Genomic DNA, 115,343 nt, shown 5'->3' with positions numbered 1-115,343 from the left:
CAGATATCGTATTCGCTGGGGAGACCGCTCCCACGGGCGTGACGCCATCGAACCTCCCGGGGGCCTGCGCGGTTGACGATCTGCCCTCCGAAAAGGCGACGATCGATGACGCGAAGAAGATAATCGAGGAGTCGGGCGCGGGCGACACAGCGCTCGACATGGTCGTCTATACCTCGGAACCCGTCATGGGGCAGATCGCCCAGCTCGTACAGCAGCAGCTCGCCGAGATCGGCGTCACGGTGAACATCGAGCAGTTCGACACCGCCACCTACAACGCTCGAGTCTTCACTGCACAGCCCGGCGACTTCGACCTGTCGCTCGGTTGGTTCGCTGGGTACGTCGACCCGTCGATGGTCACGAAGTGGTGGAATCCTGAGCAGGCGGGATTCAACGTCGGCTTCACAGGAGTTCATGAGGATTTGAACACGCTCATCGCTGAGGGGGCGAGCGTCACGGATCCCGATGACCGCGCCGCGGTGCTCACAGACCTCTGCGCCTCCGCCGACAAATACTCGGAGATCGTGCCACTCGTGCACCGTCCGTCGATCATCGGGTATGACTCGGCGGCCGTCAGCCCCACGATCCAGAGCAACGAGGGGTACGGCGACATCCTCCGCAACATCACCGACTACCGCCTGCCCGGCAACGCAAGCAAGTAGCGCGAGAGGCGCGAGGCGAACATGCTGCAGACATTCCGCTGGTCGGCCGGGCGGGTGATGAGTGCGCTCATCACCCTGCTCGGAGTATCGATCCTTATCTTCGCCGCGGTCAGGTTGATGCCGGGCAGCTACGAAGACATTATTCTCGGGCCCCTCGCGTCCCCAGAGGAACGCGCTGCGCTGGCGTCAGCTTACGGCTTGGATCAGCCCATAGTGCTCCAATACTTCGCGTGGATCGGCCAGATCTTCACCGGTGATCTCGGCACATCGTTCGTGACGCAAAGCCCCGTGCTCGATGAACTCGGAAAGCGCATCCCCGTGACCGCGCTGCTTACGGCGATGGCCCTGTGCATTACCGTCGTGATCGGAATTCCGCTCGGTATCTGGACGGGCGTGCGCGCCGGAGCGAAGCAGGGCGGGGCCGTAGGGCGCCTCGTCTCCGGTCTCGGGATCAGTGTGCCGGAGTTCGTGCTCGGCAGCGTGGTCGTCTTCATCTTCTCGCGACTCGCGCTCGGCATCCAGGTCGGTGGCTTCTCGCGCATTGGCACGGGATTCTTCCCAACCTTTCAGGCGCTTATTCTGCCAGCGGTCGTGCTCTCTGTATTCTGCGTCGCGGCATCGGCGCGCACCACCCGCGACGCGGTGATGAACGTGCTCGTCGAGCCGCACATCGCAGCTGCCGTGGCGCGAGGCGAAACGCCCTGGCACATCGTGCGGCACCATGTTGTGCGCAACGCGGGGATTCCCATCCTCACGCTGCTCGCTACGATCACCGCGTACTTGTTGGGCGGCGCGGTGATCGTGGAAACCATCTTCAATATCCCGGGCCTCGGATCCTTCATGGTGACCGGGCTCGACCGCCGCGACTTCGCCGTGGTGCAGGCGTCGGTGCTGTTCGCCGCGACCGTGTTCATCGTCGTAAGCCTCGTGCTCGACCTCATTACGAGCGCGCTCGATCCCCGAGTCGCCGTCACTGGGAAGGCAGGATCATGACGACGTATTCCCTCCCGCTCGTGCGCCGCAAGCGACCGGCCTCCGCGCGCCCCCGCCCCGACGCGCTCTTCATCGCTGCGATCGCCGCACTGGCGGTTATCGTCGGGGTCGCTATTATTGCGGCGATCGTGCCGTTTGCGGGTGAACCGGCGAAGATCGTCGGTCCGAGGCTGAGCCCGCCGTCAGGCGCCTATCTACTCGGCACGGACGCGCTCGGGCGTTCGGTGCTTGCCAGGCTGCTTGAGGGCATCGGCACCACGCTGGTGCTCTCTGCGATCGCCGTTGTGTGCACCGCGGCCATCAGCATCCTGCTCGGAATGATCGCAGGATACGTCGGCGGATGGACTCGCGAGGGCGTGATGCGCTTTGTAGATGTGCTCTACTCGTTCCCCTCGATCGTGCTCGCGATTCTCATCGCCGCCGTCGTCGGGCCGGGCCAGGTTGCCGCCCTCGCGAGCATCGTGCTCGTCACGGTGCCACTCATGACCCGCATGGTGAGCGCGGCGTCGCTCGCGGTCGCAAAGCGTGACTTCGTGACGACCGCGCAGATCAGTGGCGTCTCGGCCCCCGTGATTCTGTTCCGGCACGTGCTTCCGAACATCAGCGGCACGATCGCGGTGCAAGGCACGTACGCACTGTCAGTCGGAATCCTGGTCGAGGGTGGCCTGAGCTTCCTTGGCTACGGGGTGCAGCTGCCACAGTCATCGCTCGGGCTACTCATCCAGGAGGGCGCGAGTTACATGGTTCAGGCACCCTGGCTTCTCTTCGCGCCGGCTGTCGTGCTCGTGCTCGCAATCCTGGCCATCAATCTCATCGGAGACACACTGCGGGACCGACTCGATCCCCGCGAAACGAGGAGCCTCGTATGAATGCGGTTACCACGTCACCGGTCGTCGCGATCTCGGGATTCAGTGCCGAGTACCGCACGCGGCTCGGTGTCACGCGAGCACTGTTCGATATCGATCTCGAGATCGGTGAGGGAGAACTGGTAGCGATTGTCGGCGAATCTGGATCGGGGAAGTCGACGATATCGCAGGCCATCGGGCGAATGCTGCCGCGCGCGTGCCACATCACCTCAGGTGCGCTGCACGTGCTCGGCCAAGACCTTGCCGTGCTCTCACCCGATGAGATCCGTCGGGTGCGGCGCGAATCGCTCGGATTCATCCCGCAGGACCCAATCGCTTCGCTGAACCCAACCATGCGCATTGGGCGGCAGCTGGAGCTCGCCGTGCAGCCACTCGGCCGGCCGACCTCGCAGGCCGCGCTGGTTGCCCTTCTGGAGAGCGTCAAGATCCTTGAGCCAGAACGGGTCTTGCGGCTCTTCCCGCACGAGGTCTCCGGAGGAATGGCGCAGCGGATTGCAATCGCGCTGACCATGGCGCGCGAACCGCGGATCCTGATTGCCGATGAGCCCACCGCATCGCTCGACGCGCAGGTGCGCGACGAGATCCTTGAACTGATCGTCGGATTCGTGCGGCGCAGCGGTGCAAGCCTCATTTGGATTAGCCATGATCTGGGCGCGGTGCGTCGGTGGTGCGATCGCGTCGTTGTCATGCACCGCGGTGAGATCGTCGAAGCCGGGCCGACGGTCCAGGTACTCGACGCGCCGCGCGCCGACTACACAAAGGCGCTCGTGGCGGCGATCCCAGGCCGAACGCCGTCGGAAATACCGGGCGAGCAACGCACTATCTCGCGCGGATCGGAGGACGCACGATGACGACCACTCAATTCACACAGGAAGCCGCCGCTTCTGTGCCCGAGTCTGTGCTTGAGATGCGCGAGGTAAGCGTCGCATTTACGAGCGGAGCGGGTGCAAAACGCCGCACCGTCCAGGCGATGAACGGTGTGAGTCTCACTGTCGCACCCGGCGAAACCCTCGGACTTGTCGGCGAATCGGGATCGGGAAAGACCACGACTGCTGCGGTAGCGCTCGGTTTACGGGCGCCAGACAGCGGCGAAGTGCGGCTGCTCGGCCAGCCTCTCGCGCGCTCCCGGAAGGCGACGGCTGGCAAGATCCAGGCGGTATTGCAACACCCTCACTGGTCGCTGAACCCGCGGCGTCGAGTGGGGGAGTCGGTGCGAGAACCGCTCACAGTAGCGCGTCGTGACCTGAGCCGCGACCGTCAGCGCGCTCGCGTGGCCGAGATGCTCGAGCAGGTGGGACTCAACCCCGACTTTGCCGAACGCTACCCTCACGAGCTTTCAGGAGGGCAGCGTCAGCGCGTCTCGGTCGCGCGAGCGCTTGTCACCGACCCGCGCTTCATCGTGTTCGATGAAGCGGTCAGCGCGCTCGACGTTGCGGTGCAGGTGCAGATTCTTTCTCTGATTCGAAAGTTGCAACACGAGCACCGATTCGGCGCGCTCTTCATTTCGCACGACCTCGGGGCTGTGCAACGCGTCGCTGACCGCGTCGCCGTGCTCTTCCGAGGCGATCTCGTGGAAACGGCCCCGACGGGGCGGTTCTTCGCGACCCCCGCACACCCTTACTCGCAACAACTCCTGGAGTCCCTGTGAACACCACCCCGAACGACGTGTACGCCCTCGCAGATGTTGATCCCGGCATCGCTATTGACCCGACACCGCGGCTCGCGGGCGCGCCCGTATTCGGCGGCCCCGGCAACGCCGATTTTGATCTGAATCCCGTGCGAAGCGATGGCCGCGAGCGCCTGCGCTTTGACTTCCCGGGTGTGCGTGTCGGCTCCGCTCACTACGCGGAGGGGCCGACCGGTGCGACCGTGATCCACCTGCCGGCGGGAGCGCGAACCGCGGTTGACGCCCGCGGCGGCGCGGTGGGTCTCGCTGGCGGATACGACTTCAACCACGCGATCTGCCTCGCGGGCGGGTCGGTCTACGGACTCGAAGCCGGGGCGGGCGTCAGCGATGCGCTGCTCGAACGAGTCAAGAATCGCACCGGTTTCGCAGAGCTCCAGCTCGTCTCGTCGGCGATCATTTATGACTTCTCGGCGCGCGAGACCGCCGTCTACCCAGACCGAGAACTCGGTCGCGCTGCACTCGACTTCGCGGTCGAGGGGGAGTTCGCGCAGGGTCGCGCCGGAGCGGGCATCAGTGCCTCGTCAGGAAAGGTCGACTGGGATCGCACCGAGATCACCGGCCAGGGCGCCGCATTCCGTCAAATCGGCGATGTGCGCATCCTCGCGATCGTCGTGCCGAACCCGGTCGGAGTGATCCTCGATCGTGCGGGTCGCGTGGTTCGAGGCAACTACGACGCCGAGACCGGAACCCGTCGGCACCCTGTCTACGACTACGCCGAGGCGTTCGCGGAGCAGCGTGGGGCCGAGACCCAGTCGGGCAACACCACAATCAGCGCGCTGATTACCAATGTGAAGATGAACACTGTCGAATTGAACCAGTTTGCGAAGCAGGTGCACAGTTCGATGCACCGTGGCATCCAGCCCTTCCACACCGACATGGACGGCGACACTCTCTTTGCGGTGACTACCGACGAGGTCGATCTGCCCGCAAGCCCGGCCTCCTCTCGAGGACGGCTCTCGGTGACCGCGACAGCGCTCGGGGCCATCGCCTCGGAAGTCATGTGGGACGCGCTACTCGAAGCGGCGAAGTAAGGAAGTCGATTGGATATCATCACAGCCACCCTGAGCGGCACTGGGCCCAGCGAGCGCGGCGCCGAGATCGGCTCGCGCTTTGGACCCGAAATACGAGAGGCCGTTTCGGGCTACCTCGATTTCTTCGGGATTCGTGGGCTCGACAATGATCGTGTGCGAGAGATCGCAGAGAGCACGTTCGCGGCGCTTCAGAGCTGGGCACCTCACCTCGCCGCAGAGATGGAGGCGGTCGCCCTCGCAGCAGGCTTGCCGCTCTGGCAGCTCGCCGCGCTGAACGCACGCACCGAGGTGCTCGCGGTCGTCGCGCCAGACACGGAGGGCGAGTGTTCCACGGCCGTCTACGCGCCTCACGGTGCAGTTCTGCCCGAGACCATTCAGACCTGGGACTGGCATGCCCACCTCTGCCGGGTCGGACTCGTGCTGTCGTACACTCCGGACACAACCCCACGAGCGGACCCCGATGCGTCCCGGGTGACGCGCGTCACAATGTTCACTGAACTCGGCGTGCTCGGCAAGATCGGCGTGAACGACGCAGGCATCGGTGTCCATTTCAACATCCTGCACCACGCGAGTGATCGCGGCGTCGGCGGTGTGCCCGTGCACGCCATTGCGCGACGCGTGCTCGACGAGGCGACGACTGTTGACGAGGCGGAAGTGATCATCGCGTCGGCACCCGCGAGCGCGTCGACCGTGCTGACGGTGGTGGCGCGTGATGACGCTGAGCACCGCGCCGCCTGCTTTGAAATCTCGTCAGAGCGCGTCGCCGCCGTGCGGCCCGACGACGAGGGATGGCTCGTGCACACGAACCATTTTCTGGCGCCATCGCAGCTGCCAGGAGAGGCGACACGCGACACTTCCACGACGTACACCCGCTTTGACCACGTCGCCGGCCAACGTTCACGGCTCGCGGAATTGCCGGTCGAACAGCGCGCCGCGGCGATGGCGGGGGAGGCGGGCGCTTACGCGCCAATCTGTTTCCGCCCGGATCCAGCCGAGCCGCTCCACGAGCAATGGTCAACATTGCTGACGGTCGGCCTTGACCTTGCGGCGGGGGCGCTCGAGTACTACCCCGGCTCACCGGTCGCGCTCGCTGAGCACGGAGCCATCCGCTTCGGTGAGAGATTCGGCCTGCGTGAGGCTGAGCCTGCCTCACAGTTCTCACCGAAGCCGAATCTCTGACGGAAGCGGCGCGCGACCCTGGCACAGCGTACCGATTCGCCTCCGCCCACTAACTCGACGAGTCTGCGAGCAGTTGACGCACCCGCGGAATCACCTCGGTCGCGTAGAGCTCGATGCTGCGCATGAGCAGCTCGTGCGGCATTGTGCCGTTTGCGTACTTCAGGTCGAAGCGGTCGGCGGCGAGCGTACGCACGGTCGCGGCAATGCGTTGTGCGACCGTCTCGGGTGATCCCACGTACAGCGAACCGCTGTCGGCCTCGCGTTCGAACTCGGAGCGAGTGGTGCGCGGCCAGCCACGCTCGGCGCCAATGCGGTTGCGATTCGTTTCAAAGTGGGGCCAGAGTTGATCCCGAGCCTCCGCGTCGGTCGCGGCGACGTGGCCAGGCGAGTGCACGCCGAGGGGCATGGCCTCGCGACCGAGCTCACGCTGAGTGTCGCGGTACAGCCTCGCGAACGGTGCGAAGCGCGCGGGGTCGCCCCCGATGATCGCGAGCATCATGGGGATGCCCATGCGCACCGATCGCGTCACCGACCCGGGGCTGCCACCCACGCCAATCCACGCGCGGACCCCCTCGGGCTGCTCTGTCTTCGGAAAAACTTCCTGATCAGCGAGGGATGCGCGATGCTTCCCCGACCACGTAATCGGGCCCTCCGTGCGCAGCCGCGCGAACAGGTCGAGCTTTTCGGAGAAGAGCGTGTCGTAGTCGCCGAGGTCGTAGCCGAAGAGCGAGAACGACTCGATGAACGATCCGCGCCCCAGAATCACTTCGGCCCGACCCGAGCTCACAGCGTCGAGCGTGGCAAAGCGTTCGTATACGCGCACGGGGTCGTCACTCGAGAGCACGGTGACGCCGGTGCCGAGCAGGATTCGCTCCGTGCGGCCCGCGATTGCCGCGAGTGCGATTTCGGGGGAGGAGAGTGCGAAATCGTCCCGGTGGTGCTCGCCGAGCGTGATGGCGTCGACGCCGAGTCGATCCGCGAGCTCGGCCTGGGCGACCACGTCGCGCAGCACCTGTGCGTGGGAGATTCTGTCGCCCGCCGCGTTGATCGTGACGTCGCCAAACGTGTCGAGACCAAGGATGAGTTGTTCAGGTGTAGCGCCGGCAACGGCGCGAAGTGGCTCCATACTCGCAACAACACCGCCCCCACCCCTCATATTCCAAGACCCCGAGTACCCCCGTTCTGTCGTCGCAAATGATCCGATCAGCCACGTGAAGGGATCATTTGCGACGACAGAAAGGGATGACCGGGGGGGGGCGTGGGTAGGGGCTAGGATCTTGCGGAGGTGAGCTCTCCGAGGAGGGGGGCGTAGAGGGGGTGCCCCGGCTCGATCCCGGTGAGCTCCTGCACCAGGTCGGCGTCACTCGCCGCACTCGCCAGCAGCTCGCCCAGCTTCATGGCCTCAGCGTCGTCGGGCTCGACAAAGCGGAGCGCTGCGCCGATCGCCGTCAGAATCGCCGCCGACGACATACCGCGCTCAGCCAACTCGGCTGCGGGGCCGACGAACCGCTCGTGGCGGCTCAGCTTGCGCAGCGGGGCGCGGCCCACGCGGCCAGCGGTGTCGGGCAGCTCCTCGTTCGCGAAGCGGCGCAGGATCTTCTGCACGTATGCCTCCTGCTGCTCGGGCGCAAACCCGTACTTGGCAACGAGTAGCGACTTCGTCTCGGCGAGCACGGCCTCGACCTTGGAGCGCACTGCCGCGTCGGCGAGCACGTCCGAGATCTTTTCGATGCCTGCCAGTCGGCCGAAGTACGCGGCCGCCGCGTGACCGGTGTTCACCGTGAACAGCTTCCGCTCGATGTACGGCGCGAGCGAATCGACCCAGGTCGCCCCGGGAATCTGGGGGGCCGCGTCGCCGAATGCGCCGCTCTCGATGGCCCACTCGTAGTAGGGCTCGACGCGCACGTCGAGCCCCGCACCGGCCTCCTGGTTCGGCACGATGCGGTCGACGGCGGTGTTTGCGAAGATCGCGCGGGCGTCGACGTCAGCGTCGTCGAGGCCTGATTTTGCGGCGGCAGCGCGCACCTCCTGCTCAAGGATATCCGTCGCGTTGATCGCGTTCTCGCAGGCCATCACGGCGATGCGCGGTGCGCCCGCGGGTCGCGCAGCAAGCCCCAGGGCAATCGCCGGAGCGACGAACTTCAGGATGTTCGGCCCGACAGCGGTCGTCACGATCTCGGCGGCGGCGAGATGCGCGATCAGCTCCGACTCCTGAGTCGCGGAGTTCACCGCCGCGAAGCCGCTCACGACGTGGTCTTGCCCGCCGTCACCGACCTCGTGCACCACGTACGACTCGGCGCCCTGGAGCGCCTCGATCAGCGGTGCAGCGACGTCGGCGAACACGAGCCGGTAGCCGGCCTCGTGGAGGAGGAGCCCCACGAAGCCGCGGCCGATGTTGCCTGCACCGAAGTGCACGGCGGTCGGCGCTGCCTGATCGATTGCCGCCCAGCCTTCGCTCGGCTGCCCGTCTGTCATTATCCGTTCACCTTTCCGAAGACGTCGAGAATCTCCTCGACACTCGTCGCAGCCTCAAGCCGGGCCACCTGATCCTTGTCGCCGAAGACCTTTGCGATCTTCGCGAGGATGCTCAAGTGCTGCTTGTCCTTGCCAGCGATGCCCACGACGAAGCGCACCTCCTTGCCGTTCCAGTCGATCGGCTTGGCATAACGGACGAACGTCAGCCCGGACTCCTTGATGTGATCCTTCGCGTCGTTGGTGCCGTGGGGAATGGCGAGGAAATTGCCCATGTACGTCGTGACAGATTCCTCGCGCTCATGCATCGCGGCGACGTAGTCGTCGTCGACGGCGCCCGCGGTGACGAGCAGGCGGCCCGCTTCTTCGATGGCACCGGCGCGGCTGTCGGCTTCGCCCTGCAGCACGATCGACTCGCGACGAAGCACCTGGGGAGCGGTGGCGGCATCAGCGGCGACGGGCACGGGGACTTCGGCTGACGCGGCAGTGCCAGGAGCACCCGCAGCCGCATCAGCAGCACCGGCACCCGCATCAACAGCACCGTCAGCACCGTCGGCACCTAGCGCGGCGACGATCTCGTCGTAGCGAGGGCTCGCCATGAAGTTGTCGACGGTTACGAGCTGGGCGCTCGGGGTCTTTTCGCGGGCCCGCAGCGCGAGGTCCTGGTGCACCACGACGATGTCGTAGGTGTCGGTCAGATTCGCGATCGCCGAGTTCGTCACCTTGACATCGGTGTGACCGGCGGCGCGCACCTTGTTACGCAGTACGGACGCGCCCATAGCGCTGGATCCCATGCCAGCGTCGCAAGCGAAGACGATATTTTGCACGCCCACCCCAGTGAGGGTTGCGGTGCCACCGCCGCCGAGAATCGAGGAGGCGACGGACTTCTTGCCCTTCATGCTCTCCATCTGTTCGGTTGCGGCCGCGAGGCCGTCTTCGTCGACGTTCTTTGAGGTGCGCAAGATCAGCGCGGCCACCAGGAACGACACCGCGGTCGCGAGCACGACCGAGAGAATCACGCCGAAGTAGCTGTCGCGCGAGGTCTGGACGAGCACGGCGAAAATCGATCCGGGAGCCGCCGGAGCGACGAGTCCCGCGCCGGTGACGGCAAGCGTTGCGACGCCGGTCATGCCGCCAGCGATCGCCGCGATGATCAGTGTCGGCTTCATCAGCACGTACGGGAAGTAGATTTCGTGGATGCCGCCGAAAAAGTGGATGACGGCTGCGCCGGGAGCTGATGCCTTCGCTGCGCCGCGGCCGAAGATGCAGAACGCGAGCAGGATCCCGAGCCCCGGGCCGGGGTTCGCCTCGAGCAGGAAGAGGATCGACTTACCCTGCTCAAGCGACTGCTCGGTGCCGAGCGGCGTAAGCACTCCGTGGTTGATGGCGTTGTTCAGGAACAGCACCTTGGCCGGCTCGATCAGGATCGAGGTGAGCGGCAGCAGGCCGTGGTCGACGAGGAACTGGACGACGTTGCCCGCCCCCGTGCTGAACGCCTGCACCAGCGGGCCAATGCCGTAGAAACCGAGCATCGCGAGCAGTGCGCCCCAGATACCGGCCGAGAAGTTATTGACGAGCATTTCGAAACCGGGGCGAATCTTGCCGTCCCACAGCAGGTCGAGCTTCTTCATGGTCCAGCCGCCGAGCGGACCCATAATCATCGCGCCGATGAACATCGGGATACCTGCGCCGACGATGACACCCATCGTCGCGATCGAGCCGACGACTCCGCCGCGCACGCCGTGCACCATCTTGCCGCCGGTGTACCCGATCAGCAGGGGGAGGAGGTAGGTGATCATCGGGCCGACGATGCCGATGTTGGCCACGCCATCGGCGTCTTTGCCGAAGCCGCCAAGCTCGGGTACCGGCCACCACCCCTTCTCAATGAAGAGCGCGGTGATGAGACCCCAGGCGATGAAGGCCCCGATATTCGGCATGATCATGCCGGAGAGGAACGTGCCAAACTTCTGCACTCCGGCACGAACGGATTGGAGCCGAGACGGCGCCTGATCCTGCGGAGGTGCTTCACTTGCAGACATTGCTACTGCTTTCCGTTGGGCGACAGCTCACGGCTGCCGGGACGAGTTCTCGGGAGTGCTGGTGGTGCAGGGTGTGTCAAGGGTGTCGTGGTGCGGTTGCGGACTTCACCGCTCGTCCGGCGGCGATGCCGAAGACAAGCGGTGGAGCCATTCGAGGAAGAGTTTCATTTCGGTGCCCGAGAGCTGATCCGGGTGCGAAGACTGAAGCGTGGCGTTGAGCGCGATGGCCGCGGCCACGTACGAGGGCGGGCCGCTGGCGCTCGCCGAGGCTCCGTCATCATCGGGGTCATCAGCGCTGTCGCCGTCAAGCACGCTCGGTTCCGTGACGACCGAGCGGAGCACGGCGTCGCGCGTTTGGTGGGAGAGGATCCGGCTCTGCGATGTGCCGGAATCTGCGCTGTGAGACTCGGCGGAGTCTGCGATGAGCATCAGCGTGACGCCGATGTTCGCAGCAAGGATGGCGCGTGCCGCCTGCAGCGGCGGCACGGCGAGCTGTCGATCGAGCGCGATGCGTTCGAGTTCGCGCTCGAGTAACCGCTCAGCCTCGGACACGATCATCGGCCGCTTCTTCGGGCTGCTGTTGCCAAACATGAGCGAGTAGAGCTGGGTGTGCGACAGGCCGAACTGCACGTGCACATCCCAGAGTCGCTTCACGTCGGTGATCGCTCGAGGTGACCGTTCGAGGCTCGCCTCGCGGCGCACGAAATCCTCGAAACCCCGCGCGACGACGGCATCCATGAGCCCGTCTTTGTCCTTGAAGTGGTGGTAGAGCGTGGGGGCCGTGACTCCGGCAACATCGGTGATCTGGCGGGTTGACACCGGTTTGCCGTCTGAGGCGGCGAGCAGCTCAGTGGCGGCGAGGATCAGTCGCTCCCGTGCGGGGACGGCTGCTGGCCGCGTCGCAGGGCGCGCTGCAGTGGCGCGCTCTACCTCCGCGGTATCGACGCCGATATCCGTCTGTCTTTCGGGCATGAGCGTTAGCGTACTGTCTATAGCCGTGCTATACAAGAAGATAATTGTGTGCTGGGCCATAGCGGCCCCGGCCCGCGCATTGGGCAACGGGAAAGGATTCGACGAGGAATGACGCAGCAGCAATTCTCCGGCGTAGGCGTAACTCCCGGGCGGGTGCTCGGCCCCGTACGACAGATGCCCCGGCCCCTGAAGGAACCTTCCCGTACCTCCCCGTCACCGGCGGGTGCCACCCCTGAAACGGAGGCGGCACGCATCAAGGCGGCGTCGGTGACCGTGCAGGCCGAACTTCGCGAGCGAGCAGCGCGAGCCACGGGCCAGGGCCGCGACGTGCTCGAGGCGACGGCGCTGATGGCGGGTGACTCGATGCTGCTCAAGGGTGCCGCAAAACTTCTCTCCCCAGACACCCCGGGTGGGGCTCGCAGCGCCGAGCGCGCTGTCTGGGAGGCCGCCGCTGGCGTCTCCGAGAAGCTCACGGCACTGGGCGGTTACATGGCCGAGCGCGCCACCGACGTGCTCGATGTGAGGGCGCGCATCATCGCAGAGCTGCGCGGGCTACCCGCGCCCGGCATTCCAGAGGCCGCCGAGCCGTTTGTGTTGATTGCCGAGGATCTCGCTCCCGCTGACACGGCGACGCTCAGCCCACGTCGTGTGCTCGCGCTCGTCACCTCAGGCGGCGGACCGCAGAGCCACACTGCGATTCTCGCCCGCGCACTCGGGCTGCCCGCAATTGTCGCGGCGCAGGGAGTCGATGATATTGCCGACGGCACGAGCGTCTACGTCGATGGCGCGGCAGGCACCCTGCACACGGAACCCACAGCCGAAGACGCTGCCGCCGCCGAGGCGTGGATCGCCCAGAGCTCTGCGCTGTCGGTGTTTGACGGCGAGGGTCGCCTCGCTGATGGTCACGCCGTGCCACTGCTCGCGAATGTCGGCACGGGTAAGGATGCGCGCGCCGCCGCCGAGGCTGGCGCCGAGGGCGTAGGCCTGCTCCGCACGGAATTCTGCTTTCTCGATCGTGACGAAGAACCGAGCGTCGATGAGCAGGTCGAGGCGTACGGCGCTGTCTTCGCGGCGTTCCCGGGTAAGAAGGTTGTCATTCGCACCCTCGACGCCGGTGCCGACAAGCCGCTTCCGTTCATCACGAACGCTGACGAGCCGAACCCCGCGCTCGGGGTGCGTGGCTATCGTACCGACCTGACATCGCCAGGGGTGCTCTCGCGGCAGCTTGACGCGATTGCGCGCGCCGAGGCTGCGAATCAGGCGGAGGTGTGGGTCATGGCCCCGATGATCTCCACGGCTGAAGAGGCCGCAGACTTCACGGCCCTCGCCCGCTCGGCCGGTCTCACCACGGCGGGGATCATGGTGGAGGTGCCGTCTGCGGCGTTGACCGCCGATTCGGTGCTGCGTAACGCAGACTTCGCGTCACTCGGAACGAACGATCTCACGCAGTACGCGATGGCGGCCGATCGGTTGCTCGGGCCGCTCGCAGCGCTGAACGACCCGTGGCAACCGGCCGTGCTGCGTCTCGTGCGCGAGACCACTGAGGGTGCTCGCGCGGCTTCGGCTGCTGACGGTGCCGGGCGGATCAAGCCCGTCGGCGTCTGCGGCGAAGCAGCGGCCGACCCGGCACTCGCCGTCGTGCTCGTAGGGCTGGGCATCGGCACGCTGTCGATGAGCCCGCGGGCGCTCGCCGGGGTCGCAGCGGTGCTGCGCACGGTGACGCTCGAACAGGCTCGCGCCATTGCGGATGCGGCGCTGAGCGCACCGTCGGCGAAAGCTGCCCGCACGGCGGCGCGTGCGTTGATTCCGGCTCTTGACGGCCTCGGCCTGTAGCCCCCAAACTGTCCAAGCAATAGCGGCTCATCCGCCGAATGATCAGGAAGAAGAAGAACATGGCAGAACGCACAGCAACCGTCGCCAGCCGCGAAGGCTTGCACGCCCGCCCCGCGGCGATCTTCGCGGAAGCGGCCGGAGAGGCCGACGTCGACGTGACGATTGCGCGCCCGGGTGAGCCCGCGGACGAAGCAATGGACGCCGCGAGCATTCTGTCACTCATGAGCCTGGGGGCCGGGCACGGCGATCAGGTCGTGCTGCGCGCCGAGGGCGAGGGGGCCGATGACGCGCTGGATCGTTTGGTGAAGGTTCTGGAAACGGACCTCGACGCCGAGTAAGCGCGAACAACACAGTTCGGCCCCGTGAGACCTGGTTTCACGGGGCCGAACTGTGTTGACGGCGCGTGGTACGCGCCGGTGCCGCACGAGTGTTACGCGCTGCGGCTCGAAGCGATAAAGCCGACCGCAGCGGCAGCGACGCCGAGCAGAGCGGGCCACACCCAGAACACGCCGAGCGCGAGTAGTGCCGCAACAGCCGCAGCGATGAGACAGAGCTCGAACAGCGCTTGCGCGAAGCGGTCGACTCGTAACACGGGCCGAGGGGACAGGAAAAGCGCCCAGAGCAGTACGGACAGGGCGAACAGCCCGATGCCGGTGAAGACGCCGGGGAAAGGCAGCGGCCACGCCAAGAAGCCCCAGATCGTCACAGTCACGATTGCCGCGAGGTGGAAGATTCCACGAGCGAGCAGCAAGGCTGGGTGAGGGGCATGCGAGGCGGTTTCAGGAGAACTACTGGTCACCGAGCCAGTCTACCCGCCGAAAATGGCTCGTTTGATCGCTGCATGGTTCACTCGGTACGCGCGAAACTGGTTCATTCGTCAGTTGCTGATTATCGTGATGAGGTAGACCAAACCACCCGCGCGACCCGCGCGAATTTGAGCTCGTAGAAAGCAGGCCACCCCGTGAGTGCAGTGCTGCGCGTCATGGCCGCCAACGGCTCCTTCTCAGAGCCGACTCGCGTGTCGTGGGCGAGCGGTCGCTTTGCGTTCGAAGAGGCGGCTGGCGCCGAGGCTAGCGCCGAGGCTGGCGCCGAGATTGGCGCCGAGGCTGGCGCCGCCGCGCCGCACGCCGACGCAGGCTGGATCATTCCCGGTCTCGTTGACGCCCACGTGCACGCAGCCTGGCACGCGTTCGACGCGGCGGATCGCGAGATCCTTGACGCGGATCCCGAGGTCAAGCATGAACGAACCGCGACTGCGCTTGCCAACACCCTCCGGGCTGGTTTCACGAGCGTGCGCGATGCCGGCGGCCTGACCCTCGCTGGATGCGACAGAATATCCGCGGAAAACCGGCCCAGAGTCGGACTTTCTGTCGCCCTCATTGGGCGGGCGGAGGCCGACGCCGCTGGCGGGCTCGACCGTGCGGTCGACGCCGTACTCGAGGCGGGCGCCACCTGGGTCAAGCTCGTTGCCACGGCCGGGGTCGCCGCGCCACCGAGGACGACGCTTGAGTCGCACTTTTCAGCCGCCGAGTTTGCCAGCGCTGTCGCTCGCGCAGACGCGGTCGGCGCCGGTGTCATGGTGCACGCCTGGGGCGGTGCCGCCATCGACCACGCGATTGCCGCGGGTGCCGCCAGTATCGAGCACGGCATCTACCTGACGCCCGCGCAGGCCCGCCGCGCGGCCGACGCCGGCACCACGTTCGTGCCGACGCTGCGCATCTATCGGCTTGTGCAGCAGATGATCAGCGCGGGCCACCTGCCCGCAGCGTTCGCCGACCGCGTCGACGACGCTGTCGCGCACCACCCTGGCGCGGTGCGCATCGCCCGAGACCACGGCGTCGCCATCGCGCTCGGCACGGACTACGGCACCTCCGCGCAGCACGGCACGAACCGGCTCGAATTCGACGCGCTCGTCGATGCGGGCCTGACCCCGCGCGAGGCGCTGGTCGCCGCGACGACGGCGGGCGCCGACCTGCTCGCGAGAGCGCAGCAGCAAGGGGCACCCCGCGAAGCTGTGCCGACGGGCGGGATTACCGCTGGAGCGGTCGCCGACGCGGTGCTGCTGCGCAGGGATCCTCGCGAGCGCGGCGCGCTCTCCGACCCGGAATCAATCGTCGGAGTGCTGCTCGGAGGACGCTGGATTGATCCGGCACCGCCGTCAGCCGCCCCGCCCGCTCCCCGCACTCCCCGTACTCCAAGTCAGACATCACAGCTGACCCCGTCCCCGACCCCACAGCAGACTTCGCCAGTTCAGGCACCCGCCCCACGAGAGGACCACCCGTGACCCCCACCCCGAACCCACGCCGCCGACTCGGGCTCGCGGCCGCAGCGCTCGCCGCGGCGCTGCTGCTGAGCGCGTGCGCGGGCGGCTCCGGCGCGACCGACCCTGACGCCTCCGGCGACCCGGTGAGCGGCGGCACACTCGAGTTCGGCCGCGTCGCGGCGGTCACCGACTTCGATCTCAATCAACAGATCACCGCGAACAACGCCTTCGCCATTGACAAGGTGTTCGAACCCCTCGTCAGCTTCGACAAGGACGGCAAGATCGTGCCTTGGCTTGCCGAGTACACCGAATCAGACGATGGGCTGAGCTACACGTTCACGCTGCGCGAGGGTGTGAAGTTCTCCGACGGCAATGATGTCACGCCCGATGACGTGATCTTCTCGCTGCAGCGACACCTCGATGTCGGCGGGCCGTTGCCGCTCGACGCGCCGATCGATGCGGTGAGCAAGACCGGCGACCGCGAGGTCACTATTACGCTGACCGCTCCCTACACGCCGTTCCTCTCGGAGCTCGCGAGCTTCTCGAACGGCATTTTCCCGAAGGATTTCGGGGGTGTGAGTGAGAAGGAGTTCTTTCAGAACCCGATCGGAACCGGCCCGTTCGTGGTCGACAAGTGGGATCCGAACGGTGACCTGAGTTTCGTGAAGAATGCGCACTACTGGCAGCAGGGCAAGCCCTACCTCGACTCGCTCGTCTACAAGCTGGTTACAGATGACACGCAGCTGCAGCAGCAACTGGCCGGGGGGCAGCTCGACGCAATCGACGATGTGCCGGCCGCGAACGCCGCGCAGCTCGATTCGGGTTCGGGCACCGTGCTGTCGCAGACGACCGGGTGGTCGACGGAGCAGGTGTTCTTCAACACCGAGCGCGAGCAGTTCGCCGACGAGCACGTGCGGCGGGCGGTCGCCCTCGCCCTCGACCGCGACGGCATCACGAAGGCAACCACGTTCGGCACCGCGGAGGTCGCGAACGCGCTGCTGCCACCGACGATCACCGACTCGGCAAACGACACGGTGAAGTCGCTCGACTTCGACGTCTCCGCGGCGAAAGCAGAACTCGCGAAGTCGGCGTATCCCGACGGGTTCTCCATCACGCTCACGCTCGCGAGCGGCGATTCCCAGCGTGCGCAGATCGCGCAGATCGTGCAGGAGTCGCTCGCGAAGATCGGCATCACGGTCAAGATCGAACAGCTCGACATCGCGGTGTTCCGTGAGCGATTCTTCGCCTACGACTTCGATTTCATGCTCAATAGCGGGCAGTCGGATGCGCCCGACCCCAATGGGTTCATCACCTTCCAGGCCGACCCTGAGGGATTCAGCAAGTCGTACTGGACGCACTACTCGAATGACCGCGTGACCGAACTTATGAAGCAGGGGCGCACCACGCCCGAGGGTAAGGAGCGCAAGCAGATCTATCTGGAGATCCAGCAGACGCTCGCCGACGAGGTGCCCTACATTCCGCTCTTCTTCCCCGCGAATCTGAAGGCGACACGCGACAATGTGCACGGCTTCACCGTGCTGCCCAACGGAAGCGTACGCTTCGAGGACACGTGGGTGGAAGCGCCTGCCAATTGATGACGAGTACCGGTCGAGGAGAGTGAGCACGTGCTGAGACGGGCACTCCGCGCGATAGCGAGGTTGCTCGCGCGCGTGGTGCCCGTCATGGTGGGCGTGGTGGTTGCAGTGTTTTTCCTGCTGAGGCTCGTGCCCGGCGACCCCGCCAGCATGATTCTTGGCGAGCGCGCGACCCCAGAGGCTGTCGCCGCTCTCCGCGCCCAGCTCGGCCTCGACCAGCCGCTCTGGCGCCAGTTCACGGACTTCGCTGGCCAGGTGCTCTTCCACTTCGATACGGGCAACTCGCTCGTCACGGGCACGTCGACCCGCGCGCTGATCCTGGAAAAAGCGCCCGTCAGCCTCGGCATCGTGCTGCTCGCGGTGCTGCTGGCCGTGCTGATAGCGGTGCCGCTCGCGCTCGCCGCCGCGCTGCGAAAAGACAGCTGGATCGATCACGCGGTGCGCATCGTGCCCGCCGTGGGAATGGGCATGCCGCTGTTCTGGATCGGGCTCCTACTGATCATCGTGTTCGCGGTGCAACTCGGGTGGTCTCCAGTGGGCGGAGTGGGAACGGGCCCGGGCGAACCGCTCCGCAGCCTGTTTTTGCCAGCGGTCGCGGTCGCGCTCGGCATGGCGCCGCCGCTGATCCGCTCTCTCCGGGCGCAGCTCATCGAGGCGCTTGAGGCCGACTTCGTGACGACGCTGCGGGCGGCGTGCGTCCCTGAACGGCGCATTCTGTGGCGGCACGTGATGCGCAGCGCCTCGCTACCGACCCTGACGCTGCTGAGCGTGAACACCGCGTATCTCATCGGCGGCACGCTCGTTGTTGAGCGGGTGTTCGGCATTAATGGTTTGGGTTCGCTGCTCTTCCAATCGATCGGCAATCGCGACTTTCCGGTCGTGCAGGGCGTCGCGCTGTACTGCGCGGTAGCCGTCGTCGTGGTGACCACGCTCACGGCCGTGCTGACGAGCGCGCTCGACCCGCGGCTGCGCGTCGCTGACGCTGATACTCTCGGCGTCGCTCGCGACACCGCTGGTGCCGGCGCAGAACACCTGGCCGTGTCGGGGGCGGCGCGATGAGGGGAATCTGGCGGCGAGCGTGGAACTCGCCGGCGTTCATCGCCGGCGTGATCCTGACCGCGCTCATCGTCGCCGTCGCCGTCGCCGCCCCCCTGCTGGCACCGCACTCGCCCACCGAACAGCAGCTCACCGGCGGGTTGTTGCCGCCGTCGGCGGAGCACTGGTTCGGCACCGATCAGCTGGGCCGCGACGTACTCTCGCGCGTGCTGTACGCGGCGCGCGTAGATCTCGGTATTGCGGCCCTCGCCGCGCTCGCCCCGTTCGTCATCGGGGTGACTGTCGGGCTCCTGTCCGGATACTTCGGCGGCGCGGTCGACTGGGTCGCTTCGCGCGTGACCGACACGGTAATCGCATTCCCCTTCTACGTCATCGTGATTGCACTCGTGTTCGCGCTCGGCGCGGGTGCCGGCGGCATCGTGGTGGCCTTCGCGCTCGTCGGTTGGGTCGGCTACGCGCGCGTGCTGCGAGCGATGACCTCGGCGCTTCGCGACTCGGGCTGGGTGCGCAGCGCGCGCGGCGGGGGGCTCTCTCACGCGCGCGTGCTGCTGCGACACGTGTTGCCGAACGTACTGCCGCAGGCGATCGTGCTGCTCGCGACAGAGATCGTGCTGATCATGGTCGCCATCGTGACGCTCGGGTATCTCGGCCTCGGTATCCGCCCGCCGACGCCCGACTGGGGCACCATGATCGCGGACGCCCAGCAGTTCATCACGACGCAGTGGTGGCTCGCGGCGATTCCCGGCTTCGCCGTGGTGCTCACCGGGGTCGCACTCTCGCTGCTCGGCGACGGCATCGGCGACGTGCTGCGGGTCGGAGGCGGTTCGGGCGGCGCGGCGCGAGGCGGCGGTCTTGGGCGCCGGATCGCGGCTGCCGCCGACCGGGGCGCAACGCTCGTGCCCGGAGCGATTCGCGTGCGTGGACTGCGCATCGAGACCGCTCAGGGCGGTGTTGTTGTCGGCGGTGAGACCGGCATCGACTTCGATGTCGCGCGCGGTGAAGCACTCGGCATCGTGGGGGAGTCGGGTTCGGGCAAGAGTCTGACGCTGCGCGCCCTGCTGGGCCTGCTGCCGAGCGGCGTGCGTGTGAGCTCGGGAAGTGTGGTCGTCGGCGGGCCCATCGGCATGGTGTTCCAAGATCCGCTCACCGCTCTCGACCCGCTCACTCGAATCGGCGGCCAACTGCGCGCCGCCGTCGAGGCTGCCGAGCCGGGTGCCGCGCACGGTGCGGTGCGCGAGCGCGTCGAGGCGCTGCTCGCGCAGGTGCGGCTGCCCGATCCGCGCCGTATGGCGCGCGCGTACCCCCACCAGCTTTCGGGTGGGCAGCGCCAGCGGGTCGTGATCGCGCTCGCGCTCGCCGGTAACCCGGCGGTGCTGCTCTGTGACGAACCGACGACCGCGCTCGACGTCACAGTGCAGCAGGAGGTGCTCGAACTGCTGCGCGAACTGCGTGCGAGCCGCGGGCTGACGCTCGTGTTCGTGTCGCACGATCTCGCCGTGGTGGCGGGCATGTGTGATCGAGTCGTCGTCATGGACACGGGGGTGGTGGTCGAATCGGGCACTGTCGATAAGGTCATCCGCAACCCGCGGGCAGCGGAGACACGGGAGCTGCTCGCGGCGGTGCCGCCACTGCCCGAGCTCGGCGCACACAAGCCGCACCCGCCTGCAACTTCGGCGCGGGCTGCGGTGGGCGATCCGGCACCCGCCCTGCTTGAGGTGCGTGACGCACATGTGAGCTACGGCGACTTCCGGGCCGTGGCGGGTGTGTCGTTCGCGCTTGTGCCCGGCGAGGCGCTCGGCATCGTGGGGGAGTCCGGATCGGGCAAGACCTCGCTCGCCCGCGCCATAGTCGGCCAGTTGCCGCTCGCCGCGGGCGACGTGCGCTGGGACGGTACTCCGTTCGGCGCGCGCCGCGACCGCGCGGAGCTGCGCCGCATCCAACTCGTTCCGCAAGATCCGTACGCGTCGCTCACCCCTCGTCGCACGGTGGGCAGCGTGCTCGACGAGGTGCTGCGGGCCGGGGGCGGGCGTCGGGTGGGTGCTTGGCGCGCTGGGCGTGATGCGCGTGTTGGGTGTGTTGGGCGTGATGCGCGTGCAGCGCGAGTGCGGGAGCTGCTCGAACTGGTGCGGCTCGACCCCGAACTCGCGGGCGCGACGCCCGACCGGCTCTCGGGCGGGCAGCGTCAGCGCGTGGCGATCGCGCGGGCGCTCGCTGCCGATCCGCGGGTGCTCGTCGCAGACGAACCAACTTCGGCGCTCGACGTGTCGGTGCAGGCCAGCGTGATCGAGCTGCTGCAGCGGCTGCGCCGGGAGCTCGGCCTCGCGCTGGTGTTTGTGTCGCACGATCTTGCCGTGGTGCATGCGCTCTGCGACCGGGTGCTGGTGATGCGCAACGGCGAGGTCGTCGAGACCGCGGGCCCCGAGTTCTTCACGGCCCCGCGCACGGACTACGCCCACCGGCTCCTGTCCGCGGTCCCGAGGCTCTAACTCTGGTCCTGCTTCTGGTTTGAGCAAGGGCTCGACCTGGACCTCGACCTCGACCTCGACCTCGACCTCGACCTACCGTCAACCCTTCCCGTACCTACCCTGAACCCTTCGCGGGTGAGCGATTTTTGCCACTTTCAGTCCAGAAAGTGACAAGAATTGCTCACCCGCGGGGCAGTCGTGGCCGGCCGCAGGTCGCCCGCGTGCGTGACTGCAGCTTGCTCGCGTTGCGCGTGCCCTGCGCTGCCTTGGTACTCTGCCAGTGACAGCATTGGAAGGGTGAGGCCATGGACGGCATCATGAACTGGTTCGAGCGCGTGCTCGACGGCTCGCTGTTCGATGGCGGAATCTTCCTGATCATCGGCATCGCTGGCGGCGTTCTTCTCCTCATTTCCCTGCTGCTCGACGGAATTTTCGACGCGTTCGACTTCGGCGACGGGCCGCTCAGCCTCACGACGATCGCTGCGTTCATGGCCATCTTCGGGTTTGCCTCGTTCGCGAGCGTCGGCGCCGGCATGTCGACGCCGGTCGCCACAGTCGTTGGAGCTCTGTCCGGGCTACTCGGCGCCGCCGCGGCCTGGTGGCTCTCGCGCGCGATTCGGGGCGCCGAATCAAACACGGCGGTGAGCGGCACTGACCTATTCGGCCTCACAGGCTCCGTCGTGCTCGCGGTCCCCGCGAACGGACTCGGCGAGGTCGCCGTGATTCGACACGGCGAACGCATCTCGCTCTCCGCGTCGGCCGAAGCCCCGATTCCCCGAGGCACGCAGGTGCGCATCGTGCAGATCGTTACGTCGACCTCGGTGCGCGTCGAACCCGTACTTCCTGAAGACCACGCCCAACCGTTAGACCGAACGGAGACGTAATGTTCCTCGCAAGCCCGGCGATCGTCGGCATATTCGGCGCGGTGATCGCACTCGTGCTGATTGCCCTCGTCATTATCAAGCGATACCGCATCGCCAAGCCAGATGAGGCAATCATCGTGACCGGCGGTAAAGGCAAGGAGATTGTCGACGCCGCCGGCAACAAGGGCCGCGACCTATCGGGGCAGAAGGTCGTCACCGGCGGTGGCGTGTTCGTAGTGCCGTTCGTGCAGAAGTCCTTCACCATCTCGCTGCGATCGCGCCGCCTTTCGATCACGACGGAAGCTCAGACGACCGACGGCATCACGATGCAGGCGCAGGCCGTTGCCGTCGTGAAGGTCGGGGGTACGCAAGAGATGATTCGGGCGGCCGCCCAGCGCTTCCTCTCGAACTCCGACGAGATCGATGAGTCAACCCAGGAGGTGCTGTCGGGTTCGCTGCGTTCCATCATCGGCGGTCTCACGGTGCTGCAGATCATTCGGGATCGCGCTGTTGTCGCTCAGAGCGTGCTTGAGGCCGCAGAAGAGGCGCTCACGAAGCAGGGCCTCGTCGTCGATACGCTGCAGATCCAGGAAATTCGAGATGGCGCTGACTACATCTCGAACATCGGTCGCCCCGAGGCAGCCAAGGTGCGCCAGGCGGCAGACATCGCCGAGACCATCGCGTACCAGGCGTCGCAGGAAGCAAAGATCGGCGCCGAGCGCGTGCTGCTCGATCGCAACCGAGAGCTCAAGCTGCGTCAGGCAGAGATCCAGGTCGAGACCGACAAGGCCAAGGCGCAGGCGTCGGCGGCTGAGCCGCTCGAGCAGGCGATCCAGCAGCAGGGCATCGTTGAGCAGCAGCAGATCACCGCCCAGAAAGAGGTTGCGCTGAAGACCCAGCAGCTGAACGCAAACGTGCGTGCGGTCGCTGAGGCCGAGGCATACCGCGTCGAGGCGCTTGCTAAGGCTGAGGCCGCTGCGTCAGTGTCGGCCGCAGAGGGTCGCGCAAAGGCGGTCGAACGTGAGGGTGTCGCGAGTCGCGTCGCCCGTATCGCCGCTGCCGAGGCCGTTGAGGCCGAGGGTCGGGCAGAAGCCGCGGCGCTTGAGGCAAAGGGTACCGCTGAGGCAACGGCTATCGATGCGCGTGCGCGTGCACTCGAGACTCAGTCGCAGGCGGTGCTCGCGCAGGAGCTCATCCACCTGCTCCCCGAGATTGCTGCGGAGTACTCGCGCGCGATCGGTGCGATCGACCACATGACCGTGGTGTCTGCGGACGGCACGTCGAAGGTCGCTGGCGAAGCCATGGGCAACATCAAGGGCCTGCTCGAGATGGCAAAGGACACCGTGGGCATCGACCTCGCGGGCATGCTCAACGGAGCCGTTTCGGGCGGAGCGGCCGGTGCCGCTGCGGGCCGCGCCTCGCGCGAAGAGAGCGGACGACGCGGATCGATCCGCGCCGAGTCGTTCGCGGGCGACCGTGACGCTGACCGCCAAACCGACCGCCACACCGACCGCTATGCCAGCGCCGATCACGGCGACCACGGTTCGGGGGCATGGTCGACTGCTGCGAACTCCGGCCTGCAAACCGCCGAGAGCCTCGCACAGAGCTCGCGCAGCCTGGCCGGGAGTGCGACCGACGCTGCCGCAGTGGCTGCGGACGCTGCGGGTGATGCGGCAACCGCCGCAAACGACGCCGCACGTGCCGCCGCAGCTGCTGCCCAGCGCGCGGGCACCGCAATCAGCGATCAGGCCAACGGTCTGGGAGCGGGCTCGCAGTAGCGAGCTCTCAGCTGAGTACGGCGGGTTGAACGAGTCGGACGGTGCAGAATAGGGGCATGCCCTCACGCCGCCCGCAGTCGCTGACGTCGGAGGTCGAGTCTGTGCTCGGCCCCGCGCCCACTGACTACGCGCAACCCGAGGTTGTCGTGCTCCGCCTCCGGCGGCACGGGCGCAGGCTCGTGCTGCCGGTGCTCGTTCTCGTTGTTGTTGCCGCGGCGAGCGGGTACTGGATCGGTACGCTGCCCGCGGCGTGGATGAACCTCGTCGCGGGCGGTGGCGCGATTGCGATCGCGCTGCTGCTCGGCGTCTTTCCGGTGCTTGGCTGGTTGACGCGGCGCACAACGGTGACGACGCGGCGCGTGATCCAGCGTCGCGGCGTGTTTTCGCGGCACCGGAGCGAGGTTGCGTTTGTGCGCGTGCGCGAGGTGCGCACCCGACGAACACTCGGGCAGCGGATGTGCGGTGCGGGTGACATTGATCTGTTTGTCGGTGCCGAGCAGGCCACGATCGTGGAGGTGCCGGGCGTCGCGACCGTGGCTGACGCGCTGCAGGAGCTCGTCGAACGAAACTACGCCCACGCCTCGCGCGTGGAACGGCGACTCGGTACGCCACAGACGTCGAATGTGACCTTCACGCCCGTGCCAGAAGCGCCACGGGACAGCTTCTTCTAGAGCCCGACGCCGACCGCTCAGGTCGTGCGTGCAATGAGCACGTCGATGAGTTCACTCGCGAGCTTCACGAGCCGTTCGATCTCATTCTCGTCGCGGTCGATCCAGCGGCATTCCGGGTCACCGACCGGCACGAAGTTCTCGTGCCGTTCCCACACCATGAGCGTGCGTTCGGCGCCCAGCACATACTGCTGCCACCACACCTGACGCAGGTAGTTGCGCGGGATCGAACGCCACTCCTTGTTCGTCGTCTTGATCTCGGCGAGCTCGACGGCACCGGTGCTGCGGAAGGCGAGCCCATCAGGGGTGGCGAGATGACGCAGATCGAGCTCCGCGTGAAAGAGCGCCTGGCTCGGCTCGATCTCGTACTCGCGAAGCACCCACGACGCAATCTCAGGTTCGCGCAGTTTGCCGTGCTCCGTGTACACGTTTCCGGTGAATCGGCTGCCGTGCAGCTTCTCGTGCGCCGCAGCTGCGATCGAGCGAGACGTCGAGAGCTTGGCGACGTCCGTCGCAGTAATGCCGCGGGCGCGTGCCCGCATCCACGCCATGCGATCGGTGCCGTCTGTCACGATGCGCTGCAGGTGCAGAGGGGCGGGGGCGAACACCCCCTTAGTTTCTCACGGCTCGCCTCGACGGGCTCACAGCGCGCCGATTCAGTCTTGATACTGATCAGTCACATCTATTAGGCTGGCAGAGTCCTACGTGTTTATTGAGTTCGACCCCTGTGCCGCCTCGCGAAAAGCACTGTTCGTATAGGTATGTGAGCGGGGGAACCACAGGTAAACGCGCTACCCTCATACGAGGGATATTCTGCCGCAGCACCCGGACAATTTGCGGCAGATATTGGGGAAACTAAGCCGAGCACATTGTGACGCACGTCCGTTTCGGGGGCGCGCGATGAGTTCAGCCGAGAGGAGCATTCCGTAGGAATGGAATCACAACAATTGCAGAGAACTGACGGTGGCAAGATTCGCGCATTGGTAGTCGATGACGAAGAATCGATTACGCAGCTCGTTGCTATGGCACTGCGATACGAGGGCTGGGAAGTTGACACTGCCGCCTCGGGTAAAGAAGCGCTTGACAAGATCAAGTCGTTCAACCCCGACGTCGCCGTATTTGACATCATGCTGCCCGACCTTGACGGTATGCAGCTGCTCGCGCGCCTGCGTTCGTCGGGCGAAATGTTCCCGGTGTTGTTCCTGACCGCACTCGACTCGGTTGAAGATCGCGTGAACGGCCTGACCGCTGGCGGCGATGACTACGTCGTGAAGCCGTTCAGTCTGGAAGAACTCATTGCCCGCATGCGTGGGCTTGTGCGTCGTTCGCAGCTCACGAGTGCGCAACACCCGGATCCAGTGCTTCGCGTCGGCGATCTCACCCTCAACGAAGACAGCTACGAGGTCGAGCGCGGCGGTGAGCCGATCACGGTCACCAACACCGAGTTCGAGCTGCTGCGCTACCTGATGCGCAACCCGAACCGCGTGCTTTCGAAGGCGCAGATTCTGGATCGCGTGTGGGCGTACGACTTCACCGGCAAGTCGACCGTCGTCGAGCTGTACATCTCGTATCTCCGCAAGAAGATCGATTCGGGTCGCGTGCCCATGCTCCACACCGTTCGCGGCGCGGGGTACATGCTCAAGCCCCAGGCCTAAAGGCCAGTAACTCGGGGAGCGGGCGAGCCTGGCTGAACGCAGCCGGTTCGTCCGCTCCATCCAAGATGTGATACGCTATTCCGTGGCCCAAGACCGCCGGTTGAATTCGCAAGAAATCCTAACGTCCGCGAAAGCGGAGACCTGCGCAGGTGCAGAACTCCTTGAGTACGGGATCCCGATCCCGATCTTCTGAAGCTCCGTGCATGCGCGCCGGAGCTTCTTTGCGTTTCAGGGGAAACCCGAGCGCATGACTGCTCTGAGCGGCGCGGCCCCCGAGCGGCATCCGCCGCGCGGGTACGACAAGCTAGGGAGCGCCATGGCTACGAAGGACGCTACGGTTGCCGATCTTCAGCAGAAGTTTGAAGAGTCGAGTGCCGTTCTGCTGACTGAGTACCGCGGACTTTCGGTTGCTGAACTGCGGGAACTCCGCAACAGCATCCGTGAGCACGCGACGTACGCTGTGGCGAAGAACACGCTGACTAAGATTGCGGCCAACAACGCCGGAATCACCGCATTCGATGACGAGCTCGCCGGTCCTTCGGCTCTCGCCTTCGTGCACGGTGACACCGTCGCGGTCGCTAAGTCGCTGCGTGACTTCGCCAAGGCACACCCTCTTTTGGTGGTGAAGGCGGGCTACTTCGATGGCAACGCCATGACCGCCGCTGAGGTAGGCAAGCTTGCCGATCTCGAGAGCCGCGAGGTGCTGTTGGCTAAGGCCGCCGGCGCTATGCAGGCTGCTCTGGTCGGTGCTGCACAGCTGTTCGCCGCCCTGCCCGCTAAGGCCGCTCGCGGCTTCGGCGCGCTGCAGGAGAAGCAGGACGCTTAAGACTCGGCTCACGCCGGATCGGTTATACACACCCGCTCGCATGCACTGCGTGAGAGCACACATCAAGGAGAAACATTATGGCTAAGCTTTCGACTGAAGAGCTGCTCGAGCAGTTCAAGGGCCTCACCCTCATCGAGCTCTCCGAGTTCGTCAAGGCATTCGAGGAGACCTTCGACGTCTCCGCTGCAGCTCCGGTTGCAGTTGCCGCAGCTCCCGCTGCCGCTGCTGAGGCCGTCGAGGAGAAGGACGAGTTCGACGTCGTCCTCGAGTCGGCTGGCGACAAGAAGATCCAGGTCATCAAGGTCGTGCGCGAGCTGACCGGCCTGGGCCTTGGCGAGGCAAAGTCCCTCGTTGAAGAGGCACCCAAGAACGTGCTCGAGGGCGCGAAGAAGGATGCCGCTGAAGAAGCGAAGGCTAAGCTCGAAGAGGCTGGCGCGGGCGTCAAGCTCGTCTAAGTAGTTCTGATGAGACTCAGTTACTGAGTCTTGTTTCCTGTGGGGGCAGGTTCGCTGAAAAGCGAACCTGCCCCCACTTGTTTGTGTTCCACACTTGAAACATGCCCCTGCCGGGCGCAAAAGCTGGTGCTTTCGGTGCTGAGCTGTTACGGTGTTCCGGCTGCGCAGGATCCAATGCACGCTCCGCGTGCTCGAACACTCCAGCGCACACCTTAGAAAGGATCCTCGTGGCCCTCATCTCACTGACACTTCGCCACGCGAAGCAGTACTGGCCCTACCTGGTTGCCGTGCTCGTACTGCAGCTACTGTCGACGATCGCGGCGCTCACGCTTCCCAGCCTGAACGCGCAGATCATCGATAAGGGCATCGCGCAGGGAGACACCGATTTCATCTGGCGCACCGGCGGCACGATGCTCATCGTGTCACTCGGTCAGGTACTCACCGCCGTTGCCGCCGTGTATTTCGGCGCTCGCACCTCGATGGGTATGGGTCGCGACCTGCGCCGCGAGGTCTACCGCAAGGTTGACTCTCTGAGCACGCTCGAGGCCACGAAGTTCGGCGCAGCGACTCTGATTACGCGCGGCACGAACGACGTGCAGCAGATCCAGATGCTCGTACTTATGACCCTGAACTTCATGGTCACCGCGCCGATCATGGCGATTGGCGGCGTCATCATGGCGCTCCGCGAAGACGCCGGCATGGCCTGGCTCGTCTGGGCATCCGTCGCGATCCTCGCCGTGATCGTCAGCTTCCTCGTCTGGATTCTGCTGCCGCTCTTCCGCACCATGCAGACCCGCGTCGACGCAATCAATGGCGTGCTGCGCGAGCAGATCATGGGCATTCGCGTCGTGCGCGCGTTCGTGCGCGAAAACTTCGAGGCAGATCGATACTCCGAGGCAAACCGCAATATCACCGAGGTGTCGGTGAAGGTGGGCAACGTCTTCGTGCTCATGTTCCCCGTCATTATGATGGTGCTCCACTTCGCCACGGCTGCCGTACTGTGGTTCGGCGGTCACCGCGTCGAAGACGGGCTTGTCGAGGTCGGCTCGCTGACCGCGTTCCTCCAGTACCTGCTGCAGATCTTGATGGCCGTCATGATGGGCGTTTTCATGACCATGATGATTCCGCGAGCGGTGGTCTGCGCCGAGCGTATTCGAGAGCTGCTCGACACGCGCTCGTCGCTGACGTTCCCCACGACGGCAACGGTGGCGACGCCGCCAGCGGGTCGCGTGGAGTTCAACGATGTCACCTTCGGGTTCCCGGGCGCCGAGAAGCCCGTGATTTCGAACGCGAGCTTCGTCGCCGAGGTCGGGAAGACCACGGCGATCATCGGCTCAACCGGCGCGGGCAAGACCGTGCTGCTCAACCTGATGCTGCGGTTGTACGATCCGCAGTCGGGGTCGGTCACGATCGACGGTGTGCCGGTCCAGTCGCTCACGCGCGGTCAGCTGGCCGAGACGATCAGCCTGGTGCCGCAGCGTCCGTACCTGTTCTCGGGAACCATTGCGTCTAACCTGCGCTTCGGCCGCGAGGATGCAAGCGAAGAGGAGCTGTGGGAGGCGCTGCGCGTCGCCCAGGGCGAAGACTTCGTGCGCGAGAAGGAACTCGGGCTCGATGAGCCGGTCGCGCAGGGTGGCACGAGCGTGTCGGGTGGCCAGCGTCAGCGGCTGTCGATTGCTCGGGCGCTCGTCGCGAAGCCGCTCGTGTATCTCTTCGACGACTCGTTTTCAGCGCTCGATGTGGCGACCGATGCGAAGTTGCGGGCTGCCCTGCCGAACGCAACGGCGGGCGCGACCACCATTATTGTCGCGCAGCGCGTATCCACCATTACCGAGGCAGACCAGATCCTCGTCGTCGAGGCTGGAGAGATCGTCGGCCGCGGCACCCACGAGCAGTTGCTCGAATCCAGCGATGTGTATCGCGAGATCGTACGCTCGCAACTTGAAGAGGCGGAGGCGGCGTAATGGCACGCAAGAAGAACGCAGCTGAGGCTCCGAAGACGGACGAGTTCGAGCTGCCCGACGATTACCAGCCCGACAACGACGACTGGACCGGTGGCCAGCCGACGAAGAAGGCAAAGCACTTCTGGCCGTCTGCGAAGCGACTCGTCGGTCTGCTCGCCCCGCACAAGTGGCTGTTCTCGCTCGTCGTGGTGCTCGTCATCGGCTCCGTCGTGCTCACGGTCATCGCACCGAAGATTCTCGGCCAGGCGATGGACGTCATTTTCAACGGTGTGCTCGGCAAGCAATTGCCGGGCAACATCACCCTCGACCAGGCCGTCGACTACGCCCGCTCCACCGGTAATGATCAGCTCGCTGACGTGCTCGCCGGCACACAGATCGTGCCCGGCCAGGGCATCGACTTCCCGCTGCTCGCGAAGCTCATCATCACCGTGCTCGCGCTATACCTCGTGGCTTCGGTGCTGATGTGGCTGCAGGGCTTCATCTTGAACCGACTCGTCATGAACGTCGTGTTCGAGCTGCGCCGCGAGATCGAAGAAAAGATCAACCGGCTGCCGCTGAGCTACTTCGACGGCCGCCAGCGCGGCGACGTGCTGTCGCGCGTCACGAACGACGTCGACAACATTCAGCAGGCGCTGCAGCAGGCGCTTTCGCAGTTGGTGCAGTCGCTGCTCACGGTGATCGGTATTGCCGCGATGATGTTCATCGTGTCGTGGCAGTTGGCGCTGATCGCACTGATCGCGCTGCCGCTCTCGGGCATTATCGCTGGCGTCGTTGGCGCGCGGGCGCAGAAGCTGTTCGTTGCGCAGTGGAAGCACACCGGCGAGCTGAACGGGCAGATCGAAGAATCGTTCACCGGCCACGAGCTGGTGCGCATCTTCAACCGTGACACCGAGATGCTCGAAGAGTTCGATCGTCGCAACGAGGGGCTGTTCGCCTCCTCGTACCGCGCGCAGGCGCTGTCGGGCACGATCATGCCCGCGATGCAGTTCGTGCAGTACCTGAGCTACGTGCTCATCGCCGTGGCGGGCGCGCTGCGCGTGACCGGGGGCCAGATGACGCTCGGCGATGTGACGGCCTTCATTCAGTACTCGCGTGAGTTCTCGCAGCCGATTGGCCAGATGGCCGGCATGGCGAACATGCTGCAGTCGGGTGTCGCCTCGGCCGAGCGCACGTTCGACCTGCTCGACGCAGACGAGCAGAAGCCCGACACCGCCTCGGAGCGACTGCCCGCGCGTACGAGCGGGCACGTCGAGTTCGACCGCGTGTCGTTCAGCTATGACCCGGCGCAGCCGCTCATCCAGAACCTGTCTCTTGAAGCTCGCCCGGGCCACACCGTGGCGATCGTGGGACCGACCGGCGCGGGTAAGACCACGCTGGTGAACCTCGTGATGCGCTTCTACGAGATCGACGGCGGCCGCATTCTGCTCGACGGTGTCGACATCACTCATCTGTCGCGAGCCGAGCTGCGCGGTCAGGTCGGCATGGTGCTCCAAGACGCCTGGCTGTTCGAGGGCACGATTCGCGAGAACATTCGCTACGGTCGTCTCGACGCCACCGACGAGGAGGTCGTCGCAGCCGCGGAGGCGACGATGGTAGATCGCTTCGTGCGACAGCTGCCCGAGGGCTACGACACGGTCATCTCTGAAAACGCGTCGTCGCTTTCGGCTGGCGAGCGTCAGCTGCTCACGATCTCGCGTGCCTTTATCGCGAATCCGTCGCTGCTGATTCTTGATGAGGCTACGTCGTCGGTCGATACGCGCACTGAGGTGCTGGTGCAGCAGGCCATGAGCGCGCTGCGGGCTGACCGCACGTCGTTTGTGATCGCGCACCGTCTCTCGACGATTCGCGACGCTGACACCATTCTCATGATGGAGAACGGCAGCATTGTCGAGCAGGGCTCGCACGAGGAACTGCTCGCCAAGCGGGGCGCGTACTTCGCGCTGTACCAGGCGCAGTTCGCCGGGGAAGACGCCGAGGCTCAGGCCGAGGAGATCTTCTCGGGCGGAGCCTCGACCGAGACCGGCACCGTGACACTGCCGGGCGCAGGCGTAGGCGCGGGCTCGGGTGCGGATGCGGGTGCGGGAGGTACTGCAACGCCGACCGCCGATCCAGCCCCCGGTGCCACCGCCAGCCCAGGCGCCCACGCCGCCCCGAGCGAACCTCCGCAGGAGCCGCGGGCGTAAATGGCGAGCGACGGATTCGAGCGGTTTCCGTTCCCACGAGGGCGCCGGGGTGGCATGAGCCGCCTCGGCGCCCTCGCCAGTGGGGGCATCATCGCCTGTGCGACGGCCTACATCGGTATCACCCATATCGCCGACCGTGACGTGACCGGTGCCTTGATGGTGCTCGCCTTCGGAGGTCTGCTGGCGCTTGCCTGCTTCGGCCTGATGCCGCAACCCCGCCCGCGTAAATCGTTCAGATACTTGAATCATCTGGTCATGACACGCGCGGAGCGGCCCCCGATTGATTCGTGGGTGCACGTCGCGCCGACGCACGCCCTGCGCCCGGCGCTGGTGCTCGCGTTCTCGTGGGCGGCGCTCGGATTTCTGGCTCTCGCCGTGTACAGCTGCCTGATGGCTTTCGGAGCGATTCCGCCCGCGAGTACGGGCGTCAGCCGAAGTGGATTGATTGTGGGCACGTGCGTCTTTGCAGTGCTGGGAATCGCGACCGGATGGATCGCCGGACTTGCGATTGGACGCAGCCTGCGCAACGGCAGCGTCGGCACCCGCCCGAGCGGCGTAACGCTGGGGGCTGCCACCGTCAGTGTGCGAGTGCCCGGACGCGACGTTGAGATTCCCTGGGCAAGCATTTCGAGTGTGCGGGCTGAGGTGACTCCGCTGGGTCGGCGCGAGCACGTCGCAGTGATCCGGCTCGATCTCGCGGGTGATATGGCAGAACGCGTGCAGCTGCTGCCAGCTGAGGGCTACGCCGTGCCGAGCGACGCTCTGTATACGGCCCTGCGCTGGTATCACGCTCGCCCAGAGACGCGATGGGAACTCGGCCGCGTTGAAGGTCAGCGGCGTCTCGACGCGTGGTGCGCTGACGCCGTGGCCGCGTACGGCGAGGCTCCGAACGTCAGCTAGACTGGTCAGGCTCCCCACGTGGCGCTATCTCAGGGAACTCCCCCAGGTCGGAAACGAAGCAAGGGTACCTGGGCTCTAGCGGGTGCGTGGGGAGTACTTTCGTTTCTGCGGCGGTACGACGCGAAGAGTACGATCGAGCCATGCAGTCTTCTGGGGGAGCGGCCGTTGTCGGCGCGGGGCCGAACGGGCTCGCGGCCGCAGTCACACTGGCCCGCGCGGGCGTTCCTGTCACGGTCTTTGAGGCCGCTGAGACCATCGGCGGTGGCACTCGTACGACCGAGCTCGTCGAACCCGGCGTGCTGCACGACGTGTGCTCAGCGATCCATCCGATGGCGCTCGCAACGGGGTTCTTTCGTGAGTTCGAGATCGAGCGTCGCATGGGGTTTGTCGTCCCCGACGCGTCGTTCGCCAACCCGCTCGACGGGCGGGCTGCGATTGCCTATCGTGATCTGAACCGCACGATCGCCGAACTCGGTCGGGACGGCGCTGCGTACGGTCGCTTTTATCGCCCGCTGCTGCGGCAGCTCGAGGGCGTGCTTGATTTCTCGCTCGGCGGTGGCATGCTGCGCTGGCCCGGGGACCCGTTCGCGGCGCTCGCAACCGGTCTCCGCGCCCTCGAGCAGGGCACGCCGCTCTGGAACCTCCGATTCCGAGAGCAGGCCGCACCCGCGCTGCTCTCTGGCGTTGCCGCGCACAGCATCGGAGCGCTGCCGAATCTCGCGACAGCGGGTGTGGGTATGGTGCTCGGCGCGCTCGGCCACGCGGCGGGGTGGCCGGTTCCGGTCGGGGGATCCCGCGCCATCACCGATGCGCTCGCAGCCGATCTGCTCGCGCACGGTGGGCGTATTGAAACCGGTCACCCGATCAATAACATCCGCGAGCTCTCTGACTACCGGGTGCGCCTCTTCGACACCTCGGCGCGCGGCCTCGACAGTATCGCCGGCTCGCAGTTGCCAACCCGGTACCGGCGCGCGCTGCGCCGGTTCGCCTACGGAGACGCCGCAACGAAGGTCGATTTCGTGCTCGACGGGCCGATCCCGTGGCGCGATTCGCGGGTCGCTCAGGCCCCTACCGTGCACGTCGGCGGGAGCCGGCCCGAGATCGCAGCGGCCGAGCGCGCGGTGGCACGGGGCGGGCACCCGGCCCACCCCTACGTGCTGCTGGCACAGACCGCAGAGTTCGACCCGGCGCGTAACGCCCCGGGAGTGAATGCGGTGTGGAGCTACACCCACGTTCCGAGCGGATCGACCGTCGACGTGGGGGAGCCCGTGATCCGGCAGATCGAGCGATTCGCGCCCGGCTTCCGCGACCGCATCCGCGCCGTGCGGGTGACCACGGCAGACGAGATGTCGCGATACAACCGCAATTACCACGGCGGAGATTTCAGTGCCGGCGCGATCACGATGCGCCAGCTCGTCGCGCGTCCGACGCTGTCGCGGGAGCCGTGGCGCACGCCGACTGCAGGCATCTATCTTGCGTCGTCGTCGACGCCTCCGGGGCCGGGCGTGCACGGTCTCTGCGGCTGGTATGCGGCGCGATCGGCGCTACGGCACGAATACGGGCTCGCCGCGCCGGATCTCGGGCTCGGCTAGCGCCGAACCCGAAGCACAATGTCGGGGGCCGCCGGTAGCATGGACCCCGTGGTTGCCGCACTCTATCGCCGTTATCGGCCAGAAGCTTTTTCCGAGATGATCGGGCAGTCGCAGGTGACCGAACCGTTGATGACGGCACTGCGCACTGGCCGTATCGGGCACGCCTATTTGTTCAGCGGCCCGCGCGGCTGCGGCAAGACGACCTCCGCCCGCATTCTCGCGCGCTGTCTGAACTGCGCTGAGGGCCCAACCGACACCCCCTGTGGCGTCTGCCCGAGCTGTGTCGAACTCAGCCGCGACGGCGGCGGGTCGCTTGACGTGGTCGAGATCGATGCGGCGAGCCACGGTGGCGTCGACGATGCGCGCGATCTGCGCGAGCGAGCGGTCTTCGCTCCGGCGCGCGACCGGTTCAAGATCTTCATCATTGATGAGGCGCACATGGTGACGCCCGGCGGCTTCAACGCTCTCCTGAAGATCGTCGAAGAGCCGCCGCCCCACGTGAAGTTCGTATTCGCGACGACCGAGCCCGAGAAAGTCATCGGCACCATTCGCTCGCGCACGCACCACTACCCGTTCCGATTGATCGCACCCGGAACGCTCATCGACTACGTCCAGTCGCTCTGCGACAGCGAGGGCGTGCAGGTTGAACCCGGCGTGCTGCCGCTCGTCGTTCGGGCCGGTGGTGGCTCGGTGCGTGACACCCTTTCGATCCTCGATCAGCTCATCGCGGGCTCTGAGACACCGCTCGTCACCGCTGAGCGCGCCGCTGGGCTGCTGGGCTTCACGCACGCCGAGTTGCTTGACGATGCCGTGGCCGCGTTCGGTGCCCATGACGCTGCGGCAGCGTTCGGTGCGACCGATCGCGTGGTGCAAACGGGGCAGGATCCGCGCCGCTTCGTCGAAGACCTGCTCGAGCGCCTGCGCGATCTCATCGTGGTCAACGCCACGACGGTCGACGGCGCCGCTGCGGTGTTCCGCGGCGTGCCGCAAGACCAGCTCACGCGGATGTTCGAGCAAGCGCGCGCGTTCGCGCCGGGCGAGCTCTCGCGCCTCGCGGACGTGGTCAGCGGCGCACTCGACAAGATGGCTGGAGCGACGGCGCCGCGCCTGCAGCTCGAACTCATGATCGCGCGCGCGCTCGTGAATACGTCACAGGCGAGTGTCGCTCCGATCGTCCATGCTCAGGCCCCGCAGGCTCAGGCCGCGCAGGCTCAGGCCGCGCAGGCTCCGGCCGCGTCAGCCCGGGTTGCTCCGGCAACTCCGGTTCAGCCGAAGCAGGATCCCATGGCCGCGCTCGCGGCGGCTCGCAGCGCGGCTGCGTCCGACTCGCCGCAGCAGTCGGCTCCGCAACAGCCGGCTCCGCAACAGCCGGCGCCGAATGCGGCCCAAACAGCGGCGTCGATTCGCGAGTTCCTCACGAGCGACGGCACGGCTGAACCCGCGAACGCTGCCGGACCTTCGAGCACAGCTGATACCCCTCCCGCGGCCGACACCGAGAGTGCCGCAGCTCCTCACCCCAATGAGGGTGCGGCCGGCTTCGGGCGCCCGATCTCGGCAATTCTCAGCCCGGCGCAGATCGAGAGCATTGGCGTAGACGCTCCCGCACCGCGCACCCCGCAGATTCCGACCCCGGCCGTCGAAGCCGCAATGCCCGCTGAGCCCGCTGCAGCCGCTGAGCCCGCTGAGCCCGCTGCGCCAGAGGCGAAGGACTCGGCCGAAACGCCTGCGCCGACAGAGCCTGAGGGTGACGCCGAAGCGGAGTCGGGCGGGTACGACGACCTGCTCGAACTGTGGCCTGACCTCCTCGAAGAGATTCTTGAGCTTGATCGCGATGCCTGGAACGCGGTGCGCGTCATTGCGCCGTTGGCCCTTGAGGGTGATGTGTTGACCGTGGGGCTGGCCTCTGAGTCTGACCTCTCCGCGTTCAAAACGACGGGAGCGGGCCCGCTGCGCGAGGCGATCCTCTCGGCAGTCGGCATCAATGTGAAATACAAGCCAAAGCGCATGTCGGCGGGCGAAGCCGCCGGCGGGCCCGCTGCGGCGCGCGAGTCGGGCACTGCTGCCGACGCAGAGGAGCCTCATCCAGCGGGGCCATCCGACGCACCAGCAGCAGCCCCGACTACCGCAGTAGCGCAATCGACGAGCGCGGCGAACGTTCAATCTGCCGAGCCCGAACTCGACCCGAACGACCCGATGGCTCGGGCCGCCGCCCGGCTGAGCGGGCTTGGCCCGGCGCTCGCAGCGCCCGCGTGGGCTGACCCGATTCCGGGCACGGCTTCGCAGGCGGCTGCGCTCTCGAGCGGAGCTGGTTCGCCGACGGTGACGCCCGCAACTCTGCCCTCAGGTGTACCCGCGGCAGCGCCGACTGACGCGCCCCCCTCAGCCGAGATCGCTTCACCGGCGCCCGATGCTGAGCCGAGCGAAAGTGGGCCATCGGAGTCCGCTCGCTTCCCTGATCCAGCGGCGTTTGGTGACCCGTACGCGGATGATCCGGGCGATCTGCCTGACGATGCGGGCGACGGCGATCCGTACGCCGCGTCAGCGGCCGCGATCCCGGTACCGGAGGCGCAAATTCGCGAGGCTCCGGTTCGCGAGGCCCAGGTTCGTGAGCCCCAGGTCCGTGAGCCGCAGGCCACGGCGCCCCAGGGTGCTGCCTCTCCCGCCACCAGCCCAGCCGCTGTCCCGGCCTCCGAATCGCCCGCATCGGCCGAGGGCGAGGCCAAGCCGGCGCGCCCCGCGTTCACTCGCTACGGTGAGTCGGTTGTGCGCGAGGTACTGGGGGCCCGCTTTGTCGAAGAACGGCCGCTCCCGCCGCGCTAAGCGGCCTGACACACCGTCACGACTAGGGTGTGTGCTGAGCGGCGCACGTCACTTTGTTACTCCGAGGAGGCTCCACCGTGTACGACGGCATTGTCCAAGACCTGATCGACGAGTTCGGTCGACTGCCGGGCATCGGTCCGAAATCGGCGCAGCGCATCGCATTTCACATTTTGCAGACCCAGAACTTCGACGTCTCGAAGCTGGCAGAGCTGCTGACAGACGTGCGTCAGCGCGTGCGTTTCTGCGACATGTGCGGCAACATCACCGAGGACGAGCGCTGCTCCATCTGCCGCGACCCGCGCCGCGATCACAGCCTCATCTGCGTCGTCGAAGAGCCCAAAGACGTGGTGGCGATCGAGCGGACGCGGCAGTTCCGTGGCCTGTACCACGTGCTCGGCGGGGCAATCAGCCCGATCGACGGCATCGGTCCCGACGACCTCAGCATTCCGGCACTGATGCGCAGGCTGGGGGAGAGCACCGTGCAAGAGGTGATCATCGCCACCGACCCGAATCTCGAGGGCGAAGCCACCGCCGCCTATCTCTCGCGACTACTGACGGCGATCGAGGTACCGGTTTCGCGGTTGGCTTCTGGGCTACCCGTCGGTGGCGACCTCGAATTCGCCGATGAGGTGACGCTCGGCCGCGCGTTCGAGGGACGCCGCAGAGTCGAGTAGGCGTATACGTCGCGCGAAGATCCGTTCCGATAGACTGACCTTTCGGCTCGGACACTCAGGAGGAACCCGCGTGGCATTAATTGTGCAGAAATTCGGGGGCTCGTCCGTAGCAGATGCCGAGAGCATTAAGCGGGTCGCGAAGCGGATCGTCGAAGCGCGCCGGGCCGGCAACGAAATCGTCGTGGCCGTCAGCGCCATGGGCGACACCACCGACGAACTGCTCGATCTCGCAGCCGAGTGCACGCCAATCCCGGCGCCGCGCGAGCTCGACATGCTGCTCACCGCGGGCGAGCGCATCTCGATGGCGCTGCTCGCAATGACCATCAAGGGGATGGGTATCGAGGCGCTCTCGTTCACTGGCAGCCAGGCCGGCATGATCACGACCGCCGAGCACGGCTCCGCAAAGATCGTCGACGTCACGCCGGGCCGCGTGCGCGAGGCGCTCGATCAGGGCGCTGTCGCTATCGTCGCTGGCTTCCAGGGCTTCAGTCGCGACTCGCGCGACATCACGACCCTCGGTCGCGGTGGATCAGACACGACCGCCGTGGCGCTCGCTGCCGCCCTCGGCGCCGACGTCTGCGAGATCTACACCGACGTTGACGGCATCTTCACCACTGACCCCCGCGTTGTGCCGCTCGCGCGCAAAATCGATGCGATCACGGCCGAAGAAATGCTCGAGCTCGCGGCCTCCGGCGCGAAGGTGCTGCACCTGCGCGCCGTCGAGTACGCGCGCCGCCACGGCGTCGTGCTGCACGTCCGCTCCTCGTTCTCAGACGAGCAGGGCACCATTGTCTACGACCCCGAAAAGGGGCATCCGAAGGGAGATCAGGTGGAAGAGCCGATCATCACTGGAATCGCTGCTGAAAAGGATGAGGCAAAGGTCACCGTCGGTGGCGTGCCAGACATTCCGGGCAAGGCAGCCCAGATCTTCGAGATCGTCGCGAAGACGCACGCCAACATCGACATGATCGTGCAGAACGTGTCGGCCGCACAGACGAACCGCACCGACATCTCCTTTACCGTGCCGCTCGGTGACGGTCGCCGGGTAATCGAAGCGCTCGAGGCTGAGCGCGAGGCGCTCGGGTTCGAGAGCCTGCAGTACGACGATCAGATCGCGAAGCTCGCGGTCGTCGGCGCTGGTATGCGCACGAGCACTGGCGTCTCGGCGCAGTTGTTCCGCGCGCTGTACGAGGCCGACATCAACATTGAGATGATCTCGACCTCAGAGATTCGGATCTCAGTCGTCACCCGCGCCGACCTGCTCGACAAGGCCGTGCGCGTGCTGCACACCGCATTCGGCCTCGACGCCGAGACCGAAGCAACGGTCTACGCCGGCACCGGCCGGTAACTCACTCGACGCAACGTCTTTACGCGTCATTGCGACACCGCGACACTGCGACACACAGAATAGGATCTCGAACCACATGGCTGCACAGCAGGGACTCTCCGTTGCCGTCGTCGGCGCCACCGGCCAGGTCGGCGCCGTAATGCGTCGTCTGCTCGTCGAGCGCGACTTTCCGATCGCCAGCATTCGCTTCTTTTCGAGCGCGCGCTCGGCGGGATCGACGCTCGAGTTCCGCGGTGAAGACATCACGGTCGAAGACGTTGCCACCGCAGACAAGAGCGGAATCGACATCGCACTCTTCTCTGCCGGCGGAACCGCCTCGAAGCAGTACTCGCCTGAGTTTGCTGCGGCTGGCGCGATCGTGATCGACAATTCAAGCGCGTGGCGTCTCGACCCCGACGTGCCGCTCGTCGTCAGCGAGGTCAACCCGCACGCCATCGATGAAGCGCGCAAGGGCATCATCGCGAACCCGAACTGCACCACGATGGCCGCGATGCCCGTCATGAAGGCGCTGCACGCCGAGGCCGGTCTTGAGCGGCTCATCGTGACAACGTTCCAGGCAGTTTCAGGATCGGGTCTCGTGGGCGCGCGCGAACTCGCCGGTCAGGCCATTGCCGCCGTCGACTCGGGTGACCTGGAACGGCTCGTGCACGATGGGTCAGCCGTCGAGTTCCCGGCCCCCGAGGTCTACACCAAGACCATCGCGTTCGACGTGCTCCCGCTCGCGGGGTCGATCGTCGAGGACGGCGCCGGTGAGACCGACGAAGAGAAGAAGTTGCGCAACGAGAGCCGCAAGATCCTCGAGCTCCCCGAGTTGCGCGTCGCGGGCACCTGCGTGCGCGTTCCGGTGTTCACGGGACACTCGCTCTCGATCAACGCCGAGTTCTCGCGGGAGATCACCGCGGATCGCGCGCGCGAAGTGCTCGCTGCGGCGCCGGGCGTCGAGCTGAGCGATGTGCCCACGCCGCTCGAGGCTGCGGGTAAGGATCCGTCATTCGTTGGCCGCATCCGTGAGGATCAGTCGGCACCCGCCGGTCGCGGGCTCTCGCTGTTCATCTCGAACGACAATCTCCGCAAGGGTGCCGCGCTGAACGCCGTGCAGATCGCGGAACTCGTCGCGCAGAAGCTCGCGGCCGCTGCTGCGCCTGCTGCCGCCCGCTGAGCGCGAGGGGTTTCACTGAGCGCGAGGGGTTTTCCAGCTGTTTACCCCTCGCGCTCAGCGAAAACGCTCGTGTTCGGCAGCTGTTAGCGCGGGGATTCGAGCGTGATGAGCGACGCCTCGGGGCGGCACGCGAAGCGCACGGGCGCGTAGATCGAGTTGCCGAGACCGGCGCTAACGTTCAAGAACGCGGCGCGGTGCGCATCGAACCAGACGCTCAACCCGCGCGCCTGCGCGGTGGGGAGATCACAGTTCGAGGTCAGCGCGCCGACGCCTGGCACACGCACCTGGCCGCCGTGAGTGTGCCCCGCGAAAATCATCTCTGCGCCAGCGCTTAGCAGGGTGCCCAGCGCCTCCTGGTATGGCGCGTGTACGACGCCGAGGCGAACCGGAGTCTCGCCGTCGCCGTCGCGGGTTTCGCCCGCCACAGCGTCGTCTAGGGCCGCTGCAGCGTCGTGCATCTTGTCGGCGTCGTCGTAGTGAATGTGCGGATCGTTCAACCCGAGTAGTTCGAGGGTGGTCCCGCGCACCTCGATGCGAGCGGCGCTGTTGTTGAGATTGGTCGCTCCCAGCTCGACGAGGCCGCGCGTAATGGCGACGTTGTCGAGGTCAGGGGTGCGCGTACTGCGCCGCGTCGGTTCAAGTAGATACTTAACCGGATTTTTGAAACGCGGGCCGTAGTAGTCGTTCGAACCGTGCACGAACACGGTGGGGGCCTGCTCGATGAGTGGGCGCAGCGCATGCAATAGAGCTGGGCGCGCTTCAAGGTGACCCATCATGTCACCGGTGAGCACCACGAGGTCGGGGCGCAGCTCGGTGAGCGAGCGCACCCAGTCGATCTTGTTCGCCTGCCACGGGGCCAGGTGCAGATCCGAAAGGTGAAGTGCCCGAATCGGCGCGCGGCCCTCGGGGAGCACGGGCAGCGTGTGCCGGCGCACCGTGAAGAGCCTCCGCTCAATCAGCGTGGACCAGGTCAGGACGCCGACGGCGGCCGCTCCCAGAGCGACCGCCGTCGAGCGTGCGGGATGTGACGCCAAGGTCAACCCTTCTTGCTACACGCGAGCGTCAGCGTGATCGTGCCACTCGTATTGGCCTCGCTACCACTGTCGGGGCTGACCGAGGTCACCTTGTTGGACTTCGGGTTCGCCTTGCTGCCCGTTCCACAGCTGAACTCGACATCTCCGAACCCGGCATCGTTCAGCGCCGCCTTCGCAGCGTTGCCCGACTGGCCGACCAGTCCGTCGGGCACCTTCGATGCCCGGCCGTTGCTGCTGTACAGCGTCACGGCTGATCCGAGACCGAGTGACGAGCCCGCGTCCGGGTCAGTCCGGGCCGACAGGCCCTCGGCGACCGAGGAGTCCACTTCACCGCCGGGGTTCACGGTGAACCCGAGCTGAGTCAGCATGCCCGTCGCTTCGTCAATCGACTTGCCCTTCACGTCGGGCACGGTGACCATCGTCTGACGGACGGAATCTGCCGACGGCTGGGGGAATGCGTCGCCACCGTACTTCGCGTCAGCCGTGTTCATGATTGCTGGCCAGATCGTTTGGTCTGCTGTCATGAGTCCGCCGAAGCCCATTGTCGACACGCGAGCGCATGTGGCGGGATTCGCGGGGTCCGCGCAGAACGGGTCAGAGTTGCCGACCCAGGTCGCGGTTGCGACCTTTGTGCTGGCGCCGACGGTCCAGTTATCGATCACGTCGTCGGTCGTGCCGGTTTTCGCGAGGTGCGGGATACCCGTTGATGACCTCGCGTGCCCCGCGAGACCGTTCTCTACCGCGTTCTGCAGTGCGAAAGCGACGCCAGAGGCCACCTCGGGTGCGATCGCCTGCGAGCATTCGCTCTTGGTGAACGGCACCTCTTTGTCATCGTCGTCATAAATCGCTTGGATCGGTACCGGTGTGCACACGGTTCCGTCACCTGCGAACGCACCGTACGCCGCCGCCATGGTGATCGGCGCGATCTCGTCGACGCCACCGTAGGTGTTCGAAGGCACCATGGAAAGGTCGCGCGGGTCGTTGTTGAGTGTCGGAACTCTGGTCTTACCCAACTGATCTTGCGTGGTGGCCCCTTGATCGACGTCCTCCTGCGTCCAGACCGGCAGGTCAGAGGCACGATGGATGCCGAGAGCCTTGGCCGTCTCGAACGTGCCGCAGAGGTCCATCTTCTGCTGCATCGAAACGATGCCACCGTTAATCGACCTCGCGATGACGGTCAGTACTGACTGATTCCCCTTGGTGCCTTCGTTATCGTTCGAGAAGTCGAAGGTTCCGTAGCTGTATACGCCGTCGGGCATGCATGACGCCGCGAACGACTGCAGCGGCACACCACTGCGGCTGTTCACATTTACGCTGTCGCGCACCGAGTGGCCGGTGCGAATCCACTCAGCAAGGGTAATTGGCTTGAAGGTCGAACCGACCTGGAATCCGCTCGACCCGCCAAGCTCCTCGTCAGTGTTGTAGTTCACCGTGGTGTATTCGGGGTGCTCTTTCAAGAAGTCTTCGGCGTTATTGAACGGCCGATTCTGCACCATCGCGCGCACCTTGCCCGTGCCGACCTCAACGCTGCTTGATGCAGATCCCGCCATGATGCCGGGAATAATGGGCTGTACGGTAGCGCGGGTCGCTTCGTTGCCGGCGGCCTGCATATCGAGATCGAGCGTCGTGAAGATCTTGTACCCGCCGCGACTGAAGTTGAACTCGCGCTCGGTCGGGGTGTCCCCGAAGTTGGGATCCGCCTTGATGTACCGCTGCACGTAGTCGCAGAACGCGCCCGCGCCATAGTTCTGCTCGGCGACGTTGCAGCCCTGCACACGCGGGGTGATGACCGGAGTGACCGGCGTGCCGACGGCCTCGTCGTACTGTGCCTGCGTGATCTTGCCGCGGGTGAGCATGCTGTTCAAGATCTTGTCGCGGCGCTCGGTGTTCGCCGGGATGTTCTCTTCGACGTCGATCTGCAGCTTCGACGGGTTGTTCACGATCGCGACGAGGCTCGCAGACTCCGCGAGCGACAGATCCTTCGCGTCCTTGTTGTAGTAGTACTTCGCCGCCGACTGAATGCCGTAGATCTGGCGTCCGTAGAGCGCGATGTTCAGGTACCCAAGCAGAATGTCGTCTTTGGGATACTTCTTCTCGATGGAGATCGCGTACTTCATCTCCTTGAGCTTGCGGTCAACGTCTTGGCGCATCGCGTCCTGGTACGCCTTCTTCTGCTCATCCTTGTCGGGGATCGCGATGGCGTCTTGAATGAGCACGTTGCGCACGTACTGCATCGTGATGGTCGATGCGCCCGAGAGGTTCTGCCCCGCGGCGTTCTGCAACACGGCGCGAGCCGTCGCGATGACGTCGACGCCACCGTGGGTGTAGAAGCGAGGATCCTCCTCGGCGACAGCCGCGTCTTTCACGAACTGGGAGATCTCATCCCACTTCACCGTCTCGCGGTCCTGATCGTAGAACGTCGCCATTTCGACGTTCGTACCATCGGCCGTCGTAGCGTAAATCGACGAGGGCTCAGCGAGCTTGCCCGGGTCGAGGTGATCGGGAAGGCTCTCGAAGATGCCAACCGCCGATTTCGTGGCGGTGCCGCTCAGCGCGACGACCGGGGTCACTGCTGCGGTGACGAGAACGCCGGCGATAACGCTCATGGCGAGCGCGCCGAGGAGCCCCGCGAGGGCCCCTCCTGCGGTGCGTGGCTTCTGCGAACGCACGCGCGAAGACTGAGATGTCTGACGGGTCATACAATCAAGGGTAAGCGACGTTGCTGACAAAACGGCAACGCGCCCGTCTGCGGGGCGATGACCGAGGTCATTCGTACACGCCGAATACCAACTACCGAGGGAGTTCCGCACGTGAGTGAATCCACCGAAGACGCTTCAACCTGGGAGTACTTCGTGACGCCGCTGCTGTTGCACAACGAGGCGCAAATCCTCAATAACTGGGGTGCACAGGGTTGGGAACTCGTGCAGATCATCGCCGGCCCGGCCGGCGGCAACGTTGCCTACATGAAGAGGAAGGCCTGACTTGTCTGTCATTGAAAATCGTCTGCGCGAACTGGGACACGAGATTCCGGACGTTGCGGCCGCTATTGCTGCGTACGTGCCCGCGCTCCGCGACGGAAACTACGTGTATACCGCCGGTCAGCTCCCGTTCGTGAATGGCGCGCTACCCGAGACCGGCAAGGTTGGCAACGGCGACGGGCTCGTCACGCCCGAGCGCGCTGAAGAGCTCGCTCAGCTCTGCGCACTGAACGCGCTCGCCGCTGCACGCGGCGTGATCGGCAACCTCGACAAGATCACACAGGTCGTCAAGGTCACGGCGTTCATCGCGTCTGATCCGTCATTCACGGGACAGCCCGCGGTAGCCAACGGCGCCTCGATGTTCTTGGGACGAGTCTTCGGTGACCTCGGCATCCACGTTCGTTCGGCCGTCGGCGTCTCGGTGCTGCCGCTCGACGCGCCCGTCGAGATCGAGTTCGTCTTCAAGATCGAGGACTAGCCGACGCGCGCTGCGCGACATAAATACCGGCGCCATAAACGAGAGGCCGGGATCCTGCGCGGATCCCGGCCTCTCGTGCGTGTCAGCGCCGTTACGCGCCCCGCTCGCTACGCACGCGGTCTGAAATCGTCTGCATCACCGAGGTATCGGCGAGCGTGGTGGTGTCACCGATTTCGCGCCCTTCGGCGGCGTCTTTCAACAGCCGGCGCATGATCTTGCCGGATCGCGTCTTCGGCAGCTCAGAGACGATGAAGATCTGCCGCGGTCGTGCGATTGCCCCGATCTGCGCGGCAACGTGCTTCTTGAGCTCTGGCTCGGCATCGTCGAGCGTCAGCAGGGTCTGTTGCGATTTCAGGATCACGAAGGCGACAACCGCCTGGCCGGTGGTCTCGTCGTCGGCGCCGACCACCGCAGACTCAGCGACGGCGTGGTGCTCGACGAGTGCCGACTCGATTTCGGCGGTCGACAGGCGGTGACCGGAGACATTCATGACGTCGTCGACGCGGCCGAGCAGCCACACATCGCCGTCGTCGTCGAGACGCGCGCCATCGCCCGCGAAGTAGCGGTCGCCGAATTTCGACCAGTACGTGTCGACGAAGCGATCGTCGTCGCCCCAGATCGTGCGCACCATTGACGGCCACGGGCGCTCGACGACGAGCAGCCCGCCCTGACCGTGCTCGACGGGCTCGCCGTTCTCGCCGACGACGGCGACCGAGATACCGGGTTGCGGCACCTGGGCACTGCCCGGCTTGAGCGGTGTGAGGCCGGGCAGCGGCGAAATCATGATGGCGCCGGTCTCGGTCTGCCACCAGGTGTCAACGATGGGCGCTGTTCCCGCGCCAATGACCTCGCGGTACCAGCGCCACGCCTCGGGATTGATGGGTTCGCCCACTGAGCCGAGCACGCGGATCGACGACAGGTCGTACTGCTCCGGGATCTGCCGTCCAATTTTCATGCACGCGCGAATCGCGGTCGGCGCGGTGTAGAAGATCGAGACGCCGTACTTCTGAATGATCGACCACCAGCGGCCCCAGTCGGGAGTCTCAGGGGTGCCCTCGTAAATGACCTGGGTGGCGCCGTTTGCGAGCGGGCCGTAGACGACGTAGCTGTGACCGGTGATCCAGCCGATGTCAGCGGTGCACCAGTAGACATCGGTCTCGGGCTTGAGATCAAACACGTTGCGGTGCGTGGTGGAGACCTGCGTGAGGTAGCCACCGGAAGTGTGCAGGATGCCCTTCGGCTTGCCGGTAGTGCCCGAGGTGTAGAGGATGAACAGCGGGTTCTCCGCGGGGAAGCCCTGCGGTTCGTGCTCACCGTCAAATGCGGTGATCTCTTCGTGCCACCACACGTCGCGATCCTCATCGAAAGCGACCTCGTTGCCCGCGCGCTTCACGACCAGCACCCGCGAGACCGTGCTGCCGCCCCCGTGCAGCGCAAGGGCGTCATCGACCGTGGGCTTCAGCGCCGAAGCGCGGCCCTTGCGGTAGCCGCCGTCGGCGGTGATCACGACGCGCGCCTCCGCGTCGTCGATGCGGGCGCGCAGGCTCTCCGCGCTGAAACCGCCGAAGACGACGGAGTGTGCCGCGCCGAGGCGCACCACCGCGAGCATCGCAATCACGGTCTCGGGAATCATCGGCATGTAGATGGCGACGCGGTCGCCCGCTTCGACGCCGAAGCTCGTGAGCATGTTCGCAGCGCGCTTTACCTCGTGCGTGAGTTCTGCGTAGGTCAGAGTGCGGGTATCGCCCGGCTCGCCCTCGAAGTGAATGGCGACTCGATCGCCGTTGCCCGCAGCGATGTGCCGGTCGAGGCAGTTCGCTGCAACGTTGATTTCGCCGTCTTGAAACCACTTCGCGAACGGCGGATTCGTCCAGTCGAGCACCTCGCCGAACGGCTTCGTCCACTCGAGCGTCTGCGCCTGCTCGGCCCAGTACCCCTCTGGATCTTGCGCGGCCTTCCAGTAGACAGACGAATCGTTGACATTCGCCTGCGCCTGGAACTCGGGGGCCGGCGGATATGTCTCCGCTGCGTCACCCCCGGTCAGGTGGTGACTTTCGATGCTGCCGGTCTGATCGCTCATTGACACCCTTATCTTCGATCGATTGCTGGGCCGGTTCCTCGGCTCCAGTGCCTCAGCGCGAGCCGGCCGTCGTAACAGGCCGGAAACGCAGCACCAGGCTATACCTTGCGATGAATTCCGCTCACAAAAATGCGGAAGGTGACGACCGGGGTGTTTGTCCACAGATCGTCGACTGGGGGCGCTTCGAGCTCCGCACGCTGCTGGGATGGCTGCATGCCATCACCCGAGATTCCGGATCACCCGCCGCAGGGCACCGCTGCGCTCAACGTGCGGGGGCGCACTGCGGCGTTGAGTCGGGCTGCACGGCGAGCCTTTGGTGGGCTGCTTCCGCTACTCGACGATCCAGAGCTGCGTGACCTCGTGGTGCACGTGCGAGACGGCGTCGCTCGGCTCTGGTTGGATCGCTCTGGGTCGCTGGTTGAGGTCGACCAGTGGCGGGCGGAGCCGCAGGCGGTTCACACCCTTGCGACGCAGTTGATCGCGGCTGGCGGCAGGCACCTCGATGAAATGAACCCGTGCGCCGATGCGCGGCTCGGGGACGGAATCCGCGTGCACGCCATCCTTCCTCCGATCGCGGTCGCAGGAGCGGCGGTTTCCATTCGTTTGCCGCGACTGTCGCCGCCGAGTTTTGGGGAGCTCGTAGGTGATGGTCTGTGCGCGTCCGCAGATGCGATGCTGCTGCGCCGCTTGGTTGCCGCCCGAAAGAACATATTGATCACGGGCGGCACCGGTAGTGGCAAGACGACTCTGCTGGCCGCGCTGCTTGACCTGTCACCGCCCCACGAACGCATCGTGACCATTGAAGACGTCGCCGAGTTGCGGCTGCGTCATGTACACACAGTGTCCCTCGAAACTCGCCAGGCGAGCGCCGAGGGAGTGGGGGAGATGACGCTCGATCGGCTGCTGCGGGAGGCGCTGCGCATGCGGCCCGACCGCGTCGTCATAGGAGAGTGTCGCGGCTCTGAAATTACGACGTTGCTCGCAGCGCTCAACACCGGTCACGACGGCGGCGCCGGTACGCTGCACGCGAACCGGCTGGAGGAAGTGCCCGCCCGACTCGAAGCACTCGGGGCGCTCGCCGGGTGGGGGCCGCAGGCGATCGCGCGGCAGGCGGTTACCGCGATCCACGCGGTCGTGCATGTCGAGCGCGGCGAGACAGGGCCGCGCGTGCGCGCAATTGGCGTCCCCGAACTCACGAGCGACAAGCTGCTCGGGGTACGCCCGAGGCGCCAGTGACACCGCTTTCCGGGGCGACACTGGTGGCCGAGCGGGTCGCCGCACTGCTGCGTGGGGGCGTGCCACCGCCGCGCGCATTCGCGGTGCTTGCTGCGGACATCGGCAGCGCCGAGCAAACGTCCGCGATCGCTGCGCGCATCGCCGCGGGCTCACCCGTAGCGCTTGCGCTCGCCGCGGCCGACGCTCCCGAGTGGCGCGTTCTCGCCGTCACCTGGCAGCTCGCTGAAGTGAGTGGGGCGCCGCTCGCGCCCGCGCTGCAGCGCATCGCGCACGCACTGCGTGAACTGGGCCAGCTGCGGGAGCGGCGATCGGTGCTGCTCGCTGGGCCGCGAGCGACGGTGCGCATGGTGGGGGCATTGCCGGTCCTCGCACTGTTGCTCGGAGTGCTTCTCGGCTTCGACCCGATCCCCGTGCTGATGAGCGGCACGGGCGCACTGCTTGTCGCCGTCGGGGTCGGGCTGCTGGGCGTCGGCGTGAAGTGGTCGACGGCCCTGCAGCATCAAGCGGAGAGCGCGGACAACATCGCCGGGTTGCATTTCGAGCTGCTCTGGGTAGCGCTCGGCGGGGGAGCGGCGCCGACCGTTGCGTGTCGCCGCGTCGTTGATCAAGTAGATGCGTTCGGGGCAGAGTGGGTCGACTTTGACGGTTTTCGTCAGGGGCGGCCATTGTTTGCAACGATTGCGGCCGCTGGGTCGGCCGGTGTGCCCATTCGACCGTTACTACTCGACCAGGCCGCCGCGGAGCGAGTGGCTTCGGCCGCCAAGCTCGAACGAGAGGCTGAGCGACTCGGTGTTCGAGTGCTCCTGCCGCTCGGCGTCTGCGTGCTGCCGTCGTTTCTGGTGCTCGGAGTGCTGCCGGTGCTGCTGTCGATGTTCAGCGCGGTGTGATGCCGGCTGTAATGCCCGTGGTGTGAAGACTGCCCTTCGGTGACCGTGGTGTGTTACTCGCTCACAGCTTGTTCGTGGCCGCGCAATCCGCGGCTTGTCCACAGATCGGGAAACCCTCGGAAGGTCACCAACGGCGTCAGCGGAGGATGGAGATACCGGTAGCCGCCGGGGCCGTGCGAAGCCAAGGAGGTATGTCATGCAGCCCACACTCCATCTCGTCGCTGATCGCGGCACGCTGCTGAATCGCCGTTCACGATCACAGCACATGCGGGCTCACCCCAGCGCCTACCGGCCGCCCGCGCGTCGGAGGCGCGCGCCGCGCCTCACTCGAAGCTTGCGCGAACTCGCGAGCGATGAGCGTGGCGCGGTCACAGCGGAGTACGCGATTGTCATCATGGCGGCGGTTGCGTTCGCGGGACTCCTGGTTGCGATCATGCGATCGAGTGAGATCCGAGCTCTGCTCGTGCAGCTCGTTGAAAACGCGCTCGGCGCGGCGAACTAATGTTCGCGGCATTGCGTGTCGACGAACGCGGCACGGTAACCGCCGAATTTGCAATCGTCGTGCCTGCGGTGCTTGCTGTACTCGCACTCGTCGTGGCCGGGATCTACCTGGCCGCGCACCGCATCACGCTGGTATCAGTGGCCGGGGAGATCGCGCGTCACGAAGCGCGCGGCGACGTCGATATCGCGCAGCAGAGCGTGGCAGCACTGGGCGGTCGCGTCGAGGTTGCTCGCGCGGACGAGGGCGCTCTGCACTGCGTTACCCTGCGGTCGCGCCCAGCGAGGGGTCCGCTGGCCCATGTCACGGTGGAGTCCCGGGCGTGCGCGGCGCGCACGGGTGAGGGAGATCTCCAGTGAGCGCTCCGGCAACCCTCGCTTGTGCCGCCGCCGCGGTGTGTCTGGGCGTCCCCATCATCGCCGCGTCAGCCCAACTGGAGGCGGCGCACCGGGCGTCAGTAACCGCGGACGCGGCGGCGCTCGCCGCAGCGGACGCGGTCGCCGGCGTGATCGCAAGATCGCCCTGCGAACTGGCACGCGTTGTCGCTGATTCTGCGAACGCCGAGATCGTCTCTTGCACACTTGACGACTCGTCGGCGGACGCCCGGGTGGTCGTTGCGGTGGGCGGCGCAATCGGCTCGGTGACCGCGTCGGCGCGCGCCGGGCCGCCCCCGTTCGCCTCAGTGCCTGGTGCGTCCGTCCTGTCCAACGGGTGGGCGTGGCCGAGCGCCGAACCAGGCATCACGCAGGGATTTCACGACGGGTACTCAATTGATCTGCGCGCTGCCGAGGGATCGCCGCTGTTCGCGCCGTTTGACGGGGTGGTGATCGTTGCGGGCGCGGATGGTGGCGGGATGCCCGCTCAGTGCGTCTCGGAGCCCGGCTGGTGGCGAGGCCCGAACCATACGGTGCTCATCCGCCATGAGTATCGAGGGCGGGTGCTGTATAGCTCGCACAATCACGTGGCGCCCGGGTCCCCGAACGCGCTCGGACTCGTCGCCGGTACACAAGTGCGGGCAGGGCAGGCGGTTGCGCTCGCGGGCATGAGCGGATGCACGGAGGGACCGCACTCGCACTTCACACTGTCGACGAAACGCTCGAACGCGTTCCCAGATGTGGACCCCTACCTCTATATTGGCGACCCGGCTTCGACACCCGGCTAAAACGATCGCCCGCACCGCCGTACCCCGCTGCCCCGCCCCACTACCTCCACTCACCAACCCCAGTTTTCTCCGGTCTCACTTGCCCGATGCGCGTACTCAGGGTCACGACGGACATAATGAGTGGAGGACATGTGCGGGATTCCGGAGGTGGATTCTGACGCGAAGATGTGTATCGTGTCGGAGCAGAGCCCTCAGCCGGTCCCGGTCGAGCGGCCCCCGCACTGCGTAACGCAACGAAGGAGACCCGTGAAGGGTACGAAGAAACTTGTCATCGTCGAGTCACCGACCAAGGCAAAGACCATCGGTGGCTACCTCGGCGACGACTACGAGGTCATCGCGTCGGTCGGCCACGTCCGCGACCTGGCAGAGCCGTCCGCCCTGCCCGCTGACCTGAAGAAGGGCGCGTTCGGAAAGTTCGCCGTCGATGTCGACAACGACTTCGCGCCCTACTACGTGGTCAACGACAACAAGCGGAAGACCGTCTCCGAGCTCAAGCGCGCGCTGAAGGGAGCCGACGAGCTGTGGCTCGCAACTGATGAGGACCGCGAGGGCGAGGCCATCGCGTGGCACCTCCTCGAGGTGCTCCAGCCCAAGGTTCCCGTGCACCGCATGGTCTTCCATGAGATCACGCAGGAGGCGATCGAGCAGGCGAAGAGCAACACCCGCGACCTCGACACTGCACTCGTCGATGCTCAAGAGACGCGCCGCATTCTCGATCGTCTCTACGGCTATGACATTTCGCCCGTGCTCTGGCGCAAGGTCGCTCCGAAGCTCTCGGCCGGCCGCGTGCAGTCGGCGGCGACCCGCCTCGTGGTTGACCGCGAGCGCGAGCGCCAGGCGTTCCGCGCCGCAGAGTACTGGGACCTCACGGCGACCTTCCGCCCCGAGGCTGACGCCCCCGATGTGACCGCGTTCGAGGCTCGTCTCGTGCGCCTCGACTCTCAGCGCATCGCAACCGGTGGCGACTTCGGCGATGATGGCGCGCTGACGTCGCGCGCCTCGAAGGCCGGCGTGATCCCGCTCGCTCAGGATCGTGCGGAGCGCATTGCCGCCCTGCTCGCGGCCGACGCCCGCGCCGAGGTCGTCTCGGTTGAGACCAAGCCGCACACGCGCCGCCCGGCCGCGCCGTTCACCACCTCGACTCTCCAGCAGGAGGCGTCGCGAAAGCTGCGTTACAGCTCGCGACAGACGATGTCGTTCGCGCAGTCGCTGTACGAGAACGGCTACATCACCTATATGCGTACCGACTCGCCGACGCTCTCGAAGCAGGCGATTCAGGCCGCGCGTTCGCAGGCCGCCGAGCTGTACGGTTCCCAGACGCTGCCCGAAAAGCCGCGCGTGTACACGGGCAAGTCGAAGGGCGCACAAGAGGCTCACGAGGCGATCCGCCCCGCGGGTGACACGTTCCAGCGGCCAAGCTCTCTCAAGGGCAAGCTCACGCAGGGCGAGTTCGCGCTCTACGAGCTGATCTGGAAGCGTACCGTCGCGAGCCAGATGGCCGACGCGAAGGGCTCCACCGACACGGTTACGCTCTCCGCCACGGTGACCGAAAACAATGCGGCAGCGCCGACAGCCGCCGAGTTCACCACGAGTGGCACGGTCATCACGTTCCCCGGCTTCCTCCTCGCCTACGAAGAGGGGCGCGACGAAAAGCGCGGCGAGAAGAGCGGCGACCAGAACGTCGCGCTCCCGCAGCTCTCATCGGGCCAGCCGCTCGGCGTCGAAGAGCCGACGGCGAAGGGGCACGAGACGAGCCCGCCGCCGCGCTACACCGAGGCCAGCCTGACAAAGCGACTCGAAGAGCTCGGCATCGGCCGTCCGTCGACCTACGCGGCGATCATCAGCACGATCATGGATCGCGGCTACGTCACCAAGAAGGGTCAGGCCCTCGTGCCGAGCTGGATTGCCTTCTCAGTGGTGCGTCTGCTCGAAGAGCACTTCAGCGCGCTCGTCGATTATGACTTCACGGCTGAGATGGAAAACGATCTCGACCGCATCGCTTCCGGCGAGGCGGATCGCAGCAAGTGGCTGGGCGAATTCTATTTCGGCACTGACGCGCACCCGGGGCTCCGCGGTGTCGTCGACAACCTGGGTGAGATCGACGCCCGCGCGATCAACACGATCAAGATCGACGACGAAATTTCGCTGCGCAACGGCAAGTACGGCCCCTATCTCGAGGTCTTCGACGACAAGTGCGAGGTCGGCGAAGACGGTGTCGTGAAGCCGCGCAGCGTCAACATTCCCGATGGCCTCGCACCCGATGAACTCACGCCCGCGAAAGCGCACGAGCTCGCCGACGCAGAACCTGCTGAGGATCGCGTCGTCGGTCTGCATCCCGAGACTTCGAAGCGCATCGTCGCGAAAAACGGCCGCTTCGGTCCATACGTGACCGAGCTGCCAGACGAGGGCGAAGAACTCCCGAAGGGCCAGAAACCCCGCACAGCGTCGCTCTTTAAGAGCATGGATCCGGCAACGATCGAGCTCGACACCGCCGTGGCACTGCTCGATCTCCCTCGCACCGTTGGTGTCGAAGACGAGGTCGAGATCACCGCGCAGAACGGCCGCTACGGTCCGTACCTCAAAAAGGGCACGGACACGCGATCGCTGCCCAGTGAGGACGCGATCTTCTCAATCGATCTCGCGGGCGCCCAGGAGCTGTTCGCGCAGCCGAAGTACGGTGCCAAGCGTGCTTCGAGTGCCCTCAAGGAGTTTGAAGCCGACCCCGTGAGCGGCAAGCCGATCAAGGTGAAAGACGGCCGCTTCGGCCCGTACGTCACCGACGGCGAAACGAACGCGACGATTCCGCGCGGCGACAGCGTCGAAGACATCAACTTCGAGCGTGCAGTTGAACTGCTGGCGATCAAGCGGGCCAAGGGGCCGGCGAAGAAGAAGGCACCCGCCCGAAAGGCCGCGGCCAAAAAGCCGGCAGCGAAGAAAACAGCAGCCAAAAAGCCAGCAGCCAAGAAGCCGGCCGCCGCGAAGAAGACCGCAGCGAAGGCTGCGGTTGATCCGGCGCGCTCAGCCGCGGCGAAGAAGGCCGCTGCGACCCGAGCTGCCAACCGCGCTGCTGCCGAGGCGCAGGCGTAACGACGATCGCGGTCCGACGCGGCCGCTGAGGAGCACATGAGCGGAATCTTCATCACCCTCGAGGGCGGCGACGGCGCGGGTAAGAGCACGCAGGCCGAGCTGCTCGGGCAGTGGCTCGAGCAGCGGGGCCTTGAGGTCGTGCGCACCCGCGAACCGGGCGGCACCCTGCTCGGGGCCGAGCTTCGGCGCGTGCTGCTGCACGGCGGCGACGAGATCGGCGATGTCGACCCTCGCGCCGAGGCGCTGCTCTACGCAGCCGATCGGGCGCAGCACGTCGCGAAGATCGTGCGCCCGGCGCTCGAACGCGACGCCGTGGTGGTGCAGGATCGCTACATCGACTCCTCCCTTGCCTATCAGGGCGCGGGGCGCGTGCTCGACGTCGACGAGGTGCGCCGCATCAGCGAATGGGCGGCCGACGGTCTGTGGCCGCATCTCACGATCCTGCTCGACCTCGACCCGGCAGCGAGTGCCGAACGCCGACGCGCGCGCGGCGGCACCGCCGACCGGCTCGAGTCAGAAGCCGTCGAGTTTCACACGGCCGTGCGAGATGGCTTTCGGGCGCTCGCGAAGCTCGACTCAGAGCGCTATCTCATCGTCGACGCATCGCTGCCGATCGACGAGATTCAGACCCGCATTATCGCGCGCGTGTCTGGCCTGCTGACGCGCTGAGCGCGCTCGCAGGCCGTGCCCGCACGGTAATCCAGCTATGAATTGAGCAGGTGCGGCGACACCAGTTCACTGAATTGAGCGATGTCTGACGCGCCCCGCCAGTTCGCGGCAAGGGCCCGGGCCGATGCGAGCGTCGCGCGAGCGGCGGGAGCGCGTAGCCCAGGCTCGAGGGTCTCGATGTCGCGCACCTTCGCGGCCCCGACGATGCGACGCGCCATCTTTGCCGAGGCGAAGAGGAACGACTCCTCGCGGATGCGATCGAGACGAGCACGTGCGAAGTCGCCGTTGAAGAGATTGGTCTCGTGCCAGTTCTCGGAAAGCCGCAGGAACTCCTGTTCGAAGGCCTGCCACGTCTCGCTCACGAGTGAGAGCGCCCAGGAGGCGCGCTCGGTCTCGCCGAGCGCGGTTGCTCGCGCCGCGGCAAACGAGTAGTTCGCAAAGAGCGCGCCGAGGTCGAAGGCGACCGGCCCGTAGAACGCGAATTCCGAGTCGAACACCTTGACGGACTCAGCTGAGGCGCCGCTCGCTCCGCGCACCATCACGGATCCGGTGTGCAGATCGCCGTGAATCAACGCCTCGGCCTGGGTCATAAAGCGCCATTTCGCTTCGGCCATCGCTGCTGCGAACACGCGATCGGCGGTGAGCGCCGCCGCGTCGGCGGCATTCTCGGGCAGCACACTATTGCGGCCGATGTCGAACACGGGTTCGGTGAACACAAGGTCTTCCGTAATCGTGCAGAGTTCGGGGTTCTGCGTTTCGGCGATGCGCTCTGCGACCTCGCCGCGGTCTCGACCGAGGATCGATGTGCCAACGGCGACAGCCGCGACGTAGCTACCGAGTCGACGGGCGACGTCGAAGTGCTGCTCCGAACGATTCAGCGCGTCGCGCCACACGGAGTGATCCGAGAGGTCCTCGAGCACCAGAATGTACCGCTCCGGGTCGTACACCACGACCTCGACGACCAATTCCGGAGTGAGCGCGAAGTGCTCCTGCAGCGAATTGGCCTCACGAGCAGCCCGCTCGGGCGTCATTGGCCAGCCGTCACCGGTCATTCGCACGTAGGGGAGCGACTGCTTGAGGATGATGCCACGTTGATCAGCGTCGAGCACGTGGAACACCAGGTTGAGGTTGCCATCACCGATTTCGCGGATCGAGGCAATGCGATCCGGATCGATGCGTCCCTGCACTTCGGGCCGAGAGCGGAGATACTCGGCGATATTGTCGGCGTCGAGGAATGTGTAGTCGTGGGTCATGCTGTGCACCTTTCGGAACTCGAGAGCGCCTGAATCGGGGGAGGGGCCCGCGTGGTCACGGGCCCCGATGCTATGTCGCCGGGGTGTATCTGACTTTTTTCCGGGAGAGCGTGAAGGAGAAGAGCAGCGCGACAATCACGACGATGCCCTTCGCGGTGTCCTGGTAGAAGTACTCGAAGCCCATCATGGTCATGCCCGTGAGTACGATCACCACGAGGACCGCGCCGAGCAGTGTTCCCCAGGCGTTCGGCTTGTTCAAGCCGAGCACTGATGTGCCGACGAGTGCGACGGCGACCGCCTCGAGCAGGCTGGACGCGCCAGCATTGACGTCGCCCTGTCCGATGCGGGCAACCAGGATGATGCCGGCAATAGATGCGAACAGCGACGACACCACGTACGCTGCGCCCCGGTGGAACCCAACGCGGATGCCAGAGAGGCGCGCGGCCTCCGGGTTCGCGCCGATCGCGTAGAGAATGCGTCCCCACGAGGTCTTCGTGAGAATGAACCAGCACGCCGTTACAAGGACGAGCATGACGATCACGGGAATGGGAACGGGACCAACCGTGCCGCGATCGATCAGCAGGAACGCCGGATCGAACTTCCCGGGGGCTGATGCGCCGTCGGGCATCGTCATCCCAGACGAGACGGACTGACCCGCGACCGGGATCATCTTCGCGCCCTGAATCACGAACATCATGCCGAGTGTGGCGAGCAGATCCGGGATCTTACAGACCACGATGAGGAATGCGTTCAGGAGCCCGACTGCGAGGCCAGCGATGATCACAAACGTGATCGCCATGCCTGCGGTCAGGTTGTAGAACACCATCGTCATTGCCGCGAGCTGCACGCTGAGTCCGGCGACGGAACCGATCGAGAGATCAAGTCCGCCAACGATCATGCTGAACATGACGCCGAGGCCAAGAATGGCGGTGACCGAGGCGAACTTCAGCATCGAGAACATGGCGTTCGGCGTCGCGAATGCGGGCTCGGTGAATGCAAAGAACGCGAATGCGATCACGGTGACGGCGAGGAAGCCGTACTTGACGACGATGTCACGGATGCGGTCGCCCGTCGACAGGCGCACCTGCGCGGGAATTGCGGTTGTATCGGCCATCTCAGGCCACCTCCGTCATGCTGTGGATGATCTGTTCGTTGCTGATGCTGCGTGCCCGAGCGTCGAGCGTGATGCGCCCTTCGACGAGCACAATGATGCGGTCGGCGATCTCGCGAACCTCGTCGACGTCACTGCAGATCATGACGACCGCCGATCCGTCCGCTGCTTGTTCACGAGCGCGCTGGGCGATGACGCGTCGCGCACCGATGTCGACCCCGCGAAACGGTTCGTCCAGCAGCAGTACGCGTGGTGCGCGCTGCATCCAGCGGGCCACCATGACCTTCTGTTGGTTTCCACCCGAGAGTGAATCCACTGACTGCTCCGGCCCGGTCGCGACGACGGCAAAACGATCGATTGCCGCGACCCCCGTTGCACGCTCGCGACGGGGTGCGAGCACACCATTGCGCACGAAATCGGTGAGAAACGGGAGCGAGAGCGTGCGCATGAGCGACCACCCGGGCAGCATGCCCTGCGCGGCCCGATCCTCTGGGACCAGATAGACACCGCGTGCGATGGCCTGCTTGGGGTCGCGCGGGGCGTATGGCTGCGCGTCAAGCTCCATCGCGCCGGTTGTGAGCTTGCGCGCACCGAACACTGCCTCGGCGAGTTCGGTCTTGCCCGCGCCGATGAGGCCGATAATGCCGGTCACCTCGCCCGCTCGAACGTCGAGTGAGAGTGCCGGGCCCTCGGCAAAGATGCGGTGGTCGCGGATACTCAGCGCGATATCGTCACCGTACAGTTCGTCGAGTTCCGCAGCGTCCGCGAGCACGCCCTCGCCTAGCATGGCAGTGACCGCTTGCTGTAGGTCGAACGGGAGCTCCTGGGCGTTCACGATGCGACCGTCACGGAGCACCGCGAGTCGGTCGGCGAGCGCGTTGATCTCGCTGAGACGATGAGAGACGTACAGAATCGCGACACCGCGCTCTCGCAGTTTCTTGACCACCGCGAAGAGCCGCTCGGCCTCGTTCTGTGACAGCGTTGATGTTGGCTCGTCGAGGATCAGTACCTGCGGCGTCGTCGCGAGCGCACGCGCGAGCAGCAACATCTGGCAGTCGGCGATGCCGAGCTCGTGCACATCCTGTCTGAGAAACGCGTCGTCCCAGTCAAGGTCGAGCGTCGCGGCGATGGACCTGGCTCTCGGCAGTAGCGAACGCAGCGACGCGATCGGGCTGACATCTTTCAGCGCGATCGCCTCGAACAAGAGATTCTCCGCGACACTGAGGCCGGGCACGATCGCATCATCGATGCGCTGATGCACCGTGCGCACGCCGGCCCGCGCCGCGGCCATTGGTGAATCGAAGCGGACCGCCTCGCTCCCGAGCTGCACCTCGCCCGCGGTCTGCGGGTGCACCCCCGCGAGCACTTTGATCAGCGTCGACTTACCCGCGCCGTTGGCGCCGAGGAGTGCGGTGATCGTGCCAGGGATGAGTTCGAGATCGACACCCTTGAGTACGCGGTTGACGCCAAAGTTCTTCGTAAGCCCGACGAGGCGCAGCGCTGGCGCCTGGGGAGAATCCGTCGAATGCATGCCTGCACGCTCCTGGTGTGGGGTGGGCGCCGAGAGCATCTCGGCGCCCACCGGAGAGGGTTAGAAGGAGACGACCGGAATCCAGTCGGCGCCCGAGACGTCCGAGATGTTCAGCTCGGGCTCGGCGGCGCGCAGATCGTCCATGTTCTTGATGTCGTTCTCACGAAGCCAGTCTTGGGTGACGAGGATCGGCGGGAAGTCGACGGTGGATTCGCTTAGTTCGCCCGCCATATGCAGTGCGAGAGTGCGCATCACGGCGGCACCGATCGCGTTCGGGTCAGTTGCCCCGGTGGCCACCCAGCGGCTGTCCTTCGCCGTCATCAACTCGATGTCGGCCGTCGAGATGTCTGCGCCGTACACAAGCACATCCTCTGTGCCGGTCACCTGATCCAGGCCGGTCAGTGTGCCCTTCGTGAATTCATCGTAGGGGGCGTAGATCGCCTTGACGCCGGAATTTGCCTGGACGGCGGCGGTGACCATCGGCGCCGTGTCGGTCGCCGACGAGTTTGTGAAGTTACCGGTCTTGAACTTCTGCTCCCAGCCCTTGTCGGTGACGTACTTCTGCCACACTGCGTCGCGGCGGTCGAGCGGCGCGATACCGTCGTAATTGACGTAGCCAACCTCGTCGCCCTCGGCGACGTCTTCGGCCATCTTGTCGAGCACGAGCGAGGCCATCATCGCGTCGGACTGCTGCGTCTGCACGGCTTCGGGAGCGCACTCCTGAATCTCGACATCGTAGATCGCGACGGTGATGCCGGCGTCGAGGGCTTTGTTCACGCCCTCGCAGAGGGTATCGGGGAGACCGTGACGTACGATGATGCCGTCGACGCCGGAGGAGATCGCCTGCTCGAGCTGTGACGCCTGCTTCGCGTTGTCTCCCTGCGCGTCGAACACCGAGAGATCTACCCCGAGTGCCTCGGCCTGCTGGCGCGTGCCGTTGAGATACTGCTGGAAGTAGTCGCCCTGGCCCGACTGCTGCACGATGGCGATCTTGACGCCCTCCTTGTCAAAGGGAGCCGGGGCGTCGGCTGTGGCTTCGGCGACGGAGCCCGATCCGCTTGAGTCGTCCGAGGTGGCGGGGGCGCCCTGGCTGCAACCGGCGAGCGCGAGCGCGCAGAGTGCGGCGGCGCCGAGCACCGCGGTAGTGGTGGATGTACGCATCGTTGCGTTCCTTTCGGAGGGGTGATTTGTGTGAGGTGGAGGTGTGGCTAGTGGTCGGCGACGGCTACGTCGGGAGCAAAGAGCGGTTGTTCGGTGGCGGCGGGCTCGACGACCCCGCGCTCCGTGACAATCGCCGAGATGAGATCGTGCGGGGTGACGTCGAATGCCGGGTTGAAGGCGCGCACGCCGGGCGTCGCGACAGGCAATCCGCCGAAATTCAGCACCTCGTGGTCGCCGCGCTCCTCGATCTCGATGAGGTCGCCAGTCGCCGTAGCAACATCAATGGTGGAGTACGGGGCCGCCACGACGAACGGGATGCCTCGGCGAGCGCAGGCGAGCGCGAGTGCGACGGAGCCGACCTTGTTCGCGGTATCGCCGTCCGCCGTGATGCGGTCGGCGCCGATCACGGCGAAGTCCACGAGACCACGCAGAATAGTGCTGGCGGCCGCCCCATCGACCTCGACCAGGTGCGGGATGCCGTCGTGGTGCAGCTCCCAGCTGGTGAGGCGCGTGCCCTGCAGGAGTGGACGCGTCTCGTCGACGTACACCAGCTCGAGCATGCCGCGGTCGTGCAGCTCGTGCAGTATGCCGTAGGCCGTACCCCAGGCGGTCGTCGCGAGCGCGCCGGTGTTGCAGTGAGTGACCGCGCGCAGTGGCCGATGGCCCACTCGCTCGAGCAACCAGTCGGCGCCCAGACGCGAGAGCTCACGGTTCGCCCGCTCGTCTTCGGTGGCGATCGCGTGTGCTTCGGCCAGCACCCGGTCGAATCCCTCTGCGCGCACCGCGGCGACGCGGCGGGCACCCCAAGCAAGGTTGACGGCGGTCGGCCGGGCGAGTGCGACGGCATCGATTGCGGTGTCGAGCTCGGTCTCGGTCCACTCGTGTCGTGCCCCCTCAAGCAGCGCGAGGGCGACGCCGTAGCCGCCCGCAGCTCCGAGCGCTGGCGCGCCGCGCACGGCAAGGCTTTGGATCGCTTCGATGAGCTGCTCGACCGAACTGATCTCCAGAAACGTCTCTGATGCGGGAAGCAGTGTCTGGTCGATAAGCCGGATGTGGGAGTCAGCGCCTGCGTCCACCCATTCGATTGCGCGAACCATAGTTGTCTGGATCCTTCCGACGGCGATGTCTGCGATCGCAGGAGGCGACCTGTGGAGAAACGTAATCGGTTGACTGACAACTTGTCAAATGTGATGAAGCAAATGTTTCTGGGCCCAGGTCATAGACTGGGGCGAAGGCGGGCCGATGAGTCCGCGGTATGACAACTCACTTGGCGAACGAAAGGAGCGAGCGATGGCAAAGCCCGGTTCACGCGTGGCGCTGGTGGCAGACGGCCTGCGATCTGCGATCCGCTCCGGCGAGTTCGCAGAGGGTGTGCGCTTGCCCACTGAGGCGCAGTTGTCGGGTCGATTCGGGGTGTCGCGCCCGACCGTGCGCGCCGCACTGCGCGAACTCGAGACAGTGTCGCTCGTGCACACGCAGCACGGTGTGGGCACTTTCGTGGCCGAGCGGCCGACGGTGACGGCCGGGCTCGAGCGGCTCGATTCCATCACCGAATCGATCCGCAGCATGGGGCGCGAGCCCGGTATGACGTATAAGGCCAGTGTATTGCGCCCGCTGCTTCCCGACGAAGCCGAGAAACTCGGCCTCTCGGGCGACGCGCAGGCGCTCGAGCTGCGCCGCACAATTTTGGCCGACGGCGAGATCGTGGCGTACTCGTACGACCTGATGCCCGTCGGTGTGTTCCCGGAAGGAGAGGATCCTGCAGCGGTGCAGGGGTCGTTATTCGCCTACCTGCGTGAGCGGCGTGACCTCCACCCGCACCACGCGGTTGCCGAAGTGCACGCTGTGCAGTCTGACCGCATTGGCTGGGATGCTCCCGCGGGTCGGTCGAAGCTTTATGTGTTGCTCGATCAAGTGCATTTTGACCGGGCGGATCGGGCCCTGCTGTACTCGCGGACGTACTTCTTGGAGGGCCGCTACGCGTTTACCATCCGTCGGTCAAGCTAATCTCACCTCGTCGGTTGTTTGACAACTAGCGACCTGATCGGCGATAGTGGGGCGAGTTCGTGACGCGAGGTTCGAGCCGGTGCGGCGAGGGTACGCTGCGATGTAAGAAGAAGGAGCACGATGTCTGACGCATCTCGCATAGCAGCGCTGACGGCCGAACTGTCTGAGGTCGGCGCCGATGCTGTTCGTCGCGGTCTCGTGCTCGCGAGCGCGGGCAATCTCTCCGCACGCATTGATGACGAGCGGTTCGTGGTCACCGCGGCCGGAACCTGGCTCGACCGCCTGACCGCCGATGACTACTCCGTCGTTCACGTCGACGGCACCGTACTCTCGGGCAATCCGACGCCGTCGAGCGAGTGGAAGCTGCACCAGCGCGCGTACACGGCCAGGCCCGACGCCGCGGTCACGCTGCATCTGCACCCGCAGCACGCCGTCGTTTTGGCCTCGCTCGGCATCGAGATCAGACTCATGACGCTCGACCACGCGTTCTACGTCGGGTCGATCGGTATCGCCCCCTTCTACCCGAACGGCTCTGACGAGCTTGCCGACACCGCGGCCGAGCAGCTGCGCGCGCACAACTGCGTCATCATGCAGCACCACGGTTGCACCGTGGTCGGCGACAGTGTCGAAATGACGTTCCGCCGCGCCCTCAACCTCGAGGACGCGGCGAAGGTCACCGCGCTCGCGCTGCAGCTCGGCGATACAGACACGCGATTCCCCGACGAACATCTACCCGGGCTGTCGCACGCCTGACACATACACCTGGACTCGCCGGCACCTGGCTTGGCCGGCACCAAGCTTCGGTGAGTGATTCGGCTTCGGTGAGACTGTTTGCGTCTGTGTGACCTCACCGAGGCCGAATCGCTGACCGAAGCCAGGTCTGATCTAGCAGCGGGTCAGCCGATCACCGCGCCGAAGCGCTCGGGCAGTGTCGCACGGGCGGCGGCGCCCAGCTCTGCGAGGGGCAGTGTGAAACGATCCTGCACCTCGATTGTGGCGTCAGCGCCCGCGCCGTCGGTCACCCCGATGCGCAGCACCGGGAAGTTGCGACCCGAGCAGAGCCCGCGGAACTTAACCTCTTCCTCGTGCGGCACGGCAACGAGTACGCGCGCCTGCGACTCCGAGAAGAGCGCGGCGGTCGCGTCGACGCCGTCGCGCGAGATGATCTCTTCGATCCACACGCGTGCACCCACCCCAAAGCGCAGTGCGCCGTCGGTGAGCGCCTGAGCGAGGCCGCCCTCGGAGAGGTCGACCGCACCCGAGATGAGGCCGCCCTGCGTGCCAGCGTGCAGCAACTCAGCGAGCGCACGCTCGTCATCGAGCACGGCGACCGGCGGGCGACCCCCGAGGTGATCGTGCACGGTCTCAGCCCAGGCCGAGCCGTCGAGCTCGTCGCGGGTGGTGCCGAGCAGGTAGAGGTGCTCACCCTGATCTTGCCAACCGCTCGGCACGCGCCGCGCGACGTCGTCGATGATGCCGAGCACGCCGACGACGGGGGTCGGGTGGATCGGGGTGTCGCCGGTCTGGTTGTAGAGCGACACGTTGCCGCCGGTGACGGGAACTTCGAGTGCGAGGCAGGCATCAGAGAGCCCCTCGACGGCACGCGAGAACTGCCACATCACCTCGGGGTTCTCTGGGCTGCCGAAGTTCAGGCAGTCGGTCACGGCCGTGGGAACGGCACCCGAGGTGGCGACGTTGCGGTACGCCTCGGCGAGCGCGAGCTGCGACCCCACGTACGGGTCGAGCTGGCAGTAGCGGCCGTTTGCGTCGGTCGCGATCGCGACGCCGAGTCCGCTCTGTTCGTCGACGCGAATCATGCCGGCACCGTCCGGGAACGAGAGCGCCGTGTTGCCGAGCACGTACTTGTCGTACTGGTTCGTCACCCACGACACATCCGCTTGGTTGGGGGAGGCGGCGACCGCGATCATCTGCGCGCGCAGTTCGTCACCGTCGGCCGAACGGGCGAGGCCCGACGCGTTCACGCCGGCGGCCTGCAGCGCGTCGATCCAGGTCGGGTAGGCGACCGGGCGCTCGTAGACCGGGCCATCGACGGCGACGGTTGACGGATCGACGTTCACGATCTCCTCGCCGCGCCAGTTGATGACGAGTCGGCCCGAATCGGTGACCTCGCCGAGCACGCTGGTCTCGACATCCCACTTCGCGGTCATCGCGAGGAAGGCGTCGAGCTTCTCGGGGCGCACGACGGCCATCATGCGCTCCTGGCTCTCCGACATCAGAATTTCTTCCGCCGTCAGCGACGGATCGCGCAGCAGCACGCTGTCGAGCTCAATGAACATGCCGCCGTCGCCGTTTGCCGCGAGTTCAGATGTTGCGCACGAGATGCCCGCCGCTCCGAGGTCTTGGATGCCCTCGACGAGGTCGTCGCGGAACAGCTCGAGGCAGCACTCGATGAGCACCTTCTCGGCGAAGGGATCGCCGACCTGCACCGCGGGGCGCTTGGTCGGGCCGCCCTCGCTGAAGCTGTCTGAGGCGAGGATCGAGGCTCCGCCGATGCCGTCGCCACCGGTGCGTGCCCCGAAGAGCACAACCTTGTTGCCCGCGCCCGACGCGTTCGCCAGGTGCAGGTCTTCGTGGCGCAGCACGCCGACGCCGAGTGCGTTCACGAGCGGGTTCGCCTGATAGACGCCGTCGAACACGGTCTCGCCGCCCAGGTTTGGCAGGCCGAGGCAGTTCGCGTATGAGGAGATACCCGAGACAACGCCGTGCACCACGCGGGCGGTGTCGGGGTGATCGATGGCGCCGAAGCGCAGTTGGTCCATGACCGCGACGGGGCGAGCGCCCATCGAGATGATGTCGCGGATGATGCCGCCAACGCCGGTCGCGGCGCCCTGGAACGGCTCGATGTAGGAGGGATGGTTGTGGCTTTCGACCTTGAAGGTCACCGCCCAGCCCTCGCCAATGTCAATGACGCCCGCGTTCTCGCCCATGCCGACGAGCAGACGCTCCTTCATCTTATCGTTGACCTTCTGGCCGAACTGGCGCAGGTAGATCTTCGACGACTTGTACGAGCAATGCTCGGACCACATGACCGAGTACATGGCGAGCTCACCCGACGTGGGGCGGCGACTCAGAATTTCACGGATCTGGTCGTACTCGTCCGGTTTCAGGCCGAGAGCGCCATACGGCTGTTCCTTCTCGGGCGTCGCGATCGCATCGGCGACCGTGTCGGGGCGGGGGCCGCTCTGGGGGGCGTCGATGTCAGTCACGCTCGATGTGCTCCGTGGATTCGGGATCGGAATCGGCGCACGTGAGCGCCGAACGTACGGGCTTCAGTCTACGCGGTCGAGCGGCGCCCTCCGTTCGGTGCCCTGATTGACCCCGGCAGGGACTTTTAGAGCGCGCGTGAGGCATTCCTGAGCGTTCTCAGCTGACGGTCTAGTCTGGAGATTGTCAGCAGATCAGGGGAGACTGAACGCTATGAGTGAACCGAACACGCACGCGCCGGGCCAGACGCCCGTGCCGCCATTCACCGGTCAGGCCGAGCCGGTCGCGCCGCAGGCCACGCACCCGGCTCCACACGCCACGCACCCGGCACCACACGCTCCGGGTGAGCCGCGCAAGCTGTCGACCTTCTTGAAGGTCAGCATCATTCTGCTCGCCGGTCTCACGATCGCGTCGATCTCGTTGCTGTTTATCGGCGACTTCGAGGGCAAGTTCGAGCGCGTCTTCTCGACGTTCGCTCTCTTCGCGGTGTTCGTGCTTTTCACGGCGCTCGACACCCGTCGCGAGCAGAAGTCTGAGTGGTACGCGCCGGTCGCACTGATCGCTAACGCCTACATCCTCGGGCTGCTGCTGATCGTCATCTGGATGACGCCGTACAGCACCTTCACGCTGCTCTGGGATATCTTCTGGAAGTCGCTCTTCGTCATCCTCGTCACCCGACTCGTCATCCTGTGCGCACAGCTGCTGCTGAAGTCGGGTGGCAAGCGTTCGGAAACGATCACCCGCTTCGCGTTCGTCACGAGCGTGCTCGCGGTACTCGCCGGCATCCTCTTCACAGCGCCCGTCGGCATCGACGCGTTCGACCTGCACATTCCCGACATGTACTGGAAGATCGCCACCGCGATCTTGATCTTGACGGCACTCGCGCTCTCGATCACGCTGCTGCTCCGCTGGTTTTACGGAGCGGACGAGCGCGACTCCGCACGCGCAGCCCGCGCTGCCGGCCAGCGCGCTGCGCTCGCCGGGTACCAGGCTCAGTCGAACCAGCACCGCGCACAGCAGCCTTCAGCCCAGCAGGCCGCGCCGCAGGCGCTGCAGGCGCCGCAGCAACTCGCTGAGCCAGTTCAGCAGCAGCCCGTTCAGCAGCAGCCGGCCCAGGGCACGCAGCCCGCACCGCTGCTGCCGTGGCCGACGTTCGCCGATGGCCGTCCGATTCCGGCGGGTCCCGACGGCCAGCCTGATTTCAGCGTTCCCGGTGCACCGCTGCCGCCCCAGGCCCGCTCGTAGCAACAACAGCAGTGACTCAGTCCCGCCAGTGATGGCGTCTCCCGCTGAGTAACCAGGACCCCCGCCCCACCGATCGGTGACGGCGGGGGTTCTGTATTAGTGCCTGTTCAATGTGTTCAAATGAGTCAATGATCAGGGAAAACAAACTGAATCCTCGCGCGTGTCTCGCCCCTCGCGCTTGAACATCAGATGAAAGTCTGGTTAGGCTTACTCTGGCCCCGGTTGACCTCCGGAGCCGCTGCGCAGGCCACGGGCCGAGTGCGCAGTTCGTGACCCGAGACGAAAAGAGTAGCCATCGTGTCAAGCTTCATTCGGCGTGCCCTGACGTGCACCGCCCTCGCCGCGACCGCGGCGCTGACCCTGTCGGCGTGCGCCCCGTCGGCCGAGGCTGAATCTTCGAATTCAGCCGCGTCCTCGCAGACGGTGACCATCACCGACAATCACGGCGAGGTCGAGGTGCCGGTGAACCCGAAGCGGGTTGTCGCGCTCGACAACCACGTCTTCGAGACACTCGACGAGTGGGATGTGCCCCTCGTTGCGGCCCCCAAGGGCATCATGGGCACCGCGTGGCCCGACTACACCGACGACGCCGAGATCGCCGATGTAGGGACGCACCGCGAGCCCAACCTGGAAGCAATCATCGCCGCGCAGCCCGACCTCATCATCGGTGGCTACCGCTTTGGAGAGTCGTACGACACGATCGTGAAGCAGAACCCAGACGCTGCCGTGATCGAGATCAATCCGCGCGACGGCGAAGACCCGATGTCTGAGCTCACCCGTGAAACCGAGATTCTCGGTCAGATCTTCGATCGCGAAGACGAAGCGGCGAAGCTCACCGCCGAGTTCGAAGGCGCCATCGCCGATGCGAAGCAGGCCTACAACGGCACCGATACGGTGCTCGGCCTGATTACCTCGGGCGGCAAGATCGAGTTCGCGGCACCGGTCACCGGTCGCAGCGTCGGCCCGATCTTCTCGGCGCTCGACTTGAAGCCCGCGATCGAGCAGCAGGCTGAAGATGAGTCGCACGGCGACGACATCAGCGTCGAAGCCATCGCGGCAGCCAACCCCGACTGGATCGTCGTGCTCGACCGCGACGCGTCGTTTGCCGAACCTGAGCCTGGCTCCGTGCCGGCTGACGAGCTCATCGCTGGCTCCGAGGCGCTCAAGGGTGTCACCGCCGTTGCTGAGGGCCAGATCGTCTACCTCGATTCCGACTTCTACCTGACCGAAGACCTGCAGGCGTACACCGAGCTGTTTGAACAGCTGCAGGAGGCGTTCGCCGGCGCATGAGCGTAAAGCAGGGATCCGCGCTTCTCGTCGCCGCGATCATCGTTGCGGCACTGCTCGCGGTATCGCTGCTCGTCGGTGTCTACGACATCGCGAACAGCGAGGACGGCGGCGAGATGTTCTGGATCACGCGGGTGCCGCGCACCCTCGCGCTCGTGCTCGCCGGGGCCGCTATGGCGACGAGCGGTCTCGTGATGCAGATGCTCACGCAGAACCGGTTTGTCGACGCGACGACGGCGGGCACGACCGAGTGGGCGGCCCTCGGGCTGCTGCTCACGGTACTGATCGCACCGCAGGTCGGGCTGGTGGGGCGCATGATCGTTGCGAGCCTGTCAGCGTTCATTGGCACGGTCGTGTTCATGGCGATCCTGCGCCGCATCGTGATTCGCACGACGTTGGTCGTGCCGCTCATCGGCATCATGCTCGGGGCCGTGGTGAGCGCCCTGACCACGTTTCTCGCAGCGCAATTCAATCTGCTGCAAATGATGGGAACGTGGTTCATGGGGAGTTTTACCGCGGTCGTGCGTGGCCGCTACGAGGTGCTGTGGATCGTTGGCATCGTGACCCTGCTCGTGTTTCTGATCGCTGACCGCATCACGGTCGCCGGCCTTGGCCGGGATGTCGCGACGAGCGTCGGCGTGCGGTACGAGGTGATACTGATCGCGGGCACCGCGCTCGTCGCCGTCGCGGCCGGTGTGACGACCGTGGTGGTCGGATTCCTGCCGTTTCTCGGGCTCGTGGTGCCCAACGTGGTCGCCATGATCCGAGGGGATGACGTGCGCAGTAATCTGCCGTGGGTGTGCCTCGGGGGAGTCGCGCTCGTCACCGTTTGTGACCTGATCGGCCGCACCGTTCGCATGCCGTTTGAGGTGCCGGTGTCCATGGTGCTGGGCATCGTGGGGGCGGCGGCATTCATCACGATCCTGCTGAGGCAGCGCAGTGCTGCGTAGTCGGGTTCGCGAGCGTCGTGCGCTCCGCGTGAGCGACGCCGCGCCGTCGTGGCTTGGCCGGCACCGCGCGCTGCTGGTCGTCGGCTGTGTCGCCGCGGCGCTCGCCGTCGCGATTCTGGTCTACGGGAATCCGGCCCCCGTCGATTCGAGCGCGTTCTGGATCATCGTGCGCTCCCGGCTGGTCTCGCTCGGCACAATCGTGCTTGTTTCCATTTGCCAGGCGCTCGCGACGGTGCTGTTTCACACAGCGACGGCCAACCGCATTCTCACCCCGTCAATTCTGGGATTCGACGCGCTGTACGTGCTTTCCCAGACCGCCCTGATGTTTGTCTTCGGTATGGCCGCGGTCGGTATGGAGGGCATCCCGAAGATCATTGCGCAGAGCCTGCTCATGATCGCCTTCGCGACGGTGCTCTACGGCTGGCTATTTTCGGGCAAGCGCGCGAATCTGCATCTGCTGCTGCTCATCGGGGTGGTACTCGGCATCGGTTTCGGATCGCTGTCGACGTTCATGCAGCGCCTGCTCACGCCGAGCGAGTTCGACGTGCTGAGCGCCCGGTTGTTCGGCAGCATCGGGAAGGGCAATCCCGACTACCTGCCCATCGCGGGTGTGATCGTGGCGATCGTGCTCGTGATTGTGTGGCGCAGGCGACACGTGTTCGATGTTGTGGCGCTCGGACGCGACGTCGCCACCGGGCTCGGAGTCTCCTACCGCCGCGAGGTCGTGCTGATCCTCGTGACGGTGGCGGTGCTTATCTCGATGTCGGTGACGATGGTCGGTCCCATGACCTTCTTCGGCTTCTTGGTCGCCACGATCGCTTATCAGTTCACGCGTGAGGATCGCCACACCGAGACCATTCCCCTCGCCATAGGCGTGGCGCTCGTCACGCTGCTCGGCGCGACATTCATCTTGAAACACGTATTCGCCGCCGCCGGCCTCGTCACCGTCATCATCGAGTTCGCGGGCGGGCTCGTGTTTCTCGTCATTCTGCTGCGAAAGGGTCTCAGATGATCGCGCTCACCGGAGTTGCGAAGCACTACGCAGGAAAGCGGGTACTCGGCCCGATCGACCTGACCATTGAGAGCGGCGGCGTGACCGCGCTGATCGGGCCGAACGGCGCGGGCAAATCGACAATGCTGACCATCATTGGTCGGCTGCTCGACGCCGATTCGGGTCGCGTCACTGTCGGGGACCTCGACGTGCGGGCGGCGAAGCCGCGAGAGCTCGCTCGGGTCGTCTCGATACTGCGGCAGGAGAACCACTTCATGTCGCGTCTCACCGTGCGGCAGCTCGTGACGTTCGGACGTTTTCCGCACTCCGCTGGGCGCCTCACCGAGGCCGACACCGCCGCGATCTCGGCTGCGATCGAGTTTCTCGATCTTGGCGGCATGGAACATCGCTTCATCGACGAGCTCTCGGGCGGGCAGCGCCAGCGCGCATTCGTGGCCATGGTGCTCGCGCAAGACACCGACTACGTGTTGCTCGACGAGCCACTCACCGGACTCGATATGCGCCACGCTGTCGCGATGATGGGCCAGGTGCGTGCTGCGGCCGACGCGCTCGGTAAGACCGTCGTGCTCGTGATTCACGATGTGAACTTCGCGGCCGCCTACGCGGATCGCATCGTCGCCCTCGCCGACGGCCGTGTGGTTGCGTCGGGAACCCCGGCCGAGATCATTACGCCCGACGTGTTGCAGCGCGTCTTCGACACCCCGGTTGAGGTGCTGCAGCACGGCGGCGCGCCGCTCGCGGTGTACTACCGCCCGTAGGCCGCCCGCGGGTCGGCGGCGGACCGCCAGCAGGCCGCCCGCCGGGCGGCGAGGCTCCCTCAGGCGCGGTCGGCGGATTCCAGGCCGAACAGTGCCGAAAGCGCGTCCGAAGCCTCGGAGGCGCGGCCCTCGCGCCCGAGCGAGCGAATGCGCGTGGTCGGCGCGTGCAGCAGTCGGCCGGTGAGGCGGCGCAGCGCGGCCTCGACGTCGGCGGCGCTGGCCTCGGCGTCTTCTTCGCCCGTGCGCCGGGCGCGGCAAAGCTCCTCTTCGAGGATCGCGTTGACGTGACCGCGCAGCGCGAGCAGCACGGGAAGCGTGTCGCGCTCCGCCTGCGAGGCGCCGAATTCAATGGCAGCGTCGTGCACGATCTCGAGCGCCTCGTGCTCTGCGCTGAGCTCCGTGACCGGTGCGTGGCGGGCCACGGTCTCGAGATCGAGCAACTCGACGCCGTCAATGCGCGCGACCGCTGGGTCGATATTGCGGGGCATGCCCAGATCAATGAGCAGGCGGGGGTGACGCGATCCGGGATCGAAGTCGGGCGCGCCTGCCGCGCCGTCGGTCTCGAAATCGGCCTCGGTCAGCAGCGGCTGATCAGTGCGGCTGCAGGTGATGATCACGTCGGCTGCGTCGAGCGCGGCGCGCAGCTCGCGCGGATCGACGGCGGTGAGTGCGTGGCTCTCTGCGTAGGCGGCGGCGCGGCCTGACGGGGAGTGAACGCTGATACGTTCGGCTCCCCGGGAACGCAGCGCAGCGACAGTGGCGCCCGCGTAGGCGCCGGTGCCGATGAGCAGCACGTTCGCGTCTTCCCAGGTCGACACGCGACTCTCGGCGAGTCGCAGTGCCAGCCGCACGAGCGAGCGCCCCTGGGAGCGAATCTCGGTGCGGTGCTTGACCGTGCGCGAGGTGCGGGTGGCCGTCTGGAAGAGGCGTTCGAGGTGGTTCGTGAGGCTGCCGCGGTCGCGCGCCTCGATGTGCGCGCGGCGCACCTGGCCCGCAATTTCTTCTTCGCCGACGACGGCCGACTTCAGCCCCGACGCGACCGCGAAGAGGTGCTCGGCGGCACGATGCTCGGTTTCGACGTCGGCGGCGGTTGACAGCGACGAGACCGGCACGCCGGCGACCGTCGAGATGCGCTCGATGATTTCGTCGCTGATGTCGTGCGGAGCCTGCACGTAGGCCTCAAACCGGTTGCACGTCGACAGCACGACGGCGCCCTCGGCGGACTCAATCGCGGTCAACGCCTCGGTGATCTCCGGGGTGCGCGCGGTGAGGCGCTCCAAAAGTGGGAAGGAGCACCCTCGGTGGTCGAAGGAGAGGCACAGCAGCATAGATTCTCGATACGTTTTCTGATCGGGGATTCGTGGATGTTTCGCGCGGCATTTCGCTCGAATCTGAACACATCAGATGTGACACATCAGATCTATAAGCTAGCATCTCGACCGATGAACATCCTCCCAGCTTCGCACCCGCTCGTTGACGGCCGAACGGGCGACGCGCCCATGATTCGGGCTCTGCGAGGCGACCGCCCCCAGTCTACGCCCGTGTGGTTTATGCGCCAGGCGGGCCGTTCGCTGCCCGAATACCGCGCAATCCGCGCCGATCACCGCATGCTCGACGCGTGCCTGACCCCCGAGCTCGCGAGTGAGATCACGCTGCAGCCCGTGCGCCGTCACGGTGTCGACGCCGCCGTGTTCTTCAGCGACATCGTGGTGCCTATGAAACTGGTCGGCGTCGACGTCGACCTGGTCGCGGGCCGCGGGCCGGTCTTCGCGAACCCGGTGCGCACCGCGGACGACGTGGCGCGCGTGCGCGACGAGTTCACAGTCGACCGGCTGCGCGCTGCGCTCGATCCCGTGCGCGACGCGGTGCGGCTCACCACCGAAGCACTCGGCGGCACCCCGCTCATCGGTTTCACCGGTGCTCCGTTTACGCTCGCGGCCTACCTCGTCGAGGGTGGACCGTCGCGCGACCACCTGCGGGCCCGCACGCTCATGCACGCAGACCCCGAGACCTGGGCGTCGCTGCTCGAGTGGGTCGCCGACCTCTGCGGCGTGTTCTTGGAGGCGCAGGTCGAGGCCGGCGCGAGCGCCGTGCAGCTCTTCGATTCGTGGGCCGGTTCGCTGTCGCCCGAGGACTATCGCACCCGCGTCGCCCCGGCGTCACGACGCACGCTCGAACCGGTGCGCGAGCTGGCGTACCTGGCTGGCGATGGCTACGCGGCGCAGGCGCGGCCCGTGCCCGTTATCCACTTCGCAGTCGGATCGGGTCACCTGCTCGAAGAACTCGCCGACGTCGGCGTCGACGCACTCGGCGTCGACTGGCGCACGCCGCTCGACGAGGCCAGCCGCCGCCTGGGCCACGCTATGCCCCTGCAGGGCAACATCGATCCGGCGTTCCTGGGAGCAGCCCCCGAGGTGCTTGAGGCCCACGTCGCTGACGTGCTGCGCCGCGGCCAGAGTGCTCCCGCCCACGTGCTGAATCTCGGCCACGGTGTGCCGCCCGAGACCGACCCCGACGTGCTCACCCGCATCGTTTCCCTCGCACATGGCCACTGACCGCCAGCGACCGCGCATCGCGGTCGTCGGCGGTGGGGTGTCGGGGCTGACGGCGGCGCGGGATCTCGCCCTCGCGGGCGCGTCTGTCGAACTCATCGAGAGCGGTGATCGTCTCGGTGGCCGCATTCGGGGAGCCGAGATCGCGGGGACGACCATCGACATTGGCGCAGAGTCTTTCGCGACGTGCGGCGGCACAGTCGCGGCGCTGATCGAGGAGATCGGGCTCGGCGACGAGATCGTGCGGCCGAACGCGCTCGGCTCGTGGGTCATCGTCAGCGACCGCGCGTTGCCGCTGCCCGCGGCGGGCACGCTCGGCATTCCCGCCACCCCGCTCTCCCGTGCAACCGTGCGCGCCCTCGGTCTCGGCGGTGCGCTGCGCGCCGCCATTGAGCCGCTGCTGCCGCGCCGCATCGGACGTAATTCGGACTCGCTCGCGGACCTCGTGCGCGCTCGGCTCGGCAGCCGCGCGCTCGACCGGCTGGTGCGCCCCGTCGCGCTCGGCGTGCACTCCGCCGATCCGTCGCGGCTCGGCGTCAGTTCGATCCCCGGCCTCGACGCGACCTACGCAAAGCGCGGCTCGCTCATCGCCGCCGCGCGCGATCTGCGCGACAGCCAGGCGGCGGCGGGTGGCGCTGTCGCTGGCCTGCGCGGCGGCATGACGCAGCTCGTTGCGGGCCTCGAGACCGAGCTCGCGCGACTGGACGTGCCGGTGCGCTGTGGCGTGCCGGTGTCGTCGCTTGCGGCTGGAGTTGTGAGCACCGCCGGATCCGCCGAACCGTTGCCGTGGCAGCTCCTCGGCGCGGACGGGGAGTTGCTCGGCGAGGCCGATGCCGTGGTGCTCGCGGTTCCCGAGGGCGTCGCGCGCGGCCTCGTTGAAGGTTCGCCGGCTGCCGACGCCGTTGGAGCATCGGATGCTGATCGCGTCGAGGTCGTCGCGCTCGCTGTCGACGACGCGCGACTCGATCGTGCGCCGCGCGGCACCGGCGTGCTCGTCGCCCGCGGCGCGGTCGGTCCGGGCGCTGGTGCGGCGGCTGCGGCTGGTGGTGCGGCTGCGGCGGCTGCTGCGGCCGTGGCGCCGATCGTCGCAAAGGCGCTCACTCATATCTCCGCGAAGTGGCCCGAGCGCGCCCGTGAAGTTGCCCCCGGCCGCCACCTGCTCCGCCTGTCTTACGGTCGCGCGGGTTCCGCGCCCGAAATTGACGGGCTCGACGACGCCGAGGTGCGACGCATCGCTCGCGCCGATGCGTCGCGCATTCTCGGCGTGGAAATTGCCGCGGACGCCATCGTTGACCTTGTTCGTTGCCCCTGGAGCATGGGCCGGCCGCCTGGGTCGCGCGATGCACGCCCGCTCGCGGCACCGCCCGGCATCATTCTGGCCGGCGACTGGGTGAGCGGCACCGGTCTCGCGGCGATCGTGCGGGGCGCCCGCACCGCGGCCGCCGCAGCGCTCGAAGCCTGCAAAGCGCGCGCCGGCGGCTGACGCCGCCCGGATGCGGGCACCCGGCACCCACCGATTCCCGCTTACGTTCCCACCCACACGCACTCCATCGAAAGTTCCCGTGAGATGAACCAGTCACTTCCCACCACGTCCGGCCGAGTCTTCCGCTCCGATGCGCCCCTTGCCGCGGCGCCGGGGCTGCTGCGGGTCGGCACGCGGGGGAGTGCGCTCGCCGTCTCGCAGACCACGACTGTCGCTGAGCAGATTGCGGCAGCTACCGGCCTCGACGTCGCCCTCGTTATCGTCACCACCCACGGTGACGTCACCCGCGCCCCGCTGTCGCAGCTCGGCGGCACTGGCGTGTTTGTCAGCGCCCTGCGCGACGCACTGCTGGCGGGCGAGTGCGATCTCGCCGTGCACTCGCTCAAAGACCTGCCGACGGGCGCGTGCCCCGGCATTGCGCTCGGCGCGGTGCCGGTGCGCGCGGACGCCCGCGACGCCTTCTGCGCGCGCGATGGCCTGACGCTCGCGAGCCTCCCGGCTGGAGCGCGCATCGGCACCGGATCGCCGCGCCGGGTCGCCCAGATTCGCTCCCGCCGCCCAGATGTCGAGGTGCACGACCTGCGCGGCAACGTCGACACGCGGCTCGGCCGCGTCGGCGTCGATCTCGACGCCGTGGTGCTGGCGGCTGCCGGGCTCGATCGCATCGGCCGCGCCGAAGCGATCACTGAGCGATTCCCGCTGACCGACGCCCCCGCGGCGCCGGGCCAGGGCGCGCTCGCCATCGAGGTGCGCGAGGCAGACGCCGCGCAGCAGCCCTACGCGGCCGCGCTCGCGGCACTCGATCACAGCGAATCGCGGGCGACCGCGCTGGCCGAGCGCGCACTGCTCGCAACGCTCGAGGCCGGCTGCGCAGCGCCGATCGGGGCCTGCGCCGAGGTGTCGGGTGAGACGCTGCGCCTGCGCGCCGTGGTGTATCGCGTCGACGGCACGGCCCAGCTCGCCGCCGAGGCCGAGCTCCCGTGGAGCGTCGCCGACATCGAGGATCGGGCCGCCGACGTCGAGAATCGGGCCGCCGGCGCGGCCTCGCCGAGCACAGCGGTGCCTACTGCTGACGTGCCGAGCGCTGAAGTGCCGGCCGAGCTGGGTCGCCGCGTCGCCGCCGAGCTGCTCGCGGCCGGGGCGGCCGAACTCGCGCCGCTCGGGAGCGGCGCATGACCGACTCGCTCGCCGGAGTGCGTGTGCTGGTGACCCGCGGCGGCGCTGCGGGCGACCGCGACGCTGACGATGTGCGTAGTCGTGGTGGCCTGCCGATTGTCGCTCCGCTCACGCTGATCGCGCCGCCCGAAGACGCGGCGCCGCTGGCCGAGGCCGCCGCCGCGTGGAACCGAGGCGAGTTCGACGGCGTGCTCATCACGAGCGCGAACGCCGCCGAAGCGTTTGCTGACGCTGGCGCACGTCCTGATTCACACACCGACACTCAGCGCGCGCCATTGATTGCCGCGGTCGGCCCGGCCACCGCTGACGCGCTGCGCGCCCGCGGCTTCGGCCCCGACCTCGTGCCCGACACCGACTTCTCCGCGGTCGGGCTCTCGGCCGCGGCGATCGACCACCTCGGGGCCGCGCCACTGCGACTGCTGCTACCCGTCTCGAGCCTCGCCGACGACACACTCGAAACCGCGCTCACCCGCGCGGGCCACCGTGTCGAGCGCGTCACCGCCTACCGCACGATTGCCGCTCCGCGCGACGCCGCGCTCGAAACGCGTGTGGCCGCGGGCGACGTCGACGTGATCCTGGTGCTCAGCGGATCCGGGGCCCGCGAGGTCGCCCGCCGATTCGCGCCGCTCCCCGCGACGATCCGGCTCGCCGCGATCGGGCGCCCCTCGGCCCGCGCCCTCGCCGAGCAAGGCCTGGCGGCCGACGTGATCGCCGACCCGCACACCGTTGCGAACCTGCTCGACCGGGTGGGCGACGCTCGCGCCTCGGCGGCACCCGCTCACCCGCACACCGAACCCGTCCCGCCCGCTCACGGAGGTAGCCCAGCATGATCCCCACAGTTCGCCCGCGTCGTCTCCGTACTTCCCAGGCAATGCGCCGGCTCACTGCCGAAACCCGCATCAATCCGGCGGAGCTCGTGCTTCCGCTGTTCGTGCGCGAGGGGCTCACCGAGCCGCAGGCGATCTCATCGATGCCCGGAGTCTTCCAGCACACGATCGATTCGCTGCGGAGCGCCGCAACCGAGGCAGCAGAGCTGGGGCTCGGCGGCGTCATGCTGTTCGGTGTGCCCGAGGTCCGAGACGCCGTGGGCAGCGCGGCCGACGACCCCGAGGGCATCTTGAACGTCGCCACGCGCGCGCTCGCCGCCGAGGTGGGCGACGCACTCGTCGTGCAGACCGACCTCTGCCTCGACGAATTCACCGACCACGGGCACTGCGGCGTGCTGCGACCCGCGGCGGCCGGCAGCGACGAGGTCATCGTCGACAACGACGCCACCCTCGAGCGCTACCGCGAAATGGCGCTCGCGCAGGCTTCGGCGGGGTCAGCGCTGCTCGGACTCTCGGGCATGATGGACGGCCAGGTCGCCTCCGTTCGAGAGGCGCTCGACGCTGAGGGGTTCGCCGACACGGCGATCCTCGCCTACTCCGCGAAATACGCCTCGGCGTTCTACGGGCCGTTTCGTGAGGCGGTCGACTCGCAGCTCGTGGGCGACCGGCGCACATACCAGCAGGATCCCGCCAACCGCCGTGAAGGTCTGCGTGAGGCCGAACTCGACATTGCCGAGGGCGCCGACATCGTGATGGTGAAGCCCGCGATGAGCTACCTCGACGTGCTCGCAGACGTCGCGGCCGTGAGCCCGGTGCCCGTGTGGGCGTACCAGGTGTCGGGGGAGGCTGCGATGATCGAAGCGGCCGCCGCCAATGGCTGGATCGACCGCGAGCGCGCGATCGCAGAATCGGTCGTGAGCATTCGCCGCGCAGGCGCCGATGTCGTTCTCACCTACTTTGCCGCGGAGCTTGCTCGCGGCGCCCAGCACGAAGGAGCCACCCGATGACTGCACAGCTGATCCCGCACCCCGACGTCGCCGGCAGCGCCGCTCTCTCCGAGCGGGCCGCCCGCGTTATTCCCGGCGGCGTGAACTCGCCCGTGCGCGCCTACGGGTCGGTCGGTGGCACCCCCCGCTTCCTCGTTTCGGGGCGCGGCGCCTACGTTACCGACGTCGACGGCAACGAGTACGTCGACCTCGTCGCCTCGTGGGGCCCGGCCCTGCTCGGCCACGCGCACCCAGCCGTCGTCGACGCAGTACAGCAGGCGGCCGCGCGCGGACTCGGATTCGGGGCTTCGGTGCCACAGGAGGCCGAGCTCGCCGAAGAAATCATCTCGCGCGTGCCGCTGATCGAGCGCGTGCGCCTCGTTTCTACGGGCACCGAGGCGACGATGACGGCGATTCGCATCGCCCGCGGTGCCACGCAGCGTCCGCTGATCATTAAGTTCGCCGGGCACTACCACGGCCACTCAGACGGTCTGCTGGCCGAGGCCGGGTCGGGGCTGGCGACACTCGCAATGCCCGGATCAGCCGGCGTCACCGCCGAAACCGCCGGTCAGACCCTGGTGCTGCCCTACAACGATCTCGCCTCGCTTGAGGCTGCGTTTGCCGAGCACGGCGACCGCATCGCCGCGATCATCGCGGAGTCGGCTGCCGCCAATATGGGCGTGCTGCCGCCCCAGCCGGGCTTCACCGAGGCGATGATCGAGCTCGCGCACCGACACGGCGCGCTCGTCATTCTCGACGAGGTGCTGACCGGTTTCCGGGCGGGCCCCTCTGGGTACTGGGGCATCGAGCAGGATCGGGTTTCAGCGGGCGTCGCCCCCGATCTGCTGACGTTCGGCAAGGTCGTCGGCGGCGGCCTGCCGCTTGCGGCGCTCGGGGGTCGCGCCGAGCTGATGGAGCTGCTCGCGCCGCTCGGGCCCGTTTACCAGGCCGGCACGCTCTCGGGGAACCCGCTCGCTGTCGCGGCTGGTCTCACGACGCTGCAGCACGCGGACGCCGCGGCTTACGAGCGGCTCACGAACGCGGCCGACGTGCTGACCGATGCGGTGTCGGTTGCGCTCCGTGAAGCCGACGTGCCGCACCGCGTGCAGCGCGCCGGAACGCTGTTCAGCGTGCTGTTCGGTGACTTCCCGGACGCACCCCGCGGGTACGCCGAGGTGCAGGGGCAGAACGTGGCGGCCCACCGGGCGTTCTTCCACGCGATGCTCGAACGGGGCGTGAACCTGCCGCCGAGCGCGTTCGAAGCGTGGTTCGTGACCGCCGCGCACGATGATGCCGCGCTCGCGCACATCGTCGAGGCGTTCCCGGCTGCTGCCGCAGCTGCGGCTGCTGTCGCCAAGTAGCCGCGCCTGCCAGCCTGAGTGCCCAAGGCGGATGTACCGCCCGCACCGGAGTAAGCTTTCGGGGTGCATGAAACGATCGAAATCCGGCGGGTTCTCCCCGCGGAGTATCCGTCGGTTGGCGCTCTGGTGCGTGCCGCGTACGAGGGGGATTACCCGCTCGAAGACGACTACCTCGCAGAAATTGAGGATGTCGCCGGTCGCGACACCGTGTCAGAGGTGCTCGTCGCGGTCGACCGAGAGAGCGGCGAACTGCTCGGCACGATTACCGTGCCGCATCCCGGTACGCGCCTGATCGACGACACCGCCGACGACGAATTCGATGTGCGCTTGCTCGGCGTCTCGCGCGCAGCTCGTGGTCGCGGAGTGGGAGCTGCGATCATGCAGCACTCGGCTGACATCGCGCGCTCGCGCGGGCTCGGCCGCGTCGTGCTGCACACCGGCGAGCAAATGGTCGCCGCGCACCGGCTGTACGAACGATTGGGCTTCGAGCGGATTCCGGAGCGCGAGTTCACCATCGAGCGCACCATCGGCCCGCTCCGCATCCGCTCCTACGGCCTGCGCCTGCCGCGCTAGCGCGCGGCCCGCGCCGCCCGGCTCGCGCCGCCCGGCTCGCGCCGCCCGGCTCGCGCCGCCCGGCTCGCGCCGCGCGCCCATCCCCGCTGAGCACGAGGGTTACCCCCGAGCACGAGGGAAAAACGCCGTCAGGTTCCCTCGCGCTCGGCGGTTGCCCTCGTGCTCAGCGGAAGTCGAGAGCGCGGCGGGAGCGCGCGGCGCTAGCGCGCTAGGCCGCCGCGCGGGCGACGAGCGCTTCGACGGCGCTCTCGAAGAAGCGCAGGCCGTCGATGCCCGAGCGCATTGCGTCGGGCGTATCCGGGCCAAAGCCCGCCTCGACCGCGTGCTCGGGGTGCGGCATCAGGCCGACCACGTTGCCGCGCTCGTTGGTGAGCCCGGCGATGTCGTTGAGTGAACCGTTGGGGTTCACGCCCGCGTAGCGGAACGCGACGAGCCCCTCACCCTCGAGGTACTTCAACGTTTCGTCGTTGGCGATGTAGCCGCCGTCGCCGTTCTTCAGTGGGATCACGATCTCTTCGCCGGGGGTGAAGCGGTGCGTCCAGGCGGTGTCGGCGTTCTCGACGATCAGCTTCTGATCGCGGCGAATGAACTGCTGGTGCGCGTTGCGAATCAGGCCGCCCGGCAGCAAATGCGACTCGACGAGCACCTGAAAGCCGTTGCAGATGCCCAGCACAGGCATGCCCTGGTTCGCAGCGGCCACGACCTCGGTCATGATGGGCGACACCGCAGCAATTGCGCCGGGGCGCAGGTAGTCGCCGTAGCTGAAGCCGCCGGGCAGCACGATGGCCTCGACACCCTGCAGATCGTGATCAGCGTGCCACAGTGCGACGGGATCGCCGCCGGCAATGCGGATTGCGCGCTGCGCGTCGCGGTCGTCGAGGGAACCGGGGAAGGTGACGACCCCGATCCGCGGCATCAGCGAGCCTCGCCGGCGGAAGCGCCAGCGGCCGAACCGGCAGCGTCACCGGTTGGCACCGCGACCCCGTCGACGCTGATCGCGACGACGTCTTCGATGACCCCGTTTGACAGGATGTCGTCAGCGAGCTGGCGCACCTCGGTGAGCACCGCATCGGTCACCTCGCCAGCGACCTGAAACTCAAAGCGCTTTCCGATGCGCACGTTCTCAAACTTCTCGTGGCCGAGACGAGCGAGCGCCCCCGTGGTGGCCTTACCCTGTGGGTCGAGCAGCTCGGCCTTGGGCATGACATCAACGACAATCGTGGGCACCCGGGGTCTCCGTTTCTCGTGGTGAAGAACACACTTATTCTCGCATGGATCGCGCGAGCCGCAGACGATCCCGGATCGCGCACCGCAGCGCGCTTCGCAGCGCTCAGCTGGCGGGCGCGGGGAACGGCGGCTGGGCGCCGGTCAACCGCACGTACAGCTCGCGATATCGGTCGTACGTCTGCGCGACGATCTCATCGGGAAGTACGGGCGGTTCTCCCGTCTTGTCCCAGTGGGACGCCAGCCAATTGCGCACGATCTGCTTGTCGAACGAGGCGAGGCGATCCTGACGTGAGAGCGAGTCGTCGCCGTAGACTGCGGCGTCCCAGTACCGCGAGGAATCGCTCGTGAGCACCTCGTCGGCGAGCACCAGTTCGCCGGTGCGCGGATCACGACCGAATTCGAACTTGGTGTCGGCGAGCACGACGCCGCGGTCGGCCGCAAGCTCGCGCGCGGCGGTGAAGATCTTCAGCGAGGCGTCACGCAGGGCAGCCGCGACCTCTTCGCCGACCAATTCGACGCTGCGCTCGAACGTAATGTTCTCATCGTGTTCGCCGAGCGGCGCCTTGTACGCGGGAGTGTAGATGGGGGTGTCGAGCAGATCGCCGTCTGCGATACCGGAAGGCAGCTCGATGCCGCAGACGGCCCCGGTGCGCTCATATTCGGCGAAGCCGGATCCGGTCAGCGCCCCCCGCACTACACACTCGATCGGATACATGTCGAGCCTGCGCGTCAGCATCGCGCGGTCGGCCACCTCGGCAGGGACAGCCGGAGGGGAATCCGCGCCACCCGCACCGGCGGGCACCAGGTGGTTGGGAAGCTCAATACGGTCGAACCACCAGTTCGACAGCGCTGTCAGCAGTGCCCCCTTGCCGGCAATCGGCGGCTCGAGCACGTGGTCGAACGCGCTCACGCGATTGCTCGCGACGACCAAGAGATACGCGGCCGAGCCGTTAGCCGGCGTGTACAGGTCACGAACCTTGCCGGAGTACGTGTGGGTCCAACCGGCGAGCTGCGTGGGAGCGGGGAGATGAGTCACCCGAACATTCTCGCACTGCGCGAGCCCCGCTCGTCGGCGCACCCGGTGGTGGATCGCCGCGCGAGTCTCCTACATCTCGATTTGGGCAGTATTCGCCTGTAAATCACCCGGTTTGGAACAAAGATGTCAGCGGGTGCAGTTACGCTCTGTGTTAAGCCCGAATTTCACGCGTGCGCGAAGTATTCGGGCAACCGATCGGAGGGGTCGGTGCGAGCGATATGAGGAGAACTATGATCCCGCTGGGGCCTGTGGTGGCGCGGAGTCGAGTGGGCGTCGAGCGCGCAGCAGCCTGGACCTACCTCGTGGAGCAAGATCGCCGCGCGGAGTGGTGGCCAGAGCTTCAGCTCGACGCTCGCGTCGGCGGCACCGTCGCCGAGCGCTGGTCCGAGGGAGAGGGCGACGACGCGGTGAGCCGCGATGCCGCCGGAGTCGTCGACGTCTGGGTCGAGGGCCACGCGATCGGGTTCACCTGGCGCGAAGCGGGTGACGATCGCGACACTGCGGTGCTCGTCACGCTGCGCACCCAGGGCCTTGATACCGGAATCACGGTTACCGAAACGGGATTCGACGCGCTCCCCGCCGCTGCTGAACGCGCCGCCGCATCGCAAGAGGGATGGCAGGTGCTGCTGCGCGACCTGGTGACCGCGCTTGAGGCGGCACAGTCCGCGGGTGCTTTCGGTGAGCGAGACGCCGCGCCGGTGGCCGCAGCCGCAGTCGGCGCGCTTGAGGTCGTGGCGCCGGAGGTCGACGGTGAGCTTGAAGACGATGAGCTTTCAGACACCGACGCTCGCGCAGAGTCGAGCGATGAAGAGCTTGAACTTGAGGCCGAGCCGGCCGTCGGCGACCACCCGGAGCTTGAAACCGGTCCGGTCGCTGTCGTCACTGACGAGCCGGCAGACCTCGATGAGACTGTTCAAATCGACCGCGACGAGCTCGACCGGGGGCGGGGAGCCGAGGCTGAGGTCGAGCCCGAGCCCGAGCCCGAAGTTGCGCCCGAGCTCGAGCCCGAAGTTGAGCCCGAGCTCGAGCCCGAAGTTGAGCCCGAGCCCGAGGTCGCCTCGGAGCTGAAAGAAGAGCGCGAAGACCCCGAAGAGCCTGACTTCGACACACTCATCCGCGGCAACTAACCGGCCATTGCCGGGGAACTAGCCGAGCGCTACGCCACGCGGGCGGCGATGTCTGTGCGGGACTGGCTGCCCTCGAGCGAGATGCGCGAGACACCCTCGTAAGCGCGAGCGCGGGCCTCGGCAAAGTCGGCGCCGCGCGCCACGACGCCGAGCACGCGCCCGCCGGTCGCGATCCAGCCGCCGTCTTCGGTGCGCGCAGTCGCCGCGTGCACCACGTGCACGCCCGCGATTTGCTCAGCTTCGTTGATGCCGGTGATCGGGCGCCCGGTGACCACGTCGCCGGGGTACCCCTCGCTTGCGACCACCACGATTACGGCGGGATCTGGCGAGAATACGGGCTCGGGCTGGGCGGCAAGATCGCCGTTCGCCGACGCGAGTAGGTACTGGCTCAGCGGGGATTCGAGCCGCGCGAGCACCACCTGCGTCTCAGGGTCGCCAAAGCGTGCGTTGAATTCGATGACGCGCACACCCTTCGAGGTGACGATCAGGCCGCAGTAGAGCAGCCCGATAAACGGTGTGCCCTCCGATTCGAGCTGGCGCACGGTCGGCAGCGCGACCGTGCGGGTGATCTCAGCCACGAAGTCGTCTGCCACCCACGGCAGCGGCGAGTAGGCGCCCATGCCGCCCGTGTTGGGGCCCTCGTCGCCGTCGAAGATGCGCTTGTAATCCTGAGCGGGGCTGAGCGGCAGCACGTCGTGACCGTCTGCGAAGAAGAACAGCGAGACTTCCTGACCGTCGAGAAATTCCTCGACGAGCACCTCGCCGTGCGGCGCCCACGTGGCCACGTGAGCGATTGCGTCGTCGCGGTTCCCGGTGACGAGCACGCCCTTGCCAGCGGCCAGCCCGTCGGCCTTCACTACGTACGGTGCACCGAATTCGTCGAGCACCGCGCCGGCCTCCTCCACCGAGGTGACGCGCGCTGCGCGGCCGGTCGGCACTCCGGCCTCGTCCATGACGCGCTTCGCGAAGGCTTTCGAGCCCTCCAACTGGGCTGCGGCTTCGTCTGGCCCGAATACGGGGATGCCGGCTGCTCGAAGCGGGTCTGCGACACCGGCGACGAGGGGCGCCTCGGGGCCGATGATCACGAGATCGAACGCGCGATCCTGCACGAATGCGGCGACCGCTGCCGGATCGGTGTAGGCGAGCTCGGGTGTCTCCACCCCACTCGCCGCGATGCCGGCATTGCCGGGAGCGCAGACGATGTCGTGATCGGCATCTTCAGCGAGCAGAGCGAGGACGATGGCGTGTTCGCGGGCGCCGGGGCCCAAGACGAGAATCTTCACGCGCTCCAGAATACCGGGGCGTGGATAGGCTGAGCACGTGGCCAAACGGAAGATCTCCATCGATGACGGTCGGGCGGCGCTCGCGGCGGCCCGCGCCGGTAGCACCGCACGCGCAGACGTGGCAACCGCGGTGCGGTACCTGCTCGAGGAGCTGGCGGAGCGCGCGCCGGGCAACACCGTGGAGGTGCGCGTGCCGCCGTACGGCGCGACGCAGTGCGTGAGCGGCCCGCGGCACACGCGTGGTACACCCCCGAACGTCATTGAAACCGATGCGAAGACGTGGATCGCGATGGCGTGTGGAGAACTCGACTGGGACACCGCCGTCAGCGACGCAAGGGTCATCGCTTCGGGATCCCGCGCCGTACTGGGAAACCTCCTGCCGCTGGTGCGATAGCGCCCGGGGGAGGCGCTCTCAGGGTGGTGCGCGAGCACCCAGCGGAGGCTGAGACAATAGAGGCATGAGTCAACCCGATCCCGAAGCAGTCGTCCCGACAGAGCACGAGCCTGTCGTCGAAGTGACGGAGCGCGAGGTCACCCTGCAGCGCTCCGTGCGAGTCGTGCGGCTGCTGATCGCGGGCATCGTCGTTGGCGCAGTTGTCGCCATGCTTGCGTGCCTGTTCTTCCCGGTTGCGGAGGGAGCGGAGTACACGCTCGGTCAGGTCGTCGGATTCATGGCACTGATCGGCGCGGCGATCGGTGCGGGCGTCGGCGGACTCGTCGCGCTGCTGCTCGGACTGGCCGTGCGCCGCCAGCGCGGCACCGGTGTCGCCATTCAGTCCGACGTGCGATAATCCACACAACTACGATTCGGAGAATCTCGAATGCTCGGAAACCTCTCGGGGTGGCACCTCATCGCCGTTCTGTTCATCATCCTGCTCATGTTCGGTGCGCCGAAGCTGCCCGCGCTCGCAAAGAGCCTCGGCCAGTCGATGAAGATCCTCCGCAAGGAGGTCAGCAGTGACGCCGACACCACGGTAGAGGCGAAGACCGCTGAGCCCAAGACCGACGCTTCCTAAGCTGTATATCGCGACGATCGGAGCCGTTTCTCATGCTCGGTAATCTCACGGGATGGCACCTCGTTGCCATTCTCTTCATCATCCTGCTGTTGTTTGGTGCACCGAAACTGCCTGCGCTCGCGAAGAGCCTGGGCCAGTCGATGAAGATCCTCCGCAAGGAAGTCAGTTCGGATCGCGTCGAGCCGACCGGCAGCGCCGACTCCGCCGACCCGACACCGGCATCCCCGGCCGTGCCGAAGAGCCCGGTCGAGCCAGAGCGCCCCGCTGATCCGCCGCCGTCGCCCGCTGTGCCGCAGAGCCCCGCTGATCCGGCCCGCACTGCGGAGCCCCCGGCATCACCCGCCGTACCGCAAAGTCCCGCCGATCCGGGCCGCACGGCAGAGCCCCCTGCGTCACCCGCCGTGCCCCAGAGCCCGGTCGACCCGGAGACATCGGCGCGCTAACCGAGTGTCCCCGGTCGCGGTGCGTACGTGCGGCGCCGGTTACGCCGCAGCGAACTCGGTGAACGCCGAAGCCTGCGCGGCCTGGCTCGCCGTCGCGCGATCGTTCAGACCGCTGCACCAGGCGGGGTAGACGCGGAAGCCGCGTTTGCCCGGTCGGCGCTCGGTTTCGGTGACACCGAGTCCCCGTAAATGTTCTGCCGTGAACCGGAACACCCCGCGCCGTGTTCCGTCAGACACGAAGACGAGGAGTCCGTTCGACTCGTCGTCGCCCGGAAGTGGCACCGTGTTCCCGTCGGCATCCCGGCGCCACACCGCAACGAACGCGCCCGGCTTGGTCGGGGTGTTACGAGCGGTGCGAATGTGCCAGCGCTCACCCTCGATCACCGCTAGCCCGGCCTCGTAGTCGCTGTTCTGCTCCTCGGGTACCACTGAGCGCACGCAGTCGGCCGAACCGAATGCGTGCGCAACGTAGAGGTCGAATGCCGTGAACGCCATGATGCGTGAGTGGGCGGAGGCTGAGAAGGCCTCAGCTTTCCTGCGTCGCCTCGACCCAGGAAAGGTATTCCTCGTCGATGTTGCCGGTGATGTACTCGCCGGTGAAGCAGCTCTGCTCAAGCTCGGTGACGCGATCTTGACCGGCGAGAATCGCGCGATTCATGCCCTCGACGCTCATGTATACGAGGTGGTCAGCGTTGAGGTCGGTGGCGATCTCGGCGGCGGTGCGGCCGTGAGCGATAAGTTCTTTGCGGGACGGCATGTTGATGCCGTACACGTGCGGGAAGATGACCGGGGGAGCTGCCGAGGCGAAGATCACGGATTTCGCACCCGCAGCGCGGGCCATCTCGACGATCTCGCGCGAGGTGGTGCCGCGCACGATCGAGTCGTCGACGAGCAATACGTTCTTGCCTGCAAACTCTGAGCTCATTGCGTTCAGCTTCTGGCGCACGCTGCGCTTGCGCACCGCCTGCCCAGGCATGATGAACGTGCGGCCGACGTAGTGATTCTTGAAGAAGCCCTCGCGGTACGGCACGCCCAGGCGCTGAGCGAGCTGCATGGCGCTCGGTCGTCCCGAATCGGGAATCGGCATGACGACGTCGATCTCGACGTCGGGGAGTTCGGCGCTGACCTGCTCGGCGAGTACGTCGCCGAGGCGGAGTCGAGCCTCATACACCGATATGCCGCTGAGCACCGAGTCGGGGCGAGCGAGATAGATGTACTCGAAGGCGCAGGGCACGAGCTTCGTCGCCTTGGCGCACTGCTGCGACGACATCTTGCCATCGGGGGAGATGAGGATCGCTTCGCCCGGCTCGACGTCGCGCACCCGCTCGTAGCCGCCGGATTCAAGCACGAGCGATTCTGAAGCGACGACCCACTCATCGGCGCGGCTCGCGCTCGTGCGGCGGCCGAGAACGAGCGGGCGGATCCCGAACGGGTCTCGGAATGCCAGCAACCCGTAACCGGCGATCAGGGCGATCGCGGCGTATGAGCCCTCGACACGCTCATGCACGCGTGAGACGGCGCTGAAGACCTGCTCGGCGTCGAGTGACAGGCCGCTGATGGTCGACTGGAGTTCGTTTGCGAGGACGTTGAGCAGTAGCTCGGTGTCGGAGTGCGTATTGAGGTGGCGACGGTCGACGTTGTACAGGTCGGCTGTCAACTCGCGGGTGTTCGTGAGGTTGCCGTTGTGCACGAGGATGATGCCGTACGGGGCGCCCACGTAGAACGGCTGAGCCTCGTCTTCTGCGGCCGCGGACCCGCGGGTGGCGTAGCGCACGTGGCCGAGGCCGACGTTGCCGGTGAGGCTGCGCATGTCGCGGGTGCGGTACGCCTCGCGCACTTGACCCTTCGCCTTCACCATGTGGAAGACGTCACCGTCGAGCGTGGCGATACCCGTAGAGTCTTGGCCGCGGTGCTGCAGCAGCAGCAAGCTGTCATATACCTGCTGGTTTACGGGTTCGGGCGAGACGATTCCGACAATGCCGCACATGCTGTATTGAATGCTCCCTGCGAGGTGGGTGGCGCGTCGAGTCGAGTTGACGCACTCACTAGTGTCCCACACCCTGCCGGGTGAGCGATCCTTGCCGGTCGCGGCGCAAGGTACTCTGGATGCGTGAGCGAAAACGCGTCGATCTATGCCCAGTCCGGAGTCGACACCGCAGCCGGTGATCTGGCCGTCGAGCTGATGAAGTCCGCCGTCTCGCGGACTCACGGCCCAGAAGTGATCGGCGGCGTCGGCGGATTCGCAGGGCTGTTCGACGTGTCAGCACTGAAGGATTACCGCCGGCCGCTCCTCGCGAGTGCCACAGACGGAGTCGGCACGAAGGTCGCGATCGCGCAGGCGATGGATATTCACCACACCATCGGGCAAGACCTCGTGGCGATGATCGTTGACGACATCGTCGTCGTCGGCGCGAAACCGCTCGCGATGACCGACTACATCGCCTGCGGCAAGGTGGTGCCCCAGCGCATCGCCGACATCGTGCGCGGCATCGCGGAGGCGTGCGAAGCCACGGGCACCGCGCTTGTGGGCGGCGAGACCGCTGAACACCCCGGCCTGCTCGGTGTCGATGACTACGACGTGGCCGGTGCGGCCGTCGGCGTGGTCGAGGCCGACCGCGTACTTGGCCCGGAGCGCGTCGTCGACGGCGACGTGATTCTCGCTCTCGGCGCCTCAGGGCTGCACTCGAACGGCTTCTCGCTCGTGCGCCACATTCTGGCCGAGCAGGGCGTCACGTACACCGATCACAGCGCGGAGCTTGGCGCGAGCTACGGCGAGGCGCTGCTCGTGCCGACCGCGCTTTACACGTCGCCGCTACTGCGGGTGCTCGATGACCCCGCGCTCGACGGCGCGATCCACGCGCTCTCGCACGTTACGGGTGGCGGCATCGCGGCAAACCTGGCGCGCGTGCTGCCGGTCGGCACCTGGACAGAGCTGGATCGCGGAGTCTGGTCTCCACTGCCGGTCTTCCGGCACCTCGCCGATCTTGGCGGGCACACCCTGGAATCTGTCGAGGGGGCGTGGAACCTCGGCATCGGCATGTTCGCGATTGTTGACGCCGCCTCGGCGCAGCACGTCGCCGCCGCGCTGACCGCTGAGGGCCTCGATGCCTGGGTAGCGGGCACAGTCTCGGCGACCGAGCGCGACTTCAATGGCTTCGAGCAGGGCGCAAAGGGCGTGCAGGGCGGCGCGGTGCGCCTGGTGGGCTCCTACAAGAACTAGCGAGCCCAAGCTCCCTGGCCCCTCTGCCTTTCGGCCCCCTCGCGGGTGAGCAATTTTTGTCACTCAGCGCCCGGAAAGTGTCGAGAATTGCTCACCCGCGTGGGGGTAAAGAGGGGGAGAAAGGGAGGGGTAGAGGGGGAGAGCAGGAGGGGGTAGAGGGTTAGGGGGCCAGGGTTCGCTCAATCAGGGCAGTGGCTATGACCGCCAGGCCCTCGCCGCGGCCCGTGAAGCCGAGGTGGTCGGTCGTCGTGGCGGCGAGCGAGACGGGGGCACCGACGAGCGCCGACATCACCTCCTGCGCCTCCGCCCTGCGCGCCGCGAACCGGGGACGATTGCCGACAATCTGCACGGACACGTTGATCGTCGTCCACCCCTCCTCCGCGAGTCGAGCCACCGCGTCGCGCACAAAACCAGTGCTCGCCGCGCCTGCCGCGCCCGGTTCATCAACGCCGACGAGCTCGCCGATGTCGCCCAGGCCCGCGGCCGAGAGGAGGGCGTCGACCACCGCGTGACATACCGCGTCGCCATCGCTGTGACCTACCAGCGCGGGTTCGCCTGGCCAATCGAGCCCGGCAAGCCGCAGCGGCGATGCGACCCCACCGGTCGCGCCGGCAACTGCAGACCCCACTGACCCCGCGCGCTCATACGCATGCACGTCAAACCCCGTGCCAATGCGAATCACTGCTCGGACTCCAGACCGGCGACGTTCGCGGCCAAGAAGTGTTCGAGGATCGCGATGTCGTCGGGCGTCGTCAGCTTGTGCGCCCGCAGCTCGCCCGGCACGGTGCGTACGCGCCCGCCGCCCCGCTGCACAACCTCGGCGTCATCGGTTGGCGTGTCCAGCTGCAACTCGGCATCGGCGTAGGCAGCCGCGAGCACCTCGCGCGCGAATCCCTGCGGAGTCTGGACGCCGACGAGCGCCTCGCGAGCCACCGTTTCGTGGATGAGACCGTCCGCGTCGACGCGTTTGAGCGTGTCGACCACCCGAAGTGCGGGCACTGCGCCATCGCCGGTGCGTCGTACTTCTGCGATCACCCGCTCGAACTGCGCAGCGGTCGTAAAAGGGCGCGCGGCATCGTGCACGAGTACGGTGTCGATCGAGTCGGGCAGCGCGTCGAGGCCGAAGCGCACTGATTCGTGCCGTTCACGCCCCCCGGGCACGACGGAAACCTCCCACCGCGAGCGATCCGGAAGTACCTGCTCAACCAGCTCCAGCGTTTGCGCCGCCCGCGACTCGGGAACCACGACGACCAGGTGACCCGCGTGGGGGAGCGAGGTGACGACCCCAATGCCGAACTCGATGAGTGGCCGCCCGTGGAGTTCGAAGAACGCTTTCGGCATGGCCGCGCCGAGGCGCTCCCCGCGGCCGGCGCCGACGAGTATCACCCCGAGCGTTGCGAGCGGGTGGGGGGCTGCGCCGTCTGACTCGGTGACGAAGGCTGAGTTGCTCATGCGCCGATGCTACCCGGCGGCGTCGCGGGCAGCATCGGTCAGGATCGGCGATGCTGGATCCGGCGCAGCGTACGACGCGAGCGCCTCCTCGACCAGGGAATCGGCGGCCGCCTCGTCCGTGCGTTGCGCGAGCGCGACCTCCGACACGAGGATCTGGCGCGCTTTTGTCAGGATGCGCTTCTCGCCGTTCGAAAGTGTGCGAATGTGGCGATCGCGTCGCCACAGGTCTCGCACAACCTCCGCGACCTTGATGACGTCGCCCGTGGCAAGTTTTTCGATGTTCGCCTTGTATCGGCGTGACCACAGCGAGTGCTCGTCTTCGCCGGGCGAGCGCAATACCATGAGCACCTCGGCAAGTCCTGCGCTATCGATAACATCGCGCACGCCGACCAGCTCGCAGTTTTCAGCGGGCACTTCGATCGTGAGATCGTCTTCGTCGACCTGCAGCGTGAGGAACGTCTGCTCGCGTCCGCCGAGCGTACGCTGCTTCACCGCGATGATTTTCGCCGCACCGTGGTGTGGATAGACGACGGTCTCACCGACCTCAAATTGCATCGCGTTGCTCCTTCACAATTCTGACCCCAGAATATCACAGCGAAACCCGCCAAGTTAGGCGACCCTAAGCTGCAGCTCGCCGGTGCCGCCGATAAGATAATCCCAACTGTGCGTTCGCGTTTTTGGCGGCGCGCACTTCGCGGATCGACCCACGGCTCGGAGGACCACCTTGAAGATTCGGATCGCCTCGACCGTCGCAGTTGCGGCGGCCATCGCGCTCGGCGCGACCGGCTGCAGCCTCATCGCTCCCCAGGCCACACTGATTCCATACGCACCGAGCGATGGCGTCAACGTCAACGTCGGCGATATTGACGTGCGCAACATCATGCTCGTCGCTGATGAGTCGGGTGAGAACTTCAACGTCGTCTTCGGCGCCGCGAACCGCTCGGGTGGTCCGCAGGATCTGACGATCACCTTCACCGGCACTGAGAGCCAGGAGGCCAGCGCCGATTTCACGCTGCCCACCGGCAACACGCTCTTCGGCTACCCGGAGGGTGACGAGAAGCCGGTGCTCGTCTCGCTCGACGGTCTCGCGGTCGGCTCGACGATCGAGGCCTACTTCCAGCTTCCCGGGGCCTCTGAAGTGTCGTACAAGGTGCCCGTTCTCGATGGCACGCTCAAGGAATACGAGCGTTATGTGCTTCCCGCAAACTTCAGCTCGAGCTCGAGCAAGGGCGACAGCACGCTGGGCGACAAGATCACAGAGGCTGACGAAACCGCTGATCAGTCGAAGATCGGTGATGACGTCACGAAGGCTGAAGAAGAGGCCGCAGCCGAGTAGGTTCCGGCCGCTCGCGACTCACTCGCACGAAACCCCCGCATCCCTGAGGATCGCGGGGGTTTCGTTGTTTCAAGCGGGGTGCCGCCGGTGCCGCCGGTGCCGCTGGTGCCGCTGCCGCCACCGGCGCCGCTACCCGAAACGGTAGCCGACCCCGCGCACGGTCGAGATGAGCTTCGGCTTCGACGGCTGCTCTTCGATGCGCGCACGGATGCGCTTGATGTGCACGTCGAGAGTTTTTGTGTCGCCGTAGTAATTGCTGCCCCAGACGCGGTCGATCAGCTGCCCGCGGGTGAGCACCCGCCCGGCGTGCCGCATCAGCATCTCGAGCAGCTCGAACTCGCGCAGCGGCATCGCGATCTCTTCGCCGCGCACGGAGACCGAGTGGCGCTCGGAGTCGAGGCGGATCCCGGACTCATCAAGTACGAGTGCGTCGAAGTCGTCGACGCGTTCCTCTTCGGTTGCGCCCGAGCGGCGCAGCGCCGCGCGCACGCGCGCGAGCAGTTCGCGCGTCGAGTACGGCTTCGTGATGTAGTCGTCGGCGCCCAGCTCGAGCCCAACGACGATGTCGATTTCGCTGTCTTTCGCGGTGAGCATGATCACCGGCACCTGCGAGGTTTGCCGGATCGCGCGGCACACCTCCGTGCCAGGGAGGCTCGGCAGCATGAGGTCGAGCAGCACCAGATCGGGCTGTGCGGCGGCGAACGTGGTCACTGCCTCTGCTCCGTCGTCGGACACGGTCACGCGGTATCCCTCGCGCTCGAGCAGGAACGACAGCGGCCGGGATATTGATTCCTCGTCTTCGACGAGCAGAATGTGCTGAGCCACTACTGGGGTCCCTTCTGATGGTCTGACTCCGTCGGCGCCGGAGCGAGCGAGCGAGCGGTCTGATTTGCGCGCACCGCGGTTTTCACAGCGCGCTTCGCCTTCTTCACGCGCTTTGCACTCTTCGATTGATCATTGGTGAGATGCAGCGGGAACGTGAGTGTGAAGCTCGAGCCCACACCGGGCTGTGACCACACGTCAACGTCGCCGCCGTGGGCGCGCATGGTGTGCCTGGCGATACTGAGCCCGAGCCCGGTGCCGCCGTCGACGCGTGTGCGAGCGCCGTCGACGCGATAGAACCGCTCGAAGATGCGGGGGAGGTGCTCGGGCTGAATACCCTCGCCCTGATCTGTCACGGTCACGACAAACCGGTTCTTCTCGCGCTCCATGCCGACGCCCACGCGCCCGCCGTCTGGCGAGTGCCGAATCGCATTGCTGAGAAGGTTCGCGACCGCAGAACTGAGCGACGCGGGGCGGCCGAGGATCACCGCATCGCGGTCCTTAGCGTCGTCCGCGGTGACGACGAGTTCGACGCGGTGCTGCTCTGCGAAGGCTCGGTGATTCTCGACCTCGGCGCGCACAAGGTCGCGGAGGGATACGGATTCGCGATCCTCCGGCCGTAGGGTCGACTGCGCCTCGGAGAGCTGAATGATGTCGCGGGAGAGTTCGCCGAGGCGCCGCGATTCTTTTACGAGGCTTTTGGCAAAATCGCGCACGAGTGCGGGCTCGTCTGCGGCCTCTTGTACGGCCTCGGAGAGCAGGCCGATCGCCGCGATCGGTGTCTTCAGCTCGTGGCTCACGTTCGCGATGAAGTCGCGGCGCATCGCGTTGACCCGCTGCTCCTCGCCCAGGTCTTCCGCGAGGATCACGACGAAGCGCTGCTGCAGACGCATGATGTGGATGCGGACGGTGTCGGCCGGATCGGCGGGATCAGGGTCGTGAGTGTCAGGGATGCCCGACGACATCACTCGGCGCACGCGCGCGAGAAAATCGCGGTCTTGCAGCTCGTCGTCGCTCAGGTGGCGTTCTTGCCTCGCAACTGGATTCACGTAGACCGGGGCGAGCGATGAGTCGAGCACGACCGCGAACGTGTCGACCTCGTCAAGAATCGCCGTCGCGACTTCGGGCAGCTCCGGTCGCATCTCTTTCGAGCGACGCACGCCCGCTGCTCGGGCGCCCGCGATTGCTAGGGTGGTGCCCACGCCGATGAGTACGCCGAGTGCTGTCGCCGCGAGTACGAGCAGGGTCGGGTCCATGTCTCTCATCGTAGGGGCGGGCCATCACTCGGGACCCCAGAGTTCAGCTGTTGTTTACCTGCTGGTGCGCCGTGGTTCACTGGTTCAGCTCAAACTGGTTGAGGTTGCGCGTCTGCGCATACAGAGAGGAAACCCCATGCGTGAGGTCTTTCAGCAGTCGCTACGCGATGTGCAGGATCGCCTGGTTAAGATCGCCGAGTTGGTCGAGCTGGCCATTACCGAGGCGACGACGGCTTTCGGCAGCTCCGACGTATCGATTGCCGAGAAGGTCATCGACCGGGTCGAAGAGATCGAGATTCAGGCCGCTGAGCTGGATCAGCTGACGATCGACATCTTGGCCAGGCAGCAGCCGGTCGCCTCTGACCTGCGTCTCATGGTCGGATCGCTGCGCATGAGCGCGTCGCTTGAGCGCATGGCTGACCTGGCGCAGCACATCGCCCAGCTCGCCCGCTACCGCTACCCCGAGAGCGCGATTCCGGCTGGTCTCACCCAGACGTTTGCCCGGATGGGCGCGCTCGATGTGCAGATGGCGAAGAAGATCGTTGAACTGTTGCGCACGCAGGAGCCCCGCATCATCGGCGAGGTGCGTGACCTCGACGAGGACCTCGACGAGTTGCACGCCAAGGTCTTCGAGAAGGTGCTCAGCGACAATCTCGCCGAGACACCGGCGAATGTCGTCGATTCGACGCTTGCGAGCCGCTACCACGAGCGCTTTGGCGACCACGCGGTGAGCATCGCCCGCCAGATCCAGTACTTCATCAGTGGCTCGCTCGACTGAACTGCTGCAGACACTGATTGAGCACACTGTGTGACCGAGCCGCTCGCTCGTTTACTCCTGCGCGCCCCGTCCGGCTTCAGGCCTGACGGGGCGCGTTCGTGTGTCTCGACGGTAGGCTGATACCCGTGAATCAACGCATCTACGACACGCGCGCGCAAGCGGTCGTCGACTTTCAGCCACTGCGACCCGGCAAGGTTGGGCTCTACATTTGCGGCCCCACCGTGCAGTCGGCACCCCATATTGGTCACCTGCGGAGCGCGCTTGTGTACGACCAGATGCGCAGCTGGTTCGAGGCGACGGGGCACAGCGTGACCCTGATTCGCAACGTGACCGACATCGACGACAAGATTCTCGACAACGCGCGCATCGCCCAGGGCAACGGATCCGACGAGGAGTGGTGGGCGCTCGCGTACCGAGTCGAGCGCGTCTTCTCGGCCACGTACGACGCGATCGGGGTGCTGGCACCGAGCTATGAGCCGCGTGCCACCGCCAACATCCGCGAGATGGTTGAGCTCATCGAACTGCTGATCCAGCGCGGTCACGCCTACGTCGCGGCCGACGGCTCGGCGAGCGTCTACTTCGACACGGGCAGCTGGCCGGAATACGGCGCCCTGACCCGGCAGCAGCGCGACCAGATGGAAGACGCTGCCGACTCAGAGCCTGTCGGCAAACGTGATCCCCGCGACTTCGCGCTCTGGAAGGCGCATCGCGAGGGCGAGCCGATCACCGCCGCGTGGCCCTCGCCGTGGGGTCTCGGTCGCCCCGGCTGGCACATCGAGTGCTCCGCGATGGCTACCAGGTACCTCGGCGAAGAATTCGACATTCACGGCGGCGGGCTCGACCTGCGCTTTCCGCATCACGAGAACGAGCTCGCCCAGTCGCAGGCGGCCGGTCACCCTTTCGCCCGGCACTGGATTCACAATGGGCTCGTGAACACCGGCGGGCAGAAGATGTCGAAGTCGCTCGGCAATTCGCTCTACGCCCAAGATCTGCTCGCGCAGGCGCGGCCCATCGTGCTGCGCTACTTCTTGGGGTCGGCCCACTACCGCTCGGTGCTTGAGTTCTCGGAGACCTCGCTTGCCGAGGCTGAGGCCGCATTTTCCCGAATCGAGGGATTCCTCGATCGGGCACACGAGCGCGCCATCCCGGCGATGATCTCGTACGACATCGCTGAACGCCTGCAGCAAATGCCGGCCGCCTTCGTCGCCGCGATGTACGACGACTTCGCGATCCCGCAGGCGCTCGCCGTGTTGCACGGTGCCGTTCGCGAGGGCAATACGCTGCTCGATACGGGCGCGGACGAGTTCGAGACGGCTCGCGTCTACGCTGAGGTATCCTTGATGCTTGACGTGCTCGGCCTGAACCCGGGTGCCCCGCAGTGGGCCGCCACTGGCAGAGACACGGGAGCCGCCGAGACCGCACTCGGCACCCTGGTCGACGACCTTCTCACGCAGCGCACCCAAGCGCGTGCTGACAAAGACTTCGCTACGAGCGACGCGATCCGCGACCGGCTGCTGACAGCCGGCATCGCGCTCGAAGACACCCCGAACGGACCCCGCTGGAGCCTGACATGACGAATAAGAAGAGCCGCACTGGCGCCGTACGCAAGAAGGGTCGGGGCAAGGCCGTCGGATCCGGTGGTCAGGGGCGCCAGGCGCTCGAGGGCCGTGGCCCGACGCCGCGCGCCGAAGATCGCGAATACCACGCCAAGTACAAAGAAAAGAAGTCGCGCGAGCGCTACGACGCCGCGAAGGCTCGCTACACCGAGCGCACCGGCAAGCCGGCAGAGCGCGGTGGACGCAACAAAAAGGACGAGAGCGAGCTGGTCACCGGCCGCAACTCCGTGCTTGAGGCGCTCCGCGCCAAGATTCCCGCGACCACGCTGTACATCGCAGCGCGCGTTGAGATGGACGACCGGATGCGTGAGATTCTGCGCAACGCGACGAACCGCGGCCTCGCTGTGCTTGAGATCATGCGCCCAGAGATGGATCGCATGGTCGAGCGCGACACCGTGCACCAGGGCGTTGTGCTCAAGGTGCCACCGCTCGAGCACGCGAACCCGATGGAGGTGCTCGACGAGGTCATCGACCGCGGCGAGACGCCGCTGTTTGTTGCGCTCGACGGTGTGACCGACCCGCGCAACCTGGGCGCGATCATTCGCTCGGTCGCAGCGTTCGGCGGCCACGCTGTGATCGTGCCGCAGCGCCGATCGGTGAGCCTCAACTCGGCGGCGTGGAAGACTTCGGCCGGTGCCGCGGCGCGCATCCCAGTCGCGATGGCATCGAACCTGACGCAGACGCTCAAGGAGTTCAAGCGCCAGGGCGTTTTCGTCGTGGGTCTCGATGGTGACGGCGACGTCTCGCTCCCCGGTCTCGAGCTCGCGGATCGCCCGCTCGTCGTCGTCGTCGGCAGCGAAGGCAAGGGCCTGTCACGTCTCGTCACCGAAACGTGCGACGCGGTCGTCTCGATCCCGATCTCGTCTGCGACCGAATCGCTGAACGCGGGGATCGCGGCGAGTGTTTCGCTCTTCGAGATCTCGCGCCTCCGCGCGGAGCGCTCGGCGAACTAACACCTCCGCCCGCGCGGGTGGCCTCAACTCATGGGGACCACCCCCGTTGGCGAAGCGCCGAGAGGATGCGGGCCCGTAGCTCGTGCGGGTGCGTGTATTGCAGCGTCGCCGCGATGCGGATAACGCGCCAGCCCGCTTCCTCGTATGCGTGGTGCCGGTCTTCGTCGCGGCTCCAGTGGCGCGCCAGTGAGCGATGAAGCGGGCCCTCGTATTCAATCGCCACGCGGTACCGCGGGTAGGCAAACTCGCTCGCGCCGAGGAGGGCACCGGTGAAGCGGGAAGCGCCGCCCGTGCGGCGCACATCGTAATCGAGCGAGGGCCGCGGCAGTCCCCATGTAGCGAGCAGTAGCCGCAGGTGGCTCGCCGGTGCCGAGGCACTCGCGGTGACGAGCAGATCAACCGCATTGTGCAGCGCTGACGTGCCCGCGCGCGGTGCGTTCGCGATCGTCGCCCTGAGTTCGTCGGCGGTGGCGAAGGGCGCTCGTTCGAGCCGCTGGGTGCCCGGAATCCGAGGCCGATGAATCACCGCGTCGCCGAGTGCCACGAGGTCGGGGTGCGCCAGTTCGTCTCCGAGCATCGCCCAGAGATCTGGTGCTGAGGGCACCGGGAGACCGCGCACGATTCCGTAGCGGACGTTGGTGCCCGCCAACTGCCGTGCGCGAACCCCTCGCGTGCGAGGAGCGCTGGCCGCGGAGGTACAGGCGATGTCGAGATCGTCGTCGCGGCGATGGGGCACAGGCAGCCCGAGAATCACGGCTGCGGTGGTGTGGCTGAAACAGCAGTTGGTGTCGAGCGACGGAGCGGCTGCGTGCGCCTTCTTGAGCTGTCGCTCGCGCCACGCAACCGAAGGGTGCGGCGGTTCATCTTCGGCCTCGGGCAGTGCTGATCGTCGACGATAGACGCCGAGCAGCACGAGGTCGACATCGGGGGCCTGCAATCGCCGCGACGGCACGCCGGCGGCCCGAGCCTCGGCCGAGGTAAACACGGTGCCGAGGCTATCGGGGAGCGGACTGAACGGGCGCGGCATGAACTCAGGCTCGCAGCGGACGCAGTCCCAGTGCGCGGAACCGGGCGATCGGTGGATAAGTTCCCTTGCCAGCCCCAGAACAACCCCTGTGAGCGGATTACCGACCAGAGGTAGGGTGGTCCGGTGCCCACCGCCAAATTCTCCCTGCTGCTGCCGGTCTACGCCGGCGACAACGCCGCCTTCGTTCGCGCTGCCTTCGAGAGCTCGGTGGACCAACAGTTGCTCAGCCCCGCGGAGGCGGTCATCGTGCAAGACGGCCCCGTGCCCGACGCGCTCGCCGCCGAACTCGAACGCATCGCGGCGCACAGTCCTATCCCGGTGCAGCTCGTGCGATTGCCCGAGAACCGCGGCCTCGCTGAGGCCCTCAACCGCGGGCTCGACGCCGTCAGTTACCCCGTTGTCGCGCGTATGGACGCCGACGACGTATCGGTGCCTGAGCGCTTCCAGCGGCAGTGGGAATTGCTGGAGGCGGGGTTCGACCTCGTCGGTACGGGAATGGCGGAGTTTGAAACCGATCCTGACCTTCCGATTTCCGTGCGTACCCCACCCGTGGGCGCCACCCGCATCCGCGAGCACGCCCGCACCCACAACCCGTTCAACCACCCCACGATGATGTACCGGGTCGCCGCTCTCGACCGCGTCGGAAGGTACCAGCCGTTCGGAAAAATGGAAGATTACTGGCTCGGAGTGCGCGTCATTAACTCCGGCGCCAAGGTCGAGAACATCGCCGAACCGCTGCTGCGCTACCGAGTCGGTTCCGGATCGTTCGCCAGGCGTGGCGGGTGGGCTGAGGCGCGCACCGAGTGGCGTTTGCAGAGGGAACTGCTGCGCATGAGATTCGTTACCGTGCCGCAATACGCGCGCAACGTCGTAATGAAGGGCGTCTATCGGCTGCTGCCCGCGAGCGCGAAACGAGTGCTCTTCCGAGGACTCATCAGCCGCGGGCTGCCGGGTGATCGGGCATAGGGTGTCTCGGGGGGAGAGCACGACGAGACGCGCACCACATTCGGCGGTGAGCGCGGTGAGCGCGGTGACGATTATGCGCACGCGGCGACCGCTGGTGCTCGCGCTTGCTGCTGCGCTACTGCTGTCGCTCCCGGCGCTCACGCCCGCAAGCCCCGCCGAGGCGGTGATGACGGCGCCGGTTCGTGCCGAGGGCGACGCCTCTGCGAGCGCCGACGCCGCGGGAAACGCCCCCGCGGCTGATGCAGCTGGCAGTGTGGATGCCGGCGCAGCGGGGAACGCAGATGGCGCTTCCGGATCAGCCGACACGGGTGCATCCGCAACCGCTGAGGCTGATGCAACGGGGGCTGGCGCAACGAGCGCGACGACAGCCGCAGCGGACGGTTCGGCCCAGGGTGCCGGCGCCGATGCCACGGCGGACGCTGGAGCAGCTGGTGCCGCCGCCGGGGCGGATGCATCCGGAGGCACGGATGCCGCGGGTACCGCAGATGGCACAACCGAGGCGGACGGTACTGCCGGTGCAGAAGGTGCTGCCACCGGAGACGGCCCCCGCGGCCCGAATGGCGGCCTCGCCTCGGATTCGCCCGGCCCCGACAACCAGAAGCCCGCGACCACTGCCGAGCAGCGCAGCATGCGCGGGTACGCGTCGGCGCTGGCGCTCCGCGGCGACGATTACCCCGCTCGCTATCGCAATCTGCCGTGGCCTTACCAGAGCGACAACATCTGGGACGAGTGGAACTTCGCGTATCGCCAGTGCACCTCCTTCGTGGCGTGGCGTCTGAATTCGGCGAATGGCGTTCCCTTCTCAAACCAGTACATGGGTCTCTATCGGTGGGGTGACGCCGGCCAGTGGGCCGACTCGGCACGCAGCGTCGGCATTCGAGTCGACACGACGCCCGAGGTCGGCGCCGTCGCATGGAGCGGCCCAAACTACGGCGACGCTTCGGCATACGGACACGTCGCCTGGGTCGCCGACGTGCTGAGCGACGGCCGCGTCGTGATCGAGGAATATAACGCCGGCTGGGCGGGGTCGTACAGCACCCGCACGGTGGCCCCGAGCCAGTTCCAGGGGTACATCCACATCAAAGACCTGTACTCGCCGTTCGTGAAGACCGGCAAGGCCACCATCAGTGGTGCCCCGATGGTAAACGGGACGTTGACGGCGTCAGCGTCGGGATGGTCGCCGGAAGCAACGAGTTATACGTACCGCTGGATGCGCAACGGCGCGACGATCGCGGGCGCGACCGGCAGCACGTATCAGCCAAAGCTCGTCGACCACGGCACGAAGATCTCGGTTGAAGTGAGCGGAAGCCGCGCCCACTATCGGGCGTCGACAACGAAATCAGGCGCGACCGCGGCCGTGATGATGGCCGACCTCAATGGGGACGGCATCGATGACACGCAGCAGATGCTGCCGTGGAACTCCGACGTCAACGGTGACGGGTTGCCCGATGCGGTGGGCTTCGGCGGCAAGGGAGTCTACGTCTCACTGCGCACGGCGAATGGGTATGCGCCCGGAAAAACTTGGGTGACCGGCTTTGGTACGGCCGCCGGGTGGAGTACCGCCGGGCACCCACGCACGCTTGTAGACGTGAACGCGGACGGTATGGCGGACGTTGTGGGTTTTTCGAGGGCTGGAGTTACGGTGTCGACGAGTAACGGGTCTGGTTTTGCCAGCCCGAAGGTCTGGCTCGCTGATTTCGGAACGTCAGCCGGTTGGTCGGTGACGTCGCACCCCCGTACGCTCGCCGATGTGACGGGAGACGGGATACCGGACGTTATTGGGTTCAAATCAGACGGCGTATACGTAGCGATCGGTACCGGTATCGGGTTCAAAGCTGCGACCCGTTGGTACTCCGGGTTCGGTACTGACAAAGGTTGGACCGTCGACAATGACCCGCGCTGGCTCGAAGACATGAATGGTGACGGTCGAGCTGACATTGTCGGAATTAACGATGGTGGAGTGTTTGTGGCGCTGAGCGGAGGCGCCTCGTTCTCGAAAGCGCAGCGGCAGAGCTTGGACTTTGGCTCGTACACAGGCTGGATCCCGAGCCAGCATCCTCGAGCGCTGTCCGACGTCAACGGCGATGGCCGCGCTGATGTCGTCGGCTTCGCGGCCGACGGCGTTTACGTCGCACTCAATACCGGCTCCGGTCTCGGAACGGCGAAGCGCTGGCGGTCAGGCTTCGGCACTGATACATCGTGGAAGTCGGGAAGAAACCCGCGTGTGCTCGCCGACGTGAATGGCGACGGGAAAGCGGACATCGTCGGCTTCGCCCAGGCAGGGGTCGTCGTGTCTCTCAGCACTGGCACAGGATTCTCCGGAGGCACGCAGTGGTCGGGGGAGTTCGCCTCCTCGGCATGGAGTGCCGACAAGCAGCCGCGACTCGTCACGGACGTGAACGGTGACGGACGAGCAGATATTGCTGCGTTCGACGCGAGCGGCGTGCGCGTCGCACTGAGTAGCGGTTCGGGCTTCAGCGGGTCACAACTGCAGCTTCCCAGCATGGGATCGGCGGCAGGCGGTTGGGCGGTCGCCTCGCATCCGCGAGCGATCAGCGTGCAGCGACTGCGGAATAATGCGACGCCGAAAGTAACTGGCACGGCCAGAGTCGGAGAGAAACTCACGGCGCAGTCATCGAGCATGCTGCCCAAACCGGTGCAGCAGTCGAACCAGTGGTTGCGCAACGGCAGTGCGATCCCGAAGGCCAATGCGCTCACTTACACTCTGACGCCCGAGGACGAAGGAGCGAAGATCACGTTCCGCGTCACCGGCAGCAAGTTCGGCTACGCACGGTCAGTGCTTACTTCAGCCTCGTTGAGTGTCTCCCCGGGGCTGCTGACGGCGCCTACGCCGACCATTTCAGGCACTCCGAAATCAGGCGCTACCTTGCGCGCAGTAACCGGGGCGTGGGCGCCCGCCGGTGTGCAACTCACCTACCAGTGGAACTGGAATGGAACGCCGATCGCGGGGGCGACGAAGTCGGCGTACGCGTTGAAAAACAGCGACATCGGCAGGCGGATCTCCGTCACGGTGACCGGCACTAAGGCCAGGTACACCACGGTGACGCGTGACTCGCAGATGATTCAGGTGCCGGGAACGCCGCCACTACCGAAGACCTCGCCGTTCGCCGACGTCAAGACCTCGGACACCTTTTACCGTGAAATCGCGTGGATGTACACGTCGGGTATGTCGACTGGTGCACGACAGACCACCGGCAAGCCCCTCTACCAGCCCCGTGCAGACGTGTCCCGGGAGGCGATGGCCGCGTTCTTGTTCAGGCTCAGTGCGCCGAAGTCGTACCGCGCCCCCGCGGTGTCCCCGTTCATCGACGTGCCGACGAATCACAAGTTCTATCGTGAGATTGCCTGGATGTACGAGTCGGGTCTCTCGACGGGCATCAGGTCAGATGCCGGGCGCAAGTACGACCCGAAAGCCGTGGTTTCGAGGGAAGCAATGGCGGCCTTCCTGTACCGGCTTGAGGCGCCCGCGGGATACCGCGCGCCCGCGGTGTCACCGTTCGCGGATGTCGCACCGACCCATAAGTTCTACCGCGAGATCTCGTGGATGTCGGCTTCGGGACTGTCGACGGGTACCCGCCAGCCCAGCGGAAAACCTCTGTATAAGTCAGCATCGAGTGTTTCTCGAGAGGCTATGGCGGCGTTCCTATATCGCTTGGAGACGCGCCCGTAGAGTGAATACCGTCGGTGCAACACACGCTGGCACGAGTCGCGATGCCGTACGAAGTAGACTGCGTGTATGCGGGTATTGCTTACGGGAGGCGCGGGATACATCGGGTCTCACACGGCACTTGCCCTTCTCGAGCGCGGTCACGAAGTCATTGTTCTTGACGATTTCTCGAACAGCCACATAGAGGCGGTGCGTCGCATTGAGCTCGTCGCTGGCACAGATATTCCGGTCATTACCGTTGATCTTTCAGATCGGGAGGCGACCCTCCGCAAGGTTGACTGTGATTTCGATGCTGCGGTGCATCTCGCGGGGCTGAAATCGGTGGTCGAATCGGTAGCGCAGCCGAATCGCTACTATCGAGTGAATCTCAACGCCACACTCGTGCTCCTGGAACTTTTGCGCGAGCGCAGCGTTTCGAATCTCGTGTTTAGTTCGTCGGCAACGGTGTACGGGCCGCCGGTGAATTCCCCGATCAGCGAAGACCACCCCGTGGGTGCCGGGCTCACGAACCCGTATGGTTGGTCGAAATTCATGAGTGAACAGATTATCCGCGATACGCAACGAATCCGACCGGACCTCGCGGCAACATTGCTGAGGTATTTCAACCCCATCGGTGCGCACACGTCGGGGAACATCGGCGAAGACCCCACAGGAGTACCGACGAATCTGATGCCGGTTATCGCCCAGGTCGCCTCCGGCAGACGTGAAAAGCTCAGTGTGTTTGGCGGGACATACCCGACACCAGATGGCACCGGTGTTCGTGATTACATCGACGTGATGGACCTTGCTGAAGGCCACGTTGCGGCACTGGAACGGAACACGGCGGGAGTGCGTAGCTACAATCTTGGCTCCGGCGTAGGGGTGAGTGTACTGGAGCTGGTCCGCACCTTCGAAGAACAGTCGGAGCGGCGCATCGCGTACGCGATCGAAGGTCCGCGACTAGGCGATCTTGCAGAGGTTGTCGCTGACCCGTCGCGTGCTGCCGACGAGCTTGGATGGCGGGCGAAACGAACTCTTGGGGCGTCCTGCAGGGACTATTGGAACTGGCAGGTACGAAATCCGTACGGCTATGTCAGTGAGCACGTATCTCGTTGAGAGCTGCGCTGAGCTTGCTATCGATTACGGGCTGGAGGGTCTTGAGGTACAACGTGCTGACATGGTTTTCATCGATGTAGACGCCCACATTGCCGATGACCGCTGGGCAGCGTGCGTCGGGGCAGTAGTACTTGCTGACATCGATGATCGCGGTGCTCGAGGATTCGAGTTCACGGAGTGGGTTATCTCGCGCGAGAGCTTGGCTCTTCGCGATACTGCACTCAGCCTCAACGTCTGAAGACTGTTCAATGCACTGATACGCGTTGTAGGTGAATCTGGGGTTGTCGCGTATGAGGATCGTCGGAATATCCATGGCTTCGAGACGCGCGACCGAAGTCTCAATCCCTTCAGGCACTGCTTCCCGCTGCCCGGCGGTGCGGTCGCTCGCAGCGTTGGCTGCGCGCGTGCGCGTGCCGATTGTGACGACGGCATCGGGCTCGATCTCCTGAATGACATCGAGCACGTCTTCGTTCCAGTCTCGGCACTCCTGGCTGTAGTAACCTCCGAAGCTCGGCGCGACCTTGCGCAGACCGAAGGCGCAAGCGCCGCGCAGGAACGAGATGACCCGCCAATTCTTTTGCTCAGCGATCGCACCGATCGGGGCCAGCATCTGCTGCGCGTGTGAGTCTCCGACGACCACGATCGTGCGGGTTGCTTCGTCGACGTCCACGTCGTTTACGAAGCAGATCTCGACACTCCGAGGCAACTTCATGAGGCTCCCATCGCCACAGTCGTGCTCAAGGGTGCCCCATTGATCTGGCACCTCCGACGGGAGGGGACGTACTGGAGCGTCCGTAGCGATGTGATCGTTCCAGCCGTCGAAGAGCACCGCAGCGCCAGGATTTCTGTAGGTGAGCTGTCGCGCTTCCGCCTCAGCTATGGCCTTCAGCTCCGCCGCCGCCCGACGCTCGGACTCCGCCTGTATCGGAACCACGACACCCGCAACGAGCGCGAAAGACAGCAGAATCACCCCGAACCCCCGCCAGGTGGATCGATCGATCCACGCGCTGCGGCGCAGGGGCGCGTCGACGATCGCGGTGAGTAGCCGCGCGACGCCAATAGACGCAAGAATCAGGATCAGGCCCTCGACAAGATTCAGTGGTTCCCCGCGACGTGCGACGAGAATGAACACGAGAGCGGGCCAATGCACCAGGTACAGCGCATAGGAGCTCTTCCCGATGGCGAGAACAGGGCTCGATTCGAGCAACATGGCCGGGCCGTATCGGCGGTCTTCGGCGTTCCCGGAGATGATCACGGCAGCGACGCTCAGTACCGGCCAGAGGGCGAGATAACCGGGGAAGCCGCCCTCGACATCGAGGACGAGACCACACGCCACTAGGGCTGCGATACCCAGCCACCCGAGTACAGCCCGCTGCACAACCGGAAGTGTCAGGCGGTCGATCAGGAGTGCGAGAATCGATCCGGCCGCGAACTCCCAGAGTCGCGCGCCGGTGTTGAAATACGCGAACGACTGATCGGTCGCGGTGGCGACGATCGAATAGCTCAGCGACGCGACGAATACCGCGCCGAAAATGCCAAGCGCGACGCTGCGCGGGCGGATCCTGCCGCGCAGCGCGCGCGAAAGGAATACGATCAGCACAAAAAGTACCGGCCAGAGCAAGAAGACCTGGCCCTGGACGGAGAGCGACCAGAAGTGCTGGAGCGGGCTGGCCAAGGACCGATCGGCGTAGTAGTCAGCGGCCTCAGTTGCGAGCAGCCAGTTCTCGAAATACAGGGCAGATCCGTAGGCGTGACGCCAGAGGCTCTCGTGCGTCGAAGCGGGGAGCACTGCCATACCGATCGCAACGGTTGCCACAATTACAATCGAGGCCGCGGGGAGCATCCGCTTGAAGTTTCGTACCCACTGGGTGGCGACGCCCACTCGGCCGGTCGTCTCAATGCGCCGCATGAGTGACCCCGTGAGCAAGAACGCGGAAATCATCAGGAAAGCGTCGACGCCGCCCGAAACGCGACCAAGCCACACGTGGTATACGACAACGAGCAGCACAGCGACGGCGCGAAGCCCGTCGATGTCGTCGCGATATCGGGGTGCAATGGGCCCTCGCATCGTCGGTTCGGAAGCAATTTTCGAGGTCATATTGGGGCACCGTCAATCGCTCTGCCTGCGTCGCTTCCGAACCGTAACCCTACCGGAGGATGAGCGCTCCATTGCGTGATTCGACGTTCGGGCGACAGCGATCGCTTTTCGAGTGAACCGGCGCACATTAAGGTAGTGATATGACGGCGCGCAGACAACGGTTCATGAAGTGTGCGCTGGTGCTGGGTCTCAGCCTGGGACTCCTCGGACAGGGAAGCATCGCGTACGCGACACCTGGTCCCACGACCCCGCCGGTCACGACGGCGGATGCGGCAGCTGATAGCAATGGTTCGGCGGACGCTGGTGGTAGCGCTGGCGCTGACGCGGCGAATGCTACGGCCGATGCTACCGCGGGAGCGAACGGCGTCGATGGTGGAACCTCTTCCGCTGCTTCGGCCGACGCGAGCGCCAACGCGTCGGCCGATGCGTCCGCAGGCACGTCCGTTGATGCCACCGCCGACGCTTCGGGGACCGTCGCCGCCGACGGTGGCGAGGCATCCACCGGAGTTCAAGGCGCCTCCGCTGATGCGAGTGTGGAGGGTGCGGCAAGCGCCGACGGTGTCGACGCGGAGGCGACGAGCGATGCCAGCGGACCGGGTACCGACGCCGACGCCTCCGCCGATCCGGTTGACGAGACGCCAGCTACGGAAGAGCCCGGCAAGCTCACCCCAACCAAGCTTCCTGATTCAGCTATTGATGAGAGTCTCGGCCGGGAACGTGCGCTACGTGCACCCGCCGCTTCGACGTCGCTTTCGAGCGGATTCAACGCTGGGTACATCATCTCGGATGAGAACTTCTACAACGGCAGCGCGATGAGCGCGTCACAGGTGCAGAGCTTTCTGAATCAGAAGATTGGCCGCTGCACCATCGGCGACCCGGGTCGGGAGCCGGGCAAGCCGATCTTCGGAAGTGTCGTCGCGCAAAAGTGCTTGTCGAATTCAACGCACGATTCCATATCGCGCGGAGCCAACGCGTATTGCAAAGCGTTCGCCGGCAAGCAGAGCGAATCCGCTGCTTCGATTATTACTCGCGTCGCCAAGGCGTGTAACGTCAGCCCCCGCGTGCTCCTGATTATGCTCGAGAAGGAGCAGAGCCTCGTCAGCGACACCTGGCCAACTGCACGTCAATTCAGCGTCGCCATGGGCTATGCCTGCCCTGACTCCGGGCCCGGCAATTCCGCAAACTGCAACAGTAAGTACTTCGGGTTCGCTAACCAGGTCTATTACGGGGCCTGGCAGCTGCAGGTCTACAAAGCACACCCGAACGACTACAACTACAAACCGTTCCGCACCAACACGATTCAGTGGCACCCGAACGCGGGTTGCGGCACTTCACAGGTGTACATCGAAAACTGGGCGACGGCCGCCCTGTACATCTACACACCTTACCGCCCGAACGCCGCTGCGCTGAACGCCGGGTGGGGCGAGGGAGATGGATGCTCGAGCTACGGAAACCGAAACTTCTATCAGTTCTATAAGTCGTGGTTCGGATCACCGAATACTCGTTTCCCTGACGTGCCAGCGAGCCACCAGTTCTACAAGGAGATCGAGTGGATGGGCGCCACAGGCCTGACCACGGGTACGAAGACAGCAGATGGACGCGTGGTCTTCCAGCCGAAGAGCGCAGTAACGCGCGAAGCGATGGCGGCCTTCCTCTACCGGCTTGAAGGGGCAACTTATAAGGGGCCGAAGACTTCCCCGTTCGCTGACCTCAAGCCGGGTGACAAATTCTACAAAGAGATCACCTGGATGTACGCCAAGGGATACAGCACTGGCTTCAAGCAGTCCGCGGGCAAACCGAAGTACCTACCCAAATCTGTCGTCTCACGTGAAGCTACCGCTGCCTTCATTTACAGGATCAAGGGTGGAAAATACGTTGGTCCAGCAGCGTCTCCGTTCGCGGACATGCGACGGGGTGACAAGTTCTACAACGAAGTCACCTGGATGTACGCGCGAGGGTATACGACGGGCATCAAACAGGGCTCCACGAAAATTTATGCACCAAAGAGTTCGATGACGCGTGAGGCGATGGCCGCTTTCATTTATCGAGTCGCTCATTAGCTTTCTGTGAGCCGGTAGGCGTGCGGGCATTGCGTCCGCTGTCCGGGTGAGCTCGTGCGCGCGCCATAAAATTAAGTGAATTGTATGAGCGGCACCAGGTGTTGAGCGCCCGGCGCTGCCGTTTGAGGAGTAAAAGGTGAGCGCGCTCGGCGTACAGGACACGAAAGCACTCCCGAAACGCACACGTGGATTCCGGGCGGAAGTCGAAGGATTGCGAGCTCTCGCGATCGGGCTCGTGTTGGTGTATCACGCTGGCGTGCCGTTCGCGGACGGTGGCTACGTCGGCGTGGACATCTTCTTCGTCATTAGTGGATATCTCATCACTAGTCACATCTTGCGAGAGATCGATACGACGGGGAAGCTCTCGCTAGCTGCATTTTGGGCGCGGCGGATGAAGCGATTGCTTCCTGCCGCAGTAACAGTGCTTACTGTGACAACTATCGCCGCGTGGATACTCCTGCCGAGCACCAGCTGGAGAAGCATCGGCTCGGACATCAGCGCAGCTGCTCTCTATGTCGTGAACTGGAGATTCGCCGCGGAGGCTGTTGACTACGGAGCGGAGGGTTCAAGTGTTTCGCCGGTGCTGCACTTCTGGTCCCTCGCTGTTGAAGAGCAGTTTTATGTCGTTTGGCCGCTGGCAATAGCGCTTACGATTGCCGTCGCCGTACGTTTTTTGCCGCGCGTGAGCAAACGTACCGCCTTGCTGGTGGTCATCGTTGTGATCTGTGTAGTGAGTTTCGTATGGTCCATGCGTGAGACGTCGCAGAGTCCCGATACCGCTTTTTTTGCTACAACGACTCGCATCTGGGAGCTCGGTATCGGTGCGTTGGTCGCCATGGGGGCAATCCAATGGCCGCGGATCTCGACGCAGGTTGCTCGGTGTATTGGATGGGCAGGGTTGCTCGCAGTACTCGCTGCTGCTGCCCTGTTTTCAAGAGAAATCCCGTGGCCGGGGAGTGCCGCGCTGCTTCCAGTGCTCGGAACAGCCGCGCTGATTCTCGCAACAACTGGCCGAGATATCTCGCGAGGGACGCCTGCACAGTTTCTCGCATGGCGGCCGATCGTGTGGGTGGGTGGCCTCTCGTACTCGTGGTATCTCTGGCACTGGCCCGTCCTGACAATTGCAGAGGCACACTTCGGTGAATTGCGATTGCGCTATAAACTCGTACTCGTGCTGGCCAGCGGTGTGCTGGCCTGGCTCAGCCTGAAGTTCATCGAGAATCCGGTTCGCCGGTCGTCTCGATTGCGTGACACGACGCCACTGACCCTCTCGTTCGGCCTGAACTTGACCCTCGTTGGCGTACTTGCCGGGGCATTACTGCTCTCGCTGATCCCGCAGCAGTCTGCGGCCGTCTCAGAGGATGACCTCGCGCAGCTCGGAGCTGCTCAGCTTCAGCTCGACGATTCGGGACTCGTGGCCTCGTATGACGCACCGACAAAGGTGTCCGCGACGATCCCTGCCCCCGCCGCGGCTACCGAAGATCTTCCGCAAGCGGAGCGCGACGGGTGCGTAGCCGGAATGAGGTCGGCGGAGCTGACCGTGTGCGACTACGGCGACCCCGAAGGTGAATTAGAGGTCGCACTCGTCGGGGATTCCAAGATGCTTCAGTGGCAACCCGCAATCGCGACGATCGCTGAGCACCGTGGGTGGCGAGTCACAACATACTTGAAATCGGCGTGCGCCTTCGCTGACCCGTCCTATTCAACGGATAACGAGCAACGAGAGAGCTGTGCGCAATGGAACCACGCCGCCCTCGCGGCGTTGCAGAGGGCCAAACCCGACATCGTACTGACCTCAGGTCGTCAAGTCTTTGAAGGAACGACCTCGGACGGGGACGTAACACCCGGCGTCGAGCGCGTTGCGACGAGTTGGGTAGCACTGCAAGATGCGGGGATCACTGTTGTGCCCCTGCTCGACAATCCTGCGCCTGAAATCGAAGTTTACGAGTGCGTTGCCCAGCACATGAGCGACATTTCCCAGTGCGGGTTCGATCGCGACGAGGGAGTTGCGCGCTCTGGAGCCCGCTACCAAGTGCCCGCAGCGAAGCTTGCCGGTATCGACCGACTAATCGATGTGAGTGACATCGCGTGTGCAGGATCAGAACGATGCCCGAGTGTGATTGGAGACGTGCTCGTCTACCGTCAAGGTTCGCACCTCACCAATACGTTCGTCGCATCGGCAGTGCGCGTACTGGAGCCTCGGCTCGTCCGGGCGGTGGAAGGAGGCTGAGGAGCTGCAGCGCGTGGAATCACCTAGTGTGGCGAAACTTCAGTCGAAGCTAGCCACGAACGTGAAATTGCGGCACCCCCTGCGCTCCATCCATCGTGGAGGTACGGGAGCTGACCGGCGTCGGAAGTCAATGCAACCTCGTCAAGGAGATCGAACAGCCGATACATCGCCTCGGGCCCGTCGACAGCGCACCACTGAATCGCGTGCTTGCGCAATGCGGCCCGGTCGATATTCTCCGAGCGCGCGGCGCTCACGAATCGCCTCGTGTCCTCAGGCGCAAACAGGGAGGGATATACCTGCTCGTCCGCCAAAAAAGGATAATTCACCGGGGATCGATCGAGCCTGATCGTCGCTGTCGGAATACCAAGCGCGGCACTCTCCCAGGCCACCCCGCTGGAGAACTGAAGCACAAATGCCGGCCCCTCCAATAATAAATCCAGGGTGCGAGCTCCGGTGAACAAGGACCAGTCCGTGGGCATGAAATCTCGAATCTGGCGAATATCCGATCTCGGATGGGGAGCTATCGTCATCGGACCGAGTCCGGATGCTCCAACGGCGTCAAAAATGCGACGCATGATTTTGTCGGAGTGAGGTGAAAGTGCGAGCACGCCGGGGCCTGTGGGCTCGATCGCAGGCGACGGCGCGTCGAGGATATCGCTGGAGAGGTTTCCCACGACGCGCAGGTCTGAGGGCGCTACGCCGAGTTCCGTCTCGTAGTACGCACGTTCGCCTGCACCGCGAAGTCCTACGTAGTGCACGGGCAGATCCAAGTACGCATTGTTGATTGCTGCGGGCGCGTGCGGCACGTAGACCACCGCGACGGACTGCTCTCGCGCCGCGACACACAGGGCCCTGATGATCGGGGAGTGCTGAGTGGACACCAGTATTCCGGCGAAGCCGCTGAGGTCCATTAGGCGATAGCGATGCAACGCCACAGCCACTTTGTACACCTGGTTTTCGAATGACTTGACGACCGCTTCGCTGACACGTCCATGCAATGCGCTCGTGAAACGAGAAATTGCTTCGTCAATGGCGGGGTCCTGCAGTAACGCTTCGCGGTGCTGCTCGTCGGGAGTTTCCACATGAATCGGTTGCTCGACACCGGCTAGCAGCCGCGTGAGAGCACGCTCTTGATTAACCGTCTCGGTGACAGCGAGAAAACGACCGAACCGAACGTGATTCGCGGAGGGATATTTACGCGCAGCGGGCGCTGTGTCAATCACCGACTGAGGGAGTTCGCCTCGAAGATGGCACAAATCGAGCGCCGGACGCATGCACCAGAGCAGGGTCTCGGCAGTGGTTCCATGGACCTGCAATACCGTTCCCTTCCTAGGCCACTCATCTTACCGATGAGGCGAACAGTTAGGCTGGACAGTAACGAATAGACGATCGGTGAGCCCCGTTGCTGTCCGGACGAGCGACGATCGTGCATCATCAGAAGAGGCGGAAATGACGCTCAACCGGAATGCCTGGATACTCATCCCCGCACGTGGGGGGTCCGTAGGGGTGCCGCGAAAGAACTTACGCCTCCTCGCGGGCAAACCGATGATTGCCTACGCGATTGACGCTGCGCTCAGCGTAGTCACGAGCGGCCGGGTGATCGTGATCACCGATGACGCGGAGGTGAGCTCAGTCGCCGAGCACTACGGTGCCGAGGTGATTCTTGAAACTCAGACCACCCCTTCTGACGAGACACTGGATACGAAGATCTTACGAAATCTTCCTGCGCTTCGCGCGCGTGGGGCGCGAGATTCCGATCCGGTACTCACCGTGCAACCGACGTCTCCGCTCATCACGCCCGCGACGATTCGCAGGGGCATAGAGGCTTTTGCGAATGCAGAAATCCGGTCTGTGCTCACGGTCGCGCTCGATCAGCATCTTCGTTGGAAGCAAGATGCTTCTGGTGTAATCGTTCCGAATTTCACTGCACGAGTCAATCGTCAGCAACTTCCTCTGGAATACCGCGAGACCGGTGGAATCATCGCTGCACGGCTCGGAGACATCGCTGCTGAGGGCACGCGCGTGATTGAGCCAGTTGCAGTGCTGCGACTGAGCGGCGAGGAATCGGTTGATATCGACACGTACGCTGATTTGCTCGCAGCTGCGCATTTGCTCACCCGTCGTCGCATTGCGATACGTGTAGATGCATCTCGATCGCTCGGCATGGGGCATGTGTATCGCATGCTCGCATTCGCCGCTGAGGTAGCTCGCCATGATCTCACCATTTATCTCGATGAGAACGAGCCGCTGGGGCAAACATTCTTTGCTGCGACACCCTATGACACGGCAGAAGTGAGCGGTGACGAAGATTTCTTGCACCGCCTGTCGCACGCCCAGCCTGATCTGATTGTGCTTGACGTGCTCGACACAACCGCGGACTGGATAAGCTCGCTTCGCGAGGCAGCACCCAAAGCGCAAATCGTCTCGTTTGAGGACAGGGGAAGCGGTGCCGGTGAAGTCGATCTTCTCGTGGCAGAGTTCATAGACACGCCTGATGTTCCGGAGCGCCGGAAGATCACGGGTATCGAGTTTGCCTTGCTCGCTCCAGCGTTCGAGCTGCCCCGTGACTTCCAGCCGCACGCTGCGCATCACGCCACGGGTGTATCGGAGGTGCTCGTGCTCTTTGGCGGCACAGATCCATCCGAACTTGCGTTGCGGGCGCTCAGCTCGTTGGAGCGGGTTGCCTTTGACGGCCGTGTCACGGTGGTGCGCGGACTGGGGGCTCCACCACTGCACCTGGAAGCCGACGCATTGCCATTCACTGTTGAAATTCTCGAGAACGTGAGCAATATGCCAGCCCTCATGTCCCGTGCGCAACTGGCATTCACCTCCGCGGGGAGAACGGTGATCGAACTGCTGAGCTGTGGAGTCCCGTCGATTTGCCTCGCTCAAAACGAGAAAGAACTGACGCACACGCACGCGACCGAAGACAACGGCGTACTTCCCCTCGGTCTCGGAAGCAAGGTGACCGACGACGCACTCGACGGAGCGACACGCTTGCTACTCGACGATCACGTATTGCGCGCCGACCACGCAGCAAAGGCGCGGGCCGCGGGGCGTCTGCGAAGTAATAGGAAGACGATCTCCGCAATGTTCGATCACCTGGGGATCGACGTGCTTTCGGTGTACTGACGGAGCTACGTGAAGGTACAGTGAGAACCATGTTCGAACGCGCATATGCCGATCCTTATATCATCGCCGAAATCGGAGTGAATCATGAAGGGTCGCTCGAGCGGGCGAAGGCCATGATCGCCTCGGTGGCTCGAGCTGGTGGGCATGCGGCTAAATTCCAGACATATAAGGCAGCAACGCTTGCGAGCGCGGGGAATAGCCCGTCCTATTGGGACACGGAAAAGGAGCCGACGCGGTCCCAATTCGAACTGTTCCAGAGGTACGAGAGTTTCGGAACCGAGGAGTATTTAGAACTGGCGAAGTACTGCGTCGAGGTCGGTGTCGATTTTCTCTCGACACCGTTTGACCTCGAAGCTGTAGGAATGCTGGCTCCATTGATGCCGGCGGTGAAGATCGCGTCAGCCGATTTGACCAACGTGCCCCTCCTACGCGCCGTGGCCGCTACGGGGAAGCCGGTGATTCTCTCCGCTGGCGCGTCAACCCACGATGAAATAGAACGGGCGCTTGGTCAACTTGAATCGGCCGGCGCGAACGAGATCGCGTTATTGCACTGCGTGCTGCGGTATCCCACCCCGCACGAGCATGCGAATCTGCTTGGAATTCGAGAGCTTGAACGACGATTCGGTGACCGTGCCATCATCGGGTATTCGGACCATGTCGCGCCGAGTGAGGACGGTTCCTTGCCGGCTCTTGATATCGCGACAGTGATGGGTGCTCGCGTTATTGAGAAGCATTTTACTGATGACCGCCAGGGCGCCGGAAATGATCATTATCATGCGTTCGACGAAGCCATGTTGGCCCGTTACACCGAATCTCTGACGACCGTTCGGGAGCTGAGCGGCACAGGTGTTCCCGATATTTCCTCTCAGAGCGCGGCGATCACGAACGCGCGGCGCCGCATCTTTGCGTCCCGGGATCTTCGGGCTGGGAGCGTGATCACCAACGTTGATCTGATCGCACTCCGGGCGAATACCGGCCTGGAAGTTGCCGATTGGGATACCGTTTTGGGCGCCCAATTGGTGACCGCGAAGGCGTCAGGCGAGCCGATTCACGCAGTTGATCTGAAAAACGACTAGAAGCCGGCCGCGAGCTGTGCCTGACGTTTGATCACATCACGCATCACGGGGTACGAGGCTTCGATTGTTTCGATCGCGCGAGTGAGCGACGGCCATTCTTTCTCGATTTCTGCGGTTATTCGCCGCTCGAGTTTGGGAACGAGTTCCTGAGCGTCCGACCACAGTACCTGTTTGCGGCCGTGTAGGGTCGCCGTCTGGCCGAAACCACGTCCGTCTTCACTGATAAGAACGCTCGGACTCCGCCGACTAACGAAATCGAGGTGCGCATGCACGCGATAACCGACATGCAAATCTATGTCGCGATAGAAGCCGATCCGTCCAAGATCATATGCGACGTCTAGCACTTCGAATCCGAGCGACTTCGCCGCCTTAGCCTGTCTGCGCAGGATTTTCGACTGAGGTTTTGTAGTGAGCTCGTCGGCTTCGATACCTCGGTGAAAACTCGCGTAGAGTTTCGCGGCGGGAAAACGCGTGCGTAGCATACGCATCACCGCGAGTGATTGAGCCGCATTCTCGTCGAGCGCGGGGGTCGTGTAAACGATGGAGCGCGGCTCGGCACTTGCAATACGTGCGCTTGACCCCAGATCTGGGATGGAATACCAGGCAGTGCAGCCCGTGCGCACGGATTCAATGCCGAACTGTTCTGCAATTTCCTGCGTCACGTCGTCGCGCACTGAGATAGGGGAACCCGACGCCGCAATCGCGCGCAGGGTTGCGACACTGCGCGCGGTCATTGTGAACGAACCCGGATTGCGCTTTGGCAGCCCTTGCCATCCAAGCGCAAGTCCGGAGACAGGGATCCCGTGTTCGCCCGCGCGCTGCACTACTGGAAACACGCCCTCAACAAGGCGAGGCGTGAACCCAGGCCCGCCGCACATCACGAGCAAGCGCGAGTCGTTGGGGAGCTCTTCAGGGATCCACCGTGCTATTGATGCGATCTCCACCTCGGGAGCAACATGCTTCCACAGCTTTCGTGCGCGGGAGTGGATGAGATAGTCCCCTACATTTTTCTTCGCGCCGTGGGTGAGATGCACCGTCATGCTGCCGCCTTCCTGACTCTGCAACGCTACACGACCGATGAAGCCCCTAACTCGCGGTTCCTGAGACGGGCATCTCGAGCGCAGCGAGTACGATGAACTCTGGATATCTGCGAGCCTGGAGAAAACGCCGACGTGAATGTGCAAACGATGCCACGGGTCGCTGGCGCCCGTGAAACTGAAGCGCGCCGACGTTTCCGCCCAGACATCCAGGGCCTTCGTGCGGTCGCAGTGGGGGCGGTGCTACTTTTCCACGCCAATGCCCCCTTCTTGCCAGGCGGCTTCATTGGTGTCGACGTTTTCTTTGTTATCTCGGGATTTTTGATCACGGGAATCCTGCTACGCGAAGCTCAGACGCGCGGGCGGATAAATCTGCCGGGCTTTTACGCGAAACGGGCCCGACGCATCCTGCCCGCCGCGACTGTCGCTCTTGTCGCCACGGCAGCACTGAGTTTTGTATTTCTTCCAGATATTCGTTGGCGGGGTATCGGAACGGAAATCTCCGCTGCATCGGTATCAATGGTGAACTGGGTGCTCGCGGCTGGCACTGACTACCTCAACGCAGATATAGCGGCGAGTCCAGTGCAGCATTTCTGGACCCTGGCCGTAGAGGAGCAGTTCTACATCATCCTGCCGGTGCTGTTTGTCGCGCTGCTGTGGGTCAGTCGGCGGTGGGTGGACGACCAATCGTCACAGTTTGTGCAGCGAGTCTTGCAGCTCGGTGTGTCCGCTATTTTGCTGGCGTCGCTCGCCTGGTCTGTGACAT

General features: G+C 65.7%; 98 protein-coding genes, 1 other RNA gene and 1 pseudogene (2 of these 100 cut by a window edge). 69 read left to right on the top strand and 31 right to left on the bottom strand.

Going from position 1 to position 115,343, the window contains the following annotated elements; genetic code table 11:
* The 7 genes in view from ACFWHR_RS13885 to ACFWHR_RS13855 are tightly spaced (at most 21 nt apart) and all read left to right on the top strand, a layout consistent with a single transcriptional unit that may run on beyond the window.
* A protein-coding gene (locus tag ACFWHR_RS13885) for an ABC transporter substrate-binding protein (protein WP_382448906.1) crosses the window boundary here: on the top strand, nucleotides 1-659 show its end. Its footprint begins 994 nt before the window's first position; the window shows 659 of its 1,653 coding nt (coding positions 995-1,653); its start codon lies off the left edge, out of view; the stop codon is at nucleotides 657-659.
* Nucleotides 660-680: 21 nt separating this feature from the next.
* A complete protein-coding gene (locus ACFWHR_RS13880; protein ID WP_382448905.1) occupies nucleotides 681-1,652 on the top strand; it encodes an ABC transporter permease in 972 nt (323 codons plus the stop codon).
* Entirely contained in the window at nucleotides 1,649-2,521 is an 873-nt protein-coding gene (locus tag ACFWHR_RS13875) for an ABC transporter permease (protein ID WP_382448904.1), read from the top strand. Before ACFWHR_RS13880 ends, ACFWHR_RS13875 begins: the two co-directional genes overlap by 4 nt.
* A complete protein-coding gene (locus ACFWHR_RS13870; RefSeq protein ID WP_382448903.1) occupies nucleotides 2,518-3,369 on the top strand; it encodes an ABC transporter ATP-binding protein in 852 nt (283 codons plus the stop codon). The genes ACFWHR_RS13875 and ACFWHR_RS13870 overlap by 4 nt, the downstream gene beginning before the upstream one ends.
* Nucleotides 3,366-4,166, top strand: a complete 801-nt coding sequence (locus tag ACFWHR_RS13865) for an ABC transporter ATP-binding protein (RefSeq protein WP_382448902.1) — start codon at nucleotides 3,366-3,368, stop codon at nucleotides 4,164-4,166. Before ACFWHR_RS13870 ends, ACFWHR_RS13865 begins: the two co-directional genes overlap by 4 nt.
* Nucleotides 4,163-5,236 carry an endo-type 6-aminohexanoate oligomer hydrolase gene (locus tag ACFWHR_RS13860; protein ID WP_382448901.1) on the top strand — a complete coding sequence of 358 codons (1,074 nt, stop codon included), beginning with the start codon at nucleotides 4,163-4,165 and terminating at the stop codon, nucleotides 5,234-5,236. Before ACFWHR_RS13865 ends, ACFWHR_RS13860 begins: the two co-directional genes overlap by 4 nt.
* A 9-nt stretch (nucleotides 5,237-5,245) precedes the next feature.
* Entirely contained in the window at nucleotides 5,246-6,415 is a 1,170-nt protein-coding gene (locus ACFWHR_RS13855) for a C45 family autoproteolytic acyltransferase/hydolase (protein WP_382448900.1), read from the top strand.
* Nucleotides 6,416-6,464: 49 nt separating this feature from the next.
* On the opposite strand, the gene ACFWHR_RS13850 is transcribed toward ACFWHR_RS13855, so the two are convergent.
* The 4 genes from ACFWHR_RS13850 to ACFWHR_RS13835 all read right to left on the bottom strand — a co-directional run bounded on the left by ACFWHR_RS13850 (nucleotide 6,465) and on the right by ACFWHR_RS13835 (nucleotide 11,898).
* Nucleotides 6,465-7,541 (bottom strand): LLM class flavin-dependent oxidoreductase, encoded by a 1,077-nt coding sequence (locus tag ACFWHR_RS13850; protein WP_382448899.1) that lies wholly within the window; start codon nucleotides 7,539-7,541, stop codon nucleotides 6,465-6,467.
* 143 nt (nucleotides 7,542-7,684) lie between these two features.
* Nucleotides 7,685-8,890: a mannitol-1-phosphate 5-dehydrogenase gene (locus ACFWHR_RS13845; protein WP_382448898.1), complete on the bottom strand. Its 1,206-nt coding sequence runs from the start codon at nucleotides 8,888-8,890 to the stop codon at nucleotides 7,685-7,687.
* A complete protein-coding gene (locus tag ACFWHR_RS13840) occupies nucleotides 8,890-10,926 on the bottom strand; it encodes a PTS mannitol transporter subunit IICBA (protein WP_382448897.1) in 2,037 nt (678 codons plus the stop codon). The genes ACFWHR_RS13845 and ACFWHR_RS13840 overlap by 1 nt, the downstream gene beginning before the upstream one ends.
* Before the next feature lie 105 nt (nucleotides 10,927-11,031).
* Nucleotides 11,032-11,898, bottom strand: coding sequence for a TetR/AcrR family transcriptional regulator (locus ACFWHR_RS13835; RefSeq protein WP_382448896.1), 867 nt, complete (start codon nucleotides 11,896-11,898; stop codon nucleotides 11,032-11,034).
* 108 nt (nucleotides 11,899-12,006) lie between these two features.
* Between ACFWHR_RS13835 and ACFWHR_RS13830 the strand changes: the two genes are divergently transcribed.
* Together ACFWHR_RS13830 and ACFWHR_RS13825 are read left to right on the top strand one after the other, a co-directional pair.
* Nucleotides 12,007-13,731 carry a phosphoenolpyruvate--protein phosphotransferase gene (locus ACFWHR_RS13830; protein WP_382448895.1) on the top strand — a complete coding sequence of 575 codons (1,725 nt, stop codon included), beginning with the start codon at nucleotides 12,007-12,009 and terminating at the stop codon, nucleotides 13,729-13,731.
* Nucleotides 13,732-13,790: 59 nt separating this feature from the next.
* Nucleotides 13,791-14,069: an HPr family phosphocarrier protein gene (locus ACFWHR_RS13825; RefSeq protein WP_382448894.1), complete on the top strand. Its 279-nt coding sequence runs from the start codon at nucleotides 13,791-13,793 to the stop codon at nucleotides 14,067-14,069.
* Nucleotides 14,070-14,161: 92 nt separating this feature from the next.
* On the opposite strand, the gene ACFWHR_RS13820 is transcribed toward ACFWHR_RS13825, so the two are convergent.
* Nucleotides 14,162-14,530 (bottom strand): DUF2568 domain-containing protein, encoded by a 369-nt coding sequence (locus tag ACFWHR_RS13820; protein ID WP_382448893.1) that lies wholly within the window; start codon nucleotides 14,528-14,530, stop codon nucleotides 14,162-14,164.
* A 162-nt stretch (nucleotides 14,531-14,692) separates the two neighbouring features.
* Here ACFWHR_RS13820 and ACFWHR_RS13815 point away from each other — a divergent pair, with 162 nt between their 5' ends.
* The 7 genes from ACFWHR_RS13815 to ACFWHR_RS13785 all read left to right on the top strand — a co-directional run bounded on the left by ACFWHR_RS13815 (nucleotide 14,693) and on the right by ACFWHR_RS13785 (nucleotide 24,422).
* Nucleotides 14,693-16,015: an amidohydrolase family protein gene (locus tag ACFWHR_RS13815; RefSeq protein ID WP_382448892.1), complete on the top strand. Its 1,323-nt coding sequence runs from the start codon at nucleotides 14,693-14,695 to the stop codon at nucleotides 16,013-16,015.
* The gene (locus ACFWHR_RS13810) at nucleotides 16,012-17,589 is read left to right on the top strand and encodes an ABC transporter substrate-binding protein (RefSeq protein WP_382448891.1); all 1,578 of its coding nucleotides are present in this window, start codon (nucleotides 16,012-16,014) and stop codon (nucleotides 17,587-17,589) included. The genes ACFWHR_RS13815 and ACFWHR_RS13810 overlap by 4 nt, the downstream gene beginning before the upstream one ends.
* A gap of 30 nt (nucleotides 17,590-17,619) precedes the next feature.
* Nucleotides 17,620-18,648 (top strand): ABC transporter permease, encoded by a 1,029-nt coding sequence (locus ACFWHR_RS13805; RefSeq protein ID WP_382448890.1) that lies wholly within the window; start codon nucleotides 17,620-17,622, stop codon nucleotides 18,646-18,648.
* Entirely contained in the window at nucleotides 18,645-21,131 is a 2,487-nt protein-coding gene (locus tag ACFWHR_RS13800; RefSeq protein WP_382448889.1) for an ATP-binding cassette domain-containing protein, read from the top strand. Before ACFWHR_RS13805 ends, ACFWHR_RS13800 begins: the two co-directional genes overlap by 4 nt.
* Nucleotides 21,132-21,415: 284 nt before the next feature.
* Nucleotides 21,416-21,994 (top strand): hypothetical protein, encoded by a 579-nt coding sequence (locus ACFWHR_RS13795; protein WP_382448888.1) that lies wholly within the window; start codon nucleotides 21,416-21,418, stop codon nucleotides 21,992-21,994.
* Complete coding sequence (locus tag ACFWHR_RS13790) at nucleotides 21,994-23,751, top strand: flotillin family protein (RefSeq protein WP_382448887.1); 1,758 nt, start codon at nucleotides 21,994-21,996, stop codon at nucleotides 23,749-23,751. Before ACFWHR_RS13795 ends, ACFWHR_RS13790 begins: the two co-directional genes overlap by 1 nt.
* A 56-nt stretch (nucleotides 23,752-23,807) precedes the next feature.
* A complete protein-coding gene (locus tag ACFWHR_RS13785) occupies nucleotides 23,808-24,422 on the top strand; it encodes a PH domain-containing protein (RefSeq protein ID WP_382448886.1) in 615 nt (204 codons plus the stop codon).
* A 17-nt stretch (nucleotides 24,423-24,439) separates the two neighbouring features.
* Here the strand turns inward: ACFWHR_RS13785 and ACFWHR_RS13780 are convergent, their stop codons facing one another.
* Nucleotides 24,440-24,970: a YqaJ viral recombinase family protein gene (locus ACFWHR_RS13780; RefSeq protein WP_382449184.1), complete on the bottom strand. Its 531-nt coding sequence runs from the start codon at nucleotides 24,968-24,970 to the stop codon at nucleotides 24,440-24,442.
* Nucleotides 24,971-25,351: 381 nt separating this feature from the next.
* Here ACFWHR_RS13780 and ACFWHR_RS13775 point away from each other — a divergent pair, with 381 nt between their 5' ends.
* From ACFWHR_RS13775 to ACFWHR_RS13720, 12 genes are all read left to right on the top strand, one after another.
* The gene (locus ACFWHR_RS13775) at nucleotides 25,352-26,074 is read left to right on the top strand and encodes a response regulator transcription factor (RefSeq protein WP_382448885.1); all 723 of its coding nucleotides are present in this window, start codon (nucleotides 25,352-25,354) and stop codon (nucleotides 26,072-26,074) included.
* Between the two features lie 316 nt (nucleotides 26,075-26,390).
* The gene (rplJ, locus tag ACFWHR_RS13770; protein ID WP_382448884.1) at nucleotides 26,391-26,900 is read left to right on the top strand and encodes a 50S ribosomal protein L10; all 510 of its coding nucleotides are present in this window, start codon (nucleotides 26,391-26,393) and stop codon (nucleotides 26,898-26,900) included.
* Between the two features lie 77 nt (nucleotides 26,901-26,977).
* A complete protein-coding gene (gene rplL / locus ACFWHR_RS13765; protein ID WP_382448883.1) occupies nucleotides 26,978-27,355 on the top strand; it encodes a 50S ribosomal protein L7/L12 in 378 nt (125 codons plus the stop codon).
* Nucleotides 27,356-27,582: 227 nt separating this feature from the next.
* Entirely contained in the window at nucleotides 27,583-29,319 is a 1,737-nt protein-coding gene (locus ACFWHR_RS13760) for an ABC transporter ATP-binding protein (RefSeq protein WP_382448882.1), read from the top strand.
* Nucleotides 29,319-31,502 (top strand): ABC transporter ATP-binding protein, encoded by a 2,184-nt coding sequence (locus tag ACFWHR_RS13755; RefSeq protein WP_382448881.1) that lies wholly within the window; start codon nucleotides 29,319-29,321, stop codon nucleotides 31,500-31,502. The genes ACFWHR_RS13760 and ACFWHR_RS13755 overlap by 1 nt, the downstream gene beginning before the upstream one ends.
* 54 nt (nucleotides 31,503-31,556) lie before the next feature.
* Nucleotides 31,557-32,402: a hypothetical protein gene (locus tag ACFWHR_RS13750; protein ID WP_382448880.1), complete on the top strand. Its 846-nt coding sequence runs from the start codon at nucleotides 31,557-31,559 to the stop codon at nucleotides 32,400-32,402.
* Between the two features lie 8 nt (nucleotides 32,403-32,410).
* Nucleotides 32,411-32,501: signal recognition particle sRNA small type (gene ffs / locus ACFWHR_RS13745), an RNA gene on the top strand.
* Nucleotides 32,502-32,542: 41 nt separating this feature from the next.
* Nucleotides 32,543-33,994, top strand: coding sequence for a phytoene desaturase family protein (locus tag ACFWHR_RS13740; RefSeq protein ID WP_382448879.1), 1,452 nt, complete (start codon nucleotides 32,543-32,545; stop codon nucleotides 33,992-33,994).
* Between the two features lie 39 nt (nucleotides 33,995-34,033).
* The gene (locus tag ACFWHR_RS13735; RefSeq protein ID WP_382448878.1) at nucleotides 34,034-36,814 is read left to right on the top strand and encodes a DNA polymerase III subunit gamma and tau; all 2,781 of its coding nucleotides are present in this window, start codon (nucleotides 34,034-34,036) and stop codon (nucleotides 36,812-36,814) included.
* A gap of 77 nt (nucleotides 36,815-36,891) precedes the next feature.
* A complete protein-coding gene (recR, locus tag ACFWHR_RS13730) occupies nucleotides 36,892-37,488 on the top strand; it encodes a recombination mediator RecR (protein ID WP_382448877.1) in 597 nt (198 codons plus the stop codon).
* Between the two features lie 70 nt (nucleotides 37,489-37,558).
* Nucleotides 37,559-38,836, top strand: a complete 1,278-nt coding sequence (locus tag ACFWHR_RS13725; protein ID WP_382448876.1) for an aspartate kinase — start codon at nucleotides 37,559-37,561, stop codon at nucleotides 38,834-38,836.
* Between the two features lie 76 nt (nucleotides 38,837-38,912).
* Nucleotides 38,913-39,995 carry an aspartate-semialdehyde dehydrogenase gene (locus ACFWHR_RS13720; protein ID WP_382448875.1) on the top strand — a complete coding sequence of 361 codons (1,083 nt, stop codon included), beginning with the start codon at nucleotides 38,913-38,915 and terminating at the stop codon, nucleotides 39,993-39,995.
* Nucleotides 39,996-40,078: 83 nt separating this feature from the next.
* On the opposite strand, the gene ACFWHR_RS13715 is transcribed toward ACFWHR_RS13720, so the two are convergent.
* Nucleotides 40,079-41,029: a metallophosphoesterase gene (locus tag ACFWHR_RS13715; protein ID WP_382448874.1), complete on the bottom strand. Its 951-nt coding sequence runs from the start codon at nucleotides 41,027-41,029 to the stop codon at nucleotides 40,079-40,081.
* A gap of 2 nt (nucleotides 41,030-41,031) precedes the next feature.
* On the bottom strand, nucleotides 41,032-43,728 hold the full coding sequence (locus tag ACFWHR_RS13710; protein ID WP_382448873.1) for a transglycosylase domain-containing protein: 2,697 nt from the start codon (nucleotides 43,726-43,728) through the stop codon (nucleotides 41,032-41,034).
* A gap of 111 nt (nucleotides 43,729-43,839) precedes the next feature.
* On the opposite strand from ACFWHR_RS13710, the gene ACFWHR_RS13705 reads away from it, so the two are divergent.
* Together ACFWHR_RS13705 and ACFWHR_RS13700 are read left to right on the top strand one after the other, a co-directional pair.
* Nucleotides 43,840-44,010, top strand: coding sequence for a DUF4177 domain-containing protein (locus ACFWHR_RS13705; protein WP_382448872.1), 171 nt, complete (start codon nucleotides 43,840-43,842; stop codon nucleotides 44,008-44,010).
* A 1-nt stretch (nucleotide 44,011) separates the two neighbouring features.
* On the top strand, nucleotides 44,012-44,485 hold the full coding sequence (locus ACFWHR_RS13700) for a RidA family protein (protein ID WP_382448871.1): 474 nt from the start codon (nucleotides 44,012-44,014) through the stop codon (nucleotides 44,483-44,485).
* 91 nt (nucleotides 44,486-44,576) lie between these two features.
* On the opposite strand, the gene acs is transcribed toward ACFWHR_RS13700, so the two are convergent.
* Nucleotides 44,577-46,565 (bottom strand): acetate--CoA ligase, encoded by a 1,989-nt coding sequence (gene acs / locus ACFWHR_RS13695; protein ID WP_382448870.1) that lies wholly within the window; start codon nucleotides 46,563-46,565, stop codon nucleotides 44,577-44,579.
* A gap of 213 nt (nucleotides 46,566-46,778) precedes the next feature.
* Between acs and ACFWHR_RS13690 the strand changes: the two genes are divergently transcribed.
* The 7 genes from ACFWHR_RS13690 to tmk all read left to right on the top strand — a co-directional run bounded on the left by ACFWHR_RS13690 (nucleotide 46,779) and on the right by tmk (nucleotide 54,105).
* On the top strand, nucleotides 46,779-47,801 hold the full coding sequence (locus tag ACFWHR_RS13690) for a CpaF family protein (RefSeq protein WP_382448869.1): 1,023 nt from the start codon (nucleotides 46,779-46,781) through the stop codon (nucleotides 47,799-47,801).
* Nucleotides 47,802-47,824: 23 nt separating this feature from the next.
* Nucleotides 47,825-48,688: a type II secretion system F family protein gene (locus ACFWHR_RS13685; RefSeq protein ID WP_382448868.1), complete on the top strand. Its 864-nt coding sequence runs from the start codon at nucleotides 47,825-47,827 to the stop codon at nucleotides 48,686-48,688.
* 196 nt (nucleotides 48,689-48,884) lie between these two features.
* A complete protein-coding gene (locus ACFWHR_RS13680; protein WP_382448867.1) occupies nucleotides 48,885-49,190 on the top strand; it encodes a DUF4244 domain-containing protein in 306 nt (101 codons plus the stop codon).
* On the top strand, nucleotides 49,190-49,546 hold the full coding sequence (locus ACFWHR_RS13675) for a pilus assembly protein (RefSeq protein WP_382448866.1): 357 nt from the start codon (nucleotides 49,190-49,192) through the stop codon (nucleotides 49,544-49,546). The genes ACFWHR_RS13680 and ACFWHR_RS13675 overlap by 1 nt, the downstream gene beginning before the upstream one ends.
* On the top strand, nucleotides 49,543-50,349 hold the full coding sequence (locus ACFWHR_RS13670; protein ID WP_382448865.1) for a M23 family metallopeptidase: 807 nt from the start codon (nucleotides 49,543-49,545) through the stop codon (nucleotides 50,347-50,349). Before ACFWHR_RS13675 ends, ACFWHR_RS13670 begins: the two co-directional genes overlap by 4 nt.
* A 246-nt stretch (nucleotides 50,350-50,595) precedes the next feature.
* Nucleotides 50,596-53,436 carry a type I DNA topoisomerase gene (topA, locus tag ACFWHR_RS13665; protein ID WP_382448864.1) on the top strand — a complete coding sequence of 947 codons (2,841 nt, stop codon included), beginning with the start codon at nucleotides 50,596-50,598 and terminating at the stop codon, nucleotides 53,434-53,436.
* A 36-nt stretch (nucleotides 53,437-53,472) separates the two neighbouring features.
* Entirely contained in the window at nucleotides 53,473-54,105 is a 633-nt protein-coding gene (gene tmk / locus ACFWHR_RS13660; RefSeq protein ID WP_382448863.1) for a dTMP kinase, read from the top strand.
* Between the two features lie 35 nt (nucleotides 54,106-54,140).
* Here the strand turns inward: tmk and mtnK are convergent, their stop codons facing one another.
* The 5 genes from mtnK to mtnA form a co-directional block, all read right to left on the bottom strand.
* Entirely contained in the window at nucleotides 54,141-55,358 is a 1,218-nt protein-coding gene (mtnK, locus tag ACFWHR_RS13655; protein ID WP_382448862.1) for an S-methyl-5-thioribose kinase, read from the bottom strand.
* 70 nt (nucleotides 55,359-55,428) lie between these two features.
* Nucleotides 55,429-56,472 (bottom strand): ABC transporter permease, encoded by a 1,044-nt coding sequence (locus ACFWHR_RS13650; protein WP_382448861.1) that lies wholly within the window; start codon nucleotides 56,470-56,472, stop codon nucleotides 55,429-55,431.
* 1 nt (nucleotide 56,473) lies between these two features.
* The gene (locus ACFWHR_RS13645) at nucleotides 56,474-58,000 is read right to left on the bottom strand and encodes a sugar ABC transporter ATP-binding protein (protein ID WP_382448860.1); all 1,527 of its coding nucleotides are present in this window, start codon (nucleotides 57,998-58,000) and stop codon (nucleotides 56,474-56,476) included.
* A gap of 60 nt (nucleotides 58,001-58,060) precedes the next feature.
* Entirely contained in the window at nucleotides 58,061-59,161 is a 1,101-nt protein-coding gene (locus ACFWHR_RS13640; protein ID WP_382448859.1) for a substrate-binding domain-containing protein, read from the bottom strand.
* A 47-nt stretch (nucleotides 59,162-59,208) separates the two neighbouring features.
* Nucleotides 59,209-60,258, bottom strand: coding sequence for an S-methyl-5-thioribose-1-phosphate isomerase (gene mtnA / locus ACFWHR_RS13635; protein ID WP_382448858.1), 1,050 nt, complete (start codon nucleotides 60,256-60,258; stop codon nucleotides 59,209-59,211).
* A 193-nt stretch (nucleotides 60,259-60,451) separates the two neighbouring features.
* Between mtnA and ACFWHR_RS13630 the strand changes: the two genes are divergently transcribed.
* On the top strand, nucleotides 60,452-61,168 hold the full coding sequence (locus ACFWHR_RS13630) for a GntR family transcriptional regulator (RefSeq protein WP_382448857.1): 717 nt from the start codon (nucleotides 60,452-60,454) through the stop codon (nucleotides 61,166-61,168).
* A gap of 120 nt (nucleotides 61,169-61,288) precedes the next feature.
* On the top strand, nucleotides 61,289-61,921 hold the full coding sequence (locus ACFWHR_RS13625) for a class II aldolase/adducin family protein (RefSeq protein ID WP_382448856.1): 633 nt from the start codon (nucleotides 61,289-61,291) through the stop codon (nucleotides 61,919-61,921).
* 143 nt (nucleotides 61,922-62,064) lie between these two features.
* Here ACFWHR_RS13625 and purL read toward each other — a convergent pair whose 3' ends face one another.
* Nucleotides 62,065-64,395, bottom strand: coding sequence for a phosphoribosylformylglycinamidine synthase subunit PurL (purL, locus tag ACFWHR_RS13620; RefSeq protein ID WP_382448855.1), 2,331 nt, complete (start codon nucleotides 64,393-64,395; stop codon nucleotides 62,065-62,067).
* Between the two features lie 211 nt (nucleotides 64,396-64,606).
* On the opposite strand from purL, the gene ACFWHR_RS13615 reads away from it, so the two are divergent.
* The 5 genes from ACFWHR_RS13615 (at nucleotide 64,607) to ACFWHR_RS13595 (ending at nucleotide 69,645) form a co-directional block, all read left to right on the top strand.
* Complete coding sequence (locus ACFWHR_RS13615; RefSeq protein ID WP_382448854.1) at nucleotides 64,607-65,638, top strand: hypothetical protein; 1,032 nt, start codon at nucleotides 64,607-64,609, stop codon at nucleotides 65,636-65,638.
* A gap of 297 nt (nucleotides 65,639-65,935) precedes the next feature.
* Entirely contained in the window at nucleotides 65,936-66,928 is a 993-nt protein-coding gene (locus tag ACFWHR_RS13610; protein ID WP_382448853.1) for a siderophore ABC transporter substrate-binding protein, read from the top strand.
* A complete protein-coding gene (locus tag ACFWHR_RS13605; protein WP_382448852.1) occupies nucleotides 66,925-67,875 on the top strand; it encodes an ABC transporter permease in 951 nt (316 codons plus the stop codon). The genes ACFWHR_RS13610 and ACFWHR_RS13605 overlap by 4 nt, the downstream gene beginning before the upstream one ends.
* A complete protein-coding gene (locus tag ACFWHR_RS13600) occupies nucleotides 67,865-68,887 on the top strand; it encodes an iron chelate uptake ABC transporter family permease subunit (RefSeq protein ID WP_382448851.1) in 1,023 nt (340 codons plus the stop codon). Before ACFWHR_RS13605 ends, ACFWHR_RS13600 begins: the two co-directional genes overlap by 11 nt.
* Complete coding sequence (locus ACFWHR_RS13595) at nucleotides 68,884-69,645, top strand: ABC transporter ATP-binding protein (RefSeq protein WP_382448850.1); 762 nt, start codon at nucleotides 68,884-68,886, stop codon at nucleotides 69,643-69,645. Before ACFWHR_RS13600 ends, ACFWHR_RS13595 begins: the two co-directional genes overlap by 4 nt.
* Nucleotides 69,646-69,704: 59 nt before the next feature.
* Here ACFWHR_RS13595 and ACFWHR_RS13590 read toward each other — a convergent pair whose 3' ends face one another.
* Entirely contained in the window at nucleotides 69,705-70,925 is a 1,221-nt protein-coding gene (locus ACFWHR_RS13590; RefSeq protein ID WP_382448849.1) for a glutamyl-tRNA reductase, read from the bottom strand.
* 162 nt (nucleotides 70,926-71,087) lie between these two features.
* Here ACFWHR_RS13590 and hemE point away from each other — a divergent pair, with 162 nt between their 5' ends.
* The 7 genes from hemE (at nucleotide 71,088) to ACFWHR_RS13555 (ending at nucleotide 78,603) form a co-directional block, all read left to right on the top strand.
* Nucleotides 71,088-72,200 (top strand): uroporphyrinogen decarboxylase, encoded by a 1,113-nt coding sequence (gene hemE / locus ACFWHR_RS13585; protein ID WP_382448848.1) that lies wholly within the window; start codon nucleotides 71,088-71,090, stop codon nucleotides 72,198-72,200.
* Nucleotides 72,190-73,680, top strand: coding sequence for a protoporphyrinogen/coproporphyrinogen oxidase (locus tag ACFWHR_RS13580; protein WP_382448847.1), 1,491 nt, complete (start codon nucleotides 72,190-72,192; stop codon nucleotides 73,678-73,680). Before hemE ends, ACFWHR_RS13580 begins: the two co-directional genes overlap by 11 nt.
* Nucleotides 73,681-73,764: 84 nt before the next feature.
* Entirely contained in the window at nucleotides 73,765-74,856 is a 1,092-nt protein-coding gene (hemC, locus tag ACFWHR_RS13575; RefSeq protein ID WP_382448846.1) for a hydroxymethylbilane synthase, read from the top strand.
* Nucleotides 74,853-75,686, top strand: coding sequence for a uroporphyrinogen-III synthase (locus ACFWHR_RS13570; protein ID WP_382448845.1), 834 nt, complete (start codon nucleotides 74,853-74,855; stop codon nucleotides 75,684-75,686). Before hemC ends, ACFWHR_RS13570 begins: the two co-directional genes overlap by 4 nt.
* Complete coding sequence (hemB, locus tag ACFWHR_RS13565; protein ID WP_382448844.1) at nucleotides 75,683-76,690, top strand: porphobilinogen synthase; 1,008 nt, start codon at nucleotides 75,683-75,685, stop codon at nucleotides 76,688-76,690. The genes ACFWHR_RS13570 and hemB overlap by 4 nt, the downstream gene beginning before the upstream one ends.
* A complete protein-coding gene (gene hemL / locus ACFWHR_RS13560) occupies nucleotides 76,687-78,030 on the top strand; it encodes a glutamate-1-semialdehyde 2,1-aminomutase (RefSeq protein ID WP_382448843.1) in 1,344 nt (447 codons plus the stop codon). The genes hemB and hemL overlap by 4 nt, the downstream gene beginning before the upstream one ends.
* Before the next feature lie 63 nt (nucleotides 78,031-78,093).
* A complete protein-coding gene (locus ACFWHR_RS13555; protein ID WP_382448842.1) occupies nucleotides 78,094-78,603 on the top strand; it encodes a GNAT family N-acetyltransferase in 510 nt (169 codons plus the stop codon).
* A 208-nt stretch (nucleotides 78,604-78,811) separates the two neighbouring features.
* Here ACFWHR_RS13555 and purQ read toward each other — a convergent pair whose 3' ends face one another.
* The 3 genes from purQ to ACFWHR_RS13540 form a co-directional block, all read right to left on the bottom strand.
* Nucleotides 78,812-79,522: a phosphoribosylformylglycinamidine synthase subunit PurQ gene (gene purQ, locus ACFWHR_RS13550; protein ID WP_382449183.1), complete on the bottom strand. Its 711-nt coding sequence runs from the start codon at nucleotides 79,520-79,522 to the stop codon at nucleotides 78,812-78,814.
* A complete protein-coding gene (purS, locus tag ACFWHR_RS13545) occupies nucleotides 79,519-79,830 on the bottom strand; it encodes a phosphoribosylformylglycinamidine synthase subunit PurS (RefSeq protein WP_382448841.1) in 312 nt (103 codons plus the stop codon). The genes purQ and purS overlap by 4 nt, the downstream gene beginning before the upstream one ends.
* A gap of 103 nt (nucleotides 79,831-79,933) precedes the next feature.
* A complete protein-coding gene (locus tag ACFWHR_RS13540; protein WP_382448840.1) occupies nucleotides 79,934-80,866 on the bottom strand; it encodes a phosphoribosylaminoimidazolesuccinocarboxamide synthase in 933 nt (310 codons plus the stop codon).
* A gap of 230 nt (nucleotides 80,867-81,096) precedes the next feature.
* Between ACFWHR_RS13540 and ACFWHR_RS13535 the strand changes: the two genes are divergently transcribed.
* A complete protein-coding gene (locus ACFWHR_RS13535; RefSeq protein WP_382448839.1) occupies nucleotides 81,097-81,993 on the top strand; it encodes an SRPBCC domain-containing protein in 897 nt (298 codons plus the stop codon).
* Nucleotides 81,994-82,022: 29 nt separating this feature from the next.
* On the opposite strand, the gene purD is transcribed toward ACFWHR_RS13535, so the two are convergent.
* Nucleotides 82,023-83,276, bottom strand: coding sequence for a phosphoribosylamine--glycine ligase (purD, locus tag ACFWHR_RS13530; protein ID WP_382448838.1), 1,254 nt, complete (start codon nucleotides 83,274-83,276; stop codon nucleotides 82,023-82,025).
* 37 nt (nucleotides 83,277-83,313) lie between these two features.
* Between purD and ACFWHR_RS13525 the strand changes: the two genes are divergently transcribed.
* The 4 genes from ACFWHR_RS13525 to ACFWHR_RS13510 all read left to right on the top strand — a co-directional run bounded on the left by ACFWHR_RS13525 (nucleotide 83,314) and on the right by ACFWHR_RS13510 (nucleotide 84,735).
* Complete coding sequence (locus ACFWHR_RS13525) at nucleotides 83,314-83,670, top strand: sterol carrier family protein (RefSeq protein WP_382448837.1); 357 nt, start codon at nucleotides 83,314-83,316, stop codon at nucleotides 83,668-83,670.
* A 64-nt stretch (nucleotides 83,671-83,734) separates the two neighbouring features.
* On the top strand, nucleotides 83,735-84,067 hold the full coding sequence (locus ACFWHR_RS13520) for a hypothetical protein (protein ID WP_382448836.1): 333 nt from the start codon (nucleotides 83,735-83,737) through the stop codon (nucleotides 84,065-84,067).
* A 30-nt stretch (nucleotides 84,068-84,097) separates the two neighbouring features.
* Complete coding sequence (locus ACFWHR_RS13515; RefSeq protein ID WP_382448835.1) at nucleotides 84,098-84,292, top strand: twin-arginine translocase TatA/TatE family subunit; 195 nt, start codon at nucleotides 84,098-84,100, stop codon at nucleotides 84,290-84,292.
* Between the two features lie 32 nt (nucleotides 84,293-84,324).
* Entirely contained in the window at nucleotides 84,325-84,735 is a 411-nt protein-coding gene (locus ACFWHR_RS13510; protein ID WP_382448834.1) for a twin-arginine translocase TatA/TatE family subunit, read from the top strand.
* A gap of 39 nt (nucleotides 84,736-84,774) precedes the next feature.
* On the opposite strand, the gene ACFWHR_RS13505 is transcribed toward ACFWHR_RS13510, so the two are convergent.
* Together ACFWHR_RS13505 and purF are read right to left on the bottom strand one after the other, a co-directional pair.
* Nucleotides 84,775-85,230, bottom strand: coding sequence for a MepB family protein (locus tag ACFWHR_RS13505; RefSeq protein WP_382448833.1), 456 nt, complete (start codon nucleotides 85,228-85,230; stop codon nucleotides 84,775-84,777).
* Between the two features lie 31 nt (nucleotides 85,231-85,261).
* Nucleotides 85,262-86,722, bottom strand: a complete 1,461-nt coding sequence (gene purF / locus ACFWHR_RS13500; RefSeq protein WP_382448832.1) for an amidophosphoribosyltransferase — start codon at nucleotides 86,720-86,722, stop codon at nucleotides 85,262-85,264.
* Nucleotides 86,723-86,845: 123 nt separating this feature from the next.
* Between purF and purM the strand changes: the two genes are divergently transcribed.
* Entirely contained in the window at nucleotides 86,846-87,955 is a 1,110-nt protein-coding gene (gene purM / locus ACFWHR_RS13495; RefSeq protein ID WP_382448831.1) for a phosphoribosylformylglycinamidine cyclo-ligase, read from the top strand.
* A 160-nt stretch (nucleotides 87,956-88,115) separates the two neighbouring features.
* Here purM and ispF read toward each other — a convergent pair whose 3' ends face one another.
* The 3 genes and pseudogenes from ispF to ACFWHR_RS13480 form a co-directional block, all read right to left on the bottom strand.
* Nucleotides 88,116-88,637, bottom strand: a complete 522-nt coding sequence (gene ispF, locus ACFWHR_RS13490; RefSeq protein ID WP_382448830.1) for a 2-C-methyl-D-erythritol 2,4-cyclodiphosphate synthase — start codon at nucleotides 88,635-88,637, stop codon at nucleotides 88,116-88,118.
* Nucleotides 88,634-89,407 carry a 2-C-methyl-D-erythritol 4-phosphate cytidylyltransferase gene (gene ispD, locus ACFWHR_RS13485; RefSeq protein ID WP_382448829.1) on the bottom strand — a complete coding sequence of 258 codons (774 nt, stop codon included), beginning with the start codon at nucleotides 89,405-89,407 and terminating at the stop codon, nucleotides 88,634-88,636. The genes ispF and ispD overlap by 4 nt, the downstream gene beginning before the upstream one ends.
* Before the next feature lie 72 nt (nucleotides 89,408-89,479).
* Nucleotides 89,480-89,962, bottom strand: a pseudogene (locus ACFWHR_RS13480) (CarD family transcriptional regulator); the annotation flags it as partial.
* A gap of 169 nt (nucleotides 89,963-90,131) precedes the next feature.
* Between ACFWHR_RS13480 and ACFWHR_RS13475 the strand changes: the two are divergent.
* Nucleotides 90,132-90,743, top strand: coding sequence for a DNA modification methylase (locus ACFWHR_RS13475; protein ID WP_382448828.1), 612 nt, complete (start codon nucleotides 90,132-90,134; stop codon nucleotides 90,741-90,743).
* A gap of 129 nt (nucleotides 90,744-90,872) precedes the next feature.
* On the opposite strand, the gene ACFWHR_RS13470 is transcribed toward ACFWHR_RS13475, so the two are convergent.
* Together ACFWHR_RS13470 and ACFWHR_RS13465 are read right to left on the bottom strand one after the other, a co-directional pair.
* Entirely contained in the window at nucleotides 90,873-91,568 is a 696-nt protein-coding gene (locus ACFWHR_RS13470) for a winged helix-turn-helix domain-containing protein (protein ID WP_382448827.1), read from the bottom strand.
* Complete coding sequence (locus ACFWHR_RS13465; RefSeq protein ID WP_382448826.1) at nucleotides 91,568-92,821, bottom strand: sensor histidine kinase; 1,254 nt, start codon at nucleotides 92,819-92,821, stop codon at nucleotides 91,568-91,570. The genes ACFWHR_RS13470 and ACFWHR_RS13465 overlap by 1 nt, the downstream gene beginning before the upstream one ends.
* A 136-nt stretch (nucleotides 92,822-92,957) precedes the next feature.
* Here ACFWHR_RS13465 and phoU point away from each other — a divergent pair, with 136 nt between their 5' ends.
* From phoU to rlmB, 3 genes are all read left to right on the top strand, one after another.
* Entirely contained in the window at nucleotides 92,958-93,599 is a 642-nt protein-coding gene (phoU, locus tag ACFWHR_RS13460) for a phosphate signaling complex protein PhoU (protein ID WP_382448825.1), read from the top strand.
* A 125-nt stretch (nucleotides 93,600-93,724) separates the two neighbouring features.
* Nucleotides 93,725-95,173 carry a cysteine--tRNA ligase gene (gene cysS, locus ACFWHR_RS13455; RefSeq protein ID WP_382448824.1) on the top strand — a complete coding sequence of 483 codons (1,449 nt, stop codon included), beginning with the start codon at nucleotides 93,725-93,727 and terminating at the stop codon, nucleotides 95,171-95,173.
* Nucleotides 95,170-96,168: a 23S rRNA (guanosine(2251)-2'-O)-methyltransferase RlmB gene (rlmB, locus tag ACFWHR_RS13450; RefSeq protein WP_382448823.1), complete on the top strand. Its 999-nt coding sequence runs from the start codon at nucleotides 95,170-95,172 to the stop codon at nucleotides 96,166-96,168. The genes cysS and rlmB overlap by 4 nt, the downstream gene beginning before the upstream one ends.
* Nucleotides 96,169-96,196: 28 nt before the next feature.
* Here the strand turns inward: rlmB and ACFWHR_RS13445 are convergent, their stop codons facing one another.
* A complete protein-coding gene (locus ACFWHR_RS13445; RefSeq protein ID WP_382448822.1) occupies nucleotides 96,197-97,195 on the bottom strand; it encodes a hypothetical protein in 999 nt (332 codons plus the stop codon).
* 123 nt (nucleotides 97,196-97,318) lie between these two features.
* Here ACFWHR_RS13445 and ACFWHR_RS13440 point away from each other — a divergent pair, with 123 nt between their 5' ends.
* The 3 genes from ACFWHR_RS13440 (at nucleotide 97,319) to galE (ending at nucleotide 102,944) form a co-directional block, all read left to right on the top strand.
* On the top strand, nucleotides 97,319-98,161 hold the full coding sequence (locus ACFWHR_RS13440) for a glycosyltransferase (protein WP_382448821.1): 843 nt from the start codon (nucleotides 97,319-97,321) through the stop codon (nucleotides 98,159-98,161).
* Nucleotides 98,162-98,234: 73 nt separating this feature from the next.
* Nucleotides 98,235-101,852 carry an FG-GAP-like repeat-containing protein gene (locus ACFWHR_RS13435; RefSeq protein WP_382449182.1) on the top strand — a complete coding sequence of 1,206 codons (3,618 nt, stop codon included), beginning with the start codon at nucleotides 98,235-98,237 and terminating at the stop codon, nucleotides 101,850-101,852.
* Nucleotides 101,853-101,918: 66 nt separating this feature from the next.
* On the top strand, nucleotides 101,919-102,944 hold the full coding sequence (galE, locus tag ACFWHR_RS13430) for a UDP-glucose 4-epimerase GalE (protein WP_382448820.1): 1,026 nt from the start codon (nucleotides 101,919-101,921) through the stop codon (nucleotides 102,942-102,944).
* Here the strand turns inward: galE and ACFWHR_RS13425 are convergent.
* Nucleotides 102,922-105,042, bottom strand: a complete 2,121-nt coding sequence (locus ACFWHR_RS13425; RefSeq protein ID WP_382448819.1) for an acyltransferase family protein — start codon at nucleotides 105,040-105,042, stop codon at nucleotides 102,922-102,924. The genes galE and ACFWHR_RS13425 overlap by 23 nt on opposite strands.
* Before the next feature lie 164 nt (nucleotides 105,043-105,206).
* Between ACFWHR_RS13425 and ACFWHR_RS13420 the strand changes: the two genes are divergently transcribed.
* Together ACFWHR_RS13420 and ACFWHR_RS13415 are read left to right on the top strand one after the other, a co-directional pair.
* On the top strand, nucleotides 105,207-107,102 hold the full coding sequence (locus ACFWHR_RS13420) for an S-layer homology domain-containing protein (protein ID WP_382448818.1): 1,896 nt from the start codon (nucleotides 105,207-105,209) through the stop codon (nucleotides 107,100-107,102).
* 136 nt (nucleotides 107,103-107,238) lie between these two features.
* Nucleotides 107,239-109,332 (top strand): acyltransferase family protein, encoded by a 2,094-nt coding sequence (locus tag ACFWHR_RS13415; protein ID WP_382448817.1) that lies wholly within the window; start codon nucleotides 107,239-107,241, stop codon nucleotides 109,330-109,332.
* A gap of 23 nt (nucleotides 109,333-109,355) precedes the next feature.
* On the opposite strand, the gene ACFWHR_RS13410 is transcribed toward ACFWHR_RS13415, so the two are convergent.
* Nucleotides 109,356-110,555, bottom strand: a complete 1,200-nt coding sequence (locus tag ACFWHR_RS13410; protein WP_382448816.1) for a hypothetical protein — start codon at nucleotides 110,553-110,555, stop codon at nucleotides 109,356-109,358.
* Nucleotides 110,556-110,781: 226 nt separating this feature from the next.
* Between ACFWHR_RS13410 and ACFWHR_RS13405 the strand changes: the two genes are divergently transcribed.
* Together ACFWHR_RS13405 and ACFWHR_RS13400 are read left to right on the top strand one after the other, a co-directional pair.
* The gene (locus ACFWHR_RS13405; RefSeq protein ID WP_382448815.1) at nucleotides 110,782-112,464 is read left to right on the top strand and encodes a cytidylyltransferase domain-containing protein; all 1,683 of its coding nucleotides are present in this window, start codon (nucleotides 110,782-110,784) and stop codon (nucleotides 112,462-112,464) included.
* A 29-nt stretch (nucleotides 112,465-112,493) separates the two neighbouring features.
* Nucleotides 112,494-113,540: an N-acetylneuraminate synthase family protein gene (locus tag ACFWHR_RS13400; protein ID WP_382448814.1), complete on the top strand. Its 1,047-nt coding sequence runs from the start codon at nucleotides 112,494-112,496 to the stop codon at nucleotides 113,538-113,540.
* On the opposite strand, the gene ACFWHR_RS13395 is transcribed toward ACFWHR_RS13400, so the two are convergent.
* On the bottom strand, nucleotides 113,537-114,580 hold the full coding sequence (locus ACFWHR_RS13395; RefSeq protein ID WP_382448813.1) for a polysaccharide pyruvyl transferase family protein: 1,044 nt from the start codon (nucleotides 114,578-114,580) through the stop codon (nucleotides 113,537-113,539). The genes ACFWHR_RS13400 and ACFWHR_RS13395 overlap by 4 nt on opposite strands.
* A gap of 132 nt (nucleotides 114,581-114,712) precedes the next feature.
* Between ACFWHR_RS13395 and ACFWHR_RS13390 the strand changes: the two genes are divergently transcribed.
* Nucleotides 114,713-115,343 carry the beginning of an acyltransferase family protein gene (locus ACFWHR_RS13390; RefSeq protein WP_382448812.1) on the top strand. The gene runs 1,484 nt beyond the window's last position, so 631 of the gene's 2,115 nt are visible here — the first part of the coding sequence; it begins with the start codon at nucleotides 114,713-114,715; its stop codon lies off the right edge, out of view.

It is taken from the genome of Leucobacter sp. NPDC058333 (assembly GCF_042726155.1).
In the GTDB taxonomy this organism is placed as follows: Bacteria; Actinomycetota; Actinomycetes; order Actinomycetales; family Microbacteriaceae; genus Leucobacter.
Note: the sequence above shows the minus strand (reverse complement) of the source record. Positions and strands in the feature narration are given on the sequence as shown.

Excerpts from the sequence above, each read along its gene's own strand:
- hemB (WP_382448844.1), top strand. The coding sequence starts at position 75,683 with ATGATCCCCACAGTTCGCCCGCGTCGTCTCCGTACTTCCCAGGCAATG.
- hemE (WP_382448848.1), top strand. The coding sequence starts at position 71,088 with ATGAACATCCTCCCAGCTTCGCACCCGCTCGTTGACGGCCGAACGGGC.
- ACFWHR_RS13830 (WP_382448895.1), top strand. The coding sequence starts at position 12,007 with ATGACGCAGCAGCAATTCTCCGGCGTAGGCGTAACTCCCGGGCGGGTG.
- purF (WP_382448832.1), bottom strand. The coding sequence starts at position 86,722 with ATGTGCGGCATTGTCGGAATCGTCTCGCCCGAACCCGTAAACCAGCAG.
- acs (WP_382448870.1), bottom strand. The coding sequence starts at position 46,565 with ATGAGCGATCAGACCGGCAGCATCGAAAGTCACCACCTGACCGGGGGT.
- mtnK (WP_382448862.1), bottom strand. The coding sequence starts at position 55,358 with ATGACCCACGACTACACATTCCTCGACGCCGACAATATCGCCGAGTAT.
- rplJ (WP_382448884.1), top strand. The coding sequence starts at position 26,391 with ATGGCTACGAAGGACGCTACGGTTGCCGATCTTCAGCAGAAGTTTGAA.
- ACFWHR_RS13615 (WP_382448854.1), top strand. The coding sequence starts at position 64,607 with ATGAGTGAACCGAACACGCACGCGCCGGGCCAGACGCCCGTGCCGCCA.
- ACFWHR_RS13710 (WP_382448873.1), bottom strand. The coding sequence starts at position 43,728 with ATGACCCGTCAGACATCTCAGTCTTCGCGCGTGCGTTCGCAGAAGCCA.
- ACFWHR_RS13735 (WP_382448878.1), top strand. The coding sequence starts at position 34,034 with ATGGACCCCGTGGTTGCCGCACTCTATCGCCGTTATCGGCCAGAAGCT.
- tmk (WP_382448863.1), top strand. The coding sequence starts at position 53,473 with ATGAGCGGAATCTTCATCACCCTCGAGGGCGGCGACGGCGCGGGTAAG.
- ACFWHR_RS13445 (WP_382448822.1), bottom strand. The coding sequence starts at position 97,195 with ATGCCGCGCCCGTTCAGTCCGCTCCCCGATAGCCTCGGCACCGTGTTT.
- ACFWHR_RS13570 (WP_382448845.1), top strand. The coding sequence starts at position 74,853 with ATGACCGACTCGCTCGCCGGAGTGCGTGTGCTGGTGACCCGCGGCGGC.
- ACFWHR_RS13605 (WP_382448852.1), top strand. The coding sequence starts at position 66,925 with ATGAGCGTAAAGCAGGGATCCGCGCTTCTCGTCGCCGCGATCATCGTT.
- ACFWHR_RS13595 (WP_382448850.1), top strand. The coding sequence starts at position 68,884 with ATGATCGCGCTCACCGGAGTTGCGAAGCACTACGCAGGAAAGCGGGTA.
- ACFWHR_RS13580 (WP_382448847.1), top strand. The coding sequence starts at position 72,190 with ATGGCCACTGACCGCCAGCGACCGCGCATCGCGGTCGTCGGCGGTGGG.
- ACFWHR_RS13780 (WP_382449184.1), bottom strand. The coding sequence starts at position 24,970 with ATGGCGTGGATGCGGGCACGCGCCCGCGGCATTACTGCGACGGACGTC.
- ACFWHR_RS13720 (WP_382448875.1), top strand. The coding sequence starts at position 38,913 with ATGGCTGCACAGCAGGGACTCTCCGTTGCCGTCGTCGGCGCCACCGGC.
- ACFWHR_RS13625 (WP_382448856.1), top strand. The coding sequence starts at position 61,289 with ATGTCTGACGCATCTCGCATAGCAGCGCTGACGGCCGAACTGTCTGAG.
- ACFWHR_RS13870 (WP_382448903.1), top strand. The coding sequence starts at position 2,518 with ATGAATGCGGTTACCACGTCACCGGTCGTCGCGATCTCGGGATTCAGT.
- ACFWHR_RS13750 (WP_382448880.1), top strand. The coding sequence starts at position 31,557 with ATGAGCCGCCTCGGCGCCCTCGCCAGTGGGGGCATCATCGCCTGTGCG.
- ACFWHR_RS13650 (WP_382448861.1), bottom strand. The coding sequence starts at position 56,472 with ATGGCCGATACAACCGCAATTCCCGCGCAGGTGCGCCTGTCGACGGGC.
- ACFWHR_RS13675 (WP_382448866.1), top strand. The coding sequence starts at position 49,190 with ATGTTCGCGGCATTGCGTGTCGACGAACGCGGCACGGTAACCGCCGAA.
- ACFWHR_RS13400 (WP_382448814.1), top strand. The coding sequence starts at position 112,494 with ATGTTCGAACGCGCATATGCCGATCCTTATATCATCGCCGAAATCGGA.
- ACFWHR_RS13520 (WP_382448836.1), top strand. The coding sequence starts at position 83,735 with ATGAGTCAACCCGATCCCGAAGCAGTCGTCCCGACAGAGCACGAGCCT.
- hemL (WP_382448843.1), top strand. The coding sequence starts at position 76,687 with ATGACTGCACAGCTGATCCCGCACCCCGACGTCGCCGGCAGCGCCGCT.
- ACFWHR_RS13795 (WP_382448888.1), top strand. The coding sequence starts at position 21,416 with ATGGACGGCATCATGAACTGGTTCGAGCGCGTGCTCGACGGCTCGCTG.
- ispD (WP_382448829.1), bottom strand. The coding sequence starts at position 89,407 with ATGAGCAACTCAGCCTTCGTCACCGAGTCAGACGGCGCAGCCCCCCAC.
- ACFWHR_RS13785 (WP_382448886.1), top strand. The coding sequence starts at position 23,808 with ATGCCCTCACGCCGCCCGCAGTCGCTGACGTCGGAGGTCGAGTCTGTG.
- ACFWHR_RS13465 (WP_382448826.1), bottom strand. The coding sequence starts at position 92,821 with ATGGACCCGACCCTGCTCGTACTCGCGGCGACAGCACTCGGCGTACTC.
- hemC (WP_382448846.1), top strand. The coding sequence starts at position 73,765 with ATGAACCAGTCACTTCCCACCACGTCCGGCCGAGTCTTCCGCTCCGAT.
- ACFWHR_RS13645 (WP_382448860.1), bottom strand. The coding sequence starts at position 58,000 with ATGCATTCGACGGATTCTCCCCAGGCGCCAGCGCTGCGCCTCGTCGGG.
- ACFWHR_RS13740 (WP_382448879.1), top strand. The coding sequence starts at position 32,543 with ATGCAGTCTTCTGGGGGAGCGGCCGTTGTCGGCGCGGGGCCGAACGGG.
- phoU (WP_382448825.1), top strand. The coding sequence starts at position 92,958 with ATGCGTGAGGTCTTTCAGCAGTCGCTACGCGATGTGCAGGATCGCCTG.
- ACFWHR_RS13775 (WP_382448885.1), top strand. The coding sequence starts at position 25,352 with ATGGAATCACAACAATTGCAGAGAACTGACGGTGGCAAGATTCGCGCA.
- ACFWHR_RS13840 (WP_382448897.1), bottom strand. The coding sequence starts at position 10,926 with ATGTCTGCAAGTGAAGCACCTCCGCAGGATCAGGCGCCGTCTCGGCTC.
- ACFWHR_RS13425 (WP_382448819.1), bottom strand. The coding sequence starts at position 105,042 with ATGACCTCGAAAATTGCTTCCGAACCGACGATGCGAGGGCCCATTGCA.
- ACFWHR_RS13535 (WP_382448839.1), top strand. The coding sequence starts at position 81,097 with ATGATCCCGCTGGGGCCTGTGGTGGCGCGGAGTCGAGTGGGCGTCGAG.
- ACFWHR_RS13865 (WP_382448902.1), top strand. The coding sequence starts at position 3,366 with ATGACGACCACTCAATTCACACAGGAAGCCGCCGCTTCTGTGCCCGAG.
- ACFWHR_RS13800 (WP_382448889.1), top strand. The coding sequence starts at position 18,645 with ATGAGGGGAATCTGGCGGCGAGCGTGGAACTCGCCGGCGTTCATCGCC.
- ACFWHR_RS13835 (WP_382448896.1), bottom strand. The coding sequence starts at position 11,898 with ATGCCCGAAAGACAGACGGATATCGGCGTCGATACCGCGGAGGTAGAG.
- rplL (WP_382448883.1), top strand. The coding sequence starts at position 26,978 with ATGGCTAAGCTTTCGACTGAAGAGCTGCTCGAGCAGTTCAAGGGCCTC.
- ACFWHR_RS13850 (WP_382448899.1), bottom strand. The coding sequence starts at position 7,541 with ATGGAGCCACTTCGCGCCGTTGCCGGCGCTACACCTGAACAACTCATC.
- ACFWHR_RS13680 (WP_382448867.1), top strand. The coding sequence starts at position 48,885 with ATGCAGCCCACACTCCATCTCGTCGCTGATCGCGGCACGCTGCTGAAT.
- ACFWHR_RS13510 (WP_382448834.1), top strand. The coding sequence starts at position 84,325 with ATGCTCGGTAATCTCACGGGATGGCACCTCGTTGCCATTCTCTTCATC.
- ACFWHR_RS13755 (WP_382448881.1), top strand. The coding sequence starts at position 29,319 with ATGGCACGCAAGAAGAACGCAGCTGAGGCTCCGAAGACGGACGAGTTC.
- ACFWHR_RS13790 (WP_382448887.1), top strand. The coding sequence starts at position 21,994 with ATGTTCCTCGCAAGCCCGGCGATCGTCGGCATATTCGGCGCGGTGATC.
- ACFWHR_RS13630 (WP_382448857.1), top strand. The coding sequence starts at position 60,452 with ATGGCAAAGCCCGGTTCACGCGTGGCGCTGGTGGCAGACGGCCTGCGA.
- ACFWHR_RS13505 (WP_382448833.1), bottom strand. The coding sequence starts at position 85,230 with ATGGCGTTCACGGCATTCGACCTCTACGTTGCGCACGCATTCGGTTCG.
- rlmB (WP_382448823.1), top strand. The coding sequence starts at position 95,170 with ATGACGAATAAGAAGAGCCGCACTGGCGCCGTACGCAAGAAGGGTCGG.
- ACFWHR_RS13825 (WP_382448894.1), top strand. The coding sequence starts at position 13,791 with ATGGCAGAACGCACAGCAACCGTCGCCAGCCGCGAAGGCTTGCACGCC.
- ACFWHR_RS13395 (WP_382448813.1), bottom strand. The coding sequence starts at position 114,580 with ATGACGGTGCATCTCACCCACGGCGCGAAGAAAAATGTAGGGGACTAT.
- ACFWHR_RS13845 (WP_382448898.1), bottom strand. The coding sequence starts at position 8,890 with ATGACAGACGGGCAGCCGAGCGAAGGCTGGGCGGCAATCGATCAGGCA.
- ACFWHR_RS13640 (WP_382448859.1), bottom strand. The coding sequence starts at position 59,161 with ATGCGTACATCCACCACTACCGCGGTGCTCGGCGCCGCCGCACTCTGC.
- ACFWHR_RS13880 (WP_382448905.1), top strand. The coding sequence starts at position 681 with ATGCTGCAGACATTCCGCTGGTCGGCCGGGCGGGTGATGAGTGCGCTC.
- ACFWHR_RS13420 (WP_382448818.1), top strand. The coding sequence starts at position 105,207 with ATGAAGTGTGCGCTGGTGCTGGGTCTCAGCCTGGGACTCCTCGGACAG.
- ACFWHR_RS13515 (WP_382448835.1), top strand. The coding sequence starts at position 84,098 with ATGCTCGGAAACCTCTCGGGGTGGCACCTCATCGCCGTTCTGTTCATC.
- ACFWHR_RS13875 (WP_382448904.1), top strand. The coding sequence starts at position 1,649 with ATGACGACGTATTCCCTCCCGCTCGTGCGCCGCAAGCGACCGGCCTCC.
- ACFWHR_RS13405 (WP_382448815.1), top strand. The coding sequence starts at position 110,782 with ATGACGCTCAACCGGAATGCCTGGATACTCATCCCCGCACGTGGGGGG.
- galE (WP_382448820.1), top strand. The coding sequence starts at position 101,919 with ATGCGGGTATTGCTTACGGGAGGCGCGGGATACATCGGGTCTCACACG.
- ACFWHR_RS13435 (WP_382449182.1), top strand. The coding sequence starts at position 98,235 with ATGCGCACGCGGCGACCGCTGGTGCTCGCGCTTGCTGCTGCGCTACTG.
- ACFWHR_RS13690 (WP_382448869.1), top strand. The coding sequence starts at position 46,779 with ATGCCATCACCCGAGATTCCGGATCACCCGCCGCAGGGCACCGCTGCG.
- mtnA (WP_382448858.1), bottom strand. The coding sequence starts at position 60,258 with ATGGTTCGCGCAATCGAATGGGTGGACGCAGGCGCTGACTCCCACATC.